The 115,343-nt window shown below is 36.7% G+C and carries 97 protein-coding genes, 1 tRNA gene and 1 riboswitch (1 of these 99 cut by a window edge); of the genes, 56 read left to right on the top strand and 42 right to left on the bottom strand.

The features are described 5' to 3' along the window. On the top strand, nt 1-895 hold the 3' portion of the coding sequence (locus B8967_RS10935) for an aminotransferase class I/II-fold pyridoxal phosphate-dependent enzyme (RefSeq protein ID WP_084086117.1). It extends 332 nt beyond the left edge of the window; the window shows 895 of its 1,227 coding nt (coding positions 333-1,227); its start codon lies off the left edge, out of view; the stop codon is at nt 893-895. Nucleotides 896-931: 36 nt separating this feature from the next. Here B8967_RS10935 and B8967_RS10940 read toward each other — a convergent pair whose 3' ends face one another. The 3 genes from B8967_RS10940 to B8967_RS10950 all read right to left on the bottom strand — a co-directional run bounded on the left by B8967_RS10940 (nt 932) and on the right by B8967_RS10950 (nt 5,423). After that, entirely contained in the window at nt 932-1,936 is a 1,005-nt protein-coding gene (locus B8967_RS10940; protein WP_084086118.1) for a glycosyltransferase family 2 protein, read from the bottom strand. Nucleotides 1,937-2,185: 249 nt separating this feature from the next. Beyond that, entirely contained in the window at nt 2,186-3,613 is a 1,428-nt protein-coding gene (locus B8967_RS10945) for an endo-beta-N-acetylglucosaminidase H (protein WP_084086119.1), read from the bottom strand. 646 nt (nt 3,614-4,259) lie between these two features. Next, on the bottom strand, nt 4,260-5,423 hold the full coding sequence (locus tag B8967_RS10950; protein ID WP_084086120.1) for a THUMP domain-containing class I SAM-dependent RNA methyltransferase: 1,164 nt from the start codon (nt 5,421-5,423) through the stop codon (nt 4,260-4,262). A 136-nt stretch (nt 5,424-5,559) separates the two neighbouring features. Between B8967_RS10950 and B8967_RS10955 the strand changes: the two genes are divergently transcribed. Beyond that, nucleotides 5,560-6,285, top strand: coding sequence for a class I SAM-dependent DNA methyltransferase (locus B8967_RS10955; RefSeq protein ID WP_084086121.1), 726 nt, complete (start codon nt 5,560-5,562; stop codon nt 6,283-6,285). After that, nucleotides 6,285-7,001 (top strand): ZIP family metal transporter, encoded by a 717-nt coding sequence (locus tag B8967_RS10960; RefSeq protein WP_047494237.1) that lies wholly within the window; start codon nt 6,285-6,287, stop codon nt 6,999-7,001. Before B8967_RS10955 ends, B8967_RS10960 begins: the two co-directional genes overlap by 1 nt. A gap of 68 nt (nt 7,002-7,069) precedes the next feature. Here B8967_RS10960 and B8967_RS10965 read toward each other — a convergent pair whose 3' ends face one another. Continuing rightward, nucleotides 7,070-8,449, bottom strand: a complete 1,380-nt coding sequence (locus tag B8967_RS10965; protein WP_228406127.1) for an OmpP1/FadL family transporter — start codon at nt 8,447-8,449, stop codon at nt 7,070-7,072. 55 nt (nt 8,450-8,504) lie between these two features. Then, on the bottom strand, nt 8,505-9,593 hold the full coding sequence (locus tag B8967_RS10970) for a hypothetical protein (RefSeq protein ID WP_047494243.1): 1,089 nt from the start codon (nt 9,591-9,593) through the stop codon (nt 8,505-8,507). A gap of 144 nt (nt 9,594-9,737) precedes the next feature. Here B8967_RS10970 and proS point away from each other — a divergent pair, with 144 nt between their 5' ends. The 5 genes from proS (at nt 9,738) to dnaJ (ending at nt 16,077) form a co-directional block, all read left to right on the top strand. Beyond that, a complete protein-coding gene (gene proS, locus B8967_RS10975) occupies nt 9,738-11,213 on the top strand; it encodes a proline--tRNA ligase (RefSeq protein ID WP_047494246.1) in 1,476 nt (491 codons plus the stop codon). Nucleotides 11,214-11,332: 119 nt separating this feature from the next. Next, nucleotides 11,333-12,664 (top strand): OmpA family protein, encoded by a 1,332-nt coding sequence (locus B8967_RS10980; RefSeq protein WP_084086123.1) that lies wholly within the window; start codon nt 11,333-11,335, stop codon nt 12,662-12,664. 113 nt (nt 12,665-12,777) lie between these two features. Further along, nucleotides 12,778-14,112 (top strand): Nramp family divalent metal transporter, encoded by a 1,335-nt coding sequence (locus tag B8967_RS10985; RefSeq protein ID WP_047494252.1) that lies wholly within the window; start codon nt 12,778-12,780, stop codon nt 14,110-14,112. A 198-nt stretch (nt 14,113-14,310) separates the two neighbouring features. Continuing rightward, entirely contained in the window at nt 14,311-14,847 is a 537-nt protein-coding gene (locus B8967_RS10990) for a nucleotide exchange factor GrpE (protein ID WP_047494254.1), read from the top strand. Nucleotides 14,848-14,958: 111 nt separating this feature from the next. After that, the gene (gene dnaJ, locus B8967_RS10995; protein WP_084086124.1) at nt 14,959-16,077 is read left to right on the top strand and encodes a molecular chaperone DnaJ; all 1,119 of its coding nucleotides are present in this window, start codon (nt 14,959-14,961) and stop codon (nt 16,075-16,077) included. Nucleotides 16,078-16,202: 125 nt separating this feature from the next. Here dnaJ and B8967_RS11000 read toward each other — a convergent pair whose 3' ends face one another. Further along, nucleotides 16,203-17,087 (bottom strand): DUF808 domain-containing protein, encoded by an 885-nt coding sequence (locus tag B8967_RS11000; RefSeq protein ID WP_084086125.1) that lies wholly within the window; start codon nt 17,085-17,087, stop codon nt 16,203-16,205. 157 nt (nt 17,088-17,244) lie between these two features. On the opposite strand from B8967_RS11000, the gene B8967_RS11005 reads away from it, so the two are divergent. The 4 genes from B8967_RS11005 to B8967_RS11020 all read left to right on the top strand — a co-directional run bounded on the left by B8967_RS11005 (nt 17,245) and on the right by B8967_RS11020 (nt 19,748). After that, complete coding sequence (locus B8967_RS11005; RefSeq protein ID WP_084086126.1) at nt 17,245-17,742, top strand: tetratricopeptide repeat protein; 498 nt, start codon at nt 17,245-17,247, stop codon at nt 17,740-17,742. Beyond that, nucleotides 17,739-18,332 carry a Crp/Fnr family transcriptional regulator gene (locus tag B8967_RS11010; RefSeq protein ID WP_081989198.1) on the top strand — a complete coding sequence of 198 codons (594 nt, stop codon included), beginning with the start codon at nt 17,739-17,741 and terminating at the stop codon, nt 18,330-18,332. The genes B8967_RS11005 and B8967_RS11010 overlap by 4 nt, the downstream gene beginning before the upstream one ends. A 62-nt stretch (nt 18,333-18,394) precedes the next feature. Next, entirely contained in the window at nt 18,395-18,823 is a 429-nt protein-coding gene (locus B8967_RS11015) for an SRPBCC domain-containing protein (protein ID WP_084086127.1), read from the top strand. 55 nt (nt 18,824-18,878) lie between these two features. Further along, the gene (locus B8967_RS11020) at nt 18,879-19,748 is read left to right on the top strand and encodes an alpha/beta hydrolase (RefSeq protein WP_084086128.1); all 870 of its coding nucleotides are present in this window, start codon (nt 18,879-18,881) and stop codon (nt 19,746-19,748) included. A gap of 44 nt (nt 19,749-19,792) precedes the next feature. On the opposite strand, the gene B8967_RS11025 is transcribed toward B8967_RS11020, so the two are convergent. The 8 genes from B8967_RS11025 to B8967_RS11060 form a co-directional block, all read right to left on the bottom strand. Next, on the bottom strand, nt 19,793-20,491 hold the full coding sequence (locus tag B8967_RS11025; protein WP_084086129.1) for a DedA family protein: 699 nt from the start codon (nt 20,489-20,491) through the stop codon (nt 19,793-19,795). An 86-nt stretch (nt 20,492-20,577) separates the two neighbouring features. After that, nucleotides 20,578-21,690 (bottom strand): peptide chain release factor 2, encoded by a 1,113-nt coding sequence (gene prfB, locus B8967_RS11030; RefSeq protein WP_084086130.1) that lies wholly within the window; start codon nt 21,688-21,690, stop codon nt 20,578-20,580. 288 nt (nt 21,691-21,978) lie between these two features. Continuing rightward, complete coding sequence (locus tag B8967_RS11035) at nt 21,979-23,085, bottom strand: NAD(P)/FAD-dependent oxidoreductase (protein WP_084086131.1); 1,107 nt, start codon at nt 23,083-23,085, stop codon at nt 21,979-21,981. Between the two features lie 223 nt (nt 23,086-23,308). Beyond that, nucleotides 23,309-24,664, bottom strand: coding sequence for an AAA family ATPase (locus B8967_RS11040; protein ID WP_047494278.1), 1,356 nt, complete (start codon nt 24,662-24,664; stop codon nt 23,309-23,311). 184 nt (nt 24,665-24,848) lie between these two features. Next, complete coding sequence (msrB, locus tag B8967_RS11045) at nt 24,849-25,958, bottom strand: peptide-methionine (R)-S-oxide reductase MsrB (RefSeq protein ID WP_084086305.1); 1,110 nt, start codon at nt 25,956-25,958, stop codon at nt 24,849-24,851. Nucleotides 25,959-25,981: 23 nt separating this feature from the next. Then, complete coding sequence (locus B8967_RS11050) at nt 25,982-26,422, bottom strand: DUF417 family protein (RefSeq protein ID WP_047494281.1); 441 nt, start codon at nt 26,420-26,422, stop codon at nt 25,982-25,984. Between the two features lie 79 nt (nt 26,423-26,501). After that, a complete protein-coding gene (locus B8967_RS11055; RefSeq protein WP_084086306.1) occupies nt 26,502-26,771 on the bottom strand; it encodes a hypothetical protein in 270 nt (89 codons plus the stop codon). A gap of 8 nt (nt 26,772-26,779) precedes the next feature. Next, nucleotides 26,780-27,334, bottom strand: a complete 555-nt coding sequence (locus tag B8967_RS11060; RefSeq protein ID WP_084086132.1) for a sigma-70 family RNA polymerase sigma factor — start codon at nt 27,332-27,334, stop codon at nt 26,780-26,782. Nucleotides 27,335-27,629: 295 nt separating this feature from the next. Between B8967_RS11060 and alaS the strand changes: the two genes are divergently transcribed. The 6 genes from alaS (at nt 27,630) to B8967_RS11090 (ending at nt 38,251) form a co-directional block, all read left to right on the top strand. Beyond that, the gene (gene alaS, locus B8967_RS11065) at nt 27,630-30,233 is read left to right on the top strand and encodes an alanine--tRNA ligase (RefSeq protein WP_084086133.1); all 2,604 of its coding nucleotides are present in this window, start codon (nt 27,630-27,632) and stop codon (nt 30,231-30,233) included. A gap of 192 nt (nt 30,234-30,425) precedes the next feature. Further along, on the top strand, nt 30,426-31,904 hold the full coding sequence (locus B8967_RS11070; protein WP_047487869.1) for a hypothetical protein: 1,479 nt from the start codon (nt 30,426-30,428) through the stop codon (nt 31,902-31,904). Nucleotides 31,905-31,969: 65 nt separating this feature from the next. Next, the gene (locus tag B8967_RS11075; protein ID WP_084086134.1) at nt 31,970-33,790 is read left to right on the top strand and encodes a cytochrome-c peroxidase; all 1,821 of its coding nucleotides are present in this window, start codon (nt 31,970-31,972) and stop codon (nt 33,788-33,790) included. Between the two features lie 333 nt (nt 33,791-34,123). Further along, nucleotides 34,124-36,478 (top strand): hypothetical protein, encoded by a 2,355-nt coding sequence (locus tag B8967_RS11080; protein ID WP_228406129.1) that lies wholly within the window; start codon nt 34,124-34,126, stop codon nt 36,476-36,478. Nucleotides 36,479-36,536: 58 nt separating this feature from the next. Continuing rightward, nucleotides 36,537-36,773: a hypothetical protein gene (locus B8967_RS11085; protein WP_047487860.1), complete on the top strand. Its 237-nt coding sequence runs from the start codon at nt 36,537-36,539 to the stop codon at nt 36,771-36,773. An 8-nt stretch (nt 36,774-36,781) separates the two neighbouring features. Further along, nucleotides 36,782-38,251, top strand: a complete 1,470-nt coding sequence (locus B8967_RS11090) for a M20/M25/M40 family metallo-hydrolase (RefSeq protein WP_084086136.1) — start codon at nt 36,782-36,784, stop codon at nt 38,249-38,251. Between the two features lie 128 nt (nt 38,252-38,379). Here the strand turns inward: B8967_RS11090 and ilvA are convergent, their stop codons facing one another. From ilvA to B8967_RS11130, 8 genes are all read right to left on the bottom strand, one after another. Further along, nucleotides 38,380-39,642 (bottom strand): threonine ammonia-lyase, encoded by a 1,263-nt coding sequence (ilvA, locus tag B8967_RS11095; protein ID WP_084086137.1) that lies wholly within the window; start codon nt 39,640-39,642, stop codon nt 38,380-38,382. A gap of 12 nt (nt 39,643-39,654) precedes the next feature. Then, nucleotides 39,655-40,701 carry a ketol-acid reductoisomerase gene (gene ilvC, locus B8967_RS11100; RefSeq protein WP_047487852.1) on the bottom strand — a complete coding sequence of 349 codons (1,047 nt, stop codon included), beginning with the start codon at nt 40,699-40,701 and terminating at the stop codon, nt 39,655-39,657. A gap of 45 nt (nt 40,702-40,746) precedes the next feature. Then, nucleotides 40,747-41,028, bottom strand: a complete 282-nt coding sequence (locus B8967_RS11105) for an ACT domain-containing protein (RefSeq protein WP_052188586.1) — start codon at nt 41,026-41,028, stop codon at nt 40,747-40,749. A 10-nt stretch (nt 41,029-41,038) separates the two neighbouring features. Further along, nucleotides 41,039-42,763: a biosynthetic-type acetolactate synthase large subunit gene (ilvB, locus tag B8967_RS11110; RefSeq protein WP_084086138.1), complete on the bottom strand. Its 1,725-nt coding sequence runs from the start codon at nt 42,761-42,763 to the stop codon at nt 41,039-41,041. A 10-nt stretch (nt 42,764-42,773) separates the two neighbouring features. Next, complete coding sequence (gene ilvD / locus B8967_RS11115; RefSeq protein WP_179140055.1) at nt 42,774-44,453, bottom strand: dihydroxy-acid dehydratase; 1,680 nt, start codon at nt 44,451-44,453, stop codon at nt 42,774-42,776. Between the two features lie 225 nt (nt 44,454-44,678). Continuing rightward, nucleotides 44,679-45,551 carry a branched-chain-amino-acid transaminase gene (gene ilvE / locus B8967_RS11120; RefSeq protein ID WP_084086140.1) on the bottom strand — a complete coding sequence of 291 codons (873 nt, stop codon included), beginning with the start codon at nt 45,549-45,551 and terminating at the stop codon, nt 44,679-44,681. A 364-nt stretch (nt 45,552-45,915) separates the two neighbouring features. Beyond that, a complete protein-coding gene (gene folP / locus B8967_RS11125) occupies nt 45,916-46,782 on the bottom strand; it encodes a dihydropteroate synthase (protein ID WP_084086141.1) in 867 nt (288 codons plus the stop codon). A gap of 218 nt (nt 46,783-47,000) precedes the next feature. Then, nucleotides 47,001-49,022, bottom strand: a complete 2,022-nt coding sequence (locus B8967_RS11130; RefSeq protein WP_143330506.1) for a hypothetical protein — start codon at nt 49,020-49,022, stop codon at nt 47,001-47,003. A 365-nt stretch (nt 49,023-49,387) separates the two neighbouring features. Here B8967_RS11130 and B8967_RS11135 point away from each other — a divergent pair, with 365 nt between their 5' ends. From B8967_RS11135 to B8967_RS11160, 6 genes are all read left to right on the top strand, one after another. Next, the gene (locus B8967_RS11135) at nt 49,388-49,954 is read left to right on the top strand and encodes a DUF1599 domain-containing protein (protein WP_047487836.1); all 567 of its coding nucleotides are present in this window, start codon (nt 49,388-49,390) and stop codon (nt 49,952-49,954) included. Between the two features lies 1 nt (nt 49,955). Then, nucleotides 49,956-51,065 carry a BT_3928 family protein gene (locus B8967_RS11140; RefSeq protein ID WP_047487833.1) on the top strand — a complete coding sequence of 370 codons (1,110 nt, stop codon included), beginning with the start codon at nt 49,956-49,958 and terminating at the stop codon, nt 51,063-51,065. A gap of 78 nt (nt 51,066-51,143) precedes the next feature. Beyond that, nucleotides 51,144-51,494 carry a tellurite resistance TerB family protein gene (locus tag B8967_RS11145; RefSeq protein WP_047487831.1) on the top strand — a complete coding sequence of 117 codons (351 nt, stop codon included), beginning with the start codon at nt 51,144-51,146 and terminating at the stop codon, nt 51,492-51,494. 56 nt (nt 51,495-51,550) lie between these two features. Then, entirely contained in the window at nt 51,551-52,309 is a 759-nt protein-coding gene (gene tpiA / locus B8967_RS11150) for a triose-phosphate isomerase (RefSeq protein ID WP_047487828.1), read from the top strand. A gap of 712 nt (nt 52,310-53,021) precedes the next feature. Beyond that, nucleotides 53,022-53,621 carry a helix-turn-helix domain-containing protein gene (locus tag B8967_RS22470; protein WP_179140056.1) on the top strand — a complete coding sequence of 200 codons (600 nt, stop codon included), beginning with the start codon at nt 53,022-53,024 and terminating at the stop codon, nt 53,619-53,621. 130 nt (nt 53,622-53,751) lie between these two features. Beyond that, on the top strand, nt 53,752-54,567 hold the full coding sequence (locus tag B8967_RS11160; RefSeq protein WP_084086144.1) for an aspartyl protease family protein: 816 nt from the start codon (nt 53,752-53,754) through the stop codon (nt 54,565-54,567). A 126-nt stretch (nt 54,568-54,693) separates the two neighbouring features. Here B8967_RS11160 and B8967_RS11165 read toward each other — a convergent pair whose 3' ends face one another. After that, nucleotides 54,694-55,956, bottom strand: a complete 1,263-nt coding sequence (locus tag B8967_RS11165) for an esterase-like activity of phytase family protein (protein WP_084086145.1) — start codon at nt 55,954-55,956, stop codon at nt 54,694-54,696. A 259-nt stretch (nt 55,957-56,215) separates the two neighbouring features. Next, nucleotides 56,216-56,408, top strand: a riboswitch (cobalamin riboswitch). Nucleotides 56,409-56,476: 68 nt separating this feature from the next. Here B8967_RS11165 and B8967_RS11170 point away from each other — a divergent pair. Then, a complete protein-coding gene (locus B8967_RS11170) occupies nt 56,477-57,595 on the top strand; it encodes a T9SS type A sorting domain-containing protein (protein WP_084086146.1) in 1,119 nt (372 codons plus the stop codon). A gap of 87 nt (nt 57,596-57,682) precedes the next feature. Here B8967_RS11170 and clpP read toward each other — a convergent pair whose 3' ends face one another. From clpP to B8967_RS11185, 3 genes are all read right to left on the bottom strand, one after another. Beyond that, nucleotides 57,683-58,369, bottom strand: a complete 687-nt coding sequence (gene clpP / locus B8967_RS11175) for an ATP-dependent Clp endopeptidase proteolytic subunit ClpP (protein ID WP_047487818.1) — start codon at nt 58,367-58,369, stop codon at nt 57,683-57,685. 112 nt (nt 58,370-58,481) lie between these two features. Continuing rightward, nucleotides 58,482-60,467: a DNA primase gene (gene dnaG / locus B8967_RS11180; protein WP_084086307.1), complete on the bottom strand. Its 1,986-nt coding sequence runs from the start codon at nt 60,465-60,467 to the stop codon at nt 58,482-58,484. Between the two features lie 162 nt (nt 60,468-60,629). After that, complete coding sequence (locus tag B8967_RS11185; protein WP_084086147.1) at nt 60,630-62,468, bottom strand: T9SS type A sorting domain-containing protein; 1,839 nt, start codon at nt 62,466-62,468, stop codon at nt 60,630-60,632. Nucleotides 62,469-62,928: 460 nt separating this feature from the next. Between B8967_RS11185 and tsaE the strand changes: the two genes are divergently transcribed. The 13 genes from tsaE to B8967_RS11250 all read left to right on the top strand — a co-directional run bounded on the left by tsaE (nt 62,929) and on the right by B8967_RS11250 (nt 75,844). Continuing rightward, nucleotides 62,929-63,336 carry a tRNA (adenosine(37)-N6)-threonylcarbamoyltransferase complex ATPase subunit type 1 TsaE gene (tsaE, locus tag B8967_RS11190; RefSeq protein ID WP_047487811.1) on the top strand — a complete coding sequence of 136 codons (408 nt, stop codon included), beginning with the start codon at nt 62,929-62,931 and terminating at the stop codon, nt 63,334-63,336. A 65-nt stretch (nt 63,337-63,401) separates the two neighbouring features. Next, nucleotides 63,402-64,592 (top strand): alanine dehydrogenase, encoded by a 1,191-nt coding sequence (locus B8967_RS11195; protein ID WP_047487808.1) that lies wholly within the window; start codon nt 63,402-63,404, stop codon nt 64,590-64,592. Beyond that, nucleotides 64,592-64,963 (top strand): hypothetical protein, encoded by a 372-nt coding sequence (locus B8967_RS11200; protein ID WP_084086148.1) that lies wholly within the window; start codon nt 64,592-64,594, stop codon nt 64,961-64,963. The genes B8967_RS11195 and B8967_RS11200 overlap by 1 nt, the downstream gene beginning before the upstream one ends. A 19-nt stretch (nt 64,964-64,982) precedes the next feature. Beyond that, the gene (locus B8967_RS11205) at nt 64,983-65,756 is read left to right on the top strand and encodes a sensor histidine kinase (protein ID WP_084086149.1); all 774 of its coding nucleotides are present in this window, start codon (nt 64,983-64,985) and stop codon (nt 65,754-65,756) included. Then, on the top strand, nt 65,731-66,441 hold the full coding sequence (locus B8967_RS11210; protein WP_084086150.1) for a LytR/AlgR family response regulator transcription factor: 711 nt from the start codon (nt 65,731-65,733) through the stop codon (nt 66,439-66,441). Before B8967_RS11205 ends, B8967_RS11210 begins: the two co-directional genes overlap by 26 nt. A 108-nt stretch (nt 66,442-66,549) precedes the next feature. After that, nucleotides 66,550-66,939, top strand: a complete 390-nt coding sequence (locus B8967_RS11215) for a hypothetical protein (protein ID WP_084086151.1) — start codon at nt 66,550-66,552, stop codon at nt 66,937-66,939. 98 nt (nt 66,940-67,037) lie between these two features. After that, nucleotides 67,038-69,326, top strand: coding sequence for a cation:proton antiporter (locus tag B8967_RS11220; RefSeq protein WP_047487798.1), 2,289 nt, complete (start codon nt 67,038-67,040; stop codon nt 69,324-69,326). A 384-nt stretch (nt 69,327-69,710) separates the two neighbouring features. Continuing rightward, a complete protein-coding gene (locus B8967_RS11225) occupies nt 69,711-70,364 on the top strand; it encodes a hypothetical protein (RefSeq protein WP_143330507.1) in 654 nt (217 codons plus the stop codon). Nucleotides 70,365-70,371: 7 nt separating this feature from the next. Then, nucleotides 70,372-70,593 carry a class I lanthipeptide gene (locus tag B8967_RS11230; protein ID WP_084086153.1) on the top strand — a complete coding sequence of 74 codons (222 nt, stop codon included), beginning with the start codon at nt 70,372-70,374 and terminating at the stop codon, nt 70,591-70,593. 41 nt (nt 70,594-70,634) lie between these two features. Beyond that, entirely contained in the window at nt 70,635-73,670 is a 3,036-nt protein-coding gene (locus B8967_RS11235; RefSeq protein WP_084086154.1) for a lantibiotic dehydratase, read from the top strand. Continuing rightward, nucleotides 73,645-74,772 carry a lanthionine synthetase LanC family protein gene (locus B8967_RS11240; protein ID WP_084086155.1) on the top strand — a complete coding sequence of 376 codons (1,128 nt, stop codon included), beginning with the start codon at nt 73,645-73,647 and terminating at the stop codon, nt 74,770-74,772. Before B8967_RS11235 ends, B8967_RS11240 begins: the two co-directional genes overlap by 26 nt. A 131-nt stretch (nt 74,773-74,903) precedes the next feature. Next, complete coding sequence (locus tag B8967_RS11245; protein ID WP_228406131.1) at nt 74,904-75,428, top strand: hypothetical protein; 525 nt, start codon at nt 74,904-74,906, stop codon at nt 75,426-75,428. Then, nucleotides 75,428-75,844: a hypothetical protein gene (locus tag B8967_RS11250; RefSeq protein WP_084086156.1), complete on the top strand. Its 417-nt coding sequence runs from the start codon at nt 75,428-75,430 to the stop codon at nt 75,842-75,844. The genes B8967_RS11245 and B8967_RS11250 overlap by 1 nt, the downstream gene beginning before the upstream one ends. A 40-nt stretch (nt 75,845-75,884) precedes the next feature. On the opposite strand, the gene B8967_RS11255 is transcribed toward B8967_RS11250, so the two are convergent. Continuing rightward, on the bottom strand, nt 75,885-76,547 hold the full coding sequence (locus tag B8967_RS11255; protein ID WP_084086157.1) for a hypothetical protein: 663 nt from the start codon (nt 76,545-76,547) through the stop codon (nt 75,885-75,887). A gap of 372 nt (nt 76,548-76,919) precedes the next feature. On the opposite strand from B8967_RS11255, the gene B8967_RS11260 reads away from it, so the two are divergent. Then, nucleotides 76,920-77,762, top strand: coding sequence for a prephenate dehydrogenase (locus tag B8967_RS11260; protein ID WP_084086158.1), 843 nt, complete (start codon nt 76,920-76,922; stop codon nt 77,760-77,762). Nucleotides 77,763-77,892: 130 nt separating this feature from the next. Here B8967_RS11260 and B8967_RS11265 read toward each other — a convergent pair whose 3' ends face one another. Further along, nucleotides 77,893-79,311: an L-serine ammonia-lyase gene (locus B8967_RS11265; protein WP_084086159.1), complete on the bottom strand. Its 1,419-nt coding sequence runs from the start codon at nt 79,309-79,311 to the stop codon at nt 77,893-77,895. Nucleotides 79,312-79,502: 191 nt separating this feature from the next. On the opposite strand from B8967_RS11265, the gene B8967_RS11270 reads away from it, so the two are divergent. Beyond that, on the top strand, nt 79,503-80,072 hold the full coding sequence (locus B8967_RS11270) for a Crp/Fnr family transcriptional regulator (RefSeq protein ID WP_084086160.1): 570 nt from the start codon (nt 79,503-79,505) through the stop codon (nt 80,070-80,072). A 69-nt stretch (nt 80,073-80,141) separates the two neighbouring features. Next, nucleotides 80,142-80,765 carry an FMN-dependent NADH-azoreductase gene (locus B8967_RS11275; protein ID WP_228406133.1) on the top strand — a complete coding sequence of 208 codons (624 nt, stop codon included), beginning with the start codon at nt 80,142-80,144 and terminating at the stop codon, nt 80,763-80,765. Nucleotides 80,766-80,846: 81 nt separating this feature from the next. On the opposite strand, the gene B8967_RS11280 is transcribed toward B8967_RS11275, so the two are convergent. The 6 genes from B8967_RS11280 to B8967_RS11305 all read right to left on the bottom strand — a co-directional run bounded on the left by B8967_RS11280 (nt 80,847) and on the right by B8967_RS11305 (nt 86,617). Continuing rightward, nucleotides 80,847-82,190, bottom strand: coding sequence for an ammonium transporter (locus tag B8967_RS11280; RefSeq protein WP_047487768.1), 1,344 nt, complete (start codon nt 82,188-82,190; stop codon nt 80,847-80,849). 86 nt (nt 82,191-82,276) lie between these two features. After that, on the bottom strand, nt 82,277-82,942 hold the full coding sequence (locus B8967_RS11285; protein ID WP_084086162.1) for an alpha/beta hydrolase: 666 nt from the start codon (nt 82,940-82,942) through the stop codon (nt 82,277-82,279). 529 nt (nt 82,943-83,471) lie between these two features. Next, complete coding sequence (locus B8967_RS11290) at nt 83,472-84,101, bottom strand: YceI family protein (RefSeq protein WP_047487761.1); 630 nt, start codon at nt 84,099-84,101, stop codon at nt 83,472-83,474. A gap of 78 nt (nt 84,102-84,179) precedes the next feature. Then, complete coding sequence (locus tag B8967_RS11295) at nt 84,180-84,746, bottom strand: YceI family protein (RefSeq protein WP_047487758.1); 567 nt, start codon at nt 84,744-84,746, stop codon at nt 84,180-84,182. Between the two features lie 144 nt (nt 84,747-84,890). After that, nucleotides 84,891-85,940: a glucokinase gene (locus B8967_RS11300; RefSeq protein ID WP_047487946.1), complete on the bottom strand. Its 1,050-nt coding sequence runs from the start codon at nt 85,938-85,940 to the stop codon at nt 84,891-84,893. A 113-nt stretch (nt 85,941-86,053) separates the two neighbouring features. Beyond that, the gene (locus B8967_RS11305; RefSeq protein ID WP_084086163.1) at nt 86,054-86,617 is read right to left on the bottom strand and encodes a hypothetical protein; all 564 of its coding nucleotides are present in this window, start codon (nt 86,615-86,617) and stop codon (nt 86,054-86,056) included. Nucleotides 86,618-86,994: 377 nt separating this feature from the next. Between B8967_RS11305 and B8967_RS11310 the strand changes: the two genes are divergently transcribed. Then, nucleotides 86,995-88,374, top strand: a complete 1,380-nt coding sequence (locus B8967_RS11310) for a DUF1800 domain-containing protein (RefSeq protein WP_084086164.1) — start codon at nt 86,995-86,997, stop codon at nt 88,372-88,374. Nucleotides 88,375-88,456: 82 nt separating this feature from the next. Continuing rightward, nucleotides 88,457-89,641, top strand: coding sequence for a DUF1501 domain-containing protein (locus B8967_RS11315; RefSeq protein WP_084086165.1), 1,185 nt, complete (start codon nt 88,457-88,459; stop codon nt 89,639-89,641). Nucleotides 89,642-89,781: 140 nt separating this feature from the next. Here the strand turns inward: B8967_RS11315 and B8967_RS22475 are convergent, their stop codons facing one another. The 3 genes from B8967_RS22475 to B8967_RS11325 form a co-directional block, all read right to left on the bottom strand. Beyond that, a complete protein-coding gene (locus B8967_RS22475) occupies nt 89,782-89,919 on the bottom strand; it encodes a hypothetical protein (RefSeq protein ID WP_162926152.1) in 138 nt (45 codons plus the stop codon). Between the two features lie 144 nt (nt 89,920-90,063). Continuing rightward, nucleotides 90,064-91,083: a helix-turn-helix transcriptional regulator gene (locus B8967_RS11320; protein WP_084086166.1), complete on the bottom strand. Its 1,020-nt coding sequence runs from the start codon at nt 91,081-91,083 to the stop codon at nt 90,064-90,066. Between the two features lie 75 nt (nt 91,084-91,158). Then, entirely contained in the window at nt 91,159-91,494 is a 336-nt protein-coding gene (locus B8967_RS11325; RefSeq protein ID WP_084086167.1) for a HopJ type III effector protein, read from the bottom strand. Between the two features lie 153 nt (nt 91,495-91,647). Between B8967_RS11325 and B8967_RS11330 the strand changes: the two genes are divergently transcribed. The 3 genes from B8967_RS11330 to B8967_RS11335 all read left to right on the top strand — a co-directional run bounded on the left by B8967_RS11330 (nt 91,648) and on the right by B8967_RS11335 (nt 95,305). Then, on the top strand, nt 91,648-93,030 hold the full coding sequence (locus B8967_RS11330; RefSeq protein WP_084086308.1) for an RtcB family protein: 1,383 nt from the start codon (nt 91,648-91,650) through the stop codon (nt 93,028-93,030). A gap of 160 nt (nt 93,031-93,190) precedes the next feature. Beyond that, a tRNA-OTHER gene (locus tag B8967_RS22480) sits at nt 93,191-93,300 on the top strand. Nucleotides 93,301-93,544: 244 nt separating this feature from the next. After that, complete coding sequence (locus B8967_RS11335) at nt 93,545-95,305, top strand: hypothetical protein (RefSeq protein WP_084086168.1); 1,761 nt, start codon at nt 93,545-93,547, stop codon at nt 95,303-95,305. Between the two features lie 85 nt (nt 95,306-95,390). Here the strand turns inward: B8967_RS11335 and cobC are convergent, their stop codons facing one another. Genes cobC through cobT form a run of 3 tightly spaced genes read right to left on the bottom strand, consistent with a single transcriptional unit; the run spans nt 95,391 to nt 97,717 of the window. Next, nucleotides 95,391-95,945 (bottom strand): alpha-ribazole phosphatase family protein, encoded by a 555-nt coding sequence (cobC, locus tag B8967_RS11340; protein WP_084086169.1) that lies wholly within the window; start codon nt 95,943-95,945, stop codon nt 95,391-95,393. Beyond that, a complete protein-coding gene (locus B8967_RS11345; protein ID WP_084086170.1) occupies nt 95,930-96,712 on the bottom strand; it encodes an adenosylcobinamide-GDP ribazoletransferase in 783 nt (260 codons plus the stop codon). The genes cobC and B8967_RS11345 overlap by 16 nt, the downstream gene beginning before the upstream one ends. Beyond that, nucleotides 96,713-97,717 carry a nicotinate-nucleotide--dimethylbenzimidazole phosphoribosyltransferase gene (gene cobT, locus B8967_RS11350; RefSeq protein ID WP_084086171.1) on the bottom strand — a complete coding sequence of 335 codons (1,005 nt, stop codon included), beginning with the start codon at nt 97,715-97,717 and terminating at the stop codon, nt 96,713-96,715. A gap of 301 nt (nt 97,718-98,018) precedes the next feature. On the opposite strand from cobT, the gene B8967_RS11355 reads away from it, so the two are divergent. The 3 genes from B8967_RS11355 (at nt 98,019) to B8967_RS11365 (ending at nt 102,624) form a co-directional block, all read left to right on the top strand. Beyond that, nucleotides 98,019-98,765 (top strand): nucleotidyltransferase domain-containing protein, encoded by a 747-nt coding sequence (locus tag B8967_RS11355; protein ID WP_084086172.1) that lies wholly within the window; start codon nt 98,019-98,021, stop codon nt 98,763-98,765. Between the two features lie 329 nt (nt 98,766-99,094). Then, on the top strand, nt 99,095-101,416 hold the full coding sequence (locus tag B8967_RS11360; protein ID WP_084086173.1) for a glucosamine-6-phosphate isomerase: 2,322 nt from the start codon (nt 99,095-99,097) through the stop codon (nt 101,414-101,416). Between the two features lie 116 nt (nt 101,417-101,532). Further along, a complete protein-coding gene (locus tag B8967_RS11365) occupies nt 101,533-102,624 on the top strand; it encodes a nucleotidyltransferase domain-containing protein (RefSeq protein ID WP_084086174.1) in 1,092 nt (363 codons plus the stop codon). Nucleotides 102,625-102,878: 254 nt separating this feature from the next. Here the strand turns inward: B8967_RS11365 and B8967_RS11370 are convergent, their stop codons facing one another. After that, nucleotides 102,879-103,226, bottom strand: a complete 348-nt coding sequence (locus B8967_RS11370; protein ID WP_084086175.1) for a TfoX/Sxy family protein — start codon at nt 103,224-103,226, stop codon at nt 102,879-102,881. 166 nt (nt 103,227-103,392) lie between these two features. Here B8967_RS11370 and B8967_RS11375 point away from each other — a divergent pair, with 166 nt between their 5' ends. From B8967_RS11375 to B8967_RS11390, 4 genes are all read left to right on the top strand, one after another. Further along, a complete protein-coding gene (locus B8967_RS11375; protein ID WP_084086176.1) occupies nt 103,393-103,908 on the top strand; it encodes a DUF2975 domain-containing protein in 516 nt (171 codons plus the stop codon). 1 nt (nt 103,909) lies between these two features. Next, complete coding sequence (locus tag B8967_RS11380) at nt 103,910-104,113, top strand: helix-turn-helix domain-containing protein (RefSeq protein ID WP_047487719.1); 204 nt, start codon at nt 103,910-103,912, stop codon at nt 104,111-104,113. Between the two features lie 267 nt (nt 104,114-104,380). Further along, on the top strand, nt 104,381-105,253 hold the full coding sequence (locus B8967_RS11385; RefSeq protein WP_047487716.1) for an ABC transporter ATP-binding protein: 873 nt from the start codon (nt 104,381-104,383) through the stop codon (nt 105,251-105,253). Between the two features lie 2 nt (nt 105,254-105,255). Then, nucleotides 105,256-108,426, top strand: coding sequence for an ABC transporter permease/M1 family aminopeptidase (locus tag B8967_RS11390; RefSeq protein ID WP_084086177.1), 3,171 nt, complete (start codon nt 105,256-105,258; stop codon nt 108,424-108,426). A gap of 345 nt (nt 108,427-108,771) precedes the next feature. Here B8967_RS11390 and B8967_RS11395 read toward each other — a convergent pair whose 3' ends face one another. Then, a complete protein-coding gene (locus tag B8967_RS11395) occupies nt 108,772-111,033 on the bottom strand; it encodes a polyribonucleotide nucleotidyltransferase (protein WP_084086178.1) in 2,262 nt (753 codons plus the stop codon). Nucleotides 111,034-111,247: 214 nt separating this feature from the next. On the opposite strand from B8967_RS11395, the gene B8967_RS11400 reads away from it, so the two are divergent. From B8967_RS11400 to B8967_RS11410, 3 genes are all read left to right on the top strand, one after another. Continuing rightward, entirely contained in the window at nt 111,248-112,462 is a 1,215-nt protein-coding gene (locus tag B8967_RS11400; protein WP_084086179.1) for a hypothetical protein, read from the top strand. Between the two features lie 284 nt (nt 112,463-112,746). Continuing rightward, nucleotides 112,747-114,168, top strand: coding sequence for a sugar MFS transporter (locus B8967_RS11405; protein WP_047487703.1), 1,422 nt, complete (start codon nt 112,747-112,749; stop codon nt 114,166-114,168). A gap of 122 nt (nt 114,169-114,290) precedes the next feature. Continuing rightward, nucleotides 114,291-114,650: a DUF4260 domain-containing protein gene (locus B8967_RS11410; RefSeq protein WP_084086180.1), complete on the top strand. Its 360-nt coding sequence runs from the start codon at nt 114,291-114,293 to the stop codon at nt 114,648-114,650. Nucleotides 114,651-115,343 lie beyond the last annotated feature (693 nt).

A 115,343-nucleotide genomic window follows, 5' to 3' on the forward strand; every position in this document is an offset into this window, starting at 1 on the left:
AACATACGCGTTTCTTAAAAACTTTCTGCCACCTTACCATATTGAAACATCCTTTGTAGATATCGGAAATTTCGAGTCTATAGAAAATGCCATACGACCTAATACTAAAGTCATTTACTGTGAAAGTGTAAGCAACCCGCTTCTTGAAGTGGCAGATCTTAGAAAGCTTTCGGAAATCTGTAAAAAACATAATTTAAAACTGATTGTCGACAATACTTTTTCACCTCTTTCCATTTCTCCAACATCACTTGGTGCGGATATCGTGATCCATAGTTTAACGAAATTCATTAATGGAAGCAGTGATACTGTAGGTGGTGTCTATTGTGGAACTCAGGAGTTCATTAACGATACAAAAAATGTAAACTCAGGAGCTTGCATGCTTCTTGGTCCTACTATGGACAGTTTCAGATCTGCCAGTATCTTAAAAAACCTGAGAACCCTGCACATCAGAATGAAACAGCACAGCTACAATGCAATGTATCTTGCCGAAAGATTTGAAAAAGACGGATTGAAAATATCTTATCCGGGGTTAGAATCTCATAAAAACCATGAATTAATGAAAAGTATGATTCATGAAGAATACGGATATGGAGGGTTATTGACGCTGGATGCCGGAACTACCGAAAAAGCCAATGAGCTGATGGAAATGATGCAGACAGAAAATCTGGGCTATCTGGCCGTAAGTTTAGGGTTTTATAAAACCTTATTCTCATGTTCCGGAAAATCTACTTCTTCTGAAATTCCGGAAGAAGAGCGTGCTTCCATAGGAATTTCTGATGGTCTGATCAGATTCTCCATCGGTTTGGACCACGACATAAAACGAACATACCAAAAAATGAAAGAATGCATGCTTAAAGTAGGTGTTCTTACCCATGAAAACATTCCTATACTCTAAATTTATTGTTATAAAAGCTGCCGGTTTTGGCAGCTTTTATTTTTTATGGTAATGATGAGGAAAAGCATCCTCCGGTTTCATCTTAAAAATATTCAGTAAAACCCAGGATTTCAGGAAGCCGTAGCCGTAAGAAAACATCTGAATATAAGTGGATATAACTGCCATACCGGCAATACTTATATTTTTAGTAAGAAGCAAGGCATGGAAAAGTACCAAAAAGGTATACAGCCCATAAAAAGCAAGGATAATTCCTCTTCCCAGCACAAAATATTCCAGAAATCCCATTATATATCCCAGCATAAATAGCGTTGGAAAAGCAAAAGAGATCTTCACATAATCAGGATGTCTTTGATTAAGAATAGGCCTTGCACAACCGAATTGATAGACCTGTTTGGAAAATTTTCCAAAATCCACTCTCCGTTTGTGATACACCGCAATATCATCAAAAAAAGCTGTAGTAAAACCATTTTCCCAAAGTGTCATTGACAAATCGGGATCCTCTCCTATTCTCATTTCTGAAAATCCGCCTACTTTTTCAAAAACCGCCTTTCTTACGCCCATATTAAAACTTCTGGGCTGAAATTTTGAAACCGCTTTTTTACTGCCCCTGATTCCTCCTGTTGTAAAAACAGAAGTCATAGAGTATGAAATAGCTTTCTGCATCAGATTAAAACCTTTATGTGCTTTATCTGCCCCACCAAATGCATCACAAGGAATACTAACGATATCTTTTTTAATATGCTCAATGTAATCCTTCTCAACGATTACGTCACTGTCTACAAAAACCAACCATTCATTGGCGGCTCTTGCTGATCCGTAATTCCTTGTCAGTCCCGGTCCGGAATTATCCTTTCTGAAATATTTAATATCCAGAACTTCGTCAAAATGATGTATCGTAGGTTTCAGGTCTATCACAGAGCCATCATCCACAATAATAATTTCAAACTCTTTATCCGTCTGTTGGGTAAGGGAGGTCAGCAACTCAAAAAGCTCGTCTTTTCGGTTGTAAATAGCAACAATAATGGAAATACTAGGTTTCAAATTGAAAATTTGTCAAAATTAACCATTCATAAAGGAATTCACAAACAGTTTAACAGGTATTCACCGAAATTAACACCATCATGCTTTTAGACAGCATTTTAATCACGGGCTCCCGAGGTAGTAATTCCCTTCGTTTGTTGATTTTAATACATTAAATTGACATTTTAAATAAATGAGAACTATACTATTAAAAGATCCTTTCAAAAAAAAGAACAAATTTCAATTTGAAATCTGTTCTTTAAATAGAAACTATAATTTTACTAATTTCCATTTTTGGGCATTGCCGGTATTGGCTGCCCAAATCTGGATTTTTGTTCCATTGGCTGCAGAGCCATTATTAACATCAAGATTAGCACCTGGTGCATGAGCGGGAGACAGACTATAATAATCATTTCCCAGCGATGTTATTTTCCATTTTTGGGCATTCGTTCCATTATCTGTATATATTTGTACCTGAGTTCCATTAGCTGTACCGGAATTGGATACATCTAAAGATTTTGTAGGAGCATTAAGCGGCTGTAGCTTGTAGTATCCTCCACCCACATCAGTAATTTTCCATTTTTGGGCGGTATTACTATTAGAAGCCCAAAGCTGAACTTTTGTTCCGTCTGTTGTCCCTGCATTCAAAACGTCCAATACACTAGTACCATTCGTTGCAGAAACCAACTGATAGGTAGCTCCGGAAGTAATTCCGCCTATTGGCGTTGTTCCGTCTCCATACACCGTATTTTGTCCATATAGCACATTGGTAGCACCCGAAAAATAGGAAGCTATATTGGTAGCACCCAAATCATAATACAGAAAAACACCATACCCATCATTCTTAGTTCTCTGTGCAAAGTTTGTAGCGGTAGAACTACTTGTAAAAGAAGAAGTTCCCGGATTTACATTCACTGCAGCAGCACCTTTATGAGCACTATCCAAACCCGGTATATTAGGAGCAGAATATGTACTGTAATAAGGATTCCAGGCATAATCTACTTTCGATCCAACCGTTACCCCATTATAAGAAAGATTGCTCGCGGAAGGGCCAATATTGTAAAAAGAAATAATCTTTGTGGGAAGTATATCCCTAAGCGCTGTCACCAGATAAACAAATGAAGACTGATTAGGCTGAGCAGTTCCATTAGCCCCATAATTGGCGTATTCATCATCAAAGTCAATACCATCCAAGCCATAAGTATTCACAGCATCAGCTAATTCCTGAGCAAAAGCCTGAGCTGCAGCCTGAGTCGGAAAATTGGCAAATCCAGCTCCCTGGTGGTTGCCTAGAATTGATAACATGACTTTAATTCCTTTATCCTGCAGAGGTTTTATATAGGTATTTTTATTAGTAAGTACATTGGTAACCTGATCATTAAAATGCAAATAGGCCTTCTGAGTAGAAGTATTATAGTTGATGTTGGCAGCAAAAATAATGGCCACATCAAAAAGCTGCCTTCCATCCGCCAGTTTATATTTACCTACTTCCCGGATATCATTGTTATTCACCTCAACATACATAACAGAAAGAGGATTCTTTCCAAAAGCAGCAACTTTGGAATTCAAATCTCCTCTGGCTGATAAAGATTGACCTTTTGAAGTTGTTGAATCTTCCAAACGATCAGAATTACATGAAACAATACTGAGCATGCTCATCAATAAAATACATAGAGATACTAAACTAATTTTTTTCATAATACAATTGTTTATTTCAAATGTAAAATAAGACCCAGTAAATCATTAATGATAAATTATCAAAATCATACACTATTTTATCAAAAAGAAATAAATAAACCAAACAATAGTAAGTAAAAACACAAAACAAACAACAGATTCTTATTTTTTCAAAAAATAAGATGGTATTAAAAAAACAAACCGGAATTAAAATATAAACATATGACTAAAGCTGTTGAAAGAAAAAGTAAACAGCAGCAGAAAAAAAACATAGAAAATAAGCTTCTGAAATAAAACAATCCAAGAATATAGAGTGCAAAACAACAGACTGATGAAATCAAAAATCCAATTAAAATAGTAATAACCCATACATGTAAAGAATATTGAAAGGGTCTCGGGTTTTTAAGAACAAAGAACAATAATACGAAGCCTATGCAAGCAAGGCCAATACTTATCCACTCTAGTCTGTATTTGGATCTTCACTTTTTTGGAGGTTGATGACCCTTCTCATTGGAAGTCGACGAACCTCCCAACAACTCCAGCGCATCAAAAACAACACCTATTATTTCAAAAATATTCCAGGACATAGATTAACTTAAAGGTTAAACAAAATTTTGAATATCTAAAAGCAAAAACCCTTCCATAACAGGAAGGGTCTATAAAATATTTATTGATTTTCAAATTTGTGGATCTTTTTAGTTCCTTCATACATCTCATACTGTAAAAATCTGGTTTCCAGTTTTCCATTGAAAAGTTTAATCTTTCTGGAAGGACGCAGCCCTATTTTTTTAACAGCTTCCAAATCGGATGAAATTAACCATGCTAATGTATTCGGATAGTTTGTTTTAAAGGTATCCCCTATTTTTTTGTAGAAATCATCGTCATTGATAGAGATTCTTTCATCATAAGGAGGGTTAAATACCATCAGTAATGGGAAAAGTTCTTTCTTGGAATCAAAGAAGTTCTGTTTTTTGATCTCAATCACATCTTCCATTTCCGCCGCATCAATATTTGCTTTGGCAGCATTCAGCATTTTGCCATCAATATCATATCCTACAATTTTTCCATCGAACTGTTTCACTCTGTTAATTCTGAACTCTTTAATTTTCGAAAACAGATCAGCATCATAATTCTTCCAGTTTTGGAAAGCAAATCCTCTTCTGAAGATCTGTGCCGGAAGGTCCAGCGCAATCATAGCAGCCTCAATCAGTAATGTTCCCGAACCACACATAGGATCAAGGAAGTTACCTTTCCCATTCCAGCCGGCAAGCTGAAGCATCCCGCTGGCAAGGACTTCATTAATAGGCGCTTCTCCCTGCTCTCTTCTGTATCCTCTCTTAAATAAAGGATCTCCTGAAGAATCCAGTGAAATCATTACCAATTCTCTGTCAATATGAAGATGGAATTTAATATCCGGATTTCTTGTTTCTACATTAGGACGTCTCTTGAATTTATCCTGAAAATAATCTACAATAGCATCCTTCATTTTTAATGTCACAAACTGTGAATGCTTAAATGTTTCAGAATTCACTGTTGAATCAATAGCAAAAGACTGGTCAACACTCAAAAAGTCTTCCCATGGAAATTTAAAAAGCCTGTCATAAAACTGATGCTGGTTAAAAGCCTTAAACTCATGAATCGGCACTAAGATTTTTAATGCTGTTCTTGCTGAGTAATTAACTTTATAAAGAAAACCTAGATCTCCTTCACAATTTACCGCTCTGTTTTTAATTTCGACATTTCTTCCCCCTAATTTCTTGATTTCTTCCGCCAGAATCTGCTCAAGTCCGAAGAATGTTTTTATCTGAATTTTTATATTTTCTGTGTCCATAAGTAAAAATTAAAAGTATAAAGGTTTAATAATTAAAAGATTAGCTATCCAACGTATTGATCAATTGAATTTTTCAATCTTTTAATGTTGTAAAATACTTTGCTTTTAACCGCACAAATTTAGTTATTTTTGCATTATGGAATGGTTTGAATCTTGGTTTGATACCCCTTATTATCATTTGCTTTATAGCAACAGAGACTATACTGAAGCCGAAAACTTCATTACAAAGCTTACTGCGGACCTTCAGCTGCCGCCTAATTCAAAAATTATAGATCTTGCTTGCGGCAAGGGAAGACACTCCGTTTTTCTGAACAAACTGGGATATGATGTTTTAGGGCTCGACCTGTCCAGACAGAGTATTGAATCTGATAAACAATTTGAAAATCAGACACTGGTTTTTGATGTTCACGATATGAGAAATCCTATTGATGCAGATCCTATGGATGCTGTTTTCAATTTATTTACAAGTTTTGGCTATTTTGATAATGAAAATGATGATAAAAAAGTTTTTCAGTCTGTATACAATGCTTTAAAACCGGGAGGTTATTTTGTACTGGATTATCTTAATGAAGAATATGTAAGAAAAAATATAGTTCCTGAGACCATAATCACAAGGGGTGACATTGATTTTAAGATTCTGAAAAAAATAGAAGGCAGGCATGTGATTAAAGATATTCGTTTTGAAGCAGATGATAAGCCTTTTCATTTCTTTGAAAAAGTAAAGCTCCACACATTAGAAGCTATTAATACTTATGCTTCTGAATGTGGCTTTGAAAGAATAAAAATCTGGGGAGATTACCAGCTGAATGAATTTGATAGAGAAAGTTCCCCACGTTGTATCAATTTATTTAAGAAAAAATAATGACCACAGTACTTTTACTGATTTTAAGTGTAATTGCAGGAGTATTTCTGGGAAAACACTTTGGCAAAAAAGAAAAACTGGCTAAAAATCTTTTGATCTTAAGTGCCGGTTTTTTGATTACGATATGCCTGAATGAAGTCTTTCCACAGGTTTATACCTCATCAGAAAGCAACAATCTTGGAATATTTGTGATTGCAGGTGTTCTTTTGCAGATGATTCTGGAAGCATTAACCAAAGGTTTTGAACACGGACATTTTCATCACCACAGCGAACACAATATACTTCCTGTTGCTTTAATGGTAGGGCTATTTATTCATGCCTTTATAGAGGGAATCCCTCTTGCCAATGAAGAACATGAATTGTCACCTTACTTACTAGGGATTGTATTTCACAATCTACCGATCTCTTTTATTCTGGGAGCATTTTTGTTCAACAGGCATGAAGAGTCAAAAAGTAAATCATCATATCCTTCTTTACTGATTGTCGCTCTTTTTGCACTCGCTTCACCTATGGGAATGTTATTAGGAAATTATTTCAACCCAAATCTGCAGCCTTATTTTCTGGCTATCGTAGGAGGGATTTTCCTTCATATTTCCTCAGTGATTATTTTCGAGAGCAATAAGAACCACAATATAGACTGGGTAAAAATAGGACTGGTAGTCCTGGGGGTTTCACTGGCGCTTTTTATGCATATCTTCCACCAGCATCCGCATTAATATATACTTTTAAAAAATAAAAAAGCTCCGAATATTCTTCGGAGCTTTTTATGTATATGTTCAGAAACTTAGAATTTCCATCCCAAAGTAAGGAAGAAATTATTTCTGGTATTTTTCACATTGGAAACTGCATAAGCATCGCTGCTTACAATATTCGATGGAGAATAATAAGCAGAATCTACCTGATCTGAAAGCACTCCTCTCAAGAAAGGATTATTGTACTTTGATGTTATATTCTGGTAAGAAGCATCAATATAGAATGATTTGAAATCATATCCTATACCGAATGAAATAAGATTTCTGTCACTCAACATAAGATTACTGTATGACTGATTGTCCTGGGCAATACCGGCATCATTATAACTGCTGATAGCAATAGCATCCATAGGACTGGAAATATAAGAATAACCTCCTCTCAGTCTGAATTGCTGTACTCTGTATTCAGCCCCCAGTCTAAGCTCTGATAAGTTTTTGTAATTATCCTTAAAGAAATCGTTCAGTTCTCTTTCCGCTGATCCATACACTTTATAATCAGGTTTTGTAAGTCCTAGTGTATAATCTACGTTCAATGAAAAATTCTTATTGGCTACGAATGCAGCACTTACTGTTGCCTTAAGCGGTGTAGTAAGCTTTCTGTTCTCATACCCTATTCCATCTCCTGTATTGGCATCGTTATAATAATTATAATCTCTGTCAATAGTCCAGAAAGTAGGTGTTTCCAAAGCTGCTCCCACTCTGAAATTAGGACTTAGCTTCCCTATTACCCCTAATGAAGCAGAAAACCCTGAAGATCTTTCAAAATATGGAGTATTCTGCTTACTGAAATATTCCATAGATTTATTTTGAATAGATTGGAAAGCTGCTGTATCATACTGATCGATTGATGTACTCAAAAAGTTAAGACCTGCTCCAACATAGAAGCTATGATTATAATTCGCTCCAACCCCAAAACTCATTTTTGATAAATGACCATATCGGTTGTAAGCGTGTCCTGCAAATGCTGAACTTTTATCCGTATCAAAATCATAAATCATTTTATTATTCCCAGCCGATTCTACATAATTATCAAGAGACTGATTGGAATAGTTGATCCCTATGTTGATAAATTTCCATGCTGTTTCGGTCATCAATGGAAAAGCAATAACACCTCCCACATTTCCAAGATCAGTCTTGGTTTTGTTATAGTCTAAGGTAGAACCTGCCCAAGTACTGCTGTTTTTATTACCGGCAACAGATAAAGTTCCTGAAATTTCTCCGGAAATAGCAACTCCTAAACCTGCGGGGTTGGTAAGCAACGAGTTGGCATCACCTCCCAATGCTCCATTAGCACCTGCCATCCCATTAAACTTAGCCGATCCCACCATAGGAGAACTGGAATAAACATCTACAGTATTCCTTATCACGGAAACATCCTGTGCCTGCGCAAAGAAAGCCGCAGAAACACTCATTAATACTAAAGATTTTTTTAACATTATTTATTAATAGTTTATTTTAATTTGAAAATTATCTGAAGCCTCCGCTACCTCCGGATCTCATGCCGCCTCCGCCGCCAGATCCACCTCTGAAGCCACCGCCTCCGGAATTGAAACCACCACTTGATCTGAAGCCTCCGGAATCATTAGATCTGAAACCTCCGCTGTTATTATATCTTGGTTGTTGATTATATTCAGGTCTTGGTTGTGGAGAAGAATTACGGAATCCTCCAGAATTTCCTTGTCTGAATCCACCATTAGTATTAGAATCTCTGAAGCCTCCGGTATTTCCTTGTCGGAATCCTCCATTGGTATTAGAACCTCTGAAACCTCCGGTATTTCCCTGTCTGAAGCCTCCATTAGTATTGGAATCTCTGAAACCATTGTTACTGCCGTTTCTGAATCCTCCTGTGTTACTTGGTCTGTAAACATTATTGGTTACCCCCGGATTACCAACGAATCCTCTTCCATCAGCACCACTTCTTCTGTATGCCGGTCTGTTGTAGTAACCACCACCCCAGTAGCCTCCTCCATAGCCCCAATATGGGTTACCATAGTATCCACCCCAGAATGGATCATAATATCCGCCCCAGTAAGGACTTCCCCAGCCAATAGAGCCTCCCCAGCCCCAGCCGAAAGATCCGCCCCATCCCCAGGACAATCCCATATTCCAACCCCAGCCACGGTTCCAGCCCCAATATGGGCTATAGCCACCGTACCAGCCCCAAGGAGATCCATATCCCCATGAGTTGTCATAATAGTTGGTTTGAGAGCCTGCATACATTCCCCAATCGGAATCTGTTGCATTGGTATTCCAGCTTGGATTCGTACCACTCCATTCGTTATATTTATTTTGTTGGTCTCTTGAATTCTCCTGTGCATTCTGAATCACGTTAGAATCCTGATAGTAGTCATAATATTCGCCTACTCTGTTTCCGCTACCATTAATGATCACTCCTTCCGGCAGCGTATCCTTGTTAGGGTCATAATAAACCCCGTCTGTCTCGCTATACCCTCCCATCTGAGCACCACAAGACATAAGCAATAATCCGCCTGAAACGGCTAAAATCCCTTTAGATTTAAGCAGGCCAAGCAAATTTTTATGTATATTTCTTTTCATGATAACGTAAAAATTTTTAAATTAAATTATATTTGCAATCTGTACCAAAAATGTACCAAAAGACTGGTAAATAAATCTATCAAAAATAGATTTTTATTTTTAGATAACAATAATGTACAAAAGTTAAAAAAATTTTAAAAAATAATGGCAAAATTAACCTCAAGAAGCGAAGATTACAGCAAATGGTATAATGAGTTGGTTGTAAAAGCTGATTTAGCTGAAAATTCAGGAGTGCGTGGATGTATGGTGATCAAACCATATGGCTATGCAATCTGGGAAAAAATGCGTGATGAAATGGATAAAAGATTCAAAGAAACAGGTCACGTTAATGCATATTTCCCGCTTTTTGTGCCCAAAAGCTTGTTCGAGGCAGAGGAAAAGAATGCGGAAGGTTTTGCAAAAGAATGTGCCGTAGTTACCCATTACAGATTAAAAACAGATCCAAATAATCCGCACAAACTGATTGTAGATCCTGATGCTAAGCTTGAAGAAGAGCTTATTGTACGTCCTACTTCTGAAGCGATTATCTGGAATACCTATAAAAACTGGATTCAATCTTACAGAGATTTACCGATACTGATTAACCAGTGGGCGAATGTTGTACGTTGGGAAATGAGAACCCGTTTATTCCTTAGAACTGCAGAGTTTTTATGGCAGGAAGGACACACGGCTCATGCTACCAAAGATGAAGCTGTAGAAGAAGCTGAAAAAATGAACGATGTATATGCAGACTTCGCTGAGAAATTCATGGCTATGCCGGTTGTAAGAGGTTTAAAAACACCATCTGAAAGATTTGCAGGAGCAGATGAAACCTATTGTATTGAAGCATTAATGCAGGATGGAAAAGCTCTTCAGGCAGGAACCTCTCACTTCCTGGGTCAGAATTTCGCAAAAGCATTTGATGTAAAATTCACCAACAAAGAAGGAAAAATAGAACATGCATGGGCTACTTCATGGGGAACTTCAACCCGTTTAATGGGAGCGTTGATCATGACTCACTCTGATGATTTCGGATTGGTATTGCCTCCAACTCTGGCCCCTATCCAGGTGGTTATTGTACCTATTTTCAAAGGAGACGAACAGCTGAACCAGATTAGTGAAGTGGCTTTAGATATCCAGGCTAAACTAAAAGCCAAAGGTATCTCTGTGAAATTTGACAATGACACTCAGAATAAACCGGGCTGGAAATTTGCAGAATACGAATTGAAAGGTGTTCCTGTAAGAATAGCAATAGGGCCAAAAGATCTAGAAAACAAATCTGTAGAAATTGCAAGAAGAGACAACCTTACTAAGCAGTCACACTCTATTGAAGGGTTAGATTCTTATATCGAAGAATTATTAAAGACTATACAGGAAGATCTTTATACGAAAGCTTTAAACTTCAGAAAAGAGAATATCACTCAAGTAGATACTTATGAAGAGTTTAAAAAAGTTTTAGAAGAAAAAGGAGGTTTCATTTATGCACATTGGGACGGTACTGCAGAAGAAGAAGAGCAGATCAAGGACGAAACTAAAGCTACCATCAGATGTATTCCTTTGGATGATGATGTGGAAGAAGGGGTTTCTATGATCTCAGGAAAACCTTCTAAGAGACGTGTATTATTCGCAAAAGCTTATTAAAAATTTTAATAATTTCAAAAAAAATCATTAATTTCTAAAGAAATATTCAAAAAAAAGTGACTTTTGGACGGATTTTTGTTTAAATTTATCACAACATTAATCCAAAAAAATTTATTATTATGTCTTTAAATGTCATTGATTTAATTAAAGGACAATTAGGTCCCGCTTTGGTTTCGCAGGCTGCATCGCAGTTTGGAGAAAGTGAATCCGGTATTTCTAAAGCAATTGGTGGTTTATTGCCTGCCGTAGTAGGCGGATTAGCCAATAATGCAGACAATCCTGGTGTATTGGATGCAATAACGAAGGCCTCTTCAAGCGGCATATTAGGAAATTTATTGGGTGGATCATCCAGTAATCCTATTATTACCAGCTTATTATCTTCTCTTTTTGGAGATAAGGTGGGTGGACTTGTAAATTCCATTGCCAGTTTTTCAGGAGTCAGCAATAATACTGCAGGTTCCCTATTAAATCTGGTAACAGGAGCTACAGTAGGTACTGTTGGGAAATATGCAACAGATAATAACCTTGGAGCTTCGGGGATTTCCAGTTTATTGAATGATCAGAAAGGCATTATCTCTTCTTTACTGCCAGCAGGTCTTTCTTTAGCTTCTTTTGGTTTAGGTGCTGAAAATTGGTTTGGCCAGGCTAAAGAAACCGTTTCATCAGTAACTTCTACTGCTAAGGACAACATCGCCGAAGGTGTTGCTACAGCCAGAGAAAGTGTTTCTGAAGGAGCAAGAGAGGTAAGAGAGCAATTTAACAATAATAACAATAACAATGAAGGCGGTGGCTCAATCTGGAAATGGTTGCTTCCGCTTTTATTATTAATTGCAGCCGGATATTTCTTATGGAAACAGTGCGAGAAAAAACAGACGACAACGACCACTACAGCTGCGTCTGATTCAACAGCAACTGGTACTACTGTGGATACAGCAGCTACGACTGGAACAGCAACCCCTGCTCCGGCTACTGTTAAAACAGATGAAAACATTGACCTGAACGGAGTAATGCTAAAAGGTTACAAAGGAGGTCTTGAAGATCAGATGATTTCATTCCTGAAATCTGGCGGTTATAAAAATGCAGCGGATGATGCTGCATTGAAAGATAAGTGGTATGACTTTGACCATGTTAATTTTAAAATGGGAAGTTCTACAAACTTAGAAGCAGGTTCACAAGGACAATTAGATAACCTTGTTGCTATTTTAAAAGCTTTCCCGGATGCTAAAGTTAAAATCGGGGGATATACTGATAAAACAGGAAACGAAGCTTCTAATGTAAAACTATCTCAGGCAAGAGCTGACTATATCAAAACTGCTTTGGCTAAAGCAGGAGTTGGAGCACAAGTACTTGGAGCAGAAGGTTACGGAAGTAAATTTGCTACAGTAGATGCTAAAGCTTCTGATGCTGAGAGAGCTGCTGACAGAAAAATGTCTGTAAGATTTGCAAAATAATCTTTAGATTCAATACAAATTTAATCCCGGAAAGCAATTTCCGGGATTTTTTTGTCCTTTGATTTCCTCATTTATATTTATTTAATTAAATTTGTTAGTCATTTCTAACATTTATGAATTTCAACTTAAAAAACGCCTGGCGTAAAGATAAAACCCTACACTCATTACCAGAGGTTTATTCCTCTATTAAGATTCCTAAAAATGCATCGTTCTGGAGAAAATATCTGGCTTTTGCAGGCCCGGGTCTTATGATTGCTGTGGGATATATGGATCCCGGAAACTGGGCTACAGATATTGCCGGAGGTGCTCAATTTGGATACACCTTACTTTCCGTCATCCTTATTTCCAATATTTTCGCCATGGTGTTACAGCATTTATCCGTAAAACTGGGAGTTGTAGCAGAAAGGGATCTTGCACAGGCCTGCAGAGACCATTTCAATCCTACGACCAACTTTATACTCTGGATTTTTTGTGAAATAGCCATTGCAGCCTGTGACCTCGCCGAGGTGATAGGTTCTGCCATTGCCTTAAATCTTTTATTTCATATTCCTTTGACCTGGGGGATTGTTATTACAACGGTTGATGTTTTGATTATTCTTTTGCTTCAGGCAAAAGGATTCCGCTGGATAGAAAGCATTGTAGGCGGGCTTATATTTATCATCCTGTCCTGTTTTGTTTATGAAATTGTTATATCCAAACCTGCTTTTAATGAGATCCTTGGCGGCCTGGTACCGCAGAAAGAAATTATCCAAAATCCGGCAATGCTCTATATTGCCATCGGAATTTTGGGAGCTACCGTTATGCCTCACAATTTATATCTCCACAGCAGTATTGTGCAGACCAGGGATTACACCCGGGATAGAGAAGGGAAAAAAGAAGCGATAAAATTTGCCACTTTAGACAGTACAGTATCCCTTATGCTTGCTTTTTTCATCAATGCTGCTATCCTTATTCTTGCAGCAGCAACATTCCATACTACAGGGAACGAACATATTGCTGACATCCATGATGCCTATAAAATGCTGACCCCTATTTTAGGAGCTTCCATGGCAAGTATCGCCTTTGCTATTGCCCTGCTTGCTTCAGGACAGAATTCAACCCTTACCGGAACCCTGGCGGGCCAGATTGTAATGGAAGGTTTTTTAAATATCAGATTAAAACCATGGCTAAGAAGGCTTATCACAAGACTTATTGCTGTTATCCCGGCCTTAATTGTCGCTATTCTTTACGGGGAACAGGGAACAACAGATTTGTTGGTACTAAGCCAGGTTATCCTTTCTATGCAGCTTAGTTTTGCAGTAGTCCCTTTGGTAATGTTTACCAATGATAAAGCTAAGATGGGTGAATTTGTCAACAAACCTTTTCTTAAAGTATGTGTGTGGATCATCTCTATCATTATCATTATTCTAAACCTTTATTTACTGTATCAGACGTTTGCTGGAGAATAGAAACGTGAATAATGAACGAACACAATAATTTCAAATAGGCTGTTGAACCATCACATTAAGGATTGTCAACAGCCTATTTTGCTTCACAACGTCCCTCTTTTTTCATCAGCAACAATGCTTTTCTTTTTCTGCCTTAATGTCCTGATTTTTTGATTTGGCAGAATCTTTGTCAAACAATCTGTAAATAAATATTGAATTATGGAAAACCAGGATATTAACGAAGAAAGCATCAATAATCAAGGAGAAAACAATATTCAGAACGAAGCCGTATCTGAGGACAATGTGACAGCTACTCCTTCTGCTGAGGAACTTTTGGCAGAAGAGAAGGACCGTTACATCAGATTGTATGCTGAGTTTGAAAACTATAAAAAAAGAACATCTAAAGAGAAGATGGAATTCTTCCAATATGCCAATCAGGATATGATGGTATCTATGCTGGGAGTATTAGATGATTTTGAAAGAGCATTAAAAGAAATTGCTAAAAACGGAAACCCATCTGATTTACAAGGCGTTGAACTTATCTATCAGAAATTCAAAAACAGACTTGTAGAAAAAGGATTAAAAGCAATCGAGGTAAAAGCCGGAGACAGCTTCAATGTAGACTTCCATGAAGCTATTACTCAAATCCCTGCTCCATCAGAAGATTTAAAAGGGAAAATTGTAGACGTTATTGAAACAGGATATACTTTAAGTGATAAAGTAATTCGTTTTGCAAAAGTAGTAACAGGAAACTAATAGTATAAACGGTAAATGATGAGTGGTAATTGATAGGTAGCTATACTTTTATTACTAAATTTTAAATATCTTTTATCATTTATCAATCATCAATTATAGATATAGAAAGTCATGTCAAAAAGAGATTACTACGAGGTTCTGGAGATCAGCAAATCTTCATCAGCCGACGAAATAAAGAAAGCATACCGAAAAATGGCCATCAAATTTCACCCGGATAAAAATCCAGGAGATAAAGAGGCTGAGGAAAAATTTAAAGAAGCTGCTGAAGCCTATGAGGTGTTAAGCGACGACCAGAAACGTGCCAGATATGACCAGTTCGGTCATGCCGGAGTAGGTGGAAATGGTGGTTTCGGAGGCGGAGGCTTCGGAGGCGGAATGAATATGGAGGATATTTTCAGCCAGTTTGGAGATATTTTCGGAGGTGGCTTCGGAGGTTTCGGAGGCGGCGGCGGAGGACGCCAGCAGGTGAAAGGTTCTAATTTAAGAATCAGAATCAAGCTGAACCTTGAAGAAATGGTGAACGGTACCCAAAAAACCATTAAAGTTAAAAAAATGAAAGTAGCAGAAGGTGCTACTTCAAAAACATGTCCTACCTGTAATGGTTCCGGTGTTCAGGTAAAAATAATGAACACGATGTTCGGTCAGATGCAGACACAGGCTACCTGTGGTACCTGCCAGGGAATCGGGAAAGTTGCAGATAAAATTCCTGCAGGCGCTAATGCACAGGGGCTTATCAAAGATGAAGAAGAAATCACTATTAATATTCCGGCCGGTGCCAGAGATGGTATCCAGCTTAATGTAAGAGGGAAAGGAAATGATGCTCCATTTGGAGGAATTCCGGGTGACTTACTGGTTATTGTAGAGGAAGAAGTAGATGCAACGATCAAGAGAGAAGGTGACAACCTTCACCAGGAACTGTATGTATCATTTGCAGAAGCTGCACTGGGAACCAAGAGAGAGATTCCTACTGTAGGAGGCAAAGTGAAGATTACCGTAGATCCGGGAACACAGTCCGGAAAGATCTTAAGACTGGCAGGAAAAGGTCTTCCAAGCATCGACAGCTATGGAAAAGGTGATATGTTTATTCACATCAATGTTTGGACACCACAGAAGCTGACCAAGGAACAGAAAGATTTCTTTGAGAAGCAGATGTCCAGCGGAGAAATGGTTGCAGAACCATCCGGTAAGGAAAAAACTTTTTTTGATAAAGTGAAAGATCTATTCAATTAATATAGAGAGGCCTCAGGGTCTCTTTTTTTCACTACACCGCCCATAACGGAGCTGATCAAGTCAATATAAAAAATAAAATCCTGTACTATTTCAGTACAGGATTTTTATAATATCTTAATTGGCTTTTATTTTTTAGTAGCTAAAGAATATATTCCCTTACCTATAGTGAATAGGGCTACAGCACCCAGTCCTCCTACAATTCCAAGAGTAAGCTCTTTCAAAACATCCGGCCAAGTTGGAAGTATGCCATGAAAAAATTCTACTCTATGTAGAAAAATTCCACCTGCAACCATTATTAAAGCAATTGTTCCGACTACTCCTAATATTTTAATAACAATAGGTAACGCCTTTACTAATACATGCCCAAGTTTCCCGAAAAAACCTTTATCATTACTTTTTTTTATTAATTTAAACCCTGCATCATCCATTCTTACAATCAAAGCTACAATTCCATAAACTCCAACAGTAGCAATAAACGCAACCAAGCTCGTTACTAAAATCTGCGTAATGAAAGGATGGCTTTCTTCTAATACTGTTCCTAAAGCAATAATAACGATCTCGATTGATAAAATAAAATCCGTTGTAATTGCCGATTTTACTTTCACTTTTTCTATTTCTTCAGAACTTTTTTCGTCATCTACAATTTCCTCTATTACTTCATGACCCTTTTTGTCACGATGAAAAAGAAATTCTATTATTTTTTCAACTCCTTCAAAGGCCAGATAGAATCCTCCAAGGATCAATACATAATTAATAGCCGGAGCATACAACCAATTGAGTAAAAAAACGATAGGCAAAATAATCAGTTTATTAATAAATGAACCTTTGGTAATAGCCCATAAAACCGGAAGCTCCCTCGAGGAAAGAAAGCCTGTAGCTTTTTCAGCATTTACAGCCAGGTCATCTCCTAAAATACCTGCAGTTTTCTGTGTAGCTATTTTACTGGTAACTGCTACATCATCCATCAATGCTGCAATATCATCTAAAATTGCAAAAAAGCCTGAAGCCATATTTTAATATTTTTTTAATATTTGTTAAGTCCAGCAAAAATAATTATTTAATTCCGTTTCCTTATTCATAATAGGACAATAATTTTAAGAATAAACAAAATCATAAAGGCGTGCATCTTTTTCAACATTTTATATCTTTGTTTAAATTGTTATAAAAATGAATGACCAAGCCAACTGGGAAACCCAATTACAGTCTATCTGGCTGAAATTTGGAAAAATAAGCAATGAAGAATTCATTCAACAGATCAAAGATCATACAGTATTATTTTCAGGTTCACAGGCTATCCCCCATTTTGAAATGGCGTGTGCTTTTGACTCAACAGGACATGAAAAGGAAGCTGAACCATTATACCGATCTGCATTGAGTCTCGGATTATCAGGTTTACGAAGAAGAAGAGCAAGAATTCAGTTGGCAAGTACATTAAGAAATAATGGAAAAATAGAGGAAAGCATCCATATTTTAAGAGAAGAAAAAGCAAATTATTCTGATGAATTGAATGATGCCATCGATTCTTTTTTAGCCCTTTCCCTCTATTCCGCAGGCGAAAACAAAGAGGCATTATCTTTAGCTTTAAAAGCATTATCCCAACATCTCCCCAGATACAATAGTTCTCTGTACCGATATGCTGAAAACTTAGAATCCCCTCAACCATGAGCAACATAAATATTGATCTTGAACATAGCCTTACTTCATATTTTACTAATATTGATGCTGATGATTTAAAAACAATCGTTTCTTTTTTCAAACCGGAAGTTCTTAAAAAGAATGATTTTTTCCTGAAGTCGGGGAAGAAAAGCACAAAATTAAGTTTTATCAGGTCGGGATTTTTAAGGATCTTTTGTGAAACTGAAAAAAAAGAGATCACACAATGGATTTCCACTCAGGGATATTTTGTAACGGATCTTTCCAGTTTTATGTCTGATATTCCTGCAAGATGGACTATTCAAGCTCTTACGGATACAGAATTATACACCATCGATAAAACTGACTACGAAAAACTACAGAGCCGGGTTCCTCAATGGCATATCTTGGAAAAAGCCTTCATTATCCACTGTTTCACTACTATTGAAACAAGAGTTTACGGTCATTTATCAATGACGGCTGAAGAAAGATACTTATGTTTTTTTAATGAAAACCCTCAATTATTCAATCAAATTCCTTTGCAGTATATCGCCTCAATGCTTGGGATGACCTCTGAGACTTTCAGCAGGATAAGAAATAAAATTGCTACAGGAAATCTTTGATTTTTGTCAAGTGGATTTTTAGTATTCTCACCGAACTTTGCCTGCATAAAAATCATTTTATCATGTCAAAGAAAATAGAAACAGAAATTACCATTCATGCCAGCCCTGAAAAAATATGGAAAATATTAACCAATTTTCAGGACTACCCGACCTGGAATCCCTTTATTACCAGTATCCAGGGATCTGTAGAAGAAGGTAATCAAATACAGGTTACCATTGAACCAAAGGGAGGAAAAGGAATGGTTTTCAAACCTGTCGTTTTATCCAAAAAAGAAAATAAAGAATTAAAATGGTTGGGAAAACTGTTGTTCAAGGGAGTATTTGATGGTGAACATCATTTTGAACTGATTGATCATAAAAACGGCACCACCCGGTTGATCCAGTCAGAACAATTTTCAGGCTTCCTGGTTCCGTTTTTTAATTTTGACAGTACAGCCGCCGGCTTCAATATGATGAATCAAAAATTAAAAGAATTAGCTGAAAAAAGCTGAACGGGAATTATTCAGAACGGTCTGCAAATCGTCATATTTTTCTTACATTTGATGTATGAAAAAGCTAGTCCTCAGATATCATTTCTTTGTTTTAGGATGTATAAGCTTTATATTCCACTCATGTAATACCAGATTCAGGGTTTGGGTAGGTCAGGGAGGCCAGCAGAAAATCTATAATTTACAATACGGAGAGCATAAAAGGCAGAAAATGGATATTTTTCTTCCCAAAGATTATGCCCAGGATTCCCCTGTTGTTCTTATTGTTCATGGGGGTGCCTGGACGTTAGGAAAAAAGGAACACATGATACAGGTTCAAAAGATGCTTTTTAAAAATAAAATTCCAAGTATCAATATGAACTACCGACTGGCTTCTAAACGAAAAAAAATTACATATAAACAGCAGCTCGAAGATATCGGATCTGTTATTGATAGATTTAATTCTTTAGCAGAAAAAGCGGAGCTTCTTCCCAACAATTATGTTTTACTTGGAGAAAGTGCCGGCGGGCATCTCTCTTTGCTATACGGATATCAGCATCCTGATCAGATCAGGAAAATCATTTCCTTAAGCGGTCCCACAGATTTTTACAGTCCTGAATATCTTAATTCTTTTTATTCCAAATATACTTCTCCTACCTTTCAAAAAGTGGTGGGAGCTAAGTTCGACAGAAAAAATGTTTCCGAAGCTTTTAAAGAAGCCAGCCCAATAGCCAATATCACCAGGGTTCCTACCTTACTTTTCCAGGGGAATAATGATTTTTTAGTCAATCCGCATCAGGGTCTCGCCATGGATTCTGCACTTACCACCATGAATGTTCCTCATAAATTGGTTTTTATGAAAAAAACAGGTCATGCACCCCGGTTTTTCAGCAAAAGAAAAAGAGACAGTATTATTTATCCGAATATTCTGGAATGGATAAAAAAATAACCTGCTAAAGAAGCAGGTTATGTATTGAGTATATCGTTTGTTTACTATTCAAAATCTTTGTTGTCATACTTGGAAGAAAGATCCTCTTTTTTCCCGAAAACAAACTTGACAATCACAGGAAGTGTGGTTACCAGTACAATAATAATGATAATGTACTCCAGTTTTTCTTTCAAATTGATTCCAAACTGTTCCATGAATAATTTGTCAAGATAATGTCCTGCAAAGATCAAAATGAATGACCATAAAACAGCACCAATAACATTATCTCGTAAGAATTCTTTTTTGTCCATTTTTACAATACCTGCAACAATGGGTGTAAAGGTTCTCACAACAGGTAAAAACCTGGCCATAATAATGGCTAATGCTCCATGCTTTTCAAAGAAGTCATGAGCCTGATACAGATATTTCTTCTTAAAAAGCATTGTATCCGGTCTTTTATACAAGGCAGGGCCTGCTTTTCTTCCAAAATAATATCCTACTTCATTTCCTATAATTGCAGCTAATGCAACTCCGGTTGCCAAAATAGTAGTATCTAAGAAATCACTCGCCGTGGAGCCAAATGTCTCTTTGATAATTTCAACGGCATAAATCCCCGAAACGAACAATAAAGAGTCTCCAGGAAGAAAAAATCCTACAAAAAGACCTGTTTCAGCAAAAACAATAAACAAAATAAGCCAAAACCCTCCCATTTTAATGTAAAACTCCGGGTTTAATAAATCCTTCCAGCTATTAAAATCTTCCATATATCTCGATGAACAACAAAAATAGGTCTAAAATACCTGAAACAAAAATAAATTATAAGATTTTAACTAAAAATAAAACATGATATTTATAGCTCCATATCATCATCGGAAACCGCCGTTCCATCCGCCATTAAGAAAGCTTTTAAGAAAGGGGTAATATTTCCGTTCATTACAGCATCCACATCTGATGTTTCATAAGCTGAGCGTACATCTTTTACCAATTTGTAAGGGTGCATCACATAATTTCTGATCTGGCTTCCCCATTCGATTTTCATCTTATTGGCTTCAATCTCATTTCTGGCTCTCATACGCTCTTCCAATTCCATTTCATATAATCTTGAACGAAGGAGCTGCATTGCTTTTTCTTTATTCTGAAGCTGTGAACGGGATTCTGAGTTTTCAATAATAATTCCGGTTGGTGCGTGACGTAGACGTACGGCAGTTTCTACCTTGTTTACGTTCTGACCTCCTGCTCCTGAAGATCTCATGGTTTCAAAGCTGATATCAGCAGGGTTAATATTGATTTCAATAGTATCATCTACCAAAGGATACACATATACGGAAACAAAACTTGTGTGGCGTTTTGCATTACTGTCAAAAGGTGAAATTCTTACCAAACGGTGTACTCCATTCTCTCCTTTCAGATATCCAAATGCATATTCCCCTTCAATTTCCAGGGTAACGGTTTTTACACCGGCTACATCTCCTTCCTGAAAATTAAGCTCACGGATTTTATATCCTTGCTTATCTGCCCACATGGTGTACATTCTCATCAGCATTGATGCCCAGTCACAGCTTTCTGTACCTCCGGCTCCCGCGGTAATCTGAAGAACAGCAGAAAGCTCATCCCCTTCATTGGAAAGCATGTTCTTAAATTCAAGATCTTCGATTTTTTCTACCAACTGGGGAAATGTTTCGTCCAGCTCTTTTTCAGAATCCGGGTCTTCTTTAGCAAAATCTGCTAAAACCTGAAGATCTTCGAATTGAGTCTGGATTTCATCATAGCCTTCTACCCATTTTTTCTTGGAACGAAGCTGCTTCAAAAAGGCTTCTGCTGTTTTAGGATTATCCCAAAACTCCGGGGCAGCCGTTTTTTCATCATCGTTGGCTATTTCTATTTTCTTTTTTTCTATCTGAAGGTATCTGTGTAAGTCTTCAATTCTGGATTGAACTTCTTTTATCTGGTCGTTGTTGATCACGATTTATTCTTTTTGCAAAAATACGGATTTCTTTTAGAGTTGAGAGGTCAAAGTTGAAAGTGTTGTGAGGTGAGAGATTCGGGGTACGAGATACGGGATACGGGGTACGAAATGCCGGATATTAAGATGTAAGGGGAGTTATTATACCTCTTTACCTCTTATTTTAGTTCTTTATTCTTAATTCTTGGCTCTTGGCTCTTGATTCTTGGCTCTTGATTCTTTAAAATCTAATACCCCAACGTCAACTTCTGACATCTGACATCTGACATCTGATATCTGATATCTGCCCTAAATCATCTCCGCCACTATTTCCCCAATCTTTGGAGCGAGCGCCACTCCCATTCCGGAAAGCCTTACTGCACAGAACTGTTTTTCTGAAAGCTGTTTTATGATAGGTGTTTTTTCTGATCCCATGGCCATGATTCCTGACCATCGGAGGGCTATTTTATATTCATGATCCGGTAAGATCACTTCTTTTAAAAAGTTTTCCAGGTGATTCTGCAAGAATTCGGTGGTTTCAAAGGTTGTAGTTTCTTCTGTTTTAAAATCCTGATTCCGACCTCCTCCCAACAAAACCCTGTTTCCTAAATTCCTGAAATAATAGAATCCTTCGTCGTAATGAAATGTACCTTTTAATTTCAGGTTTTCTATAGGCTCTGTAAGAAGAATCTGCCCACGGGCTGGGATAATCTCTTCTTTTTCCAGGAATTTTGAACTGAAAGCATTGGTACAGTATATCAGCTGATCTGTTTTTACAGAAAGATCTTCTGAAAGATAAACCAGCACCTCATCAGAGTTTTCGTCAATATTCTCCACTGCTGTACCGAATAAAAACCCCACTTTAAGTTCATGGCATTTTTCTAAAAGCTTCTGCAGCAGTTTCCCGGAATGTAAACTTCCTTCACAGATATTTTCAATCAGAAACTTTGATTTTCCCAAACTGAATTCTTCTATTTTATCCTGTTTCAGATGATAGGTTTTTTCAAGTCCGGTAACAGATCTCAGTTTTTCATTAACGATATCAAGATGCTGTAAAGACTCTTCATTATTCAAAATTTCATATCCTCCACTAAGTTCAAAGTCTATCTCGTCACTTTTAAAATATTCCCTGATCTTCTGAAGCCCATTAAACCTCATGGCAACCAAATCCAGGGTCTTTTCCCACCCCATCTTTTGAGCATCGGCAATCACCTCTGTCAGGCTTCCAAAACAGGCAAATCCGGCATTACGCGTTGAAGCCCCAAGTGGCACTGCGTTGCGCTCGATAATCAACACTGATTTTTCAGGGTATTTTTCTTTAATGGAAATAGCAGTCCAAAGCCCGGAAAAACCTGCTCCTATGATGATAATATCTCTTTTACTGTAAAAGGTTTCTAGTTCCCAGATGCTGATCATTTGTACAATGTGTAATGCATAATGTATAATGTATAATGTATAATGTAAAAAGTAGAATGTATAGATTTGAGACATGAGACGTTGAGAGTGGAGATAAAGGTTAAGAATCAAGAGTCAAGAACCAAGATATCAGACATCAGATTTCAGATCACCTACCATTAAACCTTGTATCCACTATCACGCACTCTTAAATCCGCATCTCGCATCTCGAACCCCGAATCCTCTACTTAGTCTTCTTCTCCTCATCATTATGAGAGAAACCTATAGCCCGTCTTGGTTCTTCCACGACTTTATAAGTTTCCAGTTCTGCTTTAAGTGCCTTGATTCTAAACTGGAATTCATCAAAATTATTGATAATGGCATCAGCTAAAAATCGGGCTACCTGATCAAGATATTCTTCGGTAAGTTTCCCTGCAGCATCTCTGAGAGCAGCATTCAAAAGCCCCTGATCAATTTTAAGCTTTTCATTCTTTGTTCTCTGGTATAGATTTTTAATTCTTTTTTTCAGACTTTGAGTAAAATCAATCAGCATGGTATTGCTGAAAGCTTTCATTTTTGATGAAATCTCGTGCCAGAACGGAACTTTATCCGCTTTATTGTAAATGAGAATTTTGTACAGGAGAGAATCCTCTTCCAGGCCTCTGGTCATCGCATATAAAATAATTTCTGACCGTTCTGAAGCATTGGGAGGGAATATAGGTATCATCACATCAAATCTTCCCGGTGCCAGAATCTCCTCATCTATTTCTGACACAGAATTGGCAGATCCAACCATCAACACCCCTTCTTTTTCAAATTTTCCGATATAATGAAGGATAAGCTCCTGGGCTTCAAGATTACAGGAAGCAATATCTGTCTCTGCTTTTCTCTGCATCATAATTTCGTCAAAATCATCGAGAAAAAGCAGTAATTTATTTTCTTTCATCATAGACATCAGAAAGTCACTGAAATTAATTTCATTCCCATCAATCAGAGACGTTCCTAAATAGTGCTTTTTGACTTCTTTAAAACTGTATCCTATGATTTCAGCAATTTTATTGGCCCAGAAAATCTTCCCACTTCCGGGAGGTCCATATAAAATAATCCCTGCCGGTTTATTGATTCCCCAGTCTTTGATCTGCTGAGGATTCAGAAAAGGTTCTAAAACCGCAGAAGTGTAGAAAAACAAATCTCTATACCCTATAAAATCTCTTTTTTTCAGACTTGTCTTATGCCCAAAATAATCATAGACAAACTGATAATTTCCTCCTAGTTTATTATCAATGCCATAACTTGAAATAGAGGATTTGAAAAAGCCATTGTCAAAAATATTAGGATTATTGTCCTTAATTGCTTTTTCCACTTTTTCTTTAGGCTGATTAATTACCTCAGCAATCTGCTCCAGAGTTTTATTTTTATCAAGATCTTTTTCATAGAGCTTTAAAAAATCCAGGTTTTCACGAGCGAATTTTTCAAAATCTTCTTTCACTTCAAAATTCGTACTGATACAGTCTACCAACTCAAGGTCAAAATCCTGTATAAACTGTTTGATCGCTTCTGCAGAGACTTTCAATTCTTCTGCCAGTTCAATTAACTTCATATTTCCCTATTAGTTCTATCAAATTTAATATTTTAATCTTAAATATATAATCTAACTCAATATTCTTTTTGACTTTCATAAATCAGAAACAGTTTAGTTCTAATTCAGCATCAAAGAAAACCTTCAATTAAGACGTTATTAAGTTTAAAATAAAAGGCCGCCTGATGGCAGCCTTTCTTTCACTTTACTTTTTATCTAATAGCGGAATATATTCTCCGTATCCTTTTTTCTGCATATCTGCTTTTGGAATAAACTTCAGGGACGCACTGTTGATACAGTAACGCAATCCTCCTTTATCTTCAGGACCGTCATTAAAGACATGTCCCAAATGAGCATCTCCTGTTTTACTTCTTACCTCTACTCTAGTCATACCTTGCGACTTGTCCAGTTTTTCGTCTATTAATTTTTTCGTAATAGGTTTAGAGAAACTAGGCCATCCACATCCTGACTCAAATTTATCCGTTGAAATAAATAAAGGTTCTCCGGTGGTGATGTCTACATAAATTCCTTCACGGGTTTCATTCCAGTATTCATTTTGAAAAGGTCTTTCCGTACCATTTTTCTGAGTTACGTTATATTGTTCGGCAGTGAGTTTTTCTTTCAGAACTTTTTTGTCCTGTTTCTCATACTGTACTTTCGGTGCAGCTTTTGGAAGAGGGTTTGCTTTTTTGGCCATTTCAAAAAGTCCCGGTTCAATATGACAATAGCCTCCCGGATTTTTATCCAGATAATCCTGGTGATAGTCTTCTGCTCTGTAGAAATTTTTCAAAGCAACAGTTTCTACCACTACTGGTTTAGTGTAGTTTTTAGCCAATTTCTCAACTTCTCCTTTTACGACAGCTTCGTCATTTTTATCTTTAAAATAAATTCCTGTACGGTACTGATTTCCTCGGTCGTTTCCCTGCTGATCCTTACTGGTAGGATCAATGGTTTTAAAATAAAGGTCAATCAGCAGTTTCAGGTCAACCTGCTCAGGATCATATTTTACTTTTACTGTTTCTGCAAAACCTGTAGTATGGCTTACCACTTCTTCATAGGTAGGATTCTGTGTATTTCCGTTGGCATATCCAACTTCTGTTCCCACTACTCCACGAATCTGCTGAAAGAAATGTTCCGTTCCCCAGAAACATCCACCTGCAAAATAAATTTCTCTGACATTTTTATTATCCATAGTTTCCTGATTTTCTTTTTTTATTTCTTCTTTTCCGGATTTCTTATTTTTAAACAGTCCGGAACCTGCAGCAAAGACTGCAATACCCAGAATAATTCCGAGTACAATTAATATATTTTTCATTTTTTTATTTTTATTCATTTTTATTATTTTTGAATGACCATGAGCCCAAATCCTAAAAGCATGAGATCTTTTAAAATAAAGAAGTCGGTTACAGGTACACCATCCACTATTTTCCACATTCCCGGGCTTGTAAAGAGATAGCTTAACGTTACCAAAAATGTCACTATCATTCCTATTCCTGCATACTTTTTCAATACTGCAAATTTCACACTAAATATCAGTAATAAAGCAATGATAATTTCTATCGTTCCGATAAGATTTGACACTGCCTGAACGCTCATAATCTTATATACGAAAAAAGTTAGAAAATGGTTTTCTACTAATGGTTTTATAGAAACGGCTTCAGTGGGAGTAAATTTGAAAATACCGATCCAGAGCAAAATAAGAGCTGCTCCAAAAAGCGAGACATAATATCCTAATGAGGATCTGTTTGTGTTTTCATTAGATTGTGTTGTTCCGACCATGTTTTTACATTTTTTAAATTATACTTTTTTATTTTCAAAAGTATAGTCGGAGCTATTTCGAAATCCTGACAAGATTTTTTTAAAAATCTAATTTTTCAATCATTTTATTTTTAAAATCCTGTATATCAGATTCTTTAATTTCAGATTCCTTTTCAGAAAGGGTCTTTTTAAATAGGGTATCCAGTAATGCCAGTTTTTTATTGTACATCTTACACCATTTGCAAATCATAAGATGCATGCTGAGTTTCCAGTTTTCTTTGGAAGAAATAGCCTGGGCATTACGTTTTTCCATGAGCAGTGTGGCTTCACTGCACGGTAGAAATAATAGATGTAGAACTTTTTTTACCATTGTCATTGTTATAATCTTGAAAACCAGTTAAATTCCAGACATTCTCTAAGCTGCATACGGCTTCGCTGCAAGATCTTCCAAAGGTTAGTCGTTGAAACATTAAATTCCTGACTCACCTCAGGTGCTTTTTTTTCTTCAATATAATACATTTTCAAGAGGATTTTCCATCTGGAAGGCAGTTCTTCCATACATTCTTCCAACGTCTTATTAAAATCCTGATCATCCAGCAGTTCAGATTCTTTGCCCGTAGCATTCCAGTCATTCAATACATCATTATTTTTCCATGAACCGGTTTCATCAAAAAAATGATCAAGCCTGATATTGGGTTCAGATCTGTATTTTTTACGGTAAAAATCAGCAACTTTCCTTTTTAAAATGGCCATCAGCCAGGTCAGCGGCTGGCTTTTTCCTCCAAAAGAATCGTATGATGAAAATGCTGCGATGAATACATCCTGAACTATATCCTGTGCTTCTTCTTTATCCGAAAGCAGATAAAAAGCCTTCTTTAAAAGCGGTTCTGAATATTGTTCTATCCAGTTTTTCAGCACCTCATTTTTCATCATTTCTTATGTTTATTTTTATCTTATTCGGATCATAACGAAGGTAATAAGTTAAATGGAAAATTGCAAAGTTATACTGAATAATGATTATTTATTTTATCATAAGGCTGATTGCCCGAACCCATATAATCCTTTTATGAGCATCCTCGTGGCTAAAAATAAAAGCCATACCCGATTATTATGCCGGACATTTGATAAAACCTATCCGAAAATATTCAATAGTAGATATTAAATCACCTAAAAACATTAAATTTGCATCTTATCAAAATTTGATACGTTAAAAAGCAAAAGCAATACTATGACATCACAAGAGATACGTCAAAAATTTTTAGATTATTTTAAAAGTAAAGACCACCTGATCGTTCCTTCAGCTCCTATTGTGCTGAAAGACGACCCTACCCTTATGTTTTCCAACTCAGGAATGACGCAGTTCAAAGATTTTTTCTTAGGCTACAAAACGCCTACCGCCCCAAGAATTGCCGATACACAAAAGTGTCTGAGAGTTTCAGGGAAGCATAATGACCTGGATGATGTAGGTAGAGATACTTATCACCATACCATGTTTGAAATGTTAGGAAACTGGTCTTTCGGGGATTACTTTAAAAAAGAGGCTATTGCTTTTGCCTGGGAATTATTAGTTGATGTATACGGAATTCCAAAAGACAATTTATATGTCACTATTTTTGAAGGGGATGCTTCTGAAAATCTTGACAGAGACCAGGATGCTTATGACTTCTGGAAATCTCATATTTCAGAGGACAGAATCATTAATGGAAATAAAAAAGATAATTTCTGGGAAATGGGTGAAAGCGGACCATGTGGACCGTGTTCAGAGATCCATATCGATTTAAGGACTCCGGAAGAAAAAGCTGCTGTTCCCGGGATTACACTGGTAAATCAGGATCATCCACAGGTAGTGGAAGTATGGAATCTGGTTTTCATGGAATTCAACAGAAAAGCAGACAAATCTTTGGAAAAACTTCCTGCTCAGCATGTGGATACAGGGATGGGATTTGAGCGTCTTTGTATGGCACTTCAAGGAAAGTCTTCCAATTATGACACTGACGTTTTTACACCGCTGATCTCAAAAGTAGAAGAACTTTCCGGTAAAAAATATACAGGTATTCTAGAGGACGAAAAAGATATCGCTATCCGTGTGGTGGTAGACCACATCAGAGCGGTTTCTTTTGCTATAGCTGACGGACAACTGCCTTCCAACGGAGGTGCCGGATACGTTATCAGAAGGATTTTAAGAAGAGGTATTTCTTATGCTTACAGATTCCTGGGAATGAAAGAACCTTTCCTTTTTGAATTGGTAACTGTTCTTCAGGATCAAATGGGTAAATTCTTCCCTGAATTGGAGAAACAAGGTAAACTGGTTTCAGAAGTTATTAAAAGTGAGGAAGAATCATTCTTAAAAACCATTGAAAACGGACTGATCAGAGTTGAAAAATTAATTCAGCAGACCATTGCTGATGATTTAAAAGTATTACCAAGCGAGGAAGTTTTCGAACTGTATGATACCTATGGTTTCCCAGATGACTTAACAAGAATTATTGCTGAGGAAAAAGGATTAACCATTGATGAGGCTGGATTTAAAGCTGAGATGGAAAAGCAGAAACAACGTTCCAAATCTGACTCTGCTCAAAAAGTATACGATTGGGTAGTTTTAGAAGAAAAGCCGGAAACATTCGTTGGATATGATCAAACGGAATCCGAAACCTATATTACCCGATACAGAAAGGTAGAAAATAAAGACGGAGAATTTTATCAGGTAGTACTGAGCAGCTCTCCATTCTATCCTGAAGGTGGTGGACAAGTTGGAGATAAAGGAATGCTGGAAAATGCTGCTGAAAGTTTTGAAGTATTGGAAACGAAGAAAGAAAACGGATTGATTATTTCATTGATCAACGGTCTTCCAAAAGATGCAGGAGCGATTTTCTACGCTAAAGTAAATGCTTCTGACAGAAAAAATTCTCAGGCTAACCACTCTGTGACTCACCTTTTACATGAGGCATTAAGAGATGTTTTAGGAACTCACGTAGAACAGAAAGGTTCGTATGTAGGCCCTGATTATCTTCGTTTCGATTTCTCTCATTTCAATAAAATGACGGAAGAAGAATTAGCTTTAATTGAAGAAAAAGTAAATCATAAGATCAAAGAAAGTATTGCTTTACAGGAATTCAGAAGTATTCCTATTAAGGAGGCTTTGGAGAAAGGAGCAATGGCTTTGTTTGGTGAAAAATATGGTGACAGTGTAAGAATGATCCAATTTGGAAGTTCAAAAGAACTTTGCGGAGGAACTCACGTAAAAAACACCAGTGAAATTGGTCACTTCAAAATCACTTCTGAAGGTTCTGCTGCTGCAGGAATCAGAAGAATTGAAGCGATTTCTGGAGATAAATCTGAAGAATATTTCAAAAACCTGGAACAGCAGATAATTGAGCTTTCTCAATTACTGAAGTCTAAAGATGTAGTAAGATCTATCGAAAAACTTATCGAAGAAAATGCATCATTAAAATCTGAAGTAGATGCTCTAAAAAAAGAGAAGGCAAAAGGAGAAATTGGCGACTGGAAAAATGCTTATGAGCAGAAGGGAAACAAACAGCTTTTGGTAAAGAAAACTTCTTTGGATGCAGGTTCTGTTAAAGACATCGTATTCCAGCTGAAAAGAGAAATCCCAACTTCTGTGACTATCATTCTGTCTGATGCAGACGGAAAACCTATGATCACTGTAGGAGTATCTGATGATCTAGCAGCAGATTATCAGGCCGGAGCTATCGTAAAAGATCTTGCTAAAGAGATCCAAGGTGGTGGTGGTGGAAACCCTGGTTTTGCAACTGCCGGAGGTAAAAACCTGGATGGATTAGAAAATGCTTACCAAAAAGCATTACATATTTAAAATAGAGTATTATTACCATATTTAAAAAGGCTGTTTCAGATGAAGCAGCCTTTTTTTATTTATAACCGTTCTAATTATTGATCTTATCTTAACAAACCATTGCTTAATCTTAAACTATTTGTTTTGTCTTATTAAAACCCAGTTAACACCAGACCATTAGTTTTGTCCTAATCGAAATTCAAAAAAGTAATTATGAAAATTAACAAAACTATTGGCGCTCTATTGTTTGCTGCTCTTGTATTCCAAGGCTGTAATGACGACAATAACGGGGATAGCAATACCCCTGTCAATGATAAAATCAAACTTGAAAATTTTTCTAAAGAATCCGCTTTCGTTTTTGGAATGCCAGGTTTTGAAAATTTAAATATCACCACACTTATTTCAAGTTCTGATATTCTTTCAGGTTCTCCAGACTTTGTTTTTGGAGGTCAGCCGGACGGAATGGGCATCATGAGGGATCCTAATTCAGACGGTTATCTGATGATCACCAACCATGAGATCAAACAATCTGTATCAAGAGTATATTTAGATAAAACTTTCAGACCTGTAAAAGGGGAATATATTCTTAATGGAACAGGAGGAATGACAAGATTGTGTTCTGCTACATTAGCTACTCCTGAAACTCATGGTTTCAGTGCTTTTCTTACTGCCGGAGAATCTGGTGAAGAAAGTATGGTTCATGCTTTAAATCCATTAGCAGCAGCTTCCCAGGCATCAGATAAAACCAGAGTTAAGCCGGCCTTAGGAAAAGCCTCTATGGAAAATGCAGTTCCTCTTCCTAAAGATGTATCGAACGGAAAATCTTATATCATCATCGGTGAAGATCAGTCTTATTCTTCTTCTCATCAGTCTGCAGGACAATTGATCATGTACGTAGCCAATACACAGGGAGATCTGGATAACGGAAAGTTATATTCTTTAAAAAGAACAAACAATAACTATACTGAAACTGACATGGTAAAAGGCAGCAGTTATGATGTAGAGTTCGTTGAAATTCCTAATGCTAAAAACCTGACAGGAGCTCAGATCAATCAGAAAAATATAGATAATAATGCAATCCGTTTTTCAAGGGTTGAAGATGTAGATTACAGAAAAGGAGCAGGAAAAGGAAGAGAAGTTTATTTTACAGCTACCGGAGAATCTTCTGACGGAGTGAACCCAAAACCGGGATTAACGATGTGGGGAAGGGTTTATAAGCTTGTTCTTAATTCCAATAATATGTTGACAGGAAAGTTGGAAGTTGTTGCAGAAGGAGATTCCAACCCTGGTCATAATCTTATCAATCCGGATAACCTGTGTGTTACTGAAAACTATGTATATATTCAGGAAGACGGAGATTCTTATTATAAGGCTGCAGGTCATGATTCTTACATATGGCAGCTTAATATCGGTACGAAACAGTATAAACCATGGTTGAATATGAAACACAACAGAAATGATTCGGCATGGCAGACTGCATATAACCAATCCGGAGATCTTCAGAAGTTCGGTTCATGGGAATTTGGAGCAATGACTGATATTTCAGACATCATAGGTGTTCCCAACACCTTTACGGTAAACATTCATTCTCATACGTGGCAGCTGGATAAATTTAAAAATCCTGACGGTTCCGGAGTCAATACCAATAAAGAGGGCGGACAGGTTGTCATTATCAGAAACGTAGAAAAATAATTGTAATCACCTCATAAAAATCAAAAGTATCAATGGAAAACTTCTGTTGATACTTTTTCATACCTATGAAGAAACTTTCAAAATATCCGATATTCCTGTTTTTATATTCAGCAGCTGCTCTTTTCATTCTTTCCTATTGTAAAAGTGATAAGCATCTGCCTGCTTCTGAGGATCTGGGTTCTGTAAAAAATCAGATTATCAAGAACACTGATACCTTTGAAAAACAGATCAATGAACTGACAGTTCTTGTTTCCAACAATTCTGATGAAAAAAAACTTCAGGAGAAGTTTGAGGAACTTAGAAAAACCTACAAAAAAATGGAATGGGCTGTGGAATATTTCCTTCCCCACTCTGCCAGATTCATTAATGGTCCTGCTCTGCCGGAAATAGAAATGGATGAACATACGGAAATAGAACCGGAAGGTTTACAGGTATTGGAAGAAATGTTGTATCCTTATGATCAGGGAAACAAAGAGGAGGCTATCAGGTTTTTAAAAAAATTAATTAATAAAAGCAATACTATTGAAACCAATTTCCAGGTCATAACTGTCAGTAGAGATCAGGTTTTCGATGCTTTAAGACAGGAAGTTTTCAGAATTTCAAGTTTGGGTATTTCAGGTTTTGACACTCCTATTTCCGGAACATTTTTGAAGGAGATTCCTTACTCTCTACAAGGGGTTAAGCAAACATTGCAGCAGATTTCCACCGATCAGTCAAAGAATAAAGCATTGAAAAGCATACTTAATGAAATTGATACAGCTAGTGAGATTCTGAAAAAAAATACGGACAAGAATACGTTTGATTATGTCAATTTTATTCCGGACCATTTCAATAAGATCACCTCTTTACTGCTTGACTTTAAAAATCAGGAAAAGATTCCTGATGTTGAGGTAACTACTGCTCTTCATAAAAACGCAGCTACTTTTTTTTCTAAAAATGCATTCAATCCCAATGCCTTTACCCCTGGAAAAGAATTTGCATTTTCTAATGAGAAAGCAGCTCTTGGCCAACAGCTTTTTAATGATAAAATGTTATCCAATAACAACAACAGAAGCTGTACAACATGTCATATTCCTGAAAAAGCATTTACTGACGGACTCGCCAAGTCTATGTCGCTTGAAAATTCGGAACTGTCCCGGAATGCTCCTTCTCTTAATTATGCAGGATTTCAGCATGGGCAATTTTGGGATATGAGAAAAGATGATCTGGAGGGACAAAGCTCCGATGTTATCTCAAATAAAGAAGAAATGCATGGAGACCTTAATGTGATCCTTGCTAAGATCAACCAGGACAAAAAATATCAGACAGCCTTTACAAAAATTTACCATTCTCAAAAGACAGAGGCATGGCAGCTGCAGAATGTATTGGCCAGCTACATTCGTTCTTTGGCAAAATTCAATGCTGATTTTGATGAGTATATGCGTGGAAACAAGTCTGCCATGACAGCTCATCAAAAAAGAGGGTTTAATCTTTTTGTGGGGAAAGCACAATGTGCCATATGCCACTTCATCCCTTTATTCAATGGTACCGTACCTCCAACTTTCAAAAAAACAGAACAGGAAGTATTGGGAGTCGCTGTGAACGGAGATAACACCACTTTTGACAACGATTTAGGAAGAGGAAAATTTCATGAAACAGTGGCAACATTACAGCATTCTTTTAAAACACCTACGCTTAGAAACATCAATAAAACAGCTCCTTATATGCACAACGGAGGCTATAAAACATTGAAAGAAGTCATGAACTTTTATAATAAAGGTGGTGGAAAGGGTGTTGGATTTGAAGTAGATAACCAGACACTTTCCGATGCTCCTTTACAACTTACGGATCAGGAGATGGATGATATTATTGAATTTATGAAGGCGTTGGATGATAAAAACCCGTAAAACCAAACACCAAATATGCAATTTGCTACCCTTCGAATGGAGAAAAATGACAGCTCATCAAACAGAAGCCCAGTGAAAAGCTGTACCAATAGTGAAGAGTGGTATAATAGCACCAATTTTTCATTATGCATTCCGAATCCCATAGCTTGTACCCCTAACCCTAATAAGTCTACTTTTAGTGTTCACAAACCTTGATTTTACCATTATAAAATTAGATGAAATCAATGTTATAGTCCGTTAAAAACTTTTCTAAAACAATAAATATTAGTACTTTTGACATAGTTTTTTCAAATGAAAAGGGGTTTACTATTACTATTTTTTTTAATCAGCTTTTTGGGGTATTCACAATTAAAAATTAAAATTGTTGATGACACCAATCAAAAGCCTGTTCCCAGCGCTAAAATCTCCTGTGGCGACAAAATCCTTGGCTACACTAATGCTCAGGGAGTTCTGGAATTCAAATCAACATGTAAGTCCATAGATATTGAAGCTGAATCTTATCAAAAAGAAACGGCAACAGTAGAAAGCAGCATGGAAATTTCGCTGATTAAAAAAACGGCAAAAACCACCTCTATTGATGCTGTTGTCATTGAAGACAAAAGCGATCCAAGGGCATTGGAGATCCTTAAAAAAGTCAATAAACTTTTCTATGAAAACTCTCCAAAAAGTTTAGGCTCCTATTCTTATAAATCTTATGAGAAAATATCTCTGGATATTGATGAAGACAGCATTTCTCAGTTTCAGGAATATTTCAATGACTTAAACATGTTCAAGAAAAAGAGAGAAAAAGATTCATTAAACAATATTTCCGCAAGAAAAATCTTTGCCAAGAGTAAACTGTTTCTTTGGGAAAGAGCACAGGAGTTTTTATATTCGAAAAAATACGGTGAGAAGATCAATATTCTGGACAACAGAATTTCCGGGCTGAAACAGCCGATCTATGAAATGATCGCACTTCAGCAAAGTAACAGAGATGTGGTTCCTGAACAGATCAAGCAGGAGAACAGAGGCTTATACAGATTCTATCTATCCGATACCGTAGAATTGGATGGCAGAAAAAATTTCGTCATCCGTTTCCGGGAGGTGAATTACAAAAACCCAGACAGAAAAAGAAAATACAATGGTGCTATTTATGTAGATACCGAGACCTACGGCGTTAAAAAAATTGAAAATTTCAGTAAAAATAAAAACGACGGAATTATCACCAGCACCTGGGTATTTTACAATAACAAATGGTTTCTTGCCCACGAAAAAACAAAGCTTAAAATGGGCAAAATGGCCATGGATGACAAAGACCATCTTAATAAGAAAGATAAAAAAAGCTTTGCTACCTATGCTTTTCTCACTTCAAAATATTTTGACTTTGAGGCCCCCATTAATGAAAATCCTAAAGACTTTAAAGGATATACTTTCTCTGTAAAGAATATTGACGGACATTCACTAAACCAGTACAGGACCGATCCGCTTACTGAAAGAGAGCAGAATACCTATAAAACAATAGACAGCTTAGGAAAAAAATATAAAATAGATGGTAAAGCCCAGATTTTATCCGGTTTACTCAACGGGCAAATCAGAATTCGTTCTGTAGATCTTGCCGTGGATGAAATTGTAAATTACAACTCTTACGAGGGATTCAGACTGGGATTAAAAGCCAAAATCAATGAAAACTTCAATCCTTATTTTTCCCCGGATTATTATTTTGCTTATGGAGTAAAAGACAGAAGATGGAAATATGGAATGGGATTAGACATGAAAACCACTCTGGAGAAAAATTCATTCTTCAGGTTTGAATTCTATGACGATGTAACGGCTTCAGGTGAATTCTACCGCAGACTCTGGAACTTCAAGATGAGGATGATGAATTTTGGAAACAACCTGAATAATGATAAGTATTTTCATTTTAAAGGAGTTTCTTTATCTTACCTGAATGATGTCACCAACGGCCTTACCCTTGCCTTTGCGGTGAGAAGAAATATTGAAGAGGCTCAATTTGACTATCAGTTCAGAAATGAGGGTTCGTCATTCAAGAATTTAAATACTTTGTTTACTTTAAAATACTCTCCCAACTCAACCAATATTATGACTCCCCAGGGGAAATCCCTGATTGATCAGAAATATCCCGAGCTCTATTTTAACTATGAACAAAGCTACAGAATAGCGGGTGGAGATTTTAATTACTCCCGTTTTGATGCCCTTTTCGTCCATAATTTTAAAACCCCCATTGGAACTACCGGTTTCAGATTATATGGAGGAATGGTTTTCGGAGAAGCTCCTATCTGGAAAAACTTTACCATGAACGGACTTGCCTCTCCAGGGAAGGATTTCAATTTCAACCTTACCTCATATCTTGGGTTTGCAACACTGGAAGGTGGAAAATATTACAATGATAAGTTTGTGGCGTATTACTTCACCCATAAGCTTCCGTTTTATTTCAAAAGTTTTGGACATAATGTTTCCAGCTTTGACTTCGTCTTGAGAGGAACGATTGGAAACATGAAATATCCCGAATACCATCAGTTCCGGTTCAAACCTCTGAATCACCTGTATCAGGAAGTTGGTCTGGAATGGAATAATTTCCTGTCAAGTTATTTTAACCTTGGATTATTCTACAGGGTAGGTTATTATACCACCCCGAATTTCAAACAGAATTTTGCCATACAGTTTAAATTGAAGTTCTTAGAATTTTAAGCCTTCAGGTCCCTACTCCCCTAACATTATACATTATACATTATACATTAATAATAACATGCAGAAAATCGAAATACAAGCAGAACAGTTTTTTGAATTATTAAGATTAAAAGATACCTCCATGTGGGCAATTTTCTCACAGATGATGGATGGAAATGAAAAGGAAATCATATTTTTAGATAATGATCATAAAATTCTTTTCAACTATATTCTACCTTCCACCCCTGAAAAGCTGGAAGAAGACAGAATAGAATTTTCAAAACAGTTTTCAGAAAAACTGGCTCACTTTAATTAAAAATTCACATGAATAAATACTCTATTTTTTCCTTGCTGAGTTTACTTTTCTTCAGTATAGGAAATGCTCAGAATTATAAAAAGCCTTTGGTTTCTGCCCTTAAAGAAGCCGATCTTAAAAAGGATATGTATGAGCTTGCTGCAGACCAATTCTGGGGGCGGGAAGCAGGAACTTTAGATGAATTAAAAGTTTCCATGTGGCTTGCTGACAAAGCTAAAGAAGCAGGAATGAAACCTGCCGGGGATAACGGAACATTTTTCCAGTTCTTTGATATGTACAGGCATCAGGTTATTCCGCAAAGCAGTCTGAAAATTGGAGATAAAAACCTTAGATTATGGAAAGATTTCCTGGTGGCAGAGCCTGTAAATGCATCGGTGGATGCTGAAATTGTGTATGCCGGAAATACCGAACCTGAAAATCTTTCTACCTTGAATATCAAAGGAAAGGTGCTTGCAGTCTATGCTTCTGATAAAAACATAGACAAAGAAATGACCCTTTTTGTAAGAAGATATCCCGGATTTGTACGCACCAAATATTACAATAAAGCTTATGAACTGGGAGCCAAGGCCATTATTTTCATCACTGACGATATGTCTGAGCAAAGCTGGCCGGAAGTACTTCCTCAAATGACCAGAGGCAGCTACGGAGTGGAGGGCCTAAGAGAAAAAATAACCCAGAACATTCCTGTGCTATGGATCAAAAGGGAAAATGCAGGCTGGGTAAAAAACAACCCTAAAATCTCACTGAACCTGATTACAGAAACCTACAAATATCCGTCCGTTAATATCATTGGAAAAATAGATGGAACAGATCCTGCACTTAAAGACGAATATGTTTTATTGAGCGGACATCAGGATCATGACGGGATCAGACATCCTGTAAAAAACGATACGATCTATAATGGTGCTGACGACAATGCCAGTACCTGTGTAGCCATGTTGGCTATGGCAAGAGCTTACAAAAAGCAACCTGGAAAAAGAAGTATTTTATTTGTTTTCCATGGTGCAGAAGAGAGAGGATTATTGGGTTCCAGATGGCACGCCGCCCATCCTGTAGTTCCTAAGGAGAAAATTGTAGCCGTACTGAATGGTGATATGATTGGAAGAAATTCTAATGATGAAGCAGCTTTATTAGGAGGAAATGCACCCCACAAAAACTCTGAAGAATTGGTAAAAATGGCAGAAGATGCCAATAATGAAAGTACAAAATTCCGCTATTTAAAAGATTGGGACTCCCCGAATCATGCAGAATTTTTCTACTTCAGAAGCGATCATCTTCCTTATGCTAAAATTGGAATCCCTGCAATATTTTTCACCAGCGTACTGCATGACCAGTATCACACTCCGCAGGATGAATCTGAAAATATCAACTATAAAAAGCTTTATAAAATGACTGAATGGATGTACAGAACCTCCTGGAAAGTAGCTAATGAAGTGGAAAGACCCAAAGTAATTTCAAATTTTTCCCTTGAAAGATAAATAACAAAAAGCTTCACAAATTGTGAAGCTTTTTTCATCATTGAGTTTTTAGACAGGAATAAAAATACATAAGGAAATTTCTTTACTTTTTATTTTATATTCCCAAATGCCTGATTGTATTTTAATAACTAAATAAGAAGATTCATTAAAGACGGATCATTGTTCAGGTAATTAACGAAAAAATCATATTTTTTCATGTTATGGATCAATGGCGTAAAATCTTCATTATGCTTTAAAGCGATCCCCACAACGGCTATTCCTTTTTCTTTTGAGTTTTTTTGGGTATACTCAAAAAAGGTAATATCATCATCTGGTCCCAAAACATCGATTACAAAAGTTTTCAATGCGCCGGGACGCTGCGGAAATCTGACCAGAAAATAATGTTTTAAGCCGGCATGCAGCAAAGCTTTTTCTTTGATTTCTTCCATACGGGTGATATCATTATTGCTTCCGCTGATGACGCAGACTACATTTTTCCCTTTTATTTCGTCTTTATATCTTTCCAGTGCTGCTACTGATAAAGCTCCGGCTGGTTCTACGACAATGGCATCTTTATTATACAGAGATAATATGGTTTCACAAACCAGCCCCTCATCCACTGTAGCCATGTCATATAATACATCTTTACAAAGCTCAAAAGTAAGATTTCCTACCTGCTGTACTGCAGCTCCGTCTACAAACCGGCTTATCTTTTCAAGCAATACAGGCCTTCCTTTTTCCAGCGCTTTTTTCATACTTGCAGCAGCGGAAGGTTCTACGCCAATGATTTTTGTTTGTGGAGACAGTTCCTGAAATACAGAACAAACCCCTGCAGCCAATCCTCCTCCTCCTATTGGAACAAAAAGATAATCTACCGGTTCTTTTGACTGCTCCAGAATCTCAAGTCCTACTGTAGCCTGGCCTTCAATGATCGCCGGATCATCAAAAGGATGAATAAATATTCCGTCATTCTCACTACAGAACCTCATCGCAGCATCTTTTGCTTCGTCAAAAGTATCTCCATGCAATACAACATCTATATAATTTCCTCCAAACATCTTTACCTGTTCCAGTTTTTGTCCCGGCGTAGGTAAAGGCATAAAGATCGTTCCTCTGACTTTCATGGTCTGACACGCAAAGGCAACTCCCTGGGCATGATTTCCGGCACTCGCACAAACAAGTCCTCTGCCAAGATCTTCCTGAGACATCGTCGCCATTTTATTGTAAGCTCCCCTGATTTTATAAGATCTTACCCTTTGAAGGTCTTCTCTTTTAAAACTGATATTCGCATCATACACTGCTGACAGATTATTATTAAGTGCTAAGGGGGTTTTTACAACCACATTTTTTAGTCTTTCCTCCGCTTTATAGACATTCTCCAAAACGGAGGACCCTATTTCCTCTTTCATCATTTTTTTGGGTGATTAATTATTTTCAGGTCTCAGGCTTCGGACCGTCTTTCCTGCTTTCCACATTTCACTTTCTCTTAGTTCAGTCAGTTCTACTTCTAATTTTTCCCTGTAGTCTGGCTTGCTGTTACTATCAATAGAACGCTGTGCCTCATTTCCTTTAGCTACACTGTCGTACAGTTCCTCAAATAAAGGAGATGTAGCATCTCTAAAACGTTTCCACCAATCCAGTGCTCCTCTTTGTGCTGTCGTACTGCAGTTGGCATACATCCAGTCCATTCCGTTTTCGGCAACCAAAGGCATTAATGACTGAGTTAATTCTTCTACAGTTTCGTTAAATGCTTCGGAAGGGCTATGTCCGTTTTTTCTTAAAACATCATATTGTGCGGCAAATATTCCCTGTACAGCTCCCATCAGTGTTCCGCGCTCTCCGGCAAGATCACTGTATACTTCTTTTTTAAAGTCGGTTTCAAATAAATAACCACTTCCAATTGCTATTCCAAGAGCTGATACTCTTTCTCTTGCATTTCCCGTAGCATCCTGATACACTGCAAAACTACTGTTCAGTCCTCTATTTTGAAGGAACATTCTTCTCAATGAAGTTCCCGAACCTTTAGGGGCTACTAAAAAAACGTCAACATCTTTCGGAGGCACTATTCCTGTACGCTCATTAAAAGTAATTCCGAAACCATGAGAAAAATACAGTGCTTTTCCTGGGGTAAGATGCTGTTTTACTTTAGGCCAGTATTCTATTTGTGCAGCATCACTTAAAAGATAGCAGATAATACTTCCTTTTTGTAATGCCTCTTCTATTTCAAATAATGTTTCTCCGGGAACAAAACCGTCCGCTACTGCTTTATCCCATGATTTGGAATTTTTTCGCTGTCCCACAATGACATTGATTCCGTTATCTTTTTGATTAAGGGCCTGCCCCGGACCTTGTACTCCGTATCCTATAACTGCTACCACTTCATCTTTTAATACTTCCTGGGCTTTTTCTAATGGAAACTCATTTCTTGTTACTACGTTTTCCTCTACTCCTCCAAAATTCAATTTTGCCATTTTTTTGATTTTATTTGTTATTGATTATGTTGATTTATTATATATTTAGCTTGCATATTCTATGACCGACAGGTGTGGATTTCTATGATAATGAACTTCCAAAACATCTACCTGTTTTTCTACCTGCCGGGTAATCTTCTGAACCGATTCTTCTGTTTCTTTGATTACAATGACAAACTTTTTTACTCTTTCTATTTCAGAAGGTCCCACATTGAAGGTGACCATAGAGATCCTTCTTCTGGAAAAAATGGCATTGATCCTGCTGATCAACCCTAAATAATCTTCTGTATACGCTGTAATGGTATATTCTTTATGTTCTGTTTTCATCTTTCTTTTTTTAAAACTTATTATTCAGTACAATCTCTGAAACACTTTTTCCCTGTGGGATCATTGGAAATACATTATGCTCTTTCCCTGTCATGACTTCGAGGAGAAAAGCTCCATTATAATCAAGCATTTCACGGAGAGCTTCTTCGAGTTCTTCTCTTTTGGATGTTCTTCTTCCGGCAATACCATATCCTTTTGCCACCTGTACAAAATCCGGACTCTGAATATCCACTGATGAATATCTTTCCTGGTGAAATAATTCCTGCCACTGTCTTACCATACCCAGGTAACAGTTGTTCAGAATTAGAATTTTGATGTCAGGGCGAAACTGCATAATCGTCCCCAGCTCCTGAATATTCATCTGAGCACCTCCATCTCCCATGATCGCAATAACAGGACGATTGCTTAATGCATATGAAGCTCCCACTGCAGCAGGAAGACAGAACCCCATTGTTCCCAATCCTCCACTTGTCACATTGGTTCGTGAATGCTTAAACCGTGAATACCGGCAGGCAGCCATCTGGTGCTGTCCCACGTCTGTTACTATTACAGCTTCACCCGCTGTCATTTCGTTGAGACACCGAATAATTTCCCCCATGGTCAGCTCACCCTCTTCAGGATACAATTCATCATTGATCAGGTTATCTTTTTCAGTTTCAAAACAGTCTTTAAATCTCTGATGCCACTCCGGGTGCGCTCTGTTTATAATTCTCTCTGTGAGAAGAGGCAGGGTTTCTTTACAATTTCCGAGGACAGGTACATCTGCTTTTACATTTTTATTGATCTCTGCTTTATCAATATCCAAATGAATGACCTTAGCCTGCTTTACATACTGATCCAGCCTCCCGGTAACCCGGTCATCAAAGCGCATTCCCACGGCAATCAGAACATCACATTCATTAGAAAGTATATTAGGTCCATAATTTCCGTGCATTCCTACCATTCCTACCGCCTGGGGATGGTCTGTAGAAATAGCACTCATCCCTAAAACAGTCCAGGCTACAGGAATTCCTGATTTTTCGGCAAATTCTAAAAACTCTTTTTCTGCTTTTCCCAGTAAAATTCCCTGTCCGGCAATGATAAACGGCTTCTTAGCATCATTAATGAGACTTGCCGCTTTTTCAATATTTTCAAGACAAGGATCAGGATCAGGTTTATAGCTTCTTAATGAATAACATGGAGAATATCCTTTATATATGACATTCTGTAATTGTGCATTTTTGGTTACATCAATCAGTACCGGTCCTGGGCGGCCTGATTTTGCAATATAGAATGCTTTTGCTAGTACTTCCGGAAGTTCATGAGCATCCGTTACCTGATAATTCCATTTGGTAACAGGACTTGTTATATTCATGACATCAATCTCCTGAAAAGCATCTGTTCCCAGAAGGTGTTCAAAAACCTGTCCCGTAATGCATACCACAGGCGTATTATCCAGTAAAGCATCCGCTAACCCTGTAACAAGATTAGTCGCTCCAGGTCCGCTGGTAGCCAATACGACCCCTACTTCTCCTGAAACTCTTGCCAATCCCTGTGCTGCATGTACTGCTGCCTGCTCATGACGAACCAGGATGTGTTCCAGCTTTCCCTGATAATCGTAAAGGGCATCATAAATAGGAATAATAGCTCCTCCGGGATATCCGAAAACTGTTTTTATCCCTTCCTGAAGAAATGCTTCAAGTATAATCCGGCTTCCGCTAAGTTCTGTTTCTATCGATAAATTTAAATTCTCCATGATGTTGTGATTATGATATTTCGTCCGTCACACAGCCTTCGGCAGCTGATGATACTGTTAATGCATATTTATAAAGCAATCCTTTCTGTACTTTAAGGGCTGGTTTTTGCCATCCTTCTTTTCTTTTTTCAATCTCCTCGTTTGAAACTTTGAGCTGTATGGTATTACTGACAGCATCTATTTCAATAAGATCATTATCCTCTACAAAAGCAATCAACCCTCCTTCATGGGCTTCCGGAGTAATATGTCCCACTACAAAACCATGGGTTCCCCCACTGAATCTTCCGTCCGTAATTAAAGCAACACTGCTTCCTAACCCTGCCCCGATCAAAGCACTGGTAGGTTTCAGCATTTCCGGCATTCCCGGAGCTCCTTTGGGACCTTCATGGCGAATAACAATAACATCACCTTTCTGTACGGTACCATCCTGAATTCCTCTGATCAGGTTTTTCTCTCCGTCAAACACCCTGGCCTTTCCCACAAATCGTTCTCCTTCTTTTCCTGTTATCTTTGCCACACTTCCTTTTTCCGCAAGATTACCATACAGTATTCTCAGATGTCCCGTAGCTTTTACAGGTTCAGACAAAGGTTTAATGATCTTCTGTGTTGTAAAATCCAGTGTCGGAACGTCTTCCAGATTTTCAGCTAATGTTTTTCCCGTAACCGTCAGACAGTCACCATGCAATAAACCTTGTTCGAGTAAATATTTCATTACAGCCGGTATCCCTCCATGATCATGAAGATCCTGCATCAGGTATTTTCCACTGGGCTTAAGGTCTGCCAGTACAGGTGTACAGTCGCTCATTTTCTGAAAATCATCCTGAGTTACAGATACCCCTACGCTTTTTGCCATGGCTATAAAATGCAGAACCGCATTGGTACTTCCTCCAAGGATCACAATAAGACGGAGTGCATTTTCAAAAGCCTTACGGGTCATGATATCAGAAGGTTTAATATCTTTTTCCAATAATATTTTCAGGTATTTTCCAGCTTCAAGACACTCTTGCTGCTTTTCAATACTTAAAGCCGGATTGGAAGAAGAATACGGAAGGCTCATCCCCAGTGCTTCTATGGCGGAAGCCATTGTATTGGCGGTATACATTCCACCGCATGCTCCTGCTCCGGGACAGGAATTTTTGATCACTCCATTAAAATCTTCTTCAGATATTTCTCCGGCAATCTTTTTACCTAGAGCTTCAAAAGCCGAAACAATATTAAGCTGCTCCCCTTTGTAACATCCGGGAGCAATGGTACCCCCATATACCATGATTGACGGTCTGTTGAGCCTTCCCATAGCCATGATAGTCCCGGGCATATTTTTATCACATCCCGGTAATGCAATCACTCCGTCATAATACTGTGCTCCACAAATCGCTTCAATACTGTCTGCAATCACATCCCTGCTTACCAGAGAATAGCGCATTCCATCTGTACCGTTGCTCATTCCGTCACTTACTCCAATGGTGTTGAATATCAATCCTGCCAGTCCGTGCTCCCAAGTTCCTTTCTTTACTACTTTAGCAAGATCGTTGAGGTGCATATTGCAGGTATTTCCGTCATATCCCATACTCGCAATTCCGACCTGGGCTTTCTGCATATCATTTTCTGTAAAGCCTATTCCATAAAGCATTGCTTTTGCGGCGGGCTGTTCGCTGTTTTGTGTGAATGTTTTTGAATATTTATTTAACATATTATCCTGCATTTGCTATTCTTCTTATTTCTTTACAATTCTCTTCTCCGGCATCTTGTCCCTTGCTTCCTCCGGAATTCATAAAAGATGTTTTTACTTAATTTTGACCCAAAACTACAGCTTGTAATATCGTTTTCATTTTCAACTTTTCTGAAAACTACAATATTCAACTGTTTGGAAAACAGATTCAAATAACTGAAAATCAGAACTTTAAATCCATAACATTTACAATGACAGAACTCTTACCCTTTTCAAATAAGCCTGTTGTACCTTTTCACTTGCTGTAGCTTTCCAATCTTTCGTGAAAGGGACGTCATCCAATGAATCCAGAGCTACAATTTCCGCAGCAGTACCACAGAAAAAGCCGGCATCAGCCCCCCTCATTTCTTCAGGTTTAAAGAATGTTTCCTGTACAGGAATATTGAGTTCATTACAGATCTCCATTACGGTTTGCCGTGTAATCCCCGGAAGAATGCTTCCCTTGGCCGGAGTAAATAGTATTCCTTCTTTTTCATAAAAAACATTAGCGCCTGAGCTTTCGGCAACATTTCCGTTTTCATCCAATACCAGGGCCTCATCATAGCCTTTATCTTTAGCATCCTGACAAGCCAGAATAGAGTTTACATAATGACCTCCTACCTTAGCTTCCACCTTAAAAGCTTTGGGATTCGGACGTTGAAATTCTGAAGTCATGATTTTCATTTTATCTGCCAGATAACCGTTATTCCACTCCCAGGCTAATAAAGACAGATAAGATTTTTTACCTTTTGAAAGAGACATATTGGGAGAGCAGGTAACCAACGGGCGGATGTAAGCGTCTGAAAATCCGTTTCGTTCCAGAAGTTCATACGTAAGATCAGTAAGCTGATCTACTGAATATTCGAACGGAATATGCATGAGCTCAGCTGATCTTTTTAATCTTTCGTAATGCTCTTTTGCTTTAAAAATTCTGGTTCCTTGATCTGTAGTGTAGGATTTAATCCCTTCAAAAACAGAATATCCGTAGTGAAGTGATTGTCCGTAAAGATCCATTCCTGCGTCCTTCGCTTTCATGAATTTCCCGTCAAAATAGATGACAGTGTCGTCGTTGTAATACATGCTATAGAGGTTTAAAAAATTAAAAATGGGAATAAAAAAAGCCCTCTCACGCTGTGAGAGGGCTTCATATATGTACAGTCATACACTTTCCTTCTCACAGACGCAAGGGAATAATAATGACGATAATAATTACTGCTAATAACTGATACATACTTTGTACAATAAAAAATTAAAATAAAAAAAGCCGCTTCAAATGAAACGGCTTGTATATAATATAAATTAAAATCTATTTAAAATGCCGCTTCCTTACTGTTGTTAATGACAACAGCAATAATAGAAATGACAATAATATTTTTCTGATTCGTAAAATTCATGTTGCAAATGTATAAATTTTTTAATTCCTCACAAGTTTTTTTAACACTTTTTATTTTTTCTGTAAAAACTGCAGAAGGGTTTCCCTGGCCTCCGCTACATCATGAACCCGTAGAATCTTTGCCCCCTGTTCCAATACTTTCATGTGAAGTTTTTGGGTTTCTTCATTGATATCCAGGGGCGACTTCCCAAGCGGTTTATAGATAAATGATTTCCTGGAAATCCCTATCAATAAAGGAAATTTTCTAAATCCAAGATATTCAACTTCATCAATCATTTTCATCTGATCTTCCACTGTTTTTCCAAAACCAAAACCAGGGTCAAGAATAATATCACTGACACTTTTTTCCAGGAGTATATTGATCTTTTCTGAAAAATACCGGTTGACCTCCAATGTTATGTCTTCAAACCTGATTTTATCATGCATCGTTTCATAAGACGGATTGACATGCATCAGAATGTAAGGAAGCTTTGTCTCAGCGGCTGTATCAAACATTTTTTCATCATACTGCCCTCCTGAAATATCGTTGATCATATCAATGCCTTCGCTGAACCCAAATTTTACCGTTTCTGCATAAAAAGTATCAAGAGAAACCAAGGCTTCAGGAAATTCTTTTTTAATCTGAGAGATTATATTTCCTATCCTTTTTATTTCCTCTTGGCTGCTTAGAAACTCAGCATTCGGGCGTGTAGATTGTGGGCCAATATCTATAATTTCAGCTCCTTCGCTCAACAGTTTTCCGGCTTGTTCCAATGCTGATTTTTCAGTATTGAACCGTCCCCCATCAGAAAAAGAATCCGGAGTGAGGTTCAGGATTCCCATGATCTTTGGAGTATCCAGCTGTACTAACCGACCGTTGCAGTTTATTGAGTAAGGTTGAGCATTTACAGGTTGGGGTGTTTGAGAATCTGAAAGCATAGCGTAATCGGATGATAAATGGTTTTGTATACTGCAAAATTAAGGAGTTAATGGGCAATTTTCACTGAATATTTTACAAAAAATAATAACATAGATATATTTTAATTTGCAATACATATAGCCAATACCCACTCAGCATCGTAAAAATGCTGAAAGGTACCGACTATGAGAAGCTTATATTTTTTAATTATATTTCAACTCTCTCTTTATCAAAATATCTAATCAAAATTAGTTTCTGCATTGTTATAGGTACTTACTTTTGTTGTTGCTTCAGGAGTTAAAAGGATGTAGCCCGCTGCCGGAGTATTGGTTTTTATAGACAATATATTGTGGCTGATCATTCCTGAAATCAATCTGTTGCTATTGTTTGAAACCATAATCACCGGTTCTGATTCTGAAGTTTTTAAAATACAGTTATTGATGGTGAAAAACTGGGCGTTATCAATATAAAGACCCTGACGGGATTTTACATGATCTATAAAAACGTGGTATCCGTTGATATGTGTTCTTCCAATATCACCTCCGGAAATATGAATTTTAGATCCTGCTATTGTATAGGGTAGACTTAATGCTCCATTAATATTTGAATTTTTAATAACGACATCTGAAGTATTACTATTATAGAAAAAATCAGAAATAATTGTAGAGTTTTCTAAAACCATCTGCTTGTAGTGGGTGATGGTATTAAAATAGTAAAAAGAAGATTCTTTAATTGAAATCTTATTCAATTGAGTTGAAATCGGTGATTGAAATTCAATTTTAGAACTTGGAGCATTAATTTTTGACAGATTAACCTCACCCGTTCCCCAAAATAGCAGATTACCTCCTTCAATGATTCCTCCATTAAGTACCAATTTACTTTTTAAAGGATACTCATCTTTAGCAAATTCCATAATACCATGAAATACAGGTTGATCCTGAAAAACCCCTCTAATATAAAGATTATTTACAGTAACCGTATTATCGTTATTATAACTAGCTCTTATCCCTTTTTTTAACAGTACTTTATTTGTAGCTGTTTTAATCTTTAGATTATCAATATATAGCTCTGTGTTGAATATTTGAAGAGCAGAACTGTCAAAGATAAGGTCTCTACTGCCTCTATTGCTGATATCGATATCCAAGTTGCTGATATAAGCATCACCGGTAGCTTCAAACCACATGGCTCCACTAGGGTTATTAGATTCAAACTTACCAGAATCATTGGATATATAAATGTCATTTCCAAAGAATTTAGTATTCCTGTCAGAACAAACTGCAGAAGCACCATAGTTTTCAACTTTTATATTTTCAATATAGTATTCACCAAAAGATACGATAGCCCCATACCCCCATTGTATCATTCCCATAGAATCTGCCCTGTTTCTTAGAACGAAGCCTGGATCTAGAGCTAATTTTTCCAAAATTTCATCTGCTAAATACCCACAATCTTTCGTTGTTATATTCTTAATAAACGTTTTTCCAGACTGAGTTTTACCGTCATCAAACGAGTGGTAAACATGAAAAGGTTTCATTGAAATATTTTCAAAATGACTATCTTCAATATCAACATTTCCATAAGAATAAAAAGTAATAGCCGACATAGCATGAATATTTACAGCTCTTACATTTTTTATAATGGCTTTTGATTTTTCATCTCCTTGTATGAATAAAAAAACATCAACTAAGCTTGGTATGATGGATGGTACAGAAGCATCTCCTTCTCCTTGAATCCATTTTTCAATATTTCCGTTTTCATCTTTGTAAGTACCTCTTCCCCCATCAATAAAAATATTTTCAAATACTATATTTTTTTTGACAGTAAGTTTCCATCCACAATCTGAGTCATAATTATCATTTAGCCGAAAATTAAAGTTGATAAAACTAAAATTATCAACTTCCTGAATAATTCTGTTGAATAAATGATAGGTTAGCCCATTACCATCAATGGTATACCCCATGGATGATATTTTCATCATTTTAGAGATAGCAGGACTATCGTCATTAATACCGTCGTTGAAAGGATTGAAAATCTTCGCATGTAATACTTTAGCGTTTACCGTTACTCTTTTGTAGAAAAAAGCTCCTTTTTTTCTATAAATAATCTGGTCTACTTTAGCGTCAGTCATTGGTGATCCATCCTCCCAAACTAATGTCTTTTTAAAATTGACATTTTCATTTGAGAAGCTATCTACAAGTACTACTACATCATCTGTTGGATAGTTACTTCCAAAAGAGAAAAAATCTTCAGTGTAAATCATAATTTTGTTTTTTTGGCTGTTATTATTGTCAATTCTTGCAAGAGATTGTAAAGCAAAAGTAGTCAGACATGGCGACAAATCTCGACGTATTAAAATTGTGTTTTATGGAGACTGGAGATATAGAGATTTGAGATATGAGACATGAGAAAATCAAGGTATTAGCTGTAGGTGATTTTTTCAACCAAGAGCCAAGAATCAAGAACCTAAATGCCAGACATCAGATTTAAGATATAAGAGGGAGAATATTTACCATTAAACCTTACCACTCGCATCCCCGAACCCGAAACCCCGCCCCATCAAACTCTCTCACCAAAAATTCTGCTACCTAAAAGCTAATTCGTATATTTGGAAGATTAAGAAAATTTATGCTAAAAACGTCAGTACAATTCGAGAAAGTTATCAGTCAGTGTCGTGATCTTTTCGGTAAAAAATTACAGGATTATGGTGCCGCATGGAGGGTTTTGAGACCGAGTTCCATAACGGATCAGATTTATATCAAAGTCAACAGAATCCGTACGCTTCAGATGACCGATAAAAAAATGGTGGATGAAAGTGAGGAAGATGAATTTATTGCTATTGTAAATTATTCTATAATAGGCCTTATTCAGCTTGAGAAAGGTCTTTCCAATGATTTTAATGAAAATAAAGAAGAAATTCTTGGTCTGTATGACAAATATTCCAATGAAGCTAAGGCATTAATGGAAAGAAAGAATCATGATTATGGTGAGGCATGGAGAGATATGAGAATCTCTTCGATTACAGATTTAATTTATCAAAAAGTACTGAGAACTAAACAGATTGAGGATAATCAGGGAAAAACTATCGTTTCTGAAGGCTTAGATGCCAATTATTTCGATATGCTGAACTATGCTGTTTTCTGTCTGATCAAGTTCTCTGAACAAGAAAAACAATTCGAACCCAAAACTATTTAATATGATCAAAGGTTTATTACGCTTTATTATTGCAGTCATTTTTATCCTTTCAGGCTTTGTAAAAGCTGTGGATCTGGTAGGTTTTTCTTTCAAAATGGAAGAATATTTCTCACCTGTTGTTTTCAATATGCCGTTTTTTGAAAAATTTGCACTGCTGTTTTCAATTATAGTTGTTGTACTGGAGCTTTTCCTTGGATTTATGCTTCTGCTTAAATTAAAGCTTAAATTAACCTTGTCTTTATTGATAGCCCTTTGTGTGTTCTTTGGGTTTCTTACTTTTTATTCCGCCTATTTCAATGTAGTAACGGATTGTGGATGCTTTGGAGATGCCATTAAGTTTACACCATGGCAGAGCTTCTTTAAGGATGTTGCCCTTTTGATAGGACTGATTATTGTATTTGTCCTGTATAGAAAAGAATTCCGTAAAAAGGATGAGTATAGCAGTACTCCACAGAAGAATTCGGGAAAATTCAGATACATTATTCTAGGCGCTTTTTCTTTGGTTATGATTTACATTATGGCACAGGGAATCATGCATGAGCCGATCATTGATTTCCGTGATTACAAAGTGGGAACCGATCTGAAAGCCGAAAAAGAAAAAATCAACAAAAACCCTTCTGAATATAAGACTTTTTATTCTCTGAAAAACCAAAAAACCGGGGAGGTTTTAAAGGTCAATCAGGATGATTATATTAAAGAAACAAAATACTGGGCAGAAGGTTCTCCATGGAAGATAGAGGAAGGAAAAAATGAATCTGTCCTGGTAAAAGAAGGCTATAAGTCTGAAATCGTTAAATTTAAGATTGAAGATCCAACAGGAATGGAGCTTACTGAGGAGATCATTAAGGCTCCAAAAGCTATCTTAGTATTCTCTTACCATCCAAAAGAGGTTTCTGCAGATCTTCTTCAGAAAGTGGAAGCCAAAGTAAATGCTGAAAAAGGAGTTCTTATCTATGGAGTTTCAACGGATCAGAATACCTTTAAAACCATTAAAAATGCAATGATGGATGGAACGGCTATCAAAACCATTGCTAGAAGTAACCCTTTTGTACTGATCCTGAAAAACGGAAGAATAGTAAACAAAATCCCAGCAAAAGATTATATACAATAAAATATAAATGGGAGGTGATAGATTGAGCATTGATCACTATCAACTACCATATTTAAACACTAAAATATTCAACAACACATGCAAAAATCAAATAAATCTATCGCCGGATATCACTTATTAATGATCCTTTCTTCTGTAGACGGAGAGTTTGCTCCTGAAGAAGGAATGCTTGTACAGCAATATCTGGCTGATGAATTTCCATTCAGAATGAACCTGGACAATGAGCTTGATACTCTTGCTCTTTTACAGCCTGAAGAATGGAAAGATCACTTTGAATTTCATGGAAGATGCTTCCTTGATGATTCTACCGAAGATGAGCGACTAAAATTTGTTCAGTTTGCAAAATCATTGATCAAAGCAGACAATAAGGTGACAGAAGAAGAGCATACCTTCTATGTCCTTCTGAAAAATTTATGGGGATTGGCTTAAAATATCTTCAAAAAGCAAATAAATCAAAAAATTAAAAAGTAAAATAAATAAATCTTATGAGAAGAAAAATAGTTGCAGGAAACTGGAAAATGAACAAAAATGTAATTGATGCACAACAATTAATGATTCAGTTACTAAGCTATAAAAACAACAATACAACAAACTGTGAGGTTTGGATTGCTCCACCGGCTTTATACTTAATGATGGCAAAAGACATCTTTGAAAAGGATGAGATCGGAGTATTCTCTCAGGATGTGAGCGAGCATGAAAGTGGTGCCTATACGGGTGAGATTTCTGTAGATATGCTGGAATCCATTGATGCAACGGGATCACTGATCGGTCACTCTGAAAGAAGACAGTATCACGGAGAAACAGATTCTCACTGTAACAGAAAAATCAAATTAGCCCTTGACAAAGGTCTTATTCCTGTATACTGCAACGGAGAAACCCTTGAGCAGAGAAAAGCAGGGCAACACTTTGAGGTTGTAAAAAACCAGACTGAAGTAGCACTTTTCACTCTTTCCGCTGAAGAAATCAAGAAAGTAGTGATTGCTTATGAACCGGTTTGGGCTATTGGAACAGGAGAAACGGCAAGCCCGGAACAGGCTCAGGAAATCCATGCACACATCAGAAGTATCATTGCTGCAAAATACGGACAGGAAGTTGCAGATGAGGTTTCTATCCTTTATGGAGGTTCTGTAAAGCCTGACAATGCTAAGGAGATTTTCTCTCAACCTGATATCGACGGAGGTCTGATCGGTGGTGCAGCTTTAAAACTGGAGGATTTCTCTAAGATTATTGAAGCTTTTAATTAATATATTTATGCTGTAAAAAAGGACATCGAGATGTCCTTTTTTACAGCAACTTATTCGTTTTTATTTTTCATAAAAACGGATCCACTCCAAAATAGAAAATAAACAAATCCCAGGATTTTTATTTTTTTCAAATAGGTCACTTAATATTAAATAAATGGATTTTTTAAAAACGATCGCCATCATATCTGTTTTTATATTGTTCCTTCTTATTTTGTTTTTATTGACTTTAAAGTCCAATAAAAAGTTCCCCAATCAACTTTTTGCAGGATATCTTTTTCTGACTGCTCTTGACGTAAGTGGAGTCTTCATTTCTGAACCTATCCTTAGCCTACTTCCCAATCTAGAGATCTTTAGATGGACTATCATTTTATTGAATATACCGCTATTCTATTTATATGTCTTATCACTTTGCTATGAAGATTTTCAATTAAAAAGAAAACATCTTTTGCATCTCATACCTTTTGTTATTATCAATCTCATATTGGCTTCTGGAATCTATTGGACAGATGATATTGAAAAAAAAAAATTTTTCAAACATCATCATCAGACCCTTGAAATGATCATTTTTCAATATTTGATAGAAATCCAGTATTTACTATATATCATTGCTACTTTTACGGTGTTGAAAAGAACCCGAAGCATCTATCTCGAAAACCAGTCTTATTCTTCCAATTTAGTCTTTAAATGGTTGTTTCAACTAACTTTGTTTTTTATGGTTGTCCATTATTTTGCAACATTTAAAAATATATTAAGATATACAGATGAGCATCAACTACTGACTGTCATTAATGGATTTCTGGAAATCATGGCATTACTTTTCACCAGCTGGTTTGTCTTAAAAGCATTAAAATATCCTGAATTTTTCCGGGGAGTTGATCCCCAGTTACAATTAATAAATGATTTTAAAAATAAAACTGAGCCCAAAACCAGATCAGAGGGCAAACAAAATATAGATAACAGCAACGTTAATTTGCAAATTGAATTACTTAACACATACATGACAGAAAAAAAACCATACTTAGATCCTGCTCTTACAATGCAAAGTCTCGCAACACAAATGAATATGCCAACCCGAGAATTATCTATTCTGATTAATTCAAATATGAAACAGCATTTTTTTCATTTTGTAAATACCTATCGTATTGAAAATGCAATGGAATTATTAAAAAAACATTCTAAAAAAGATTCTACGGTTCTAGAAATTTTATATCAGGTTGGCTTTAATTCAAAATCATCATTTAACACTGCTTTTAAAAAGCACACTGCTTTAACGCCCACAGAATATAGAAATACATTCTATAAGACCGATTAGTCGAACACTTTATTTCTTTTTATTTGGTTCGACTTTTTAAAATCGGTCGCTTTTCATAAGATAATAATTCAAATTTGTCCACTATAAAACAGAGACGATTTTTGTCTCACAGAGTAAACAAAAAAGAATTATGAAAACAAAGAAAATATTTTTTAGCGTACTATTTTTAGGGGCAAATATCTGGGGATTCGGACAGGATACCATAAGGCTAAAACCTTATATTGAAAACATGAAAACTGTAGAGGTTTCTATTGAAGGAAAAAAATACAATTTTCTGTTCGATACCGGTGGGGCAGAAACTATTATTTCTCCAGAAATAGCAAAGTATTTTAATAAAAATATATATGGGAGTTCAACAGGATTTAGAATGAGTGGAGAAATTATTAAATCTCAAAAATCAGATGGTATTCCCATTACTATAGGTTCTACAAAAATAGACCATCCAACAGTCGGTGTTTTTGATATCATGACTATTTTACCCAAAGAATTCCCTAAAATAGACGGTGTTATCTCATTAAAATCATTTGCTACCCACATCCTGACTCTCAACCTCGCCAACAATACTATCATTATAGAGAATCATTCTTCATCACAAAAAGCAATGCAAGGAAAAAGTCTTATTCCCAGCAGATTTGCCAATGGACTGGAAGCTACTGAACTCAATATTTTTTTGAATATTCCAAGAGACAATCAATCATACTGGTTTCTTTTTGATTCTGGAAATAGTGGCCCCATGCTTTTATCTACAGAAACAGCCAAAAGTTGGAAGCTATCGAAGGACAAAGATGATATGAATTCTGAGAGTCAATTTATTATTGCGAAAAAAACATTCAGTTCAAGATCATTTACAAGGGACATTATTTATGATGGTGTGCTCAATTTTGAAACCATTTGTAAATATATTTTCACGATTGACTTTAAAAACCATAAAGTTTGGGCTCAGTAAAATAAACAGAAAAACAATATCTTTTTCACTTAAAAAACCAGTAATTTATATTGATGAATTATTCATACAGAGATCATAAAAACGGCGGAATCTTCGATTCCGCCGTTTTCTTTAAAAAAAATCTAATTATTGAATATCGACTACATACATCGTTCCTTTGTCTACCTTCCCTGTTTTAGGAAGAATTTTGGCTTTAGGGTTTCCGTTTCCATCATCTACCACTCCAAAATCATCATCATTGAAAACAGCCAGTTTGTTATTTCCTAAATAAACAATCCCTTCAAACTTATCATGCTCATAGCCCAGTTTCGCTACGAGATCTACTGCAAGGCTTTTAGAAACAGGTTTTATTCCGGCATTCGTAATCTCATCCCAGGTACTCTGTTCCAAAGCTTTATTATTAATTTTCATTCCGTCTACCGCTGCCAGATCTGTTCCATTGACGTCTGTAGCTCCGGATACATTGATTCTGTATACTTTTTTTATTCCTCCCTGTGTTCCGAAATTTCCATCTCTTTCAATCACCAGGAATTCATTATTACTTAATGCAGTAATATCACAAACCGAATCAGAAGCTCCACCATCCTGTTTGTATAAATACTGTTTCGTCTGCCCTGTGATAATATCGAATGTTACAATCCTTGTTAACGTGGTATTGGTTGCCAATGCTTTAGTGGGAACCAGCATCATCGACTGCATTGTTCCTACCAGCGTTCTTCCATCCGGAGTGATACAAAGTCCTTCCATACCTCTGTTGGCCCTTCTTTTGGCTAAAACTGCAGGGAGTTTTCTTGTTCCCGTATTCACTCCAATCGGGCTTATCCTTTCCATTTCTACCCCTTCTGCACTATAATGAACGATATGCGGACCATATTCATCAGAAACCCAGAATGTTCCATCTGGAGCGGCAACAATACTTTCACTGTCCAGACCATATTTATCTGTTCCTAACACATTTCCTGAAGCATCATAAGCTACTTCACCGGTACTCCCCATTCCTATAGGATTTGGAAGTCCTGTGATAGGCTGCCCTGCCGGATTTTTAAGTTTAATATATTGAATGACCTCAATATTACCTTCAGCATTGATCTTAAAATGCATAATCGTTGGGGTAAAATTAGGGGCAAGAAATTTTTTACCGCTTAAGTAGTCTGTATTCGGACCACGGTCTGTAATGACATAGAATTCTCCTTTTCTTGTAGGATGGGCCGCTGCTCCGGATCCAAATCCTCCGTTGATCACATCTACTCCATTGATAGTAGCCAATTTTGAAAAAGCAAATTCCTGTGGAAGCTTAGAATAATTAATCTCCTGGTTACTGGTGGTGTCATCATCTTTACAGGATGCCAGCGCCGTTAACACAAATGCAGATAGTAGCAGTCTTTTCATATTCTCTTTTATGGCTGCGAAAATATAAATTGATTGTAAACTGATCTTGAATATAATGATAATTGTATTTTAACAATGGAACCATGAAAATGAATTTAATATAAACAGTAAAACTTTTGGTTTCAATCCGAAAACCTAACAAGATCTTTAATTTAATTATCAATTCAAAAAAAACAACCCTTTAAAAGCTATTCAGCTTCAGGAGAAATATAAAAACTGAAATATAATTCACAAAACAGGATACAAAAATTTATATGATATATTTGCAACGTTTTAAGGTTGAACACTGTTCATTAATAGGGAATCAAGTGAGAATAAAACTCAATTCTTGAGCTGTACCCGCAACTGTAAGCTGTTTTACTTATAGCACAATACGACCACTGGATTCCTGATCCGGGAAGGTGTGCTATAGGATGCAAGCCAGGAGACCTGCCTTATCCATTGCCACTTCAGGGATCGTGAGTATAACCACTTCTCCTGTAGGTAAGTTTCGGGAATAAAACTTTAATTTAATTATATCATGAGAAAAATCTATTTTTTTTTCTTACTGCTTTTTATGCAGTTTTTGTCTGCCCAATTTACAGAGAACGACATTAAGTTTTGGGTAGGAACAGGTTCAAAGAAGGCCTATTTCATTGCAGATTTTAACGATACTAATTCTCCTACTTCTTATGCATGGGGATATCGTTTTGACGGTGATAATCTAATGGCAGAAGACATGATCAATGCTATTGTTGCGGCAGAGCCTAAAATGGAAGCTGATATTCTTTCAGGATTTCTTTACAGTTTCAACTATAACCATCATGCTCCAGGCACAGATGATTCCTGGATACCATGGTTCGGACCAAGTGCGGAAAATATGTCTAATAACAATAATGGTGCAGGTTCTGTTACTTTAACAGACGGGCTATGGTTTGGTATTACCTATGGATCTGATGATGTCCAGATCGACACTCCGCCATCTACTCCTGTACCCGCTTACAGCTCTCAATGGTATGCATCTTCGCAAATCACCAATTGGATAGGAACAGGAACCAATAAAAGTTTGGTAGTGGTTGATTTTGGTACCAATCAGTCAAACGGAAATGCAGATTCTTTTGTGTTTGGAATTAAATATAACGGAAGCATCACTGCTGAGCAGGCCTTACAACTGATCCAGTCTCAAGCCTCTTATTTTAATTTCACCTCATCAAACAGCCAGATTTCTGCTCTGTCATTGAATAATTTTACCGGAAACGCCACTGGAGCGGACAGTTGGAAATTATATAAAGGAAAAGACCTCTCAAGCTGGCAAAAGAAGTCTGAAATTTCTCAGATTCAGCTAGCCAATAATGACTGGATGGGTATAAGCTTCGGACAGAGAAGACCATTTACCCCTACGGAAGCAGCCGATTCCACATTGGGTGTTTCTTCTGCCACAAAGAAAAAATTCAGTATTCATCCTAACCCGGCGAGTCATTTTATTCAGATTGAATCTCCTGAAAAATATACGGAAATCAATATCTATTCTTCTTTAGGTCAAAAAGTAATCACTTCCCAATCCACAAAGATTGATATTCATTCTTTGGCTGCCGGAATTTATTTTGTTGAGATGAAAACAGCAAATACTTCAACCATCCACAAGATCATCAAGAAATAGAACATCATATATGAAATACTTTTTCATACAATTATAAAACAAAAAAACGCACCGTATTGGTGCGTTTTTTCCGATTTCCAGCATCGATTATTTTTTCTCTGTTGATCTCTGTAAAACCTCATCTACCATTCCGTAGCCTTTAGCTTCTTCAGAAGTCATCCAGTAGTCTCTGTCAGACGATTTTTCAACCCACTCATAAGTTTGTCCTGAGTGATGTCCGATGATCTCATAAAGCTCCTGCTTTAATTTCAACATCTCTCTTAAGTTGATTTCCATATCAGAAGCAACCCCTTGTGCACCTCCTGAAGGCTGGTGAATCATTACTCTTGAATGCTTAAGAGCAGAACGTTTTCCTTTTTCTCCTGCTACTAATAATACAGCTCCCATTGAAGCAGCCATACCTGTACAGATTGTTGCTACATCAGGCTTAATGATCTGCATGGTGTCATAAATTCCTAATCCAGCATAAACACTACCTCCCGGAGAGTTGATATAGATCTGAATATCTTTTGACGGATCTGCACTTTCTAAGAATAAAAGCTGAGCCGTAACAATATTGGCTACCTGATCATCAATTCCTGTTCCCAGGAAGATAATCCTGTCCATCATCAAACGTGAGAAAACGTCCATCTGAGCAACGTTTAATCTTCTTTCTTCCATGATGTACGGTGTAAGATTCGTTGGGCCATACATTCCCATATACTGATCGGTAACCAAACCGCTGTTTCCTAAATGTTTTACAGAGAAATCTCTGAAGTCCTTTTTAATGTCCATATTTCTATTATGTATTATTTTAACAAATATTCTCGAAGTTTAAATTACAATATTTATTCCTAAAATTTTATGAGACTTTTTGTCACAGAACAGGAATATATCTGTCCATAAACTATCTATTTCTTCCGCCATAGATGCCTTTAATCGGCGAATACTCAATAATAGCGCTCAACCGTATGGAAGCCTGTTTCAGCAGGGTAATTTTTTTAATCAGATCATAGTATTTTGTCTCATCATTATCGCTGTACTGATCCAGTTCTTTTGCTGTCTCTTTTATGAGATAATCAATATATCTGTATTTATGCAATAATACATCACCTCTTACCTGATCTGCCACTTTATCACCATAATTGGGAGGGTAAATATTTCTCGACGCCCAGTTTTCCAGATCATCAAGAGGAATCAACGCGTCAACAACCTTTGTGGTAATGTCTTCGTCCATAAAAGATACAAAAAAGTTTCCACTTCTGAGCTCTTCCTTTTGAATCCCTTCTCTTACCTGATTAATGATAATTTCATTTTCTTTTACTAAAAAGATATATTGTTCTTCTTCAAAATGGTGAAGGATTTCTTCAATAACAGTGATCTGATACTCCTCATTGTTATCAGTTGTCCTTTTCAGAACAATATCTCCAAACATCAGCATATGATCCACCAACTTATTCTCCATAAACAGAACATCATACAGGAAAGGATCTTCTTTCTCCTTATCCAAAGGCACAATCTCCATCTTCGGAGGGGCACTTTCTTTCTGCTGTTGCTGAACATGATGGGTCTGGTTCTGTGTGATCTGTTTCTGAACGTCAAGTTCGTTGAAAAGACTCTGCTCCGAAAGACCAAATTTATTGGATACTTCCTTAAGATAGACTTCTCTTTTCAGTGCGTTCTGAACAAAAGAAACCGACTTTACAATATTTCGTATTGCCTCAGCTTTTTTGATAGGATCGGTACCGGCATCTTTTAACAGGATCTCAGCTTTAAAATCGATAAAATCCATCGCTTCATTTTCGATGTATTTTTCAACATAATCCTGCGGATGTTTTCGGGCAAAAGAATCGGGATCATCTCCATCCGGGAAGAGCAATACACGGATATTCATACCTTCCGTCAAAAGCATATCAATGCTTCGGAAACTGGCTTTAATCCCAGCATTATCACCATCAAAAAGAATGGTTACGTTTTCCGTCAGCCTTTTAATCAGCTTAATCTGCTCGGTAGTCAGGGAAGTTCCGGAACTGGCCACCACGTTTTCAATCCCGGACATATGAAGTGAAATCACATCCATATATCCTTCCACCAAAAGACAGGTATTCTTTCTCGAAATGGCCTGCTTGCTCTGGTTTAGCCCGTAAAGAACATTCGATTTATGATAGATCTCCGTTTCCGGGGAATTGAGATATTTGGCTGTTTTGACATTGCTTTTAAGAATTCTGGCTCCAAAACCTAAAACCCTTCCTGAGAAACTGTGAATCGGAAAAATAACCCTTTCCCGGAAGCGGTCTATTCCTGCCGGAGCATTTTCAGGGAAAATAGAAAGTCCCGATTTCTCCAGAATTTCTTTAGAATATCCTTTTTCCTCTGCATAGGCTGTAAAAGCATTTTTCTTTTCGGGGGAGTATCCCAGCTGGAATTTCTTGATGATATCATCTCTAAGCTCACGCTCTTTAAAATAAGCCAGCCCTATGCTTCTTCCATCTTCAGCATCCCAAAGGATTTCCTGAAAATAATTATTAGCCACTTCATGGATTTTATACAGAAGGTCTTTTTCTGTCTGCGCATGCTTAGCTTCTTCAGAAATTTCACGTAGATCTTCTTCAATTTCAATTCCGTACTTCTTGGCTGCATGGCGAAGTGCTTCAGGATAAGTAAAATTTTCAATTTCCATCAGGAAAGAGATGGCTGTACCTCCTTTTCCTGTTGAGAAATCCTTCCAGATCTGTTTACTTGGTGAAACTACAAAACTTGGAGATTTCTCTTCATGAAACGGGCTGAGCCCTTTAAAGTTAGATCCTGCCCTTTTCAACTGCACATACTCACCCACAATCTCTTCTACCCTGATTGTGGAGAATATTTTATCTATCGTCTGCTTAGAAATCATGATGTAAAAATAAGATATTTCTTTTCCTCTAACAAAAAAAGAAAGCACTGCAAAAATTTTCGGTGAGATCGTTTCTTATCATAGAATCCTCTAAACCCTTGCTGCACATACTTCAATAAAAAAGCCGGGAATTTCCCGGCTTAAAAATATTTGTAAACAAAATTATCTTTTTATGAATTTCAGACTCTCTTTTAGACTGCCATATTCTACATTAACAATATAAGTGCCTCTTTCCAGATCTTTAGCATACTTACCAAGGTCTAAGCTGTTTTCACCATTTACTTTTACAGTATACTGATTCAATAATTTAGAGGAATAGTTATAAATCTTAATATTTACCTCTCCTGTAAGCGCACTATCAATTATTAGTTTTGTATTATCATTAACAGGATTATCTCCAATGGTAAATTGAGTACTATTTTGAACATTGGCGGCCTTAGATTGAGTAACGTTTTCGTTATTTGAAATAACAAAACCATTTATAATGTTTCTTTTAATTCCGTTCCCCAGGTTGGCAGTCAGTTTTATAGAATAGACCCCATTTTGTTCACGATTTACATCTGCTATAAATTTATTGTTACGAAGTTCAAATTTCACGTTCACTGACTTTCCTTTAGATCCGGCATTCATTCCTTTTACATCTGATATCCAATAGGTTTCATTTTTAAGTGAAACTTTTTGAAGCTCTTCGGAAGAAAGATTAGGAAAAGAAATCTCCAGATAAGTTTTCCCATTATCTTTTTTTATTTTATACTCCATAGGACTGTCAATTCCATCTTCAACCACAGCCACAAATTTAGAATTACTGTTTAGTTTAAGTTCTTTATTCCTCAAATTGAAATCAGATGATAATAAACGGCTTTCAGAGCCCCCACTCCTATCAGGCGTCGCGTTATTTTTTATTTGACTCAACATTTTTCCTGTAGTTGGATCCAAAATATCTACAGCAGCATTGGCATCTTTGGTGATAATTTCAAAACGAACGTTATTGGCATTTTTACCCAACTGTAAACTTTCCTGATCGCTGTTTGAAATCAATTGATAATTGCTTACCACTTTAAATTCAGAACTTTCCGGTTGGGACATCCTATTTGCCAAGCCATTATTGACAATTTGTCCGTCCAAAACGGGCTTTATAGCATTATTCCAAACATACACTCCTTCCATGATATCTATATGATTAATATATCCTCTAGGATCAGTATCAGTCATCAATTGCTTAGAACCCGGTCTTGTTGAGCTATAAAATGGAGTAACCCCATCATTTTTTCCACCTCCTAACGCAACAATCGCTGTTCCTGCCGGAATGATAGCGGGAGAAAGTAATCCTGTTACTCTGGTATATCCCCAGGCTCCCAGGCTATAATGTTTCTTAGGCTGATTAAGCGGATGGTTATCCATATACGGCCTGAAATAAGTATCACAATAGGATGTAGTAGACAATTGTGACCCCGTTCCCAATTGTAATGCCTCGGTTATCCAGGCCCACATTGGATAATTGGCAAAATCAGCAAGTTGGGTTCCTCTATGAGGTGTTCCTAAAGTAATGACCTTATCTATCTTATTGGTTTTCTTATATTCCAATAGAGCAACATCAGAAGCTTTCCCTCCATTACTATGAGCTATAATAGTCATTGTATTGGCTCCTAAATAACTTCCTACCTGATCAATAGCTCTGGATAGTATTTCACCATTTTCCCAATCACCCAAAAATCTGCTGGTGGCGACAAAAGCAGTTTTATATCCTGCATTGTATGCTTCCTTATACATGGAATTTCCAATAAGCAGTGATTCAGTAGACATCACAAAACCATGCGTAAAAAGAATTGTTTTTCCATTATAATTAGGTGGTACGGTACCGTATAAAATATTCTTTTGTGAAATACTATTAAGATAGTTTAGCGATAATGCATTAGGTTCCGGTAAAGTGGCATACGAAAGTTGCTGAGTTAAAAATTTACTCGAAAAAAAAACTAGGAGTAGTAACAAAATTTTTCTCATAAGGTTTAAATTTAAAATTAGTGTTATATTAAAATAATAAATCACTAAAAAACAATGAAATGACTACCGATAATCCCCAGTTTAAGAGGGAAACATGACCTCCACTTCACAATAAATAGATTTATTAACTTCACAACCAAAATTATATATACAACCATTAAATGACAAATAAAAACCATATAAAATAAATAAAAGACATAAAAACAATAAAACAAATGACTTATCAATAACAATATACATCAAAAAGGATTTAATTTAGAATTACTTTAAGAAAAAGCGATCCGCTTAAACAACTTTTGGTCATCAGTTATTGCAAGCTGTTTTATTTAGAATGAGCGTAATTAATTCTGAACTGTTAATCATAATCACAAATCCATTATAGGCCTTCAAGACTCAATCCATCCTTCAAATTCAAAAATGATTACAAGTAAATTTTACTATTTTTGTAGCAAATTAACCTATGCAGTTCACTATACATACCATCGAAGACTGGCAGGAAGTTGTTGATACTATTTTTCCTGAATTAAAACATAATATTCTTTTGCTTAAAGGAAATCTGGGAGCCGGAAAAACTACTTTCACTCAGTTTTTGCTAAAAAACCTGGGAAGTGAGGATGAGGTCAACTCTCCTACCTACTCTATTGTCAATGAATATAATACTTCAAAAGGAAAAGTATACCATTTTGATCTGTATCGCTTAAAAAACGTTGAAGAAGTCTATGATATTGGTATTGAAGAATATCTGGATAACTCTTTTTTGTGTATCATCGAATGGCCTGAAGTCTATGAAGAAGAGCTTTACGGGCTCAAGTACCACACAATGAGCATCCTGAATACAGGTGAACAAAGAGAAGTTTCATTCGATTAAATATTATGTATCTTTGCTTCTTAAATCAGTATTAAAATAATAATCTGTAAGACATAATTTAAAGGATGAGTACAAATATTTTTACTCCTTTCACAGAAGAAGAATTGATGCCGAAAGAGGAAAAATTGGAAGTTATAAAAAAAGGAAAACAATTCAGTATTGGGATTCCTAAAGAAACCTGTTTAAATGAAAGGAGAACCTGCATTACTCCGGACGCAGTACAGGTGCTGGTAGAGCACGGCCATGAGATTATCATAGAATCTGGAGCCGGACAAGGATCATTTTTTACGGATTTACAGTATTCTGAATCTGGGGCAAGGATCACTAATGATCCCAAAGAAGCCTTCGGACAGGACCTTATTTTAAAGGTTAACCCTCCTACTGAGGATGAAATTGAATTTATGAAGCCCAATACCTATTTGGTGTCAGCACTTCAGATCAATCTTAGGGAAAAAGAATACTTCTTAAAACTTGCCGAGAAAAAAATAAATGCCATTGCTTTTGAATTTATTGTTGATGAATACAAACAGCTGGCCCTGGTAAGACTCATAGGTGAGATTGCAGGATCTGTTTCTATTTTATATGCTTCAGAATTATTAGCCTTATCCAATGGTTTAATGCTTGGAGGGATTACTGGAGTAAGACCTGCTGAAGTCGTAGTTCTTGGAGCCGGAATTGTGGGTGAGTTTGCAACAAAAGCAGCCATTGGTTTAGGAGCCAGTGTCAAAGTTTTTGACAACTCATTATCCAAATTAAGAAGGCTTCACACTATTGTTGACAGCCGTGTTCCAACTTCTATCATCGATCCTAAAGAACTCAGCAAAAGTTTAAGACGTGCTGATGTAGTTATTGGAGCTCTTCCAAGATTAAATATGACCCCTATCGTTACTGAGGATATGGTCATGAAAATGAAAAAAGGCAGTGTCATCATTGATATTACTATAGATAACGGCAAGGTTATCGAAACATCGGAGCTTACCACTATGGAAGATCCGTATATCATCAAACATGGTGTTATTCATTGTGGGTTACCCAACCTTACATCGAGAATGCCGAGGACCACAACAAAAGCAATTTCGAATTTCTTCCTTTCTTATATTCTGAATTATGATGAAGAAGGTGGTTTTGAAAATATGCTGATCCGCAAAAATGAAATGAAGCAGAGTTTATATATGTATAAGGGAAGACATACCAAAAAGATCATCTGTGACCGTTTCGGACTTACGTACCACGATATCAATCTTTTAATTTTCTAATGAAAAAATTTAAATTTTATTTAATAGGCTTCATTCCGGGGCTCATTCTTGTATTCTTTATTTTAAACAAAAAGGGAGCCAGCTGTAGCGGTTATCTCCCCAACAGCCGTGTCATCGCAGAAACCCTTTCAAAAGAATTCAAATATTCTGAAGAGGTTAAAAATGTGATGGCCATCAACAAGATTGATGAAAAGTTTATCAAAGACAGTATTATTACTCAGGGGAAGGTAGATTTTGACCGAAGCAATGCACAGCAAAAGCCATGTCCGGCATACATTATCACTTATCCTGAAAAGAATCCTAAGTATGAGATTGGCTTTGAAAAATGTGAAGAGACAATGACAGTAAACAGTCTGAAAAAGCTTAAATAGTTTTCAATAATACGGTTCTATGGAAGGCAATTACTACATGATTCATGATTATCTGATATTCATCGGAGTTTTTGCCATTTTCTTTTTTTTAACCACCAGTATTTATCTCTTCAGCCAGAATCAAAAACTGAAACAGAAAAATACCAAGTTATCAGAAAGCAATAAAATCATTGAACAGCGATTGAATGAGGTTCGTCTTGAACATATTGGTACCAAGCTGAACCCCCATCTTTTTAAAAACATCCTCAATTCAGTTCAGTCACATGCCTACCAGACGTATATGTCTCTGGATAAACTGGCTAATGTTCTGGATTATATTTTATACGAAAGCAATAATAAATTCGTAAGTCCAAAAGAAGAGCTGAACTTTGCTCTAAGCCTTATTGAAATCAATAAGATCAAAATAAATCCTCTTTTCGATTTCAGGATTAAATCCAGAATCAATAAAACAGATTCTGTATATGAGGAAAAAGTATTTGCTCCGCTCATTTCCGTTGACCTTATAGAAAATGCGTTCAAGCATACCGATTTCCTGGCCCAGGATTCCTTTATTTCCATTTATCTGGAGCTTGAAAATGGGATGTTTACGATGAAAGTCAGCAATAAGGCATCTTTAAAGAACAGTCTGACAAAAGAAAAAAGCGGTTTTGGAAGCCAGTCTTTAGACCAAAGGCTTAAAATGATTTACAGTACCTACTACCAACTGGAAAGAAGTTCGAAAAATGGTATCTTCACAGCAGAATTAAAAATCAATTTAGGAGAATTCTATGATAAAATGCGTTATTCTGGATGATGAGCTGTTAGCAATCAGCTACCTGAAACTTCTATGTGAACAAATCGAAAATGTAGAGGTGGTAAAAGCATTCAACGACCCTAAAATTTTCCTGAACGAAATTGATCATATCGACTGTAATCTGTGTATTCTGGATATAGAAATGCCCGGAATGACAGGTCTCCAGGTGGCAGAGCTTATCTCAGATTCAAAAAAAATCATTTTTACAACAGCTTACAAAGAATATGCTGCTGAAGCTTTTGACCTTAATGTAGTGGACTATGTGAGAAAGCCTATTAAAAAAGAACGTCTGATCCAGGCCTTCGAAAAAGCTAAAGAACTGGTGGAAACTCCTCCTAAAAAAGCCTTTATCGAATGGAATACCAATATCGGAAAAACAGTCATATTTACTGAACAAATTGCTTATATCAAAACATCAGAAATAGACAGCCGGGATAAAGACATCACCCTCAATGACGGAACCACAATCGTTCTGAAAAACCTGAACTTTAAAAATCTGCTGGAAATGCTCCCTGCAAAAGATTTTGCACAGGTCAATAAAAAAGAAATTATCGCACTGGCCTCTATCAAGGTATTTTCCACTAATGAAATTATCAGCACCATCTCTACAGAAGAGCATAATTTTCTCAAACTTCAGATTGGCGAAGCCTATAAAAGCTCATTAATGGAACTGTTCGGAAAATAGACCTTCCAGATCTTTACGGTTTCATTACAGAATACAAACCCTTTATTACAGCCGTCCTTTTTCAGCCGGTAATCCTTGTACTTTTGCTGAGAATTAATTGATTTTATAATGAAAAATTTCATGTATGCTGCAGGAGTTCTCATATCCGGTTTGTGTTTTTCTCAGGAAGGTAATTCAACCATTAAAGCATCTTTTTTTGATGGAATTGCCGTAGCCGGATATGTAGATCATGGGGCATTTATCAATTTTACGGGGCCAAATCTAAGTCTTACCCACAAGCATATAAAATTTGTTATGGGAATGCTTCCTTCGCTGAGAATTAAGGAAGACCGATCACCCGGAACCAAAAACAGCCCTGTTATGCCTACCTTAGGTGCCGGTCTTACAATGGTTTATAAAAAAATAGCCTTTCAGCTTCCTGTTTATTATAATGCTAAAACGGCAGATCAGGACGGAAACTGGAAAATAGGAATCGGTGTAGGATATTCGTTCAAATAGTTTTTATTACATTTTTTAGAACATTCATTACATTTTAAAAACAAGGGTATTTCAATATAAGTATATTCTTATCAACTTTGCATCAAAATTTAGGAATCATGAATTTGGGGAAATATAAAAATATTATTTTTTACATCAGTACAATTGCATTTTTTTCATGCCTTATGTATTGGTTTTTTGTAGAAGGAAAAACATTGGAAATTGGAGAAAACATTACCCCGGCCAAATCTACAGGCTCTACCATGTGGGAAAATTTCACAGATTCATTCCTCACTAATCTTCATCATCCATTAGCTCTTCTTCTAGCCCAGATTGTGACCATTATTCTGGTAGCAAAACTTTTTGGGTGGGTTTGCATAAAACTGAAACAGCCATCTGTTATCGGAGAAATGATAGCAGGTATTGTTCTGGGCCCCTCCCTTTTCGGATTATATTTTCCGGAACTTTCAGCATTTATTTTCCCAAAAGAATCACTACCCAACTTACAGTTTCTAAGCCAAATCGGGCTAATTCTCTTTATGTATATCGTAGGAATGGAACTTGACCTTAGTGTTCTCAGAAAAAAAGCACATGATGCCGTAGTAATCAGCCATGCCAGTATTATTATTCCTTTCGCATTGGGAGTAGGTCTCTCTTATTTTATTTATAAAGAATTTGCACCTGATGGAATCCAGTTCAGCTCATTCGCATTGTTTATAGCTATTGCCATGAGTATTACAGCATTTCCCGTATTGGCCAGAATTGTTCAGGAACGAAATCTCCATAAAACAAAAATAGGAACCGTTGTTATTACCTGCGCCGCAGCTGATGATATTACAGCATGGTGTATTTTAGCAGCAGTGATTGCCATTGTAAAAGCAGGATCATTTTCAGGATCCGTATTTGTTATTTTAATGGCTATTCTATATGTTTTCATTATGATAAAGGCGGTAAGACCGTTCCTCACCAAAATTGCCGAATCACAGAAAGGAAAAGGTTTTATCAGTAAAGGATTGGTAGCTATATTTTTTCTAGTATTAATCATCTCATCATATGCTACGGAAGTTATTGGAATCCATGCACTGTTCGGGGCATTTATGGCAGGTGCCATCATGCCTGAAAATGTAAAATTCAGAAATCTTTTCATAGAAAAAGTAGAAGATGTGGCATTGGTTCTTTTACTTCCTCTTTTCTTTGTATTTACCGGATTAAGAACTCAGATCGGCTTACTGAACGATGTTCATCTCTGGAAAATTGGTGGACTCATCATTCTAACTGCTGTTACGGGAAAATTCGTGGGAAGTGCACTGACGGCAAAATTTTTAAAAATGAGCTGGAAAGACAGTCTTACGATAGGGGCTCTAATGAATACCAGAGGATTAACAGAGCTTATTGTACTTAATATTGGTTATGATTTGGGTGTTTTAGGTCCGGAATTATTTGCTTTATTGGTTATCATGGCATTATTTACCACTTTTATGACGGGTCCGTGCCTTGATTTCATCAATTATGTTTTTAAAGGAAAAAAATCAATGGTAGAAGATGATGAAGAGGAACATAATGATGCAAAATATAGAGTTCTTTTATCTTTCGAAACGGCAAAAGCTGGAAGTAAACTATTGAGACTTGCAGATAATTTCACCCATAAAATGAATGGTAATAAAAGTGTTACCGCCATGACTATTGCTCCAGTTGACGAACTTCATGCCTTTGATATTGAAAACTTTGAAAAAGAACAGTTTAAAAATGTAATTGAAACTTCTCACGAGCTCCAGCTTGAAGTCACTACCCTGTTCAAAGCTTCCACAGATGTTGAAAGTGATCTTACCAATATTACCAATAAAGGAAATTATGATCTCCTTCTTATCATGCTCGGAAAATCCATGTATGAAGGAAGTTTACTCGGTAGATTATTAGGGTTTACCACAAAAATCATCAATCCCGAAAAATTATTAAACACGGTAAAAGGAAAAGGCAATATTTTCAATACCTCTCCTTTCGACGACCTGACCCTTCAGGTGCTAGACAAAGCAACCATCCCTGTAGGTGTTCTCGTTGACAAAGAATTTACAGCAGCTGATAAGATATTTGTGCCCATATTCAACCTTAGTGATTTTTACCTGCTTGAATATGCTAAAAGGTTGATCAATAATAATAACTCACAGGTTATTATTCTGGATGCTGCAGGGCAGATCCGAAACAATATTGAAGTAAAGGAGCTTATCAGAAGTATTGAACAGGTAGCTCCTAACCATATCACCCTCTATAATGAAAAGAGGATCGAGAAGGAATTCCTCAACTCACAGGATCTGATGCTTATCAGTAGCAAAAGCTGGAAGAACCTGATTGACACCAAAAGTTTATGGCTGTCTGATATTCCTTCTACTTTAATTATCTCAAACCCTTAAACAGTCTGATTAGCCATATACTTTTCTACATCTGAACAGCGGCTCTATTGATAATCCCAAGTTAAAAATAAGCGCAATAGTATATATAAGGCTATATAATCGGCAGTATTCATCCAAGAAATACTGCCGATTTCTTTTTTTTGAATGAATTTATCTTCTTAATTTCTGCATAAAAAAGAAAAAATACCCGGTTTTGTGAAATAAAAAAAGTAATTAATAAAAGTAGAAATATTATTAAAAAAATCCCTAAAACAAAGGTTTTTAAACTCAATTCACCTCGATCATTTTTTATAAATCAATCAATAAATATTATTTTTTCTCATACAATTCGCATGTATGTTTCAAAATTTTAGCATATATTTAAAAAAACTTCTAATAACCATCGTGACTACCACAATTAAAAAGACTTTTGCGAGTAAGCATTGGGACTATTTTATTCTGATCTGTAGAGTTCTGCTTGCATGGCAGTTCTTATCTTTCGGATATGCTAAATTTTTCGATGACGGACAATTTGGTATTTCGGGTGAAGAATTAAATAAACCCATTAAAGACCTCAGTCTTTTTAAAGTAATGTGGTATTTATTCGACCACAATCCTTTTAAGATCATCATCGGAATTTGTCAGACGTTATGTGGAGCTTTGCTTCTCTATAATAAAACTGTAATTATAGGAGCTCTTCTTTTTTTACCTATTGCTTTCAATATTTTAATCATGGATATCACCTTTATGGAACCTTCTATGGTTAATGGGTTTGCATCAAGACTGAGCTATTATATATTCCTTGATCTCTTAATTCTCTATCATTATAAAGACAGGATGCTTATTGTTTTTAAAGCCATTAGCAGTAATATAAACAACAGGTTTAGCCATTCTTACGGAATGTACCTTATTTCCCCTATTTTGGCTGTTCTTCTAAGTTTGCTTCCTCTGGTCCCTGTGGTTCTGTTTTATCTTGTAGTAGAGCCGGATCAGATGCTGCATGCTTTGGGTAACGCCTGGCATGGAGTCACCAAATTAACACAACATTTTTTAAAATAAAATTACCATGAAAAAATCAGACAAAAAATTAACAATTTCAAAAAAGAACGTACAAAATTTAAGCAAAAACAGCTTATTTGAAGTAAAAGGTGGTAAAGCCATTGGTATTAATGACGATTTAGGACTGTTTACTGCAGGATGTTCAGACGGGTGTCTGTCTAACTTTATGCATACTCACGTGTTAAATTGTTCAAAAGCAAACTGTACAGCAGATTGCGGTAACTGCTAATTAACATTTGATCTCTTTTGTCATCTTCAACGTAAAATAATATGTCTTCAAAGCAATATACTCCATTTCATTACACCATATTGAGAACTCCGGTTCTTTCACCTGATGATTTAGACAAGTTTTATTCTTCATCGGATGTTATTGAAAATATTTCCTGTAATGATGCTATCATGGATGCTATTAAATTGTCGTCATTGAACTTTTACAATGAGGTGACAAAAGAGTTTTCTAAAAAAAATCCGGAACAAAAGGAAAAATTACAAATATCCTTATATAAATATCTTTCACGATATACCACGCGGCCTACACCGTTTGGGTTATTTTCAGGCTTAGGTACTCTTAAAACCTCATCGGAAATAACTGATAAAAAGATTTACTGGAATACATCCCATCCCAGACTCAGGCTAGATTCAGACTACGTATACAAAGCAGTAAACTCACTGGAAAAACACGAGTCTTACCTTACCAATAATACATTGTATGAAATCTTTGACGAATACAAGTATTTGCAATGCTACACAGGAGTGATTGGCAGAGACTACCGATTGGTCACCATAGAAAGTAATGAATACATTGGTTCCGTTATCGAATTCTGCAGATCAGAAAAAACTTCTGAAGAAATTATCCATTATATCAAAGAAGAAAACGACGTTACCCACAGTGAAGCTGAGGATTTCTTCAATGAATTAAAAGATGAACAGATTATCAATTCATCTTTATCTTATTCAGGAACCGAAACCGGAAACCTGATCAACAAAATATATAAAAATGTAGATATACCAGGCTTCAATGAGCTAAAAGAGTATATAGACAAGTCTAATCAAGGAAACAATATCCCTGAAATCCTGTCACTTCCTGATCAGAAAAAAGTACCTCTTCATGTAGACCTTTATTTTGAGACGTCAAATACCATGAGCCAAAAGTTCATTGAAGACATTCAGAAAAGTGATGCGATTTTTGAAAGATTCAGCATATTAGAAAACCAGACTCCTTACAGGATCACTAATTTCAAAAAACAATTCAGCAAAAAATATGACCAGCAGGAGGTTAACTTACTCCATGCACTTGATATTGAATTCGGAGTCGGCTATGGAAAATTTGCCAACTCAGACAATATAGACACCAGCAACCTTATCCTGGGCTGGCCCAATGAATCCGTTAAAGAAGAAAATCTTAGCCTCAACAGGAAAGAACTTCAGTATTCCCATGCTATTATAGATTGTATTAAAAACAAAAAAAATAGTATTGATCTCCATGTATTAAGTAAAAATCAGGAAGTTTTCCTTCCTGAAAAAGTGAACCAATCTTTCCCCTTCAAATCCTATAAAGCATCTATTTTCTTTGATAAAGAAACCAATAACCCTGTTTACTTTATTGATTATATCTCATTCCATTCTCCAAGAAAATTATTGGGACGATTTTCAGATCATAAAGAGATAGGTAATCTATTAGATGATATTCATGATCACGAAAAAAAGATCTATGGTGAAGACACAATCATTGCCGAAATTGTACATCTTCCTTCAGAGAAAATAGGAAATGTTATTGAAAGAAAAATTAATACCGAATATTATATAGGATACATTGATGAAAGCAGTAGCAGAAAGAAAATCCATCTGAATGATCTGTATATTTCTATTGTAAATGACCGGATTGTATTACGCTCTAAAGTATTAAATAAGTATGTGATACCGGTTTTTTCCAATGCTTACAATATCATGCATCCCACCAACAGTCCGATTTTTGAGTTTCTGCTCGATTTTCAGACCCAGCAAAATCACAGTCTCCTGATTAAGGAAGACAGACTGCTGGATATTTTTAAATTTTTCCCAAGACTACAAAAAGGAAATTTCATTGTCAAAAAAGCAGCATGGCTTATTGAGTACCATGATTTCTTTTCCAATAAAAATACCAGTGTTTCAGAAGCGCTTACAGCATTTGATGAAAACCTTCAAAAGCTTAACATCACAAAGAATTTCTTCATTTCAGAAGGAGACAATGAACTCTATATCCATCTAAAATTTGAGATCTCAAAGAAAACCTTCTTAACAGAACTGAAAAAGAAACAAAAACTGAAAATAATAGAATCTTTAATAGATGAATTTACTCCGGTAACGTATAACCAGGATGGAAATACCGTCAATAATGAGTTTTTACTATTCTTCAAAAATGAAGCACAGCACCAGAAAGAAGAGAACTTCCTTCCTGTGGTGAAAACCTCTGATATTCCAAGATCCCTGTTTCCGGATATTGATAACTGCCTTTATCTGAAAATATATACAGGTAAAGTATTTGCAGACTTTTTCATATGTGAAACAGTAGGAATTTTAAGCTTTTTACAAGCAAATAAACTAATAGAGAAGTTTTTCTATATTAAATTCTATGATCCAGAATTTCACATAAGACTAAGAATTTTTGCCCCTAAAACTAATCACGAAGAGGTAAAATCCCATATCAATGCTCTTATAAAGAAATACCTTGCTGAGAAAATACAAAGGATATCTTATGACACCTATGATCGGGAATTAGAACGCTACGAAGGGAATAACACCAAAATATTTGAAAAGATATTTTATTATGATTCTCTTGTTTCCGCAGCAATCATTGAGAAAAATATTGAAGAAGATAACGCCGATATATTATGGATGTATCCTATCAAGCATATTCTTTTCTATTGTAAAGTGTTTAATCTCGATACGGAATCCCAGCTAAACTTTGTAAGCGGGGTAAAAAGCAGTCTGGCCAGGGAGTTTAATACCTCTCCTTTAAAAACCGCTTTTATCAATGCAAAATATAAAGGGTTCTCCGAGGAAATTGAGAATATTATTTCTGAAAAAAATGATATATTGTCAGCCATTCACACTCAATTCTTCAAGGATATCCAGGTAGATTTACCGGCCTTGCTGGGGCAAAATTCCTATAAGAATCTGGCCAATATTATCCATATGCATATTATCAGGGTGGTACGAAGTGATAACAGACTTCACGAATATTTAATGTACTGCTTCCTTGAAAAAATTTTAAAAAAACAATTCTTCAGCTTAAAAACAAATGCCAATACTTCAACACATCTGTAAAAACATCTTAGACTACGAGCATACCCACGCTGGATTAATGAATGGAGCTTGTTCAGAGTTATTATTTCTTCATCATTATTTTAATTCCTATCCTGAGCAGTTTAATAAGACTGTAGAAAAAAAAATAGACTGGTATAAAGATTTAATCTTCGATCATATAGAAAATGAAAGAATTGATCTTTCCTATGCGGCAGGGTTATCAGGAGTTTTATCTTCAGCCTCCTATTTACAGGAATCTCAATGGTGTTCTCTTGATTTTCTGGATATTGAAGATATTGGAGATATAATGATTGAAGAAGCTATTACTCAGTTTCAGAACCATAATTTTGATTTCTTCTATGGGGGAATCGGCTTGGTGATGCCCTTCATGAACAGACAGATGGATATCAGAAAACTGAATCCGGACTTACTACACACATTAAAAGAAACCATCGTTAAAACGAAAACAGACCTGTTCTGGCAAAACCCAAAAGATAAGGCCGCAAATATATCCAATTTTGGTATTTCCCATGGATTTCTTCCCAATCTTTTACTGCTGGCCTATATTGCAGATTCAGAAGCTGATATTTCTTTTATCAGGAAAACCTTATCAGAATTTATGACCTATGCTTCGATGGAAGGTACGGTATCCGTATTCCCTTCTGTAATCGAAACCAGCAAAGAAAGTTCAAAATATGCTTCCCGCCTGGCCTGGTGTTATGGGGATCTGGGAATATCCTGTGTTCTCTATAAAATTGGTGAGCTTATTCAGGATCAATCTTTACAGAATCAGGCATCACAAATACTGTTAAAAACCACAGTCAGAAAACATAAGGAATCCAGCAAGGTAACCGATGCTTCACTCTGTCATGGAAGTGCCGGAATTTCTTCGATATACGATTCATTCTATACCCGCACCCAAAACCCGGCATTCGCACAAGCCGGAGAATACTGGCGTGGAATCACTCATTCTTATTATACTCCAGAACATCAGGAATGTTGCTTTTTATATAAAGCAGGAGATGAATACGTCTATAATATGGGATTGTTAGAAGGATTAGCTGGGATAGGATTATCTCTTTTGAATAAAAAAGATTGGTCCGGCATCTTATTGATTGAATAAATACACAATAAAATCAAAATTTTAATATTTTTTTCGCAAACAAACGGAAAAATACATATTTTTATATCCACAAAATAACAAAATTTAACAAACATTAACGATTTAAACATAATACAATGTGCCGATATGCCATGATGGTTTACAAAGGTCATTATGCCTGTTTTAACTGCCAGAAAACATTCAAACGCCGCATTTTACACGATGTGGACAGGGATTCTCAGGTTTCAGTAGAAGCCAAATGTCCTGAATGCGGAAAACTGATGGCCAATATGGGGTTGGATTTTGAATCCCCTTCAAAAAATGATCATAAAAGGTGGGCGCATATCAAGGATTTGTATACAGTAGGCATCACTTTCCATTCCTGCGGATGTTCCGGGCCAGGATATATTCCTCAGGATCGAAAAGCCATTATCACTTACCTTGAAAAAATCCGCGCAGAATATATGCATTCGCTGGTGTATTGGAGATACCGCATAGAACCGGAAACGAAAAGAGAACGTGAAATTGAGTATCAAAAAAACGGCTCTAAGCTATGGACAGTAAACCGGGATGCTTTTAAGAAAACAGTGACTAATCAGGAAGGAATTAATTACTGGATCAATAAAATCAAAGAAGTGGAAGAACGCCTTGCCGTCATCCGAAATTCAAACAACTGATGGAACTGAGATCAGATATAGAACCCGATTTAAAAACAGCAGAAAACAGATATCCTGGAATTCTTAAATTAATTCTGGACTATACAGCCCATGTCGATCTTTCGGGTGATGAAGACCTCTCCGTTTATAGCCAGCTGGAATCCGAATTACACTCAATTACTCAGAAAGATGTCTCACAGTACAGTATGGAATGGTGGGAAGAAGAAGGTATTGAGGTACTTGCTTTCCGCATTGCTTTACCGGATCCTGAAAAGGTAGAAAATCTGAGCCCGGAGGAAATTGAAGAAATTACTTTTAGAATAGAGAACCCGGTTATCATTAATAAAGACTGGGAAGAACAGACTTTTGAAGAACAATTTTCTCTGTATCTTGATAATTACTATCGGCAGTTTCTGGCATTAAATAAGGATAAATAGTATTTCCCGGATTCTAAATAAAGACCTTAACAATTCAGTTTTATTTTTCTAAATGTAAGAGTTTTTTAAAATCCTCCTTTATTCTTTTTTTCTCTTCAGCTATATAATCTGCGCTAAACGGAGCCCCACAATCCTGGCTGTCAATGATATGAATAAGCCTCGCATTTAAAAAATAATACCTGGCTTCGGTAATCTCCGATTTTTTAAAATCAAAAGCTTCCGTATCATTATTTTCCTTCATTACTTTCACATCATAGAAAAGAGGGCGGTTGTACCGATACTCTTTTTCGAAAACAAAAGAAAGTTTTCCATTAAACAGATAATATTCTATCAACAGCTGCCCCATTTCACCGTAGTGTCTGGCTATAATTTTTTCAAGCTTTTTCTTTTGATAATAAAACGTTGCCTCCCCTCCTTCTGCCGATACTCCTTCAATATCTTTCTGTTTAATACGAGTCCATTTTGTAATAGAATTAATTCTTTTGAAATTAGCCCGGATAGGATCCAGCCTGTCTTTTATATACTCATTGGGAACAACATCCTCATCATTAAAGCTTTCTTTAATCATTATAGTGTCTCCGTATAGGATATTGGAACGTTCCGTTTTTTGTACTTTTAAAAATACGTGAGGATGGTTTTTAGCATTTCCAAAGATGATCATAACTACCAAAATAATCAGGCTACATACATATTTATTTTTCATGTGTTGTTTTTTAGTGATACTTTTACTTCAAACTAAAAGAATTTAAAACTTAAAATAGTTACTACATTTCACTTGTTATTATCTCTTTATTCACAATGTTATTACAAAATTAATAAATCATTCTTATTAAGTAAAACAAAGATTAGAATATAGGAAACACATACATCAACTTCGTAATTCTTCTATAATTTTCAAAATTTTAGCCAGAACAATCATAGTTTAAAAAAAAATTTATACCTTCGCTTTGTGAATTTTAACAACGGAACATATTATTATAGAATTTTTAACTCAGATCTGGGATAGGGATTCTTATGAACATAATTTAAAACCTCGTCCTAGACGAGGTTTTTTTATTTTAAACCAATTTAAAAGATGAAAATAAGTATTATAGGAGCTGGATTAATCGGCGGATCGATGGCATTAAAATTAAAGGAAAAAGGCATCGCCAGTTTTATCTACGGAATTGATAACAATAAACAGCATATTGATGAGGCATTAGAGCTAAAAATCATTGATGCAGGTGTTGATCTGGAGCAGGGAGTTAAAAATGCTGAGTTGATCATCCTTGCTATTCCTGTGGATTCTGCCAGAAAATTATTACCGGGTGTTCTGGATCTTATATCGGATCATCAGACTGTGATGGATGCAGGTTCTACAAAAGCAGGAATTGTCCATGCCGTAAAAGATCATCCAAAACGCTCAAGATTTGTGGCCTTTCACCCGATGTGGGGTACCGAAAACAACGGTCCAAAATCTGCTATTGCCGAAAGTTTTGCCGGAAAAGCAGGGGTTATCTGCAATAAAGAAGAATCTGCTGAAGATGCTTTAAACCTGGTTGAAAAAATAGTCAATGCACTTGATATGCATATGATTTATATGGATGCAGAAGATCATGATATCCATACTGCCTATATTTCCCATATCTCCCATATTACCTCCTACGCTCTTGCCAATACCGTATTGGAAAAAGAGCGCGAAGAAGAAACGATCTTTCAACTGGCCAGTTCGGGTTTCTCCAGTACCGTACGTCTGGCTAAATCGCATCCGGAAATGTGGGTTCCCATCTTTAAACAGAACAAAGAAAACGTACTGGATGTATTGAACGAACATATTACCCAGCTCAGAAAATTTAAATCTGCATTGGAAAAAGAAAATTACGAATACCTTGAAGAGCTGATTACCAATGCCAACAGAATCAGAGGTATATTAAGATAATAAATTCCTAGTCTGGATTTTTTCTAAAACTTAGTGTTTATCCATTAAGAGCCCCCTACTACATAAAAAAATCCTTAGATGTTATGTCTAAGGATTTTTCGTATTTTTAATTGTATTCTGTATTAGCGTATTAGCATTCAGGAACATTCACTGCAATTGCCAACCCACCTTCTGAGGTTTCCTTAAAACGGTCACTCATAGACTGAGCTGTTTCCCACATCGTCTGGATAACTTCATCCAAGGTTACTTTTGCCTTCGTAGGGTCACTTTCCAGAGCAATATTTGCCGCAGTAATAGCTTTCATAGCCCCCATTGTATTTCTTTCAATACATGGAATCTGTACAAGTCCTTTAATAGGATCACAGGTTAATCCAAGATGGTGTTCCATAGCTATTTCAGCAGCCATTAATACCTGCCCTACACTTCCTCCAAGGATTTCCGTAAGTCCCGCAGCGGCCATCGCTGATGACACTCCGATTTCGGCCTGACATCCTCCCATTGCTGCAGAAATGGTTGCATTTTTCTTAAATAATGTTCCAATTTCTCCGGCTACAAGCAGGAATCTTACAATATCATCCTCGCTTGTAAATGGCGTAAATGCCTGTGCATACATTAACACTGCGGGAATCACTCCACTCGCTCCGTTGGTAGGTGCTGTGATGATTCTTCCGAAGCTAGCATTTTCTTCATTTACTGCCAGTGCAAAACAGGCAATCCATTTATTGATATTGGTGAAATTTTCTTCGGCATCAACAACCTGCTGAAACCATTCATCTTTATTTTTATAAATCTCTTCTCCCAACAGTTTTCTGTTAATTCCCGCGGCTCTTCGGGAAACGTTCAATCCACCGGGAAGAATCCCTTCTTTATTCACTCCTTTGTAGATGCATTCTTTAATCTGACTCCAGATATATAAAGCTTCCTGTCTTGTTTCGTCCTGTGATCTCCAGCTTTCTTCATTAATTAGAATTAAATCTGAAATTTTGTTAAATCCTAGCTTCTGGCAATATTTTGCAATATCTGCAGCTTTATGACAAGGATACAATGTACGTACGCATTGTTTTTCTATTGAGTTTTTTTCCTGGCTTGCAATAAAACCTCCACCTACAGAATAAAAATCCTGAACAAGCTCTGTACCATCTTCAAAAACAGCTTTAAAGATCATTCCATTCGGGTGAAAATCAAGTGATTTCTGCATATTTAAAACCAAATGATACCCGTAAACAAATGGAATTTCTTTCTCGCCCCCAAGATTAATAATCTGGTCTTTCTTGATCTTTTCTATCTTTTCATCAATTTTTGAAGTATTGATGGTCTTAAAATCTTCACCGTTCAAACCAAGCATGCCCGCGATATCCGTTCCGTGCCCAATTCCAGTTTTGGCTAAAGAGCCAAAGAATTCAAGAAAAACTTCTTTTACCTCTGCGATTGATCTTTCCCTTTTTATAATTCTGATAAATGCAGCCGCTGCATTCCAAGGTCCCATTGTATGTGAACTGGATGGGCCTATTCCTACTTTGATAATCTCAAAAACCGATATTGATTCCATAAATGGCTCTTCATTTTGCTTTTACAAAGATACGTGATAAATCTAATAAACAGCATAGCAGAATCGGGTATTAATAACTATTCATACCCATTAGAAATAAGATTTCACAATTATATTTTTTAAATTAGCAGTGAACAATAATTTCGTATGCCATCCTATTAAATTCACATTCTTTATCTTCATCATTCTAAATGGAAGCATTAATTAAAAATATTTCGCAGCATGTCAGATTAAGTCCGGAGGAAATTTCGGTTTTCAAAAACATCTGGACAGAAAGGACATTGGAAAAAGGTGAATTTCTTTTAAGAAATGGCGATATCTGCCGCTATGACAATTATGTTGTATCCGGTACTTTAAAAGCCTTCTGCATCAATCCTGAAAATGGCAACGAAGAAATCCTTTTTTTAGCGATTGACGATTGGTGGGCAACCGATATCTATAGCTTTTCCAGGCAAAAAGCCTCTATTTATAATATACAGGCGATAGAGAAAACAAAGCTGTTGCAGATCAGCCATGGCTCTTTTCAAAAACTGTTAGAGCAAATACCTTCACTGGAAAGATATTTTAGAATTATTTTAGAAGGATATCTTGGAACCCTGGAGAAAAGAATTGTATTTAATAATATGTATAAGGCTGAACAGAAATATCTATATTTCCTGGAGTCCTATCCTGATATAGCTGCCAAAGTTCCACAGTATTTAATAGCTTCTTATTTAGGTGTCTCTGCAGAGTTTATCAGCAGAATTCGAAAAAAAAAATAAATCCTCTTGAACTAGATCAATTTTTCCGGACTTAATAATCAAGAATTTTGAGGTATAAAATTTACCATTATGAAAGTATTGATTATTAATGCCAGTGTAAGAGGCAAAAGATCTTATAGCCGAAGACTAACCGACCTGTTTGTTGAGAACTGGAAAACCAAACACCCCCATGATGTATTTACGTACAGAGAAACCGGAATTGGGCATATCCCGAATATTAATGAATCCTGGATTGCAGGAGCATTTAAAAAGCCCTCAGACAGGACGGAGGAAAGCCAAAAAGAACTGCAACTGAGCGATGAGCTTGTAAAAGAGCTTAAAGAAAATGACATCTATGTGATTGGCACTCCCATGTACAACTGGTCTATTCCCTCCGGCTTAAAAGCCTATATAGATCAGGTCATGCGAATCAACGAGACCTGGAAATTCAGGTCAGGTTTTCCAGACGGTGACTATGTAGGTCTTCTGGAAAATAAGAAAGTATTTATACTCTCAAGCAGAGGAGATACAGGGTATGGAGAAAATGAGAAGAATGGCCATATGAATTTCCAGACCCCCTATTTAAAACATATTTTAGGAATAATGGGAATAAAAGATATCACCGTTATCTCATTAGATAATGAAGAATTTGGTGGTGAAATATTCGAGGAGTCAAAAAAAAGGATCTTTAAGGCTATTGCCTCCATTGCATAAAATCTCAAAACAGTTTTTGAAATTCTATTTAAATCAGGGTATTCCGGAAGCAACCGTGTTATACCCTGTTTTTTTCTGTTACTAATTGAGACTCTCATCATGCTGGGAAAGATCAAGCCCCATATTTTCAGACTCTTCGGAAACCCTTAATGTAATCATGGCATCTGTAATTTTATATAAAAGCAGTGATCCGAAAAATGTAAAAGCAGAAACCAGAACCAAAGCTGCCATATGATGAAGAAATACTTCTACTCCACCATGAAGAAGACTTGCGTTTTCCCCGTGAGCAAAAATAGCTGTCAGGATCATCCCCATAATTCCTCCTACCCCATGGCAGGCGAAAACATCCAAGGTATCATCTACTTTCTTCAAAGCTTTCCAGTTGACCATCACGTTAGAAACGATTGCTGAAATAAATCCTATAAAAAGACTCTCCTGAATACTGACAAAACCACATCCGGGAGTGATCGCCACCAATCCTACTACTGCTCCAATACAAGCTCCCAATGCAGAAATACTCCGTCCATTGATTCTATCAAAAAATATCCAGGTCATCATGGCAGAAGCGGAAGCAATGGTCGTTGTTCCAAAGGCAGTAGCTGCAGAGGCGGAAGCACTCAATGCCGATCCTGCATTAAACCCAAACCAGCCAAACCACAGCATTCCCGTTCCCAAAAGAACATAGGGAATATTTGAAGGTTCATGATGCGGATTTTTTCTCCGCCCTAATACTAAAGCTCCTGCAAGCGCTGCAAATCCGGCACTCATATGCACTACCGTACCTCCGGCAAAGTCCTTCACTCCAAAATACTTATTCAGAAGCCCATCAGGATGCCATACCATGTGGCAGAGCGGTGTATAAATAAAAATACAGAAAAGAACTATAAATAAAAGGTAAGAAATAAAACGAACCCTCTCAGCAAAAGACCCTGTAATGATAGCGGGAGTAATAACAGCGAACTTCATCTGAAACAATGCAAAAAGCACAAAAGGAATGGTAGAAGCCATCATCTTGTGTGGTAAACCTCCCACTCCGTTAAAAAACATATAGCTTAAAGGATTTCCTATAATCCCGTAATGATTTCCATTAATACTGAATCCCAAAGATTCTCCAAAAGACAAAGAAAATCCTACCACCACCCATAAAATAGAAATAACGCCTAAAGCAATAAAACTCTGTAGCATGGTGGAAATCACATTTTTCTTTCCTACCATTCCTCCGTAAAAGAAAGAAAGTCCGGGAGTCATCAGCAAGACCAGTCCGGCAGCAGCAAGAATCCAGGCAACATCTGCCCCTACAATTTTATCTTCACTCAGAAATGCTCCGGTATCAGAAATCTCTGCACCCGGATTCCAAAACAATCCTCCGAATGCCACAAGACTAATCACCGAAAACGAAATGATCCATTTTAATCCTACTTTCATAAAATTTATATTTAACCCTATCAAATTTAAATATAAATTCCATAAAAAACATATTTTAAATCACAGTACCCCTATAAAAAAACTATTTATAAAATAACATTGATCATTTTTTCAGAAAATACCTTAGTCAGTATTTTCGAAACTTCTTTATGTTTAGTGACCGGAAAAAGATGTGAACCACCTTTGATCACATAATCCGGCTTTGAATACCGTATTGGGAAAACAATATCTTTATCTCCCAATATCTGAATAACATTAGGATTTTCTTCAAACTTCCATTCGGAAACTTTTTCTACAGACCATTTTAAATAATAAGGATCCCGCACTTTGAAATATTCCAGAATTTTAGGATTTCTGGGATCAAACAGCTTCCTTATGACAGAATATACCTGAGCCGCTCTGTTATTGAACAGTCCCACCGGAAGGATTCTTGGAATTCTGGTCACCTCACCCGTCTTTATAAATTTGGATTTTTCTTTATCTGATTTTATACTTCCCAGGATAACTACTTTCTCGGCAGGCTTCAACTGGTTAATCTCCTGCACAATAATTCCTCCAAAAGAATAGCCCAACAAACAGAATGGTTCTGAATCATCCACTTTCTCTGCCATCCTTTTTACATAGTCCTGAAAAGGTTCATTACTTTCGGGAATAAGCCAATCTATAAAAACCAGTTCACAGTTTTTGGGAAACTCCAATTTTTCAAGTACCTTAAAGTCTGCTCCAAGACCGCTTACAATATAAATTTTCATAAGACTAATTTATAAAAAAAACAGGAAAGGAAATTACCGTTTGAAGGGAAAAAAGCTAAAGATATTGCTGTTGAATTTAAACTACAAAAGCTTTAAACATTCAAGTTGTTATAAGAGAAAAAGGAACATAATTTTTTCAATCTCCTATTTCACAAGTATTACAATTGAAGAAGGAAGTTAAAACGATCTATATAGTCTGTCATTCCGTAGGAATCCAAGCCCGGAAAAATAAAATTGTGCTTAGATTCCTACGGAGTGACAAATATTGTGTCACAATTTCAAAAAAATTTTAAAATAAGACTTCAGTTTTTAGTGATGAGCTCATTGAATAAGAAGTACACCACAGCTTTTCGGGATCTAATATTTTTATGAATATCAAGATTAGAGAGCAAAATATTCCCTTGTCCAACACATATCCGATCAGCAGATTTGACGGAATATTTTCAACACTAATTGTATACCTTACATTCCATAAAAAAAGAGCAATTCATTACCTGAACTGCTCTTTTTATCAATATTATATTTAATCTTATTTCTTTTTCTTTACCGGAACCCTGTTTTCGTTATCCAACTGTTCTGTAGAAACTCTGAACTGGATATCCATTTCGTTCTTGATGAAATAGTCTTTTAGTGAAGACTGGTAGAATACTTTAAAGTCTCTTCTGTTTAATGAGAACTTAGCAGACTCAACAACTACGGTAAACTGGGTAACATATACATTAGCAGGAAAAGTGATGGTTTTTCTTACTCCTTTAATGGTCACATCACCATATACTGTAGAATTGTATTCACTGTTGGCTAATGGAATAATTTTAGTCAAATGAAATTTGGCTACCGGGAATTTTTTAACTTCAAAGAAGTTTGAACTTTTAAGGTCGTCTGTAAGCTTGATTTGGTCCTCATCGGAAACATCTCCGGCCATCATACTTCTCATATCTATCACAAACTCTCCGTCTACCAAAACAGTATGGTCAAAATTAAATTTTCCACTTTTCAGTTTCACTGTTCCTGAATGGGAAGAGGCTTCAGTTTTTACAACCTTATATCCCCACCATCTGATCTCTGATGAAGTCACTTTTGAAACTTTATCAAATTTCTTTTGAGCGGAAACCAATGACATGCCTACACACACCATAGCAAACAATAGTAATCTTTTCATTCTTTTTTATTTACAATTCAACAAAAATAAAAAAAAGTGTAGAACTTCTACACTTTTAACAATCTTTTTTTGATTAATTTATTGAGCAGTAACCTTAACCTGCATATCGATATCATCTTTCACAAAAACATCCTGCATTGTAGATTTGTAAGCTACATCAAATTTTTGTCTGTCGAAAGAGAATTTATTGGATACTAAACTTACCACTCCTTTGCTGTAAGAGATCTTTGCAGGGAATGTAACCGGGTTTGTTTTTCCTTTTACAGTAAGATTTCCTGTTACCAAAGAACTGTAGATTTTATCGTTATTTTTCTTAATACCTGTAATTTTGAAACTAGCAGTCGGGAATTTTTCAACTTCAAAGAAGTCACCGTTTTTAAGGTGTCCGTTTAGTTTTTGCTGGTATTCTCCGGAAAGATCAGTTGCATTGATGGAAGTCATATCTAATACGAAGCTTCCTCCTACCAATTGATTTCCTTTCATTACCATATCTCCTGACTTTACTTTTACAGTACCGTCGTGAGAACTAGCCTCAGATTTTGCTACTTTATATCCCCACCAGTGAATATCAGACGCTACTACTTTTTTTGACTGTCCGAAAGCTAAACCACCAGCTAAAACGGCTAATAAAAATATTTTTTTCATTGAATAAAATTATTTACTTATTTAATAACACAAAGGTAGCCATCTTCTCTGATAGATAGCGTTGATGTAAATCAAGAAAATTAATTATTTTTATGAATAATATCATCCCATAAAAAAACTCCGAATTTCTTCGGAGTCTTTTATTTATTGTTGGTAGTAAGCGGTATAAAGCGCTACCCCTTTTAATGCTGTATGATTTTGCTTGACCAGGTAGATTGGAATATTTTTCAACATTCCTTCCATTTTATCACTGATCTTGAATTTTTCATAGAATTTATCTTTATCGATGTATTCTCTTACCATCTGAGGAATATCTCCGGAGATCAGTAATCCTCCCGTCGCCTTCACCTTTAATGTAAGGTTATTCGCTTCTCTTGCCAAAAACTCAATGAAAGTATCTAAAGCAATTCTACAAATCAATACATTATCTTCTACTGCAGCTTTATAAAGTTCTTCTGCAAAATTACCTCCTGAAAGACGTTCTCCCAACCATTCCGGTTCCGGGTGTCTTTTTACGTCTCTTAAGAATCTGTAGATATTAAACAATCCTGATTTAGATAATACATTTTCCCAGCTTACAATTCCGTAGATATTATTTAGGAATTGATAAAACTCAACTTCTACGTTGGTTCTTGGTGAAAATTCAGAATGTCCTCCTTCTGTAGCGAAAGGTCTTAGATATTTTCCGTCAAAGAAATATCCGGCTTCCCCCAACCCGTTTCCAGGGGCAAGGATGGCAACATTCCCTTTTTCAAGATGCCCGCTTGTATAGATAGCTTCCAGGTCATCATCCTCAAGAAGACCCATTCCATAAGCAGAAGCTTCCAGGTCATTCAGCATATCTGCTTTTTCAAACCCGAAATCTCTTTTATATTCTTCTATATCTAAATTCCAGCCTAATCTTGCCGGGCTGCTTTTTCCGTCAAGTACAGGACCTGGAACGGCCACTCCCAGACGTTTTACATTTTCCAGCTGATTATCCTGAATAAACTTCTTTAAAATATCATTAAAAGAAGCATACTCTTTGGTGGAATACGTTTGTTGGATTTTTATCTCAAGACCTCCATTACTGGAAACAAAATAGCCTAAGATCGTCATGTCTTCACGGAGACTTGCTCCGATGATAGAGACATTATCATTATTACTGTTCTCTACTCCTGGTAAATAAAGTGGAAATTTTGGATTCAGAATCATAACCTCAAATTTTACCAAATATAATAATTGTTTTCGTAAATCCTGCAGACAAAAAAAAACCTTTTCACAAAAAGTGAAAAGGTTTGGTTAATAATTGTTTATATTAAATCTAACTACTTTCCTAATGGAATATTATAACCGAAGCCTACTCCGATATTTCCCACATTATAGTCCTGACCTGGTAAATCTCCTTTAGTTCCTACAAAAACCTTCTGGTATTGTACGAAGAAGTTCCAGTCTCTGTTGTGGTATCCGATCTCAGGCTTAAGGTAAAAACCTCCGCTTGCTCTTTCTACATTTGTATTGGAAGCTACTGTTTTATCTCCAACTAAGAATCCGTATCCTAAATCAGTCCCGAAATAGAAACCTGTTTGTTTTGGATAAATTCTAATTAAAGCAGCCACAGGAATTACTCCTACATCATTATTCTTATATCCGTTATTATCTTTTCCGAAATAATGGCTATATCCTGATGCAATACCTAATCCAAAACCAGGAGTAATAAGGTTCTGGTAAGCTACATCTACTCCTACAGCAGCCGAAAGGTTATCTGAAGGAACTGCTAAACCAACATTTGCGCCCACTTTGATCATATTATTCATTTTTGAACTTTGTGCGCTTGCTATTCCTGCTGTTAAAATTCCAGCCAGTAATATTGCTTGTTTAAACATTTTCATAACTCTAATTTTTAAATTTTACTAAGCAAGTAAGATGTAAAAATCATGCCAACCAGGACCTTACCTTTTATTTTAACACTCAATAAAATCATAAAATAATGATTATCAGTAGATTATTTTTAACAAAATTTAAATGTTTGTTTAACAAAAATTATCAAAAACTAATCTTAAAATGTGAATTAAGGATAATAAATCAGAAGTCTGAGAGCTGAAAAAAGAAAGCAGTGAAATCTACGAGTAATACCAGCTTATGTTATCGTTTATTTTTTCAAATAAAAACTTCCAGTTGGTAGCCATATCACAATATTAACAATCCTTAACCCGTTGTTATTTTAACCTTAGGTCTTTTGAAGCATCAAAAAACAAACGCTCCTACAATGGCTGATTCACTGATAAAAAATAAACATCTTCTATGGCGTGCAGGTTTCGGGATCGGAATCAATCAAATTGACAGTTTAAAGAATAAAAACAGTATAATGTTGATTGATGAGCTATGTAAAGAAGATCATTTTACTGAAATCACCTATGATACTCCTGATATTGATCCGGCAGCGGACTACATGAGCAGTACAGCTCCTGCCGAAAAGAAAAAACAGATGCAGAAAATCAACAGGGAGCAGAATAATGAACTGAATCTTCATTTTCTGGATAAAATGGTGAACAGCAAAGAACAGATGAGAGAAAAGATGGCTTTTTTCTGGCATGGTCATTTTGCTTCCAGGGTAGTCAATCCAAAGTTCAACAGACAGCTTTTAAATACCATACGGAAACATGCATTGGGAAACTTTAAAGACCTTCTTTTTGAGGTAAGTAAGGCTCCGGCCATGCTGAACTTTCTCAATAATCAACAAAACAAAAAAGATCATCCCAACGAAAACTTTGCCCGTGAAGTGATGGAGCTGTTTACAATGGGAAGAGGAAACTATACTGAAAAAGATGTAAGAGAGGGAGCCAGAGCTTTTACCGGATGGGGATATGATAAAGAGGGGAATTTTAAAGAAAGAAAAAACTTTCACGATGAAGAGGTGAAGACTTTTTTAGGAAAAACAGGCAATTTCAATGGGGATGATGCCTTACATATGATATTAGAACATAAAGCTACCTCCAGGTTTATCACCACCAAAATTTATAAATTCTTCGTTAATGAAAAGGTCGATAGCGATAGGATAGATAAACTAAGTGCCGGCTTTTACAGCTCCGGGTATGACATTAAAAAGCTTATGAGGGAGATATTTTCAAGTTCATGGTTTTATGATCAGAGCAATATAGGAAACAGGATAAAATCACCTATCGAACTTATGGCTGGAATCATGCGGCTTCTTCCTATGCACATCCAAAATCCTGAAAACCTCATCGTTTATCAGAAATTACTGGGACAAATGCTGCTCTACCCGCCCAATGTGGCAGGATGGCCAAATGGAAAAGCATGGATCGACAGTTCAACACTGATGCTGAGACTTCAGGTTCCACAGATTTGGTCAGGTTTAAGACCTTTGGAATACAGTCCACGTCAGGACGATGATATCGACATGGGTATGAAATCCCGGGAGACTGCTTTAAACAAGTCTTTTAAAAATCCGAATATCACCATAGACTGGGAGCGGGTAGAAAAAATTTTTGCTCAGAAAAACTGTGAAGATTATCTGATTCAGAATGCTCAAAGTCTGGATATGAACTCAGTCAGAAATTTCTCTGATAAAAGTATAAAAATGATGGTTATCAATCTGATGTCAACCCCTGAATATCAGTTAATGTAGTTTTTAAGGTAGCAGGTTGCAGATTGTAAGTAATAGATCCCGCAACCTTTGGTACTATCTGTACAACTTAAATTCAAAAGTTATGTTAATCAAAAGACGAGAATTCCTGAAAATAAGTTCGTTAGCCTCAGCTTCCCTGCTAATGCCCGGCTTTCTAAAGTCTATGGCTCTGGATAATGCCCTGAACCCCCACCAGAATATCCTGATCGTACTGCAGCTGACAGGAGGTAATGATGGATTAAATACAATTATTCCTGTAAAAAATGATATTTATTTTCGGGAAAGAAAAACCCTTGCCATTCAGGATGCTGTATCTCTTACGGATGAAGCAGGAATTAATCCGTCCCTCTCCTATTTTAAAGAGCTATTCGACAATGGTGAGCTTTCCGTCATGAACAATGTGGGGTATCCTGATCCTGATAAATCCCATTTCCGGAGTATGGATATCTGGCAGTCTGCCAGCAGGAGTGATGAATTTCTGGAAACAGGTTGGATTGGACGCTTTTTGGATGAAGAATGTTATCGTTGTGAGCATCCCACCCAAGCACTTGAAGTAGATGATATGTTAAGCCTTGCTCTTAAAGGTGACCATAATAAAGCATTTGCCTTTAAAGACCCTAAAAGACTTTATCAGACCAGCCAGGAAAAGTATTTCAAGTCTCTTTATGACCATCACCATGAAGATGAAACCGTATCTTACCTTTATCAGACACTGGGATCTACTATCAATAATGCAGATTATATTTTTGAAAAAAGCAAAGCAAAGACAACAGAGCAAATCTACCCTAATTCACAATTGGGAAAGGATTTTAAAACAGTATCATCTTTAATTAAATCTGACATTAATACGCAGGTGTATTACCTTTCGATCGGAAGTTTTGATACGCATGTCAATCAGAATGACAGACAGAAGAAATTATTCACTGATATCAATGATGCGGTAAAGTCTTTTGTTGCAGATATGAAAGCTAACGGATTATTTCACAATATTTTACTTGTAACATTCTCAGAATTCGGACGCCGTGTTGCCCAAAATGCGAGTAACGGAACTGATCACGGAACAGCCAATCAGATGTTTTTCATCAGTGGAGGTTTAAAAAAGAAAGGACTGCTGAATGCCCTTCCCGATCTCCAGAACCTAAATGAGGGTGATCTTATCTATACAGAAGATTTCAGAAAGGTATATGCCACTATTCTGAAGAACTGGCTTAATGCAGACTCTTCCAAAGTCCTGGGCTGGAAAAACGGAGTCTATGATTTTATATAGGATACTTAGAATTCCTCTCCTCCCGAGAGGTGGCGAAAATTAAAGAATTTTTGACGATGGGTAGAAATCATCATAAAAAAAGAGGCTGTACGTTATACGACAGCCTCTTTCAACAATTTTAAATTCTAACTACTTTTTGTTTATGCAGTAATCTGCTTTGGTTCTTTCTCTTTCTGATCGTCTTTTTTATCAAGTTTCTCAGATATTTTTTTAACGATATATTCTATCGCAATGGGTGCTATAATTGCAATTAATGCTTTAAATATTCTTGATTTCATAATGTGATGTTCTTTTTACGTTAATGCAATTTCCAAGCCAAGATAAAAATCTGCTGATGAGTTTTTTCAAATTCGTTTCTTTTTATTTCTCATCCATTGTTTCACTTTCTCATGGGTAAAAGATGAAATACCGACACCATCTATTTAGTTTTCATCGGGAACAACAAGGTTCTGATAATTCTTACCTGCAGCCCTAAACTTTTCCTCCATTCTTAGTCTCAATTTTCTGGGTTTATGAACAATCAGAGCCTCTCCAAATCCCAGCAGCAGCCTTTCCAGTTCAAAATTGATCTGAACACAGATTTTAAACAGGGTTCCCTCCTGATCTTCATGGATCACTTCCTGGCTTTTATGCAGGGGTTTTGTTTTTACGTAGGGTGCATTTCCGGAATCTACCCAGAAAACAACCGTCCTCGGAGCTATTGAATCTGAAACGGTAACGCCTACGATATCTTTAAAATATTCATCTCCATCCAGATCTTTATCAATATACTGAAGGGCATCATCTGTTTCAATACGCTCCATTCTATCCAGTGCCAGATTATACATTTTCTGTTTGTAAAGACAGATCAGAAACCAACGGTTATTAAATTCCTTCAACAGCTGCGGATGAACAGTATATATATTGGATTCTCTTGCCGTAAAACTTTTATAGAGAATTTTCAACACCTTTTTATTGGCAATACTTTCATAAAGAATATCGATATGCTCCAATCCTTTCAGCTGTTCATTTTTATCCAGATGGATAATAGATTTCTGAGTGGTGGAATGGATGGAATCTTCCAGTTTCTGAATAACACCATTCATCTCTTTAAACATAGAAAAATCTTTGAATTGCTTTAGGATTTGAACGGCATTATTCATTGCTTTTAAATCACTTTCGTTTACTGAAATATTATGAATACTGTATTCAGGGTCGCTGTAGCGATAGTATTTTCTCTCATAGACTTCAATAGGAGCCTCATACCCGAATTTTTCACTGCGCATATTTTGCAGATCAAGCTGCACGGTTCGCTTACTTACATAGGATTCTTTACCTTCAAATTCAAATAATGCTTCAGAACATTCATCAATAAGATCTTCCAAAGTATATTTCCGGTATTTGTTCTTAAGACATTTATCTAATGTTTTATAACGGATTAAAGCATTTTTATTAGATGACATACGTATCGTGTTTAATTGGAGCAATAGGCAAATCTGCTGATTTGTAAATTTGCCTTTTTGCTATTTTCATCAAAATTATTTCTCTTTCAACGCGTCTCCGTCAAAAGTAATCCCCTCCCAGCCAAATTTCATAAAGTTTCTGATATTCTGGTGATCAGTACCATGAGGCTTTTTCAAAATATCATCCCTGTAAAATTCTCCGAAAAGAGGAAGGGTCTGCTCTTTGGTCAACCCATGATATAAGGCGTAGCTGAAGACCTTACAAGATCCGTTATTCTGCCCGGCCTGATTAGTGGTATCACCATTTTTAAAAGCCGTGGGGGTAAAATCATACTTTCCGTCGATATATTCAATAACATCACTGAACTGAATGGTTTCCGGAAAATGCTGTAGTTGTTCTAATAGTTCCATACATATTAATCTTTTAATTATATAATCCGTTGGCCAATTTGTTTATTCCAGATTAGCCCTTTAAGTTTTGTAAAAATAATTAAAAAAAAACAATCTACGCAAAACTATTGCGCAATAATGATATTACTTTGCATTATCAAAATGAGAAAACAAATGGAATTTAATGGAAATCACTTAATCGAATTAGGATATAGACCGGCTCAATGGTTTAAAGAGGCCATCACTTATATCAACGAAAATAATCTGGATGAAATTCAGATCAGTGAATACCTCGAACAGTTCAGACAACTACCCATTATACCGCTTCATGAAACAGCTAAAGATTTCATAATCAATATCCGGGCAGAACATGAAAGTGAAAATGACAATGTGGAAAAAGTAATCAAAACCATGAAAGTTCTGATGAAAACTCCAACATTAATCAATGGCGCTTTAATGCCTGATGCCTGTCCTACAGGTCCTGAAGGTCAGATCCCGGTAGGAGGTGTGGTGGTTGCCAAAAATGCCATTCATCCGGGATTCCATAGCGCTGATATCTGTTGTTCTGTTATGCTGACGGATTTTGGTAAAACCAATCCGAAAGAGGTTTTGGATGCAGCCCATTCTATCACACACTTCGGATATGGAGGGAGACCAAGAGGAGAACAGATGCCGATGTCTCAGGAACTGATGGAAGCTTTCAGAGAAAATGAATTTCTAAATGATGAAAAGCTGATCAGTATTGCCCGTTCTCATATGGGAACCCAGGGAGATGGAAACCATTTCCTGTTTGTAGGAATCTCCAAAAATACAGGAAATACCATGCTGGTGACTCACCATGGTTCCAGAGCACCGGGAGCTGCGCTCTATGATAAAGGAATGAAGGTGGCCAACCGTTTCAGACAGGATATTTCTCCTGAAACATTAAGAGAAAATGCATGGATTCCTTATGATACTGAAGAAGGAAAATCTTATTGGGAAGCCCTTCAATTGATAAGACAGTGGACAAAGGAAAACCATACCTCCATTCATGATGCAATGCTGAATAAGTTGGAGGTGGAAAAAGAGAACAGATATTGGAATGAGCATAATTTCGTATTCAGAGATGGTGATTTATTTTACCATGCTAAAGGAGCTACTCCACTGGATGATAAATTTATGCCCGATATCACAGGACCAAGATTGATTCCGCTCAATATGGCGGAACCGGTATTAATCGTTCAGGGAAAAACTACTGAAAGAAACTTAGGTTTTGCTCCGCATGGGGCGGGAAGGAACTTCAGCAGAAGTCAGCATAAAAGATCTATGGCCCATAAAACAACTGAGGAAATCTTCAATGAGGAAACAGAAGGATTGGATATCCGTTTCTACTCCAATGAGATTGATATCTCTGAATTGCCTAGTGCTTATAAAAGCGCTAAAAACGTAAGAGCACAGATTGAAGAATATGGTCTTTGTGAGGTCCTTGATGAAGTAATGCCTTACGGATGTATCATGGCTGGTGACGTTCAGAAAAACGCACCCTGGAAGAAAAAGAAAAAATATAGAAAAGCATAATTCGTAATTTTCAATATCATAAATCAAACCTTATAGGTTTTAAAAATCTATAAGGTTTAGGAAAACTAATAACTAAATTTTATAGTCGTAAAAAACTAATAACCCAACCTTAAGGGTGTAAAAGCCCTTAAGGTTTATGAAAACTTTTTTCATAATGGCAGGAGCAGTAGCTCAGATGGTAGAGCAACAAATTACTTTTCGCTGCAGGCAACTAAAGTTCCTATAAATCTCCAAGATTGTGGGTCACAGGTTCGAGTCCTGTCTGCTCCTCAAAACAATGAAAATGTTTATATTAACGTATTAGTCATTTTCATAATTTAAAAAAAATTGAAGGCAAAGAAAGTTCCTATTATTTTAGATTTACTTTCCGCCTTTTTACAAATTATAAGGCAAAGGGGGTTCCTATATACATTACCAGGTTTTACTCCCCGCCTTTTTACAAATTATAGGTAAAAGGAGTTCCTATATCATTTTTCTTTAAAAAAATTACTCCTCACTTATTAATTTTTATATCATGAAAACACTTCAATTATTCAATGCCGTACTAGCTCAAAAATCTGATCAAATCCCTTTTGTTTCCAATGCTGGCTTTGTGATTGAGCCTGATGCACTTTGGGCAAAAAAACAGATTATTGCCTATTATTCAAAGGAAAAACTAAAAGGTAATGATCTTAATAAGACCTTCCATAAATCATGGGAGAAAATAAAGAACAGCACAAGACTGGAGCTGTTCATGGATCAGATCAGACACTATATTTCCACCTACGGAAGTAATTTTCAGGATGAAATCTATATCCCTGATGAGGTATTGAATATTCCTGAAATCAAGCTTAGTCTTAAAGTAATTAAGGCTTATTCCATTGATGAAATGACGGAGAAATGTCTGTCATTACTGAGATCAGGTATCGCTTTAAAAGAAGAAACTATTAATGATCTGTTATTTATTTTAACAGAAGAACTGGATTATGAATTCACGGGAAAGGAAAACATCAGAAATAAGGAGGCTATTGTAAAAATTGCAGACCTTTATCAGATCTTTCCGGAGAATCCTGTAGAATTTTTGAGATATGTCATCTTTAAAACAACAGCCAGCAGCCTTCTGATTAAAAATAATGAGCTGATTGAAAATATCAAGCTAAGCAAATTTGATCCATCCGACCTGTTTGAAACATTTGGATTAGAAAAGCTTGCAGAAGTTTTTAATAGATTTAAGCCTTTATTTTTAGCGTATAAAAATAAAAACAAGGGGGCTAGAGCAACAGTTAATAAAATTTCCAAGTTGTCAAAAACTCACCATAAGCCTTTAATTTCTAACCCATTGAATGATGCTACAAACACATTACTGGAAGAAACTGATCTGCATTGGTTGGATAATGCCAGTCCTTTTGCCTTATTTAAAGCTTTATCAGCCTGCTACCAGAGAATGTATGGCCAGGATACTTTTGTCTACAGAATCAGAAACGGAAAGTCTTGGGTAAAAACAGGGAAGAACAGTGCCGCGAATGAATTGAATTATGAATTTATATTAAGTTATTTACAGTCAAAATTTGATCTTTCCGGAAAGAAGTTTTATTTCCCTGAGAATGTAGAATTCGGGCTTCCCACTTCTGAAAAAATGTTTGTAGGAAATATTCCGACAGGAACGAGATTCTCCGGTGAAAATCTTGCAGTAGGAATCTACTGGGAAAATGCCTGGGGAGCTTATGACCTTGACCTTTCCGGATTGAATATAGCTGGAAAGACTGGATGGAATGCCACCTATAACCAAGGGGATGGAAATCTGATGTATTCGGGAGATATGACCTCTGCACCTCAGGGTGCCGTTGAATATCTGCATGCCAACAGAGGGCTGAATACTCCTACCTTAATCATGAACAATGTGTATTCCGGAGATGCTGAATGTGATTATAAAATTGTAGTTGGAAAAGGAAATAATATCTCAAGAGACTATATGATGGATCCCAACAAAGTATTTGCTGAAGCCAAATGTAAGTCGGTTCAGAGACAGACTATTCTGGGAATGCTTCTTCCGAAAGGGGAAAAACAATGCTTTGTACTTCTGAATTTTGGAGCGGGCCATTCTCATGTTTCAGGAAACTCTGAGATTGCTGTACTGGCAACGAATGCACTTTATCAGCAGTGGTATGAGCCAATGTCTTTCAATGAGCTTGTAAAAGAGCTGGGAGCAACAGTGGCTGATGAAAAGTCAGACGCAGATTTTGATTTCTCACTGGAAAACCTCGAAAAGGATAGTTTCACAAAAATTTTTAAATAAATAATATAGCCATTTGATTACAACCGAATGGCTTTTTTTTGGATAATAAAGGACAAGGACTTATTTCCTGTACCGTGTACCGGACTTAAACATTCATCTTTTTAATGGAAAAATATTCATCATTCTTCTGAATAATTACTTTCTTTCCGTAGTCAATCCGGATACTGAACATATTTTCTAAGGGAAAGTCTAAAACCGACTGAAGAATAAGACGGATTACCCCGGCATGCGCAATAACTAAGACTTTATTTATATTTTGGTCTGTTATCAGCTGACTCCAAAAGCTGCATACACGATTTTGCATTTCAAGAAGATTTTCTCCATCTGTAGCTTTTACATGAATAAAATCCTGATACCAGGGATTAATTTCCTCTTCAGGAATATCCGTCCATTTTTTCATTTCCCAGCTTCCGAAATTCATTTCCCGAAGCCTTTCATCGGTTGTATAATCAAAACCAAAATAATCAGCTAAAAGACAGCAACGTTGTGCCGGGCTTGAAATAACCAGGTCGAAATCACGATCCATATCGAGATTTTTTAAATCTTCGAGATAATCTTTTCTTAAAGGCATTTCAGCCCATCCATAACACCGGTTTTCCGGATTTTCTACTGCCGTATGTCTGATCAGATGAATTTCCATGCGATTATTGTTCCTAAATAAAATAAAACCTCACTTACCTGCTGTACTGAACCCAAACAATCTCCGGTATATCCTCCGATATGCTTTTTAAAATACCATCCCATACAGATTTTACCCAAATATGCCAAAGCAAAAGCAACAATCAGGCGCCAGTCCGGAATTAAGGCAAAAGAGATTAAAACACTGATTAAACCTACTAATAAGGCTGTCCTGTCTAAGGGTTTATTCGCTAAGGGTTTCGATTTGCTGACATCAATATCAGTCACATACTGGTGGGTATAAATCATTGTTCCTGAAATAAAACGGCTTGATGAATGTGCCAAAATAATAATACCCAGCGTTTTAAAAAGATCAATAGCCCCCAAAGCCTGAATACTGAGGAATTTCAAAGCAAACAGCAGAATAATTCCAATAGTCCCATACGCTCCCACCCTGCTGTCTTTCATGATGGTAAGGATTTTTTCTTTTCCATATCCGCCACCGAAACTGTCACACATATCTGTGAAACCATCTTCATGAAAAGCTCCGGTAAGTAAAACACTGGTGATCATCATCAAAACGATCCCTATTTCCAGATTAAAAAGCTGAGCAGAAAGATACAGGATCATCGCATTGATAAGTCCTACCAACAGCCCGATCCACGCAAAGTATTTCTGAGATTTATTCATGATCTCACTGGAATACGGAATGGTAAACGGAACAGGAATCCTGGTGAAAAACATCAGCGCCGTTGCCAGATAGATCAGTTCGTTCTTTATTGTTTTCATTTATTTTTTATTTGAAACATGGGCATCTTCAAAACTAGACATCTCATTCAGAAAATTCACAGCACCCTGAATCAGAGGATAAGCCAAGGCACAGCCTGTTCCTTCCCCCAAACGAAGATTAAAATTCAATAATGCCTTTTGTCCCAGCAGATCCAGAAGCTGAAGATGAGCATTCTCGTCACTTACATGACAGAAAATACAGTTGTTCAGGATATCCGAGTTCTTCTTCCATGCAGTAGCAACTGCTACGGTTGCAATAAACCCATCCACCATAATCAGCATATTCTGACGGAAAGCTTCTTCCATCGCACCAATCATTTGTGCTATTTCAAGCCCTCCGAAAGTCTGTGCTATTTCATCTGCCGTCTTAGTATGAGTATGCTTGTCTATAGCTGCTGATAAAATATTGATCTTATTCTGTAACTGATCGTCATTCAAACCAGTTCCCCGTCCTATGCAATTTATCACCGGCAGATCAAACAGCTTACTCATCATCAGTGAAGAGGCTGAAGTATTCCCGATGCCCATTTCTCCAAACCCAATAATATTACAGCCTGTGATGGCAATCTCCTCAACCACTGATTTTCCGTTTTTCAAAGCTTGCTGATATTCTTCAGAAGTCATGGCAGGCTCTTCCAGTATGTTACGGCTGGATTTTCTGACTTTTTTGTCTATCAAATTCAAGTCTGAAGGAAAATCAAAATTAACCCCTGCATCTACAATCTTAATATCAATTCCATTTTGCCTGCAAAACACATTAATTGCCGCGCCTCCACCCAAAAAGTTCATCACCATCTGATAGGTGACCTCCTGTGGATAAGCGCTCACTCCAGCTTTAGCAATCCCATGATCGGCAGCAAATACCACCATATGAGGATGTGATAACCGGGGAGAAGTTGTTTTTTGAGCCATTCCTATTTTATGAGCCAACTGTTCAAGATGTCCTAAGGCACCCAAAGGTTTTGTTTTAAAATCAATTTTATGCTGTAATTCGTTTGATAACATGAATGTATATTAATTATGTTAAATAGAGAAAATGCAATATTAGTGAAATGGGGAGTATTTTGTACAATGCCAAATATAAAAAGTAAAATGGATTGGAGATTTGAGACTTAGAAACAAGAGACGTATAGACAGAACACTTAGAGATTATCTTATACTTTGCGTTACCAGCTCAATAATAGCGTTTCGCACCCTCTCACTCTCTCACTCTCAAACACTCCTACTTTATTATTCTCAAACTTAATAAAACTACGCAAGTACATTACGCACTACCTTGCTTACTTTGCCTTATAAATAAAAGACAATGACACCAACAATACTTAAAAAGATAAGAGAAATAGAAGCAGAAAAGGGCGTAGAAGTCCTTTTGGCTGTAGAATCCGGAAGCAGAGCCTGGGGTTTTGCCTCTCCGGACAGCGATTATGATATACGCTTTATCTACAAACATGAAAAAGACTGGTACCTTTCCCCTTGGGATAAGGATGAAACTATAGAATTTATGACAGAGGATGATCTGGATGGTTCCGGATGGGATCTACGGAAAACCTTTCATCTTTTGCTGAAGTCAAATACCGCTTTACTGAGCTGGTTTTACTCTCCTATTGTGTATAAAGAGAACAAGAGATTTGTAGATCTGTTCAGCCCTCTGGCAGATACCTGCTTTTCTCCGATAGCAGTTTCTTATCATTATCTAAGCATGAGTAAAAAATATCTGGAAGCCTGCAGAAACGATAAAGTAAAACTGAAAAGTTATTTCTATTGCCTGAGAACCACCTTAACCGGAAAATGGATCACAGAAAAAGGAACCGTTCCTCCTGTATTGTTCAGTGACCTGCTGGTTTTGGTAGATGGCTATACAAAACGGAAAATAGAGGACCTTGTTGCTTTAAAAGCTACAAAAGGGGAAGCTTATGATCATCCGAATGATTGGGAACTGTTTGGATTTTTAGAAAATATGATCGCTGAAAATGAGGAAAGATCTAAAAGTTTAATCGGTGGAAAAGCAGATAAAAGTGAGATGGAAAGGGTTTTTAGGAAGATATTAGATTAAGCCGGGACCTGAAAGATCCAGCAATGCAATGGCTGCTTTTGAAGGCTATATATTAAAATTTGATTAAATAAATTTTAAGTTTCCCTTCTTACTCAGGAAACTATAGTTTTCCAACACCTAGCTTTTCCCTCCTAAAAAAGGGCTATGTAAGCTGTTTGCCCCAAAATAAATTGGGGACAATTCGTTCAGCAAACAGCTTACATCTCTTCTTACCCTTCATTGTAAATCAACAATTTATTGATAACTTTATGTATCGTTTTGCAGTCCTTTACGTTCTACATCTCGCGCAACCTAAGCTATTTTTAAAAACATGACAAAGAATTCACAGAATGGAAAACAAAAACTTCACCCCGGTAGAGCAATCTTTCTTAAATGATCTTTCAAAAAACAGTAAAACCAATATCCCTTATATTGCTGTTGACAATTTTCCTAATTTAGGAATGCTTACAGCCCTTCGATTCCTGGAATGGGCGGCTGAAAATCCCAATGGCGTCATCAGTCTTCCTACCGGAAAAACACCGGAATATTTTATTTACTGGACCAAGCATATTCTTGAAAACTGGGAAAATGAAAACATTATTGAACTTAGAAAAAAGCATCATTTGTCTGTCAGCCAAAAACCATCACTGGCGGAACTTCATTTTGTTCAGATCGATGAATTTTATCCTATAAAATCTTCCCAGGCCAACAGCTTTTATCACTATGTAAACAAATATTATATTGAAGGTCTTGGACTGAAAAGAGAAAATGCCCTTCTGATCAACTGTGATGAGATTCCTTTAGCTCACGGCAAAAGTTTTGAGGAAGTTTTCCCCAGTCATAAAGTAGATTTGGAACTGAGATACCGTGAGGCACAAAATCCTTTAGAAAAACTGCAAAAAGAATCTATTTTCCTAATTGACAACTGGTGTTCGGAATATGAACAAAAGATTCGTAAGCTGGGAGGTATTGGATTTTTTCTGGGAGGAATAGGTCCTGATGGACATATTGCCTTTAACATTAAAGGTTCTGACCCTTATTCAACAACCCGATTGACTTCAACCAATTTCGAAACACAGGCAGTTGCAGCCGGAGATCTTGGGGGAATTGAAATTTCCAGAGAACGGCTGGTTATCACCATTGGTCTGGAAACAATCACTTATAATAAAGATGCTGTAGCCATTATTTTCGCGGCAGGAGAAGCAAAAGCACCGATGATAAAAAATGCATTGGAACTTCCTCCTTCCAATTTATATCCGGCTTCTGTTCTTTCCTCTCTCCCGAATGGCAGATTTTATATTACATTAGGAGCTGCCAGTACATTGAATGACTTCATTGCCGATTATTATCAGTCCGGAAACTGGTCACAGGAAAAAACTGATAAATCAGTCATGATGCTGACTCAAAAGCTAAACAAATATGCTGAGCATCTTACCCTGGAAGATCTTCGGTCTGATCCGTATACCCAGTTAATTCCGGATCTTAATGAAGACACCGTTCAGTCAGTGATCACGTCCATTGAAAGTAAAATAAAAAAGGGAACAGAAGCCCTTACCCATGAAATTTTTTATCATACAGGTCCCCATCATGATGATATTTCTTTAGGACTTTTGCCTTATATCCATTATCAATCCAGAAATGAAACCAATGAATCTCATTACTCAGTCCTTACATCAGGCTTTACAGCAGTGACCAATAAATTCCTGACAGAAATTCTCATGGCTACCCTTCTCTTTACTGAAAAAGGAGAAATAGAAATGCTTAATTATCCGGATTTCTTTGAAGTTGGATATAAAAATAAAAAGGATAAAGATGTCTATCATTACCTTATCAATATTGCTTCTGAAAACGCTGACGAAAGGTCAAGGGCTGTATCTCACAGGATGGTAAGAAATATAGTTGAACTCTGGAATTTAAAAACAAAACAAGAACTGGAGGAGAAAATAATCGAAGTAATTGCTATCATCAACTCCAGCTATGATGGACAAAATCCGGAGCAAAAGATTCAGACACTGAAAGGAATGATTCGGGAATATGAAGAAGAATTAGTGTGGGCCCATTTCGGGGTAAGAACAAAAAACGTTCATCATTTAAGACTTGGATTTTATACAGGCGCTATTTTTACGGAGAAACCCAAAAGAGAAAGAGATGTATATCCTATATTGCAACAGCTGAAAACCATTAATCCTACCGTTATAAGTTTGGCATTCGATCCTGAAGGAAGTGGTCCTGACACCCATTATAAAGTTTTACAGGCAATTGCTGCTGCTGTAAGGGAGTGGAGTAAAGAAAAAGACCTTTCCCAACTCAAAATATGGGGCTATAGAAATGTTTGGTATCAGTTCAATGCAGCCGATGTCACCCATATTTTCCCGGTATCCCTTAATGCAATGAGTACAATGGATGAAAGTTTTACCAACAGCTATCTAAGCCAGGTAAACGCCTCCTTCCCAAGCTATAGATACAACGGAAAGTTCAGCCATCTTTCTATACAAACCTGGGTAGAACAGCTTCAGGCTGCTCAGTTAATTTTAGGAAAGCCTTATTTTTATGATAACGAAAGTCCACGTCTCCGGGCAACACATGGCCTTCTTTTCTTTAAAGAAATGAATGTGGAAGAATTTCTGCAATCTGCGCGTGAACTGGAGCAATCCACAGAAGGAGTATTTTAATAACCGCTTTTATAAATCGCTCTTCTACTTTCTGCAAAAAACACGAAGAAAGAGAGAATTAAATAAAAAAGAAATATAAATGGCACAAGGTTAATCCTCGTCCCAAAAGATAATCAATGACCATACAAGATCTAAAAACCAATAACCTCATTCTCTTTGAAGCTATCTCCGGAAGTCGTGCTTTCGGCCTGGCTACGGAAACCTCAGATACGGATATCCGTGGAGTATATTATTTACCGAAAGAAGATTTCTTTGGGCTAAACTATATTCCACAGATTTCCAATGAAACCAATGACATCACCTATTATGAACTCGGGAGATTTGTAGAATTGCTGCAGAAAAACAATCCTAATACCCTGGAAATTCTGGCAAGCCCGGAAGACTGTATCCTTTATAAGAACCCACTGATGGATCTGCTGAAAACAGAAGACTTTCTATCCAAACTATGCAAAGACACCTTTGCCGGATATGCTGTTTCACAGATTAAAAAAGCTAAAGGTCTCAACAAAAAGATTTTAAATCCTATAGATAAAGAAAGAAAATCTGTGATGGATTTCTGTTGTATCCTTGATGGACAAGGCTCTGTTCCTTTGAAGAAATGGCTGCATGAATTTCCATCACCTGGAGATGTCTCCGGAGGACAGACTGGTCTTTTACAGGAAAAGTGTGGATTGGTCAGTATTGATCATACCAAAGGAATACATGCCTTATTTTATGATGAATCAGGAACATTAGGATATAAGGGAATTATGCATCAGGAAGAAGCCAATCAGGTTTCCGTATCGTCTGTGCCGAAGGATGAAAAGCCAACCGCTTATCTCTTCTGCAATCTGGATGCTTATTCTACGTACTGTAAGGAGTACAGGGAATATTGGAAATGGGTTTCTGAACGTAATGAAGACCGCTATAACGTCAATCAAAATCATGGGCAGAATTATGACAGCAAAAACATGATGCATACCATCCGTTTGTTACAGTCGTGTGAACATATTTTTAAAACCAATACACTTCATATCCGCGTAGAAAACCGGGATGAATTATTGAATATCAAAGCAGGAAACCTATTATATGATATGGTTATACAAAAAGCAGAAGATCTGATAGAATCCATAGAACAGCATTACACCACATCCAGTCTCCCTGCTTCCCCCGATCTGGAAAAAACAACAGAGGTTTTAATAATGATCAGAGAGAAACTATATTCATAATGTGGAAAGGCAGAGATTAGAGACACGAGACGGAGAGACAGGAGACATAGAGACGGGAGATGTAGAGATAAGAGATGGGAGACCCATTTATCCTTAAATTTAGAACTCAATTGTTCATCACTTTTAGGGGGCCCTAACTCTCCCACTCTCAAATTCTCTCACTCTCACTCTCACTCTCACTCTCACTCTCACTCTCACTCTCACTCTCAAACTCTCCCACACCCAAGCCCTCCAACCTTAAGGCACACTTAACCTCACTTCTTCTTCTTCGAGGCTTTAGCGATTGTATTATAATCAAGACAGATTTTTATCCAATACTCAAAATCATCAGGTTTTTGAAAACCAATGGGTTCTACATAGCAGTAATCTTTGAGTTGTTTACCTCTCATAATCATGGGAAGAAAACCTTTTTTTTCCGAAACCTCATCTTCCAATTCAGGGTTATAGCGGCACATCAGGTTGTCATGGCTGATATTGATACACATCTTTCCATTGACAAGAAATGCTAATCCGCTGAACATTTTCTTTTCCTCAACTTCTATATCAGGAACCTTTGAAAGCCGTTCACGAACTCTGTCTGCCAGTTCAATATTGTAAGCCATAATTTTTTACTTTTTACTATTTAAAATTAAATAAAAACAGCATTCAATACCGTATTTTTTACTTCTATTTTATGGTAGACACTTTAAGAAATAAAATTTTATTTAAATTAATTATTGTTTTACGATAATTAATTATATATTTGTAATACTAATTAATGATCGTGTCATGAACCAGACCAAAATTATTTCAAGAATTTTATTTTATATCTGCGCTCTGCTTTCTGCCGGATATTTAATCACTTTTGTCTACTCCGTTCTATGTCTGGTAACAGGATTCTCTGTTACTCCTTATAAAGATGGACAATATCTTCATATCAATTATCCGTTTACCGAAAAACCCTTTCTGAATATTGAGAACAACTATCCGTATATCATCTTTTCTTTTCTAGCTGTTTTAATTTCCTACGGAATCTTTTTCTGGCTTTCCGCAAAAGTTTTCAAAGTGTTTTTTCAGCCCAAACTGTTTACAAAAGATCATATACAACAGCTTAAGAGATTTTACCTGTATAATATTTTCATCCCTCTCCCATTGGTAATTGCTGCCAGTTTCTTTGTGGAGGTAGAAAGTATAATCTGGGGACTGGTGTTTATTCACTTTATGCTAGGAATTTTCTGTCTGTTTCTTGCGAATATCTTTAAGCAAGGACTACATTTGCAAAACGAACAAGACCTATTTATTTAAAATGCCAATTATAGTCAACTTAGATGTCATGCTAGCCAAACGAAAAATGCAGAGTAAAGAATTGGCAGAAAAACTGGGAATCACTCCCGTAAACCTTTCTATCCTAAAAACAGGAAAGGCCAAAGGCGTGCGTTTCGATACCCTGGAAGCCATCTGTAAAATCCTAGAATGCCAGCCGGGAGATATTCTGGAATATAAGGACTAGGGTTTGAGTGAGAGAGTTTGAGGGTTGGAGTGAAAGAATTTGAGAGTGGGAGCTCCTACTATTGAGCTGCCAATCCAAGGTATAAGATAATCTCTAAGTCTCCTGTCTCTTGTCTCTATGTCTCTTGTCTCTTATCTCTTGTCTTTCCTCTCCTATCCCAAAATCTATCATTACTCTTAGCACAGTCTATAAATCATCATTATTTACCATTATTAAAAGCGGCCTGAAAAAAGACTGCCTATCATTCTATTACCCAAACACAACACTATGAATACTCTATCTATCAACAACCTTAGCCTTACTTACAAAAATGGGTTCCAGGCTATTAAGGACATCTCATTGGAGATCGGAAATGGGATGTTCGGTTTGCTAGGCCCAAACGGAGCCGGAAAATCGTCCTTAATGAAAACCATTGTAGGATTGCAGAAACCCAGTTCCGGAACCCTGTTTTTTAATGAAGTGAATATTGCTGAAAATCCCGGTTATATAAAACAAAACCTGGGATTTCTTCCTCAGGATTTTGGAGTATATCCTAAAGTCTCTGCTTATGATCTTCTGGAGCATATCGCAGTACTTAAAGGTATTACAGACAAAACGAAAGGTAAGACCCAGATTCTAAATCTGCTGGAAAAAGTAAATCTTTCGGATTTCCGGAACAAAGAAGTTCATACTTTTTCCGGTGGAATGAAGCAGCGTTTTGGAGTTGCCCAGGCTCTGTTGGGTGATCCTAAGATTATTATCGTAGATGAGCCCACTGCCGGTTTAGATCCTGAAGAACGAAACCGTTTCAATGCTTTACTAAACGACATCAGCCAGGAGGTCATCGTTATTCTGTCGACCCATCTGGTGGAAGATGTCAGAAATCTCTGTTCGGAGATGGCCGTGATGAACCACGGACAGATCCTTCGAAAAGGAAATCCCGGACAATTAATGGCAGCGCTGGAAAACAGAATCTGGTCAAAGCCCATTGATAAAAATGATCTTGAAACTTATGATGCCAGCTATGAGATCATCAGCAGGCAGCTGATAGAAAGGGAGCTTCATATCACTGTTTTTTCTGAAGAGTCTCCCAAAGATTTCAGTCCTGTTACTCCTTTACTTGAGCATGTTTACTTCCATACGCTAACCCAAAAACCTTAGTCATGAACAGCCTTTTTTTATTTGAAGCCAAGCGCAATATCAAGCACTGGCTTACATACCTTATTGCCTTAATCCTGGTCTTTATAGGTATTTTCTGTGGCAATCAGTTTAATCTTTCAGTAGGAGAAGGTATTTATCTCAATTCGCCTTATACGATTGGATTCATGTCCGGAATGCTGAGTCTTTCTATTATTTTCTTTGCCATCGTTTATGCATTACAGCTGCTTTTTAGAGATTGGGATACAAAATTCGACCTTGTCCTCTTTTCTTTCCCGATATCAAAATCCACCTATCTTAAGGGTAAATTTCTAACCTACTTTTTACAGACTTTTTTAAGTTTCGGTTTTCTAATGATCGGGTTCCTTACAGGTCAGATGCTGCGTACGGGAAGTGAAATGCAGAATGAATTCAATATAGGGTATTATCTCTACCCATTATTTATCTTCGGATTTATCAACAGTCTTCTGATATGCAGTTTTTTGTTTTTGATATCTCTTAGTCTCCGGAAAAAACTGATTGTTGTAATTGGAGGGCTGTTTCTGTACGTATTTTATATGATTGTTTTATTGTTTTCCAATTCACCATTTATGGCAGGAAGTATTCCCCAGTCTTTGGAAGCACAGCAGATTTCTGCATGGCTGGATCCGTTTGGCCTTTCCTCTTACTTTCTGGAAGCCCGGACCTTTACAGTCCGTCAGAAAAATATACAGTTGGTATCCTTTACGGGATATTTACTCCTCAACAGACTGTCATTTCTTATCATATCCATAGGTTTTCTATTTCTTAGCCTCAGGTTATTTTTTTTCTCAAAAATATCTAAGTACAAGACAAAAAAGACGGTCAGAGAGCCTGATTCGTCCCATAAGACATTAGCCTTACAATATTCTTCCGTTATGCCCAATTTTGGAAAAACAGCTTCTGTTAAGGCAACGTTGTCCTTTGCCCGGATTGATATAATTTATTTGTTTAAAAGCATAACCGTTCCGGCTGTATCCATCCTTTTGCTATTCTTTGTCGGGATGGAAATGTATGCCGAAATAGAGAAAGGAATACGCCTTCCCCAAAAATATGCCGGTTCCGGGCTTATGGCCACTACCATTTCAGAGAACTTTCCGCTGTTCGGACTGCTTATTTCTGCCTATTTTATTAATGATCTTTACTGGAGAAGCCGTTCCTCATGGTTCTTTTTGATTGAAAACACTACTTTTTATTCCAAAAATAAGCTGCTGGGACATCTTCTTTCCATCAGTTTTTTGTTAGTTTTCTTTACAGGAATTTTGATCGTTCAGGGAATCATTTTTCAGGCCACCTATCAGTATTTCCATATCGACTGGCATGCTTATCTACCGGTCTTCCTTTTCAATACAGTTCCCCTAATTCTTTTTTCCTGCCTTATTCTGCTTATTAATGACAGCATCAGGAATAAATTTGTAGCGTTGGGAATATCTGTACTTATGGTTTTCATATTGGCAGGTCCTGTTTCCGGAAAAATACTGACCTACCCTCTTTTCAGAATATTTTCAGATTTTAAAGGTACTTACAGTGATTTCAATGGCTATGGAATTTATGAATTAGCTTTTGCACAAAGGCTTTTATTCGGAATGGGTGTAATGGCTACCTTATGGATGCTCAATCAGTGGATTCAATTGAAAAAAACAGTACCCAGCCAGATCGTTTTCACTTCTATTGTCCTTTTCTCAGGAATATATGCAGGGACCTATTTTATAAAGGGCTATCTTCCCAAAGAGAAGGATAAAGAAATTTCAAACTCGGTACAGTATGAAAAAAATTTCAACAAGTATGAACATCTTCCGCAGCCTGATATCACGGATATTACTACGGAAATCCAACTGCATCCCTCAAAAAATTCATATCAGATCATTGGAAAATACATTCTAAAAAACCAAACCAACCAGCCTATCAGCAAAGTACTGATTAATTTCAATCATGATTTAAAACTGGAAAATGTAGTTTTAAAATCAGGTTCTGAAGCTATGAAAATCACTGAAAATAATACTGAAATAATACTGAGACAGACCATGCAGCCTAATGATACAGCAGTTCTTGATTTTACACTGTCTTACCAATGGGTAGCCGTCAATGGTCATCAGTCATTCAATGCGATTATAGAAAATGGTTCATTCATGAGGATCAGCAGATATTTCCCGTCGGTAGGCTATCAGAAAGATAATGAAATTGAAGATCTGAAAATACGGCAAGACAACCATCTTGGGAAACTGGCTGCATTGAAAAATCCGGAAGCTCCGGGTGTATCCAAAAAAGATTTTATCAATCTGGACATGACCGTTTCTACGGAGAAGGATCAAACCGCTATAGGAACCGGAGATTTGGTAAAGAAATGGGCAAAAGCAGGCCGTAATTATTTTCAATATAAAGCAGAAAACATTCCTTTCAGGTTTGCTGTTTCTTCAGCAGAATATCAGATAAAAAGTATCCATTACAAAGGAATTAGTATCAATATTTTTTATCATCCGAAACATTTTGAAAATGTAGATCATCTTCTGAAAAACAGTATAATTACTTTGGATTACTGTCAGCAGAATTTTGGAAAGTATCCTTTTAAAACCATCAATTTTGCAGAAGTTTCTTCTTTTACCAGGGGGTTTGCTGCTACAGCCTATCCATCTGCTGTTTTTATGCCTGAGGATATGGTTTTTCACGCCAATATCCACGCTGACCAGCATCAGGATGTTATCAATGAACTTGCAGGACACGAACTTTCCCATCTGTGGTGGGGAAACAGCCAGATCAATCCTGATGACAGAGAAGGTGCTGTCATGCTTACTGAAACTCTTGCCATGTACACCGAAATGATGCTCTACAAAAAAATGCATGGTAAAGCAGAGATGATGAAAAGGATCCATGTTCATCAGCAGATCTATGATAATGAAAAAGGACTGTCTGAAAATATCCCCATCTATAAAGCGACCGGAGATGCAGCTCACATATCTTATTCTAAAGGTGCAGTTGCCATGGTAAAGCTAAGTGATCTGATAGGTGAAGAAAAGGTGAATGCAGCCCTACACAACTTTTTAAAAAATAACAGCTATCCTAAAAAACCTACTTCAATGGATCTTATCAATGAGTTTTATAAAGTAGCCCCCAATGAACATTTGAAAAAACAGATTGATCTATTATTTAAAACTATATAAAAAACAACAGTACGCTGGAATTCTCTTTCAATAATATATCTTAACTAATCTTTGGTGATGCGAGGAATCTAACGGTTGGGTACACTACACAAAGACGCAAGGAATATAGGATAAAAGACTGTTTTAAGACGCAATGATTTTATCTGCGATAAAATTGAATACTGTTACAAATTATTTATTTATGCATTCAAATGCAGCATATTAGCTGTAAACATTCCATATTCTTCCGCCTTAAAAATTTGCAGCATACACTGAATTCCAATAAACACAGCAGGTATAACAATGTCTATACAAAACAAAAGATCCCTCAAATTGAGGGATCTTTTTATATCTAAGAAATATATCTTAAGCTTCTGTTGAAGGAGTCTGGTTTTCTACAGGTGCATCACCTTGTGGTCTTCCTTGTCCTTCTGGTCTTGGTCTTCCTTCCGGTCTACCTTGCCCCTCAGGTCTGCCTTGTCCTTCCGGTCTTGGTTTACCCTCTGGTCTTGCAGGTCTTGGTAAAAGAACTTTACGGGAAAGTTTCATTTTCTTACGGTCATCATACCCCATAAATTTCACTTCCACTTCATCTCCTTCTGCATATGGAACTTTGTCTAAACGAGCCCATTCGATTTCAGAAATGTGAAGAAGACCTTCTGTACCTTTCGCAATAGCTACGAAAGCACCGAAATCCATTACTTTTACTACTTTTCCATTGTATACTTCACCTACAACCGGTACGAAAGTAATTTCGTTGATCTTAGCCACAGCAGCATTGATTTTCTCTCTGTCTGTTCCTGCAATCTCGATACGTCCGATTTCTCCTACTTCTTCAATAGCGATAACCGTATCCGTATCTTTCTGCATTTGCTGAATGATTTTTCCTCCAGGCCCGATTACAGCACCAATGAAGTCTTTAGAGATCTCCATTACCACCATTTTCGGAGCGTGTGGTTTCACATCTGCTCTTGGCTCAGAAATAGTTTCAGTGATTTTATTTAAGATATGTAATCTTCCATCTTTAGCCTGCATCAAAGCTTTTTCCATGATATCCATAGAAAGACCCTGAATTTTGATATCCATCTGACAAGCAGTGATACCGTCTGCAGTACCTGTTACTTTGAAGTCCATATCTCCCAGGTGATCTTCATCTCCTAAGATATCAGAAAGTACAGTAAATTTACCTGATTTTGCATCTGTGATCAATCCCATTGCAATACCGGAAACAGGTTTTGTAATCTTTACCCCTGCATCCATTAATGCCAATGTTCCTGCACAAACTGTTGCCATTGAAGACGAACCGTTTGATTCTAAGATATCAGAAACAATTCTGATGGTATATGGATTTTCTTCAGGAATAACTGCCTGTAATGCTCTTTGAGCAAGGTTACCGTGTCCTACTTCTCTTCTTGAAGTTCCTCTTAAAGGTCTTGCTTCTCCTGTAGAGAATGGAGGGAAGTTATAATGTAAAAAGAATTTTTCGTCGTGTTGCGTGATTACGCTGTCTACCATGTTTGCATCTTTTACAGAACCTAACGTTACTGCTGTTAAAGACTGAGTTTCACCTCTTGTAAACACTGCAGAACCATGAGCTCCCGGAAGGTAGTCAATTTCTGACCAGATCGGACGGATCGTCTGAGGATCACGACCGTCAAGACGGATATTGTCTTCAAGGATCATCTGACGCATCGCTTCTTTCTCTACGTCATGATAATATACTTTTACGAAAGGAGTTACTCTTTCTAATTCTTCTGCATCATCTGCATATTGAGCAAGGAATTCTTCACGAAGTGCTTTGAATTTTTCTCCTCTCTCTTCTTTACCAGATGGAGTTCTTGCCACCTCATATACTTTATCGTAAGTTTCTTTCCAAACTTTTTCACGAATTTCTTCATCGTGATTTTCGTGAGAATATTCTCTTTTTGGGAAAGCTTTTCCTACTTTTTCTGCTAATCTTTCCTGAGCTTCAATTTGCTTTTTAATTTCAGCATGACCAAAATTAATAGCTTCTAACATTTCCTGCTCAGAAATTTCCTTCATCTCCCCTTCTACCATTACGATTGAATCTTTTGTAGCTCCAACCATGATATCCAATTCAGAACTCTTCAGTTCTTCATAACTTGGGTTGATAGAAAGTTTTCCGTCGAATCTTACCACTCTTACTTCAGACATAGGTCCGTTGAAAGGAATATCAGTAATAGCAATAGCTGCAGAAGCTGCTAAACCAGCTAAATCATCAGGAATAGTTTTTCCATCATAAGAAATTAAAGAAATCATTACCTGAACTTCAGCGTGGAAATCTTCAGGGAAAAGCGGACGTAGTACTCTGTCTACTAAACGCATTGTTAAAATTTCCTGATCTGAAGGTCTTGCTTCTCTACGGAAGAAATTTCCAGGAATTCTTCCACCTGCATAGAATTTTTCTCTATAATCTACTGTTAATGGTAAAAAATCTACACCAGGATTTGCTTCTTTATTGGCTACAACAGTTGCTAAAAGCATTGTTCCACCCATTTTTACTACCACAGATCCATCAGCCTGCTTAGCCAATTTCCCTGTTTCAATAGTGATTTCTCTGCCATCAGCAAGAGTAATCAGCTCTGTAAACGCTTGAGGTATACTCATAAATTTGTCTTCTTAATACTCCGTATTGAGTATGAATTAATATTTAAACTCTTTAAATTTTCGTCTGCAAAGGTACTATATAATAATGAAATATTAAATTTTCAAATGAATAAATAACACGTCAAGTCTTGACGTTGTGACTAATTACTTTTGCTTCAGACTTAAAAATTCCTGTTGGAATCTTATCTGTTATATTAACCTTAAAAACAAAATTATGATTTTTACTGATGTATTTTTCTCGGCAAGCAATTCTAATACTGACAATCTGGTACAGTTGGTGGACAGCCAGACCAATGAAGATGTTAATTTCAAACGCATCACCTCATGGATAGATGGAACTGCAATGGATGACACCAAGCTAGACCATATTATCTATAGAAAGAAAATGGTTGGCGGAAATCCTTTTTATTATGTAAGAACTGACGTGACAGCAGGAGATCTGGATGTGAGAATATTTGGAGTAAAAGCTGATGATATCAACGATGACACCTCTGCATTACAGGCAGCCTTCAATGCGGCATGCAAATTGGGACTTAATATTATCCTTCCTGCCGGAATCATGAAAACAACACAGGGACTTCTCTTAGATTTTTCGTGGCAGGGAACAGTTAAAAACCGTATCCAGATTATTGGGAAAGGACTAGGGAATTCGGTTATTAAAAATTACGGACCTACCTCTGTTGCATTATTCATCAAAGGGCCTTCCGATCCTTCTAATCCACCTTATTTTTCTGTCAGCGACCTTACCATCACGAAACCAGCAGGAGAAAGCCTTTATGGAGTTGGGTTGCTGATTGAGGAATTTGTGGGTGGAAATGTTAACAATATTGAGATTTCATTGTTTGATATCGGTTTCCAATTAGTTAATGTCTGCAATGCCCAGATTTCTTTTTTAATTTCTAAATACTGTAATTATGGGATGTACAATGAGAGAACGAAAAACCCTGAAGGATTCACTTATCCCAATCTGCTTAATTTCCGTAATTGTTCTTTTTTAATTAATAATAAGTTTGGAGCTGTCATTATTTCTGGACATGCAGTAAAATTTGATTCCTGTGGTTTTGAAAGTAATTTCGGAGTAGGTCTTCAATTTACATTTGCTGGTTATAATGGCCGTGAAGCCCTAAGTTTGATTAATAATTACTTTGAAGGCAACACCAACCACGATATCTATTTTGAGACTTCTTCAATGACCGCTTTATCATTAATTTCCAATACGTTTAATAAAAGCATCATAGGTCGGGTAAGTGATGTGGTTGTAAATAATTTATCTAATGACCAGGTACACATGAGCTCATTAAGTAATTCTTTCGGTCATTCTGCCACCTATATTCCCTCTGCATCTTCCAAAAATATTTTATACATGGGAGATCCGTCAAAATTCTATTTACTCAATAACGATATGCATCAGTCAAGTTTAGAAAGCTAATTGATCCTTTATCAATCATAGTAAACAGCCTCTCTGGGGGCTGTTTTTTTTATTTTGTATAGGATTCTTTAATTTTTTATTGTCCCAAAAAAAGAAAATAGTATTTTTATCGTTCCTAAAGTATATATCTCATTATAAAAAATAGTAAAATCATTGCAGAAATATAGGCTGATCCCTATATTTGCCCTACTTCACAAAAATTAAAATGCTGTAGGCAAAAAACAAGGATCAATCCTTTCCAAATGACAGAGCTTCAAAGCTCTTTCTATATTAAATAAATGTTTATGAATAATAAAGAAGTACAACTACAAAGCAGGAATTATACGGTTCCGTTGATTACCATCACCCTGCTTTTTTTTATGTGGGGATTCATTACCTGTATGAATGATATCCTGATTCCCTATCTGAAACAACTTTTTAAACTTACCTTTTTCGAGTCCATGCTGGTACAGTTCTGTTTCTTCGGAGCTTACTTTATCGGATCACTGATTTATTTTCTGATTTCTATCTACAAAGGAGATCCTATTAATAAAGCAGGGTATAAAAAAGGAATCCTATTCGGTATTTTCCTTGCGGCTTTCGGATGTATATTATTTTATCCGGCGGCTACTTTTTCTTATTATCCCTTGTTTTTGGGGGCTTTATTTATCCTGGGATTAGGATTTACTGTATTACAAATCACGGCCAATGCTTATGTTTCTTTACTTGGTAGTGAAGAATCGGCATCCAGCCGTCTGAATATGACTCAGGCATTCAATGCCTTCGGGACAACAATTGCTCCTGTGTTAGGAGGACACTTGATATTTGAATTTTTCTCTGCAGCGGATGGTTCGTTCAGTGCAGTGGCAACAAGAATTCCTTATCTGATCTTTGCAGGTATCCTTTTACTTGTTGCTTTACTTATTTCAAGAGTGAAATTACCTTCTTTCCAGACCCAGGAGGAAGAAATTGAAAAAGGGCTGGGAGCTCTCCAGTTTAACCATTTGAAGTTTGGAGTTTTTGCCATGTTCTGCTATGTAGGAGGTGAAGTTGCCGTAGGAAGTTTTATCATCAGCTTTTTGGAACAGCCTCAGATTATGGGCTTCAATGAGATCATCAGTAAAAATTATCTCTCTCTTTATTGGGGAGGTGCTATGATTGGCCGTTTCCTGGGGGCTATTTCTTTAAACCAATCCTTAAGTCAGGGGAAAAAAGCCATCTATATGCTTGGGGCAGCAGGAGCTGTTTTCCTTGTTATTTTCAGTATTGTGGATCTTAGCTTTTCCCAGATCAGCTTTTTCCTGGTATTTATCGTACTTAATTTTATAGCTTTCTTTATTGGTAAATCAGCTCCGGCAAGAACACTATCTATTTTTGCGGCTATCAACGTAGTATTGCTTATTTCTGCCATGGTAAATCATGGTGAAATGGCCATGTACAGTATCTTAGGAATTGGTATCTTCAATTCCATTATGTTCTCCAATATTTACACATTGGCTATTTCCGGATTAGGAAAATACACCAGTCAGGGATCATCTCTTGTTGTAATGGCCATCTTAGGGGGCGCTATTGTTCCTATTTTCCAGGGATATCTTGCAGATCAATTCGGGGTGCAGCATTCATTTATTATTCCTGTATTCTGCTATCTGGTGATCCTGATCTTTGGTGCTTATTGTACTAAATTTTTAGGACACGTAGAAACCACTGAAGCTAAATCCGGTCATTAAAGATTAATTATTTTCAACTATAAAAGCGAAATATCCTGGGATATTTCGCTTTATTTTTGGTTCAATCTCAGCGTGTAACGTTCTTCAGAAAAAGGATACCTATCTTAGTATATTTTACTTCCATGAAAATACAGTTAAAGCTTGAAAATATGGCATTTTTAGTATTAGGAATACTTGCTTTTGCCCGAACAGAATATTCCTGGTGGTGGTTTATAGGATTATTTCTGGCCCCGGATATTTCTATGCTGGGATATGCTGTAAACAATAAAGTTGGCGCCTTTTTCTACAATCTGTTCCATCATTTGGGTATTGCTATTATGGTATATCTGGTAGGAACAGCATTAGCACTTCCCTATTTGCAGATGATTGGAGCTATTTTATTTTCACATTCTGCCCTCGACAGGGTATTAGGCTATGGATTGAAATATCCGGATAGTTTTCAGAATACACATTTGGGAAAAATCGGGAAGAAATCTGACTAAAGGTTAATTTTTAGGACTCCTTCGTAATATTCATCGTGATATCCATAAAAATCATAGATTTTGAAAAACCTAAGTATACCTCGTATGCACAAAGATTGTCACTTAAAATAAACTTAAGTGTTTAAAAATTCTGTGCCTTTTGGCGACGTCAAATCTTTGATTTGTGGTTAAAGCCTAATCTTTGTCATTCCGCAGGAATCTAAATGATGTAAAGAAAAATACGATGTAGAGATTCCTACGGAATGACCAACAGACTGTTGAATAACTTTAGGATAAAAAAGTGGTAGTGTTGACCACCCCGTCAAAAATTCTTTGAATTTTCGCCACCCCTCCGGAGGAGGGGAATGTTACCTCTTCCATTGTAATATCGGTGAAAATCGCGGATTTTCAAAACTTAGGTGTACTTCTTATGCATAAAGATTGTCACTTAAAATAAACTTAAGTGTTTAAAAATTCTGTGCTTTTGGCGACGTCAAATCTTTGATTTGTGGTTAAAGCCTAACCTTTGGCATTCCGCAGAAATCTAAATGATGTAAAGAAAAATACGATGTAGAGATTCCTACGGAATGACCAACAGACTGTTGAATAACTTTAGGATAAAAATGGTAGTGTTGACCACCCCGTCAAAAATTCTTTGAATTTTCACCACCCCTCCGGAGGAGGGGAATTCTTACCTCTACTCATGTGTTTTGC

This window comes from Chryseobacterium sp. YR221, from assembly GCF_900176315.1.
Lineage (GTDB): Bacteria > Bacteroidota > Bacteroidia > Flavobacteriales > Weeksellaceae > Chryseobacterium > Chryseobacterium rhizosphaerae.

Excerpts from the sequence above, each read along its gene's own strand:
- B8967_RS22470 (WP_179140056.1), top strand. The coding sequence starts at position 53,022 with ATGGTTGTCCATTATTTTGCAACATTTAAAAATATATTAAGATATACA.
- B8967_RS11055 (WP_084086306.1), bottom strand. The coding sequence starts at position 26,771 with ATGGTAAAAAAAGTTCTACATCTATTATTTCTACCGTGCAGTGAAGCC.
- B8967_RS11380 (WP_047487719.1), top strand. The coding sequence starts at position 103,910 with ATGCCAATTATAGTCAACTTAGATGTCATGCTAGCCAAACGAAAAATG.
- B8967_RS11035 (WP_084086131.1), bottom strand. The coding sequence starts at position 23,085 with ATGATCAGCATCTGGGAACTAGAAACCTTTTACAGTAAAAGAGATATT.
- B8967_RS10950 (WP_084086120.1), bottom strand. The coding sequence starts at position 5,423 with ATGGACACAGAAAATATAAAAATTCAGATAAAAACATTCTTCGGACTT.
- cobT (WP_084086171.1), bottom strand. The coding sequence starts at position 97,717 with ATGTTATCAAACGAATTACAGCATAAAATTGATTTTAAAACAAAACCT.
- B8967_RS11370 (WP_084086175.1), bottom strand. The coding sequence starts at position 103,226 with ATGGCTTACAATATTGAACTGGCAGACAGAGTTCGTGAACGGCTTTCA.
- B8967_RS11130 (WP_143330506.1), bottom strand. The coding sequence starts at position 49,022 with ATGATTTACACTGAAGATTTTTTCTCTTTTGGAAGTAACTATCCAACA.
- B8967_RS11235 (WP_084086154.1), top strand. The coding sequence starts at position 70,635 with ATGTCTTCAAAGCAATATACTCCATTTCATTACACCATATTGAGAACT.
- B8967_RS11280 (WP_047487768.1), bottom strand. The coding sequence starts at position 82,190 with ATGAAAGTAGGATTAAAATGGATCATTTCGTTTTCGGTGATTAGTCTT.
- B8967_RS11085 (WP_047487860.1), top strand. The coding sequence starts at position 36,537 with ATGCAGAAAATCGAAATACAAGCAGAACAGTTTTTTGAATTATTAAGA.
- B8967_RS11355 (WP_084086172.1), top strand. The coding sequence starts at position 98,019 with ATGACACCAACAATACTTAAAAAGATAAGAGAAATAGAAGCAGAAAAG.
- B8967_RS11335 (WP_084086168.1), top strand. The coding sequence starts at position 93,545 with ATGAAAACACTTCAATTATTCAATGCCGTACTAGCTCAAAAATCTGAT.
- B8967_RS11400 (WP_084086179.1), top strand. The coding sequence starts at position 111,248 with ATGATTTTTACTGATGTATTTTTCTCGGCAAGCAATTCTAATACTGAC.
- B8967_RS11320 (WP_084086166.1), bottom strand. The coding sequence starts at position 91,083 with ATGTCATCTAATAAAAATGCTTTAATCCGTTATAAAACATTAGATAAA.
- cobC (WP_084086169.1), bottom strand. The coding sequence starts at position 95,945 with ATGGAAATTCATCTGATCAGACATACGGCAGTAGAAAATCCGGAAAAC.
- B8967_RS11135 (WP_047487836.1), top strand. The coding sequence starts at position 49,388 with ATGCTAAAAACGTCAGTACAATTCGAGAAAGTTATCAGTCAGTGTCGT.
- B8967_RS11090 (WP_084086136.1), top strand. The coding sequence starts at position 36,782 with ATGAATAAATACTCTATTTTTTCCTTGCTGAGTTTACTTTTCTTCAGT.
- B8967_RS11290 (WP_047487761.1), bottom strand. The coding sequence starts at position 84,101 with ATGAAAAGATTACTATTGTTTGCTATGGTGTGTGTAGGCATGTCATTG.
- B8967_RS11245 (WP_228406131.1), top strand. The coding sequence starts at position 74,904 with ATGATGGTTTACAAAGGTCATTATGCCTGTTTTAACTGCCAGAAAACA.
- B8967_RS11365 (WP_084086174.1), top strand. The coding sequence starts at position 101,533 with ATGACCATACAAGATCTAAAAACCAATAACCTCATTCTCTTTGAAGCT.
- tsaE (WP_047487811.1), top strand. The coding sequence starts at position 62,929 with ATGCAGTTCACTATACATACCATCGAAGACTGGCAGGAAGTTGTTGAT.
- B8967_RS11025 (WP_084086129.1), bottom strand. The coding sequence starts at position 20,491 with ATGGAAGATTTTAATAGCTGGAAGGATTTATTAAACCCGGAGTTTTAC.
- B8967_RS11220 (WP_047487798.1), top strand. The coding sequence starts at position 67,038 with ATGAATTTGGGGAAATATAAAAATATTATTTTTTACATCAGTACAATT.
- B8967_RS11240 (WP_084086155.1), top strand. The coding sequence starts at position 73,645 with ATGCCAATACTTCAACACATCTGTAAAAACATCTTAGACTACGAGCAT.
- B8967_RS11390 (WP_084086177.1), top strand. The coding sequence starts at position 105,256 with ATGAACAGCCTTTTTTTATTTGAAGCCAAGCGCAATATCAAGCACTGG.
- B8967_RS11385 (WP_047487716.1), top strand. The coding sequence starts at position 104,381 with ATGAATACTCTATCTATCAACAACCTTAGCCTTACTTACAAAAATGGG.
- B8967_RS11395 (WP_084086178.1), bottom strand. The coding sequence starts at position 111,033 with ATGAGTATACCTCAAGCGTTTACAGAGCTGATTACTCTTGCTGATGGC.
- B8967_RS11140 (WP_047487833.1), top strand. The coding sequence starts at position 49,956 with ATGATCAAAGGTTTATTACGCTTTATTATTGCAGTCATTTTTATCCTT.
- proS (WP_047494246.1), top strand. The coding sequence starts at position 9,738 with ATGGCAAAATTAACCTCAAGAAGCGAAGATTACAGCAAATGGTATAAT.
- B8967_RS11170 (WP_084086146.1), top strand. The coding sequence starts at position 56,477 with ATGAGAAAAATCTATTTTTTTTTCTTACTGCTTTTTATGCAGTTTTTG.
- B8967_RS10965 (WP_228406127.1), bottom strand. The coding sequence starts at position 8,449 with ATGAGTGTTTCTGCGGCTTTCTTTGCGCAGGCACAGGATGTTTCCGTG.
- B8967_RS11200 (WP_084086148.1), top strand. The coding sequence starts at position 64,592 with ATGAAAAAATTTAAATTTTATTTAATAGGCTTCATTCCGGGGCTCATT.
- B8967_RS11270 (WP_084086160.1), top strand. The coding sequence starts at position 79,503 with ATGGAAGCATTAATTAAAAATATTTCGCAGCATGTCAGATTAAGTCCG.
- B8967_RS11015 (WP_084086127.1), top strand. The coding sequence starts at position 18,395 with ATGTCAAAGAAAATAGAAACAGAAATTACCATTCATGCCAGCCCTGAA.
- B8967_RS11050 (WP_047494281.1), bottom strand. The coding sequence starts at position 26,422 with ATGGTCGGAACAACACAATCTAATGAAAACACAAACAGATCCTCATTA.
- B8967_RS11210 (WP_084086150.1), top strand. The coding sequence starts at position 65,731 with ATGATAAAATGCGTTATTCTGGATGATGAGCTGTTAGCAATCAGCTAC.
- B8967_RS11040 (WP_047494278.1), bottom strand. The coding sequence starts at position 24,664 with ATGAAGTTAATTGAACTGGCAGAAGAATTGAAAGTCTCTGCAGAAGCG.
- B8967_RS11345 (WP_084086170.1), bottom strand. The coding sequence starts at position 96,712 with ATGAAAACAATAAAGAACGAACTGATCTATCTGGCAACGGCGCTGATG.
- ilvA (WP_084086137.1), bottom strand. The coding sequence starts at position 39,642 with ATGATGAAAGAGGAAATAGGGTCCTCCGTTTTGGAGAATGTCTATAAA.
- ilvC (WP_047487852.1), bottom strand. The coding sequence starts at position 40,701 with ATGGCAAAATTGAATTTTGGAGGAGTAGAGGAAAACGTAGTAACAAGA.
- B8967_RS11075 (WP_084086134.1), top strand. The coding sequence starts at position 31,970 with ATGAAGAAACTTTCAAAATATCCGATATTCCTGTTTTTATATTCAGCA.
- B8967_RS11405 (WP_047487703.1), top strand. The coding sequence starts at position 112,747 with ATGAATAATAAAGAAGTACAACTACAAAGCAGGAATTATACGGTTCCG.
- B8967_RS11360 (WP_084086173.1), top strand. The coding sequence starts at position 99,095 with ATGGAAAACAAAAACTTCACCCCGGTAGAGCAATCTTTCTTAAATGAT.
- B8967_RS11295 (WP_047487758.1), bottom strand. The coding sequence starts at position 84,746 with ATGAAAAAAATATTTTTATTAGCCGTTTTAGCTGGTGGTTTAGCTTTC.
- B8967_RS11215 (WP_084086151.1), top strand. The coding sequence starts at position 66,550 with ATGAAAAATTTCATGTATGCTGCAGGAGTTCTCATATCCGGTTTGTGT.
- B8967_RS11070 (WP_047487869.1), top strand. The coding sequence starts at position 30,426 with ATGAAAATTAACAAAACTATTGGCGCTCTATTGTTTGCTGCTCTTGTA.
- B8967_RS11000 (WP_084086125.1), bottom strand. The coding sequence starts at position 17,087 with ATGGCTTCAGGCTTTTTTGCAATTTTAGATGATATTGCAGCATTGATG.
- B8967_RS10990 (WP_047494254.1), top strand. The coding sequence starts at position 14,311 with ATGGAAAACCAGGATATTAACGAAGAAAGCATCAATAATCAAGGAGAA.
- folP (WP_084086141.1), bottom strand. The coding sequence starts at position 46,782 with ATGCTTTCAGATTCTCAAACACCCCAACCTGTAAATGCTCAACCTTAC.
- msrB (WP_084086305.1), bottom strand. The coding sequence starts at position 25,958 with ATGAAAAATATATTAATTGTACTCGGAATTATTCTGGGTATTGCAGTC.
- B8967_RS11105 (WP_052188586.1), bottom strand. The coding sequence starts at position 41,028 with ATGAAAACAGAACATAAAGAATATACCATTACAGCGTATACAGAAGAT.
- B8967_RS11305 (WP_084086163.1), bottom strand. The coding sequence starts at position 86,617 with ATGAAAATGTTTAAACAAGCAATATTACTGGCTGGAATTTTAACAGCA.
- ilvD (WP_179140055.1), bottom strand. The coding sequence starts at position 44,453 with ATGTTAAATAAATATTCAAAAACATTCACACAAAACAGCGAACAGCCC.
- B8967_RS10960 (WP_047494237.1), top strand. The coding sequence starts at position 6,285 with ATGACCACAGTACTTTTACTGATTTTAAGTGTAATTGCAGGAGTATTT.
- B8967_RS11310 (WP_084086164.1), top strand. The coding sequence starts at position 86,995 with ATGGCTGATTCACTGATAAAAAATAAACATCTTCTATGGCGTGCAGGT.
- B8967_RS11265 (WP_084086159.1), bottom strand. The coding sequence starts at position 79,311 with ATGGAATCAATATCGGTTTTTGAGATTATCAAAGTAGGAATAGGCCCA.
- B8967_RS11260 (WP_084086158.1), top strand. The coding sequence starts at position 76,920 with ATGAAAATAAGTATTATAGGAGCTGGATTAATCGGCGGATCGATGGCA.
- B8967_RS10970 (WP_047494243.1), bottom strand. The coding sequence starts at position 9,593 with ATGAAAAGAAATATACATAAAAATTTGCTTGGCCTGCTTAAATCTAAA.
- B8967_RS22475 (WP_162926152.1), bottom strand. The coding sequence starts at position 89,919 with ATGAAATCAAGAATATTTAAAGCATTAATTGCAATTATAGCACCCATT.
- B8967_RS10980 (WP_084086123.1), top strand. The coding sequence starts at position 11,333 with ATGTCTTTAAATGTCATTGATTTAATTAAAGGACAATTAGGTCCCGCT.
- B8967_RS11005 (WP_084086126.1), top strand. The coding sequence starts at position 17,245 with ATGAATGACCAAGCCAACTGGGAAACCCAATTACAGTCTATCTGGCTG.
- B8967_RS11185 (WP_084086147.1), bottom strand. The coding sequence starts at position 62,468 with ATGAGAAAAATTTTGTTACTACTCCTAGTTTTTTTTTCGAGTAAATTT.
- B8967_RS11410 (WP_084086180.1), top strand. The coding sequence starts at position 114,291 with ATGAAAATACAGTTAAAGCTTGAAAATATGGCATTTTTAGTATTAGGA.
- B8967_RS11330 (WP_084086308.1), top strand. The coding sequence starts at position 91,648 with ATGGAATTTAATGGAAATCACTTAATCGAATTAGGATATAGACCGGCT.
- B8967_RS11250 (WP_084086156.1), top strand. The coding sequence starts at position 75,428 with ATGGAACTGAGATCAGATATAGAACCCGATTTAAAAACAGCAGAAAAC.
- B8967_RS11165 (WP_084086145.1), bottom strand. The coding sequence starts at position 55,956 with ATGAAAAGACTGCTACTATCTGCATTTGTGTTAACGGCGCTGGCATCC.
- B8967_RS11230 (WP_084086153.1), top strand. The coding sequence starts at position 70,372 with ATGAAAAAATCAGACAAAAAATTAACAATTTCAAAAAAGAACGTACAA.
- tpiA (WP_047487828.1), top strand. The coding sequence starts at position 51,551 with ATGAGAAGAAAAATAGTTGCAGGAAACTGGAAAATGAACAAAAATGTA.
- clpP (WP_047487818.1), bottom strand. The coding sequence starts at position 58,369 with ATGGACATTAAAAAGGACTTCAGAGATTTCTCTGTAAAACATTTAGGA.
- B8967_RS11325 (WP_084086167.1), bottom strand. The coding sequence starts at position 91,494 with ATGGAACTATTAGAACAACTACAGCATTTTCCGGAAACCATTCAGTTC.
- B8967_RS11205 (WP_084086149.1), top strand. The coding sequence starts at position 64,983 with ATGGAAGGCAATTACTACATGATTCATGATTATCTGATATTCATCGGA.
- B8967_RS11060 (WP_084086132.1), bottom strand. The coding sequence starts at position 27,334 with ATGATGAAAAATGAGGTGCTGAAAAACTGGATAGAACAATATTCAGAA.
- dnaG (WP_084086307.1), bottom strand. The coding sequence starts at position 60,467 with ATGATTTCTAAGCAGACGATAGATAAAATATTCTCCACAATCAGGGTA.
- B8967_RS11020 (WP_084086128.1), top strand. The coding sequence starts at position 18,879 with ATGAAAAAGCTAGTCCTCAGATATCATTTCTTTGTTTTAGGATGTATA.
- ilvB (WP_084086138.1), bottom strand. The coding sequence starts at position 42,763 with ATGGAGAATTTAAATTTATCGATAGAAACAGAACTTAGCGGAAGCCGG.
- B8967_RS10985 (WP_047494252.1), top strand. The coding sequence starts at position 12,778 with ATGAATTTCAACTTAAAAAACGCCTGGCGTAAAGATAAAACCCTACAC.
- B8967_RS11315 (WP_084086165.1), top strand. The coding sequence starts at position 88,457 with ATGTTAATCAAAAGACGAGAATTCCTGAAAATAAGTTCGTTAGCCTCA.
- alaS (WP_084086133.1), top strand. The coding sequence starts at position 27,630 with ATGACATCACAAGAGATACGTCAAAAATTTTTAGATTATTTTAAAAGT.
- B8967_RS11145 (WP_047487831.1), top strand. The coding sequence starts at position 51,144 with ATGCAAAAATCAAATAAATCTATCGCCGGATATCACTTATTAATGATC.
- B8967_RS11275 (WP_228406133.1), top strand. The coding sequence starts at position 80,142 with ATGAAAGTATTGATTATTAATGCCAGTGTAAGAGGCAAAAGATCTTAT.
- ilvE (WP_084086140.1), bottom strand. The coding sequence starts at position 45,551 with ATGTATTACAACGACGACACTGTCATCTATTTTGACGGGAAATTCATG.
- B8967_RS10955 (WP_084086121.1), top strand. The coding sequence starts at position 5,560 with ATGGAATGGTTTGAATCTTGGTTTGATACCCCTTATTATCATTTGCTT.
- dnaJ (WP_084086124.1), top strand. The coding sequence starts at position 14,959 with ATGTCAAAAAGAGATTACTACGAGGTTCTGGAGATCAGCAAATCTTCA.
- B8967_RS11300 (WP_047487946.1), bottom strand. The coding sequence starts at position 85,940 with ATGATTCTGAATCCAAAATTTCCACTTTATTTACCAGGAGTAGAGAAC.
- B8967_RS11285 (WP_084086162.1), bottom strand. The coding sequence starts at position 82,942 with ATGAAAATTTATATTGTAAGCGGTCTTGGAGCAGACTTTAAGGTACTT.
- B8967_RS11160 (WP_084086144.1), top strand. The coding sequence starts at position 53,752 with ATGAAAACAAAGAAAATATTTTTTAGCGTACTATTTTTAGGGGCAAAT.
- B8967_RS11010 (WP_081989198.1), top strand. The coding sequence starts at position 17,739 with ATGAGCAACATAAATATTGATCTTGAACATAGCCTTACTTCATATTTT.
- B8967_RS10945 (WP_084086119.1), bottom strand. The coding sequence starts at position 3,613 with ATGAAAAAAATTAGTTTAGTATCTCTATGTATTTTATTGATGAGCATG.
- B8967_RS11375 (WP_084086176.1), top strand. The coding sequence starts at position 103,393 with ATGAACCAGACCAAAATTATTTCAAGAATTTTATTTTATATCTGCGCT.
- B8967_RS11255 (WP_084086157.1), bottom strand. The coding sequence starts at position 76,547 with ATGAAAAATAAATATGTATGTAGCCTGATTATTTTGGTAGTTATGATC.
- B8967_RS11195 (WP_047487808.1), top strand. The coding sequence starts at position 63,402 with ATGAGTACAAATATTTTTACTCCTTTCACAGAAGAAGAATTGATGCCG.